At 71.6% G+C, this 91731-nt stretch carries 73 protein-coding genes and 3 pseudogenes (1 of these 76 only partly in view); 30 read left to right on the top strand and 46 right to left on the bottom strand.

Annotated elements, in window-relative coordinates:
* Nucleotides 1-266 (top strand): SUKH-4 family immunity protein (locus BMY61_RS25975; RefSeq protein WP_177240388.1); only part of this gene is annotated, 266 nt, incomplete at its 5' end.
* Nucleotides 267-272: 6 nt separating this feature from the next.
* On the opposite strand, the gene BMY61_RS48850 is transcribed toward BMY61_RS25975, so the two are convergent.
* Nucleotides 273-1336, bottom strand: a protein-coding gene (locus BMY61_RS48850) for an IS630 family transposase (protein WP_425314706.1) whose coding sequence is annotated in 2 segments (ribosomal slippage) — nucleotides 273-889 and nucleotides 889-1336 — 1065 coding nt in all. Because the reading frame shifts where the segments join, the coding sequence is not laid out codon by codon here.
* Nucleotides 1337-2288: 952 nt separating this feature from the next.
* On the opposite strand from BMY61_RS48850, the gene BMY61_RS25955 reads away from it, so the two are divergent.
* Genes BMY61_RS25955 through BMY61_RS25945 form a run of 3 tightly spaced genes read left to right on the top strand, consistent with a single transcriptional unit; the run spans nucleotide 2289 to nucleotide 5517 of the window.
* Entirely contained in the window at nucleotides 2289-2942 is a 654-nt protein-coding gene (locus BMY61_RS25955) for a response regulator transcription factor (protein ID WP_042454976.1), read from the top strand.
* A 20-nt stretch (nucleotides 2943-2962) separates the two neighbouring features.
* Entirely contained in the window at nucleotides 2963-4201 is a 1239-nt protein-coding gene (locus BMY61_RS25950; RefSeq protein WP_244904223.1) for a sensor histidine kinase, read from the top strand.
* A 38-nt stretch (nucleotides 4202-4239) separates the two neighbouring features.
* Entirely contained in the window at nucleotides 4240-5517 is a 1278-nt protein-coding gene (locus tag BMY61_RS25945) for a COG4705 family protein (RefSeq protein ID WP_042454968.1), read from the top strand.
* 541 nt (nucleotides 5518-6058) lie between these two features.
* Here the strand turns inward: BMY61_RS25945 and BMY61_RS48845 are convergent.
* Nucleotides 6059-6133: a 50S ribosomal protein bL37 gene (locus tag BMY61_RS48845; RefSeq protein ID WP_370103260.1), complete on the bottom strand. Its 75-nt coding sequence runs from the start codon at nucleotides 6131-6133 to the stop codon at nucleotides 6059-6061.
* A 56-nt stretch (nucleotides 6134-6189) separates the two neighbouring features.
* Complete coding sequence (locus tag BMY61_RS25940) at nucleotides 6190-7056, bottom strand: SDR family NAD(P)-dependent oxidoreductase (RefSeq protein WP_042454966.1); 867 nt, start codon at nucleotides 7054-7056, stop codon at nucleotides 6190-6192.
* 572 nt (nucleotides 7057-7628) lie between these two features.
* Here BMY61_RS25940 and BMY61_RS48655 point away from each other — a divergent pair.
* Nucleotides 7629-7766 carry a hypothetical protein gene (locus BMY61_RS48655; RefSeq protein WP_161791324.1) on the top strand — a complete coding sequence of 46 codons (138 nt, stop codon included), beginning with the start codon at nucleotides 7629-7631 and terminating at the stop codon, nucleotides 7764-7766.
* Between the two features lie 70 nt (nucleotides 7767-7836).
* On the opposite strand, the gene BMY61_RS25930 is transcribed toward BMY61_RS48655, so the two are convergent.
* From BMY61_RS25930 to BMY61_RS25920, 3 genes are all read right to left on the bottom strand, one after another.
* Nucleotides 7837-8154 (bottom strand): winged helix-turn-helix domain-containing protein, encoded by a 318-nt coding sequence (locus BMY61_RS25930; RefSeq protein ID WP_425314707.1) that lies wholly within the window; start codon nucleotides 8152-8154, stop codon nucleotides 7837-7839.
* Nucleotides 8155-8284: 130 nt separating this feature from the next.
* Nucleotides 8285-8824 carry a universal stress protein gene (locus BMY61_RS25925; protein ID WP_042454965.1) on the bottom strand — a complete coding sequence of 180 codons (540 nt, stop codon included), beginning with the start codon at nucleotides 8822-8824 and terminating at the stop codon, nucleotides 8285-8287.
* Nucleotides 8825-9454: 630 nt separating this feature from the next.
* Entirely contained in the window at nucleotides 9455-9793 is a 339-nt protein-coding gene (locus BMY61_RS25920) for a hypothetical protein (RefSeq protein ID WP_143094526.1), read from the bottom strand.
* A gap of 167 nt (nucleotides 9794-9960) precedes the next feature.
* Here BMY61_RS25920 and BMY61_RS25915 point away from each other — a divergent pair, with 167 nt between their 5' ends.
* A complete protein-coding gene (locus tag BMY61_RS25915) occupies nucleotides 9961-10632 on the top strand; it encodes a hypothetical protein (protein ID WP_042454956.1) in 672 nt (223 codons plus the stop codon).
* 516 nt (nucleotides 10633-11148) lie between these two features.
* Here the strand turns inward: BMY61_RS25915 and BMY61_RS48470 are convergent.
* The 4 genes from BMY61_RS48470 to BMY61_RS48840 form a co-directional block, all read right to left on the bottom strand.
* A complete protein-coding gene (locus BMY61_RS48470; RefSeq protein ID WP_269083981.1) occupies nucleotides 11149-11271 on the bottom strand; it encodes a hypothetical protein in 123 nt (40 codons plus the stop codon).
* A 560-nt stretch (nucleotides 11272-11831) separates the two neighbouring features.
* Entirely contained in the window at nucleotides 11832-13196 is a 1365-nt protein-coding gene (locus BMY61_RS25910) for a DUF2254 domain-containing protein (protein ID WP_042454953.1), read from the bottom strand.
* A 310-nt stretch (nucleotides 13197-13506) separates the two neighbouring features.
* Complete coding sequence (locus BMY61_RS25905) at nucleotides 13507-13689, bottom strand: hypothetical protein (RefSeq protein WP_042454951.1); 183 nt, start codon at nucleotides 13687-13689, stop codon at nucleotides 13507-13509.
* Nucleotides 13690-13982: 293 nt separating this feature from the next.
* Nucleotides 13983-15161: a hypothetical protein gene (locus BMY61_RS48840; RefSeq protein WP_161791323.1), complete on the bottom strand. Its 1179-nt coding sequence runs from the start codon at nucleotides 15159-15161 to the stop codon at nucleotides 13983-13985.
* 19 nt (nucleotides 15162-15180) lie between these two features.
* Here BMY61_RS48840 and BMY61_RS25895 point away from each other — a divergent pair, with 19 nt between their 5' ends.
* Nucleotides 15181-15501: a DUF1214 domain-containing protein gene (locus BMY61_RS25895; protein WP_082015422.1), complete on the top strand. Its 321-nt coding sequence runs from the start codon at nucleotides 15181-15183 to the stop codon at nucleotides 15499-15501.
* A 147-nt stretch (nucleotides 15502-15648) separates the two neighbouring features.
* Nucleotides 15649-16974: a DUF1254 domain-containing protein gene (locus BMY61_RS25890; protein WP_042454948.1), complete on the top strand. Its 1326-nt coding sequence runs from the start codon at nucleotides 15649-15651 to the stop codon at nucleotides 16972-16974.
* Nucleotides 16975-17056: 82 nt separating this feature from the next.
* Here the strand turns inward: BMY61_RS25890 and BMY61_RS25885 are convergent, their stop codons facing one another.
* On the bottom strand, nucleotides 17057-17290 hold the full coding sequence (locus BMY61_RS25885) for a hypothetical protein (protein WP_052439191.1): 234 nt from the start codon (nucleotides 17288-17290) through the stop codon (nucleotides 17057-17059).
* A gap of 130 nt (nucleotides 17291-17420) precedes the next feature.
* Here BMY61_RS25885 and BMY61_RS25880 point away from each other — a divergent pair, with 130 nt between their 5' ends.
* Nucleotides 17421-17978 carry a DUF6368 family protein gene (locus tag BMY61_RS25880; RefSeq protein WP_042454946.1) on the top strand — a complete coding sequence of 186 codons (558 nt, stop codon included), beginning with the start codon at nucleotides 17421-17423 and terminating at the stop codon, nucleotides 17976-17978.
* 707 nt (nucleotides 17979-18685) lie between these two features.
* On the opposite strand, the gene BMY61_RS25875 is transcribed toward BMY61_RS25880, so the two are convergent.
* From BMY61_RS25875 to BMY61_RS25860, 4 genes and pseudogenes are all read right to left on the bottom strand, one after another.
* Entirely contained in the window at nucleotides 18686-19189 is a 504-nt protein-coding gene (locus BMY61_RS25875) for a nucleoside deaminase (RefSeq protein ID WP_236656522.1), read from the bottom strand.
* A gap of 72 nt (nucleotides 19190-19261) precedes the next feature.
* A pseudogene (locus BMY61_RS25870) lies at nucleotides 19262-19519 on the bottom strand (amidohydrolase family protein); the annotation flags it as partial.
* Between the two features lie 139 nt (nucleotides 19520-19658).
* Nucleotides 19659-20918 carry a S53 family peptidase gene (locus tag BMY61_RS25865; protein ID WP_042454943.1) on the bottom strand — a complete coding sequence of 420 codons (1260 nt, stop codon included), beginning with the start codon at nucleotides 20916-20918 and terminating at the stop codon, nucleotides 19659-19661.
* 12 nt (nucleotides 20919-20930) lie between these two features.
* Nucleotides 20931-22730, bottom strand: a complete 1800-nt coding sequence (locus BMY61_RS25860) for a hypothetical protein (protein WP_143094525.1) — start codon at nucleotides 22728-22730, stop codon at nucleotides 20931-20933.
* 492 nt (nucleotides 22731-23222) lie between these two features.
* Between BMY61_RS25860 and BMY61_RS25855 the strand changes: the two genes are divergently transcribed.
* Nucleotides 23223-25859, top strand: a complete 2637-nt coding sequence (locus BMY61_RS25855; protein ID WP_052439190.1) for an ATP-binding protein — start codon at nucleotides 23223-23225, stop codon at nucleotides 25857-25859.
* A 33-nt stretch (nucleotides 25860-25892) separates the two neighbouring features.
* On the opposite strand, the gene BMY61_RS25850 is transcribed toward BMY61_RS25855, so the two are convergent.
* The 3 genes from BMY61_RS25850 to BMY61_RS25840 form a co-directional block, all read right to left on the bottom strand.
* On the bottom strand, nucleotides 25893-26441 hold the full coding sequence (locus BMY61_RS25850; protein ID WP_042454938.1) for a TetR/AcrR family transcriptional regulator: 549 nt from the start codon (nucleotides 26439-26441) through the stop codon (nucleotides 25893-25895).
* The gene (locus BMY61_RS25845; protein ID WP_063773348.1) at nucleotides 26438-27943 is read right to left on the bottom strand and encodes an MFS transporter; all 1506 of its coding nucleotides are present in this window, start codon (nucleotides 27941-27943) and stop codon (nucleotides 26438-26440) included. The genes BMY61_RS25850 and BMY61_RS25845 overlap by 4 nt, the downstream gene beginning before the upstream one ends.
* A gap of 148 nt (nucleotides 27944-28091) precedes the next feature.
* Nucleotides 28092-29132 (bottom strand): Lrp/AsnC family transcriptional regulator, encoded by a 1041-nt coding sequence (locus BMY61_RS25840; protein ID WP_236656520.1) that lies wholly within the window; start codon nucleotides 29130-29132, stop codon nucleotides 28092-28094.
* Between the two features lie 177 nt (nucleotides 29133-29309).
* On the opposite strand from BMY61_RS25840, the gene BMY61_RS25835 reads away from it, so the two are divergent.
* The 4 genes from BMY61_RS25835 (at nucleotide 29310) to speB (ending at nucleotide 34590) form a co-directional block, all read left to right on the top strand.
* Nucleotides 29310-30740 carry an MFS transporter gene (locus BMY61_RS25835; RefSeq protein WP_042454936.1) on the top strand — a complete coding sequence of 477 codons (1431 nt, stop codon included), beginning with the start codon at nucleotides 29310-29312 and terminating at the stop codon, nucleotides 30738-30740.
* On the top strand, nucleotides 30737-31939 hold the full coding sequence (locus BMY61_RS25830; protein WP_042454934.1) for an amidohydrolase: 1203 nt from the start codon (nucleotides 30737-30739) through the stop codon (nucleotides 31937-31939). Before BMY61_RS25835 ends, BMY61_RS25830 begins: the two co-directional genes overlap by 4 nt.
* A gap of 93 nt (nucleotides 31940-32032) precedes the next feature.
* The gene (locus BMY61_RS25825; protein WP_042454931.1) at nucleotides 32033-33391 is read left to right on the top strand and encodes a pyridoxal phosphate-dependent decarboxylase family protein; all 1359 of its coding nucleotides are present in this window, start codon (nucleotides 32033-32035) and stop codon (nucleotides 33389-33391) included.
* 215 nt (nucleotides 33392-33606) lie between these two features.
* A complete protein-coding gene (gene speB, locus BMY61_RS25820) occupies nucleotides 33607-34590 on the top strand; it encodes an agmatinase (RefSeq protein ID WP_042454929.1) in 984 nt (327 codons plus the stop codon).
* Between the two features lie 53 nt (nucleotides 34591-34643).
* Here the strand turns inward: speB and BMY61_RS25815 are convergent, their stop codons facing one another.
* On the bottom strand, nucleotides 34644-35582 hold the full coding sequence (locus BMY61_RS25815; protein WP_042454927.1) for a LysR family transcriptional regulator: 939 nt from the start codon (nucleotides 35580-35582) through the stop codon (nucleotides 34644-34646).
* Nucleotides 35583-35698: 116 nt separating this feature from the next.
* Nucleotides 35699-38335, bottom strand: a complete 2637-nt coding sequence (locus BMY61_RS25810; protein WP_042454926.1) for an SCO7613 C-terminal domain-containing membrane protein — start codon at nucleotides 38333-38335, stop codon at nucleotides 35699-35701.
* 240 nt (nucleotides 38336-38575) lie between these two features.
* On the opposite strand from BMY61_RS25810, the gene BMY61_RS46450 reads away from it, so the two are divergent.
* Both BMY61_RS46450 and BMY61_RS25800 read left to right on the top strand, forming a co-directional pair.
* Nucleotides 38576-39283: an LppX_LprAFG lipoprotein gene (locus BMY61_RS46450; RefSeq protein ID WP_082015421.1), complete on the top strand. Its 708-nt coding sequence runs from the start codon at nucleotides 38576-38578 to the stop codon at nucleotides 39281-39283.
* The gene (locus tag BMY61_RS25800) at nucleotides 39280-40809 is read left to right on the top strand and encodes an MFS transporter (RefSeq protein ID WP_042454925.1); all 1530 of its coding nucleotides are present in this window, start codon (nucleotides 39280-39282) and stop codon (nucleotides 40807-40809) included. Before BMY61_RS46450 ends, BMY61_RS25800 begins: the two co-directional genes overlap by 4 nt.
* A gap of 81 nt (nucleotides 40810-40890) precedes the next feature.
* On the opposite strand, the gene BMY61_RS46445 is transcribed toward BMY61_RS25800, so the two are convergent.
* From BMY61_RS46445 to BMY61_RS25735, 14 genes are all read right to left on the bottom strand, one after another.
* A complete protein-coding gene (locus BMY61_RS46445; RefSeq protein WP_161791322.1) occupies nucleotides 40891-41037 on the bottom strand; it encodes a hypothetical protein in 147 nt (48 codons plus the stop codon).
* 36 nt (nucleotides 41038-41073) lie between these two features.
* Complete coding sequence (locus tag BMY61_RS25795; protein WP_236656509.1) at nucleotides 41074-43422, bottom strand: beta-xylosidase/alpha-l-arabinosidase; 2349 nt, start codon at nucleotides 43420-43422, stop codon at nucleotides 41074-41076.
* Nucleotides 43423-43500: 78 nt separating this feature from the next.
* Entirely contained in the window at nucleotides 43501-44319 is an 819-nt protein-coding gene (locus BMY61_RS25790; protein WP_042454923.1) for a carbohydrate ABC transporter permease, read from the bottom strand.
* Entirely contained in the window at nucleotides 44316-45245 is a 930-nt protein-coding gene (locus BMY61_RS25785; protein ID WP_425314705.1) for a carbohydrate ABC transporter permease, read from the bottom strand. Before BMY61_RS25785 ends, BMY61_RS25790 begins: the two co-directional genes overlap by 4 nt.
* Nucleotides 45246-45256: 11 nt before the next feature.
* Nucleotides 45257-46540, bottom strand: coding sequence for an ABC transporter substrate-binding protein (locus BMY61_RS25780; protein ID WP_042454921.1), 1284 nt, complete (start codon nucleotides 46538-46540; stop codon nucleotides 45257-45259).
* Between the two features lie 258 nt (nucleotides 46541-46798).
* Complete coding sequence (locus BMY61_RS25775) at nucleotides 46799-47839, bottom strand: LacI family DNA-binding transcriptional regulator (RefSeq protein ID WP_042454918.1); 1041 nt, start codon at nucleotides 47837-47839, stop codon at nucleotides 46799-46801.
* Nucleotides 47840-48010: 171 nt separating this feature from the next.
* The gene (locus tag BMY61_RS25770; protein WP_236656507.1) at nucleotides 48011-49564 is read right to left on the bottom strand and encodes an RICIN domain-containing protein; all 1554 of its coding nucleotides are present in this window, start codon (nucleotides 49562-49564) and stop codon (nucleotides 48011-48013) included.
* A 463-nt stretch (nucleotides 49565-50027) separates the two neighbouring features.
* Nucleotides 50028-50984 carry an ABC transporter ATP-binding protein gene (locus tag BMY61_RS25765; protein WP_052439188.1) on the bottom strand — a complete coding sequence of 319 codons (957 nt, stop codon included), beginning with the start codon at nucleotides 50982-50984 and terminating at the stop codon, nucleotides 50028-50030.
* 4 nt (nucleotides 50985-50988) lie between these two features.
* Complete coding sequence (locus BMY61_RS25760) at nucleotides 50989-51774, bottom strand: ABC transporter ATP-binding protein (protein WP_042454916.1); 786 nt, start codon at nucleotides 51772-51774, stop codon at nucleotides 50989-50991.
* Entirely contained in the window at nucleotides 51771-52703 is a 933-nt protein-coding gene (locus BMY61_RS25755) for an ABC transporter permease (RefSeq protein WP_082015420.1), read from the bottom strand. Before BMY61_RS25755 ends, BMY61_RS25760 begins: the two co-directional genes overlap by 4 nt.
* Nucleotides 52703-53770 carry an ABC transporter permease gene (locus BMY61_RS25750; RefSeq protein WP_042454914.1) on the bottom strand — a complete coding sequence of 356 codons (1068 nt, stop codon included), beginning with the start codon at nucleotides 53768-53770 and terminating at the stop codon, nucleotides 52703-52705. The genes BMY61_RS25755 and BMY61_RS25750 overlap by 1 nt, the downstream gene beginning before the upstream one ends.
* Nucleotides 53767-55368 (bottom strand): ABC transporter substrate-binding protein, encoded by a 1602-nt coding sequence (locus BMY61_RS25745; RefSeq protein WP_042454912.1) that lies wholly within the window; start codon nucleotides 55366-55368, stop codon nucleotides 53767-53769. Before BMY61_RS25745 ends, BMY61_RS25750 begins: the two co-directional genes overlap by 4 nt.
* A 53-nt stretch (nucleotides 55369-55421) precedes the next feature.
* Entirely contained in the window at nucleotides 55422-57065 is a 1644-nt protein-coding gene (locus tag BMY61_RS25740) for a hydantoinase/oxoprolinase N-terminal domain-containing protein (protein WP_082015419.1), read from the bottom strand.
* Nucleotides 57062-58135, bottom strand: coding sequence for an S-methyl thiohydantoin desulfurase family protein (locus BMY61_RS25735; RefSeq protein ID WP_042454910.1), 1074 nt, complete (start codon nucleotides 58133-58135; stop codon nucleotides 57062-57064). The genes BMY61_RS25740 and BMY61_RS25735 overlap by 4 nt, the downstream gene beginning before the upstream one ends.
* A 90-nt stretch (nucleotides 58136-58225) precedes the next feature.
* Here BMY61_RS25735 and BMY61_RS25730 point away from each other — a divergent pair, with 90 nt between their 5' ends.
* The gene (locus BMY61_RS25730) at nucleotides 58226-59713 is read left to right on the top strand and encodes a PucR family transcriptional regulator (protein WP_052439187.1); all 1488 of its coding nucleotides are present in this window, start codon (nucleotides 58226-58228) and stop codon (nucleotides 59711-59713) included.
* Between the two features lie 11 nt (nucleotides 59714-59724).
* Here BMY61_RS25730 and BMY61_RS25725 read toward each other — a convergent pair whose 3' ends face one another.
* Nucleotides 59725-60396 (bottom strand): formylglycine-generating enzyme family protein, encoded by a 672-nt coding sequence (locus BMY61_RS25725; protein ID WP_042454909.1) that lies wholly within the window; start codon nucleotides 60394-60396, stop codon nucleotides 59725-59727.
* A gap of 177 nt (nucleotides 60397-60573) precedes the next feature.
* On the opposite strand from BMY61_RS25725, the gene BMY61_RS25720 reads away from it, so the two are divergent.
* The 4 genes and pseudogenes from BMY61_RS25720 to BMY61_RS25705 all read left to right on the top strand — a co-directional run.
* Nucleotides 60574-63459 (top strand): RICIN domain-containing protein, encoded by a 2886-nt coding sequence (locus tag BMY61_RS25720; RefSeq protein WP_161791321.1) that lies wholly within the window; start codon nucleotides 60574-60576, stop codon nucleotides 63457-63459.
* Between the two features lie 141 nt (nucleotides 63460-63600).
* Nucleotides 63601-66000, top strand: a complete 2400-nt coding sequence (locus BMY61_RS25715; protein ID WP_042454907.1) for a ricin-type beta-trefoil lectin domain protein — start codon at nucleotides 63601-63603, stop codon at nucleotides 65998-66000.
* A 56-nt stretch (nucleotides 66001-66056) separates the two neighbouring features.
* Nucleotides 66057-68861, top strand: coding sequence for an RICIN domain-containing protein (locus BMY61_RS25710; RefSeq protein WP_143094522.1), 2805 nt, complete (start codon nucleotides 66057-66059; stop codon nucleotides 68859-68861).
* 167 nt (nucleotides 68862-69028) lie between these two features.
* Nucleotides 69029-69544 (top strand): annotated as a pseudogene (locus tag BMY61_RS25705) (SMI1/KNR4 family protein); the annotation flags it as partial.
* An 88-nt stretch (nucleotides 69545-69632) separates the two neighbouring features.
* Here BMY61_RS25705 and BMY61_RS25700 read toward each other — a convergent pair.
* A complete protein-coding gene (locus BMY61_RS25700) occupies nucleotides 69633-69836 on the bottom strand; it encodes a cold-shock protein (RefSeq protein ID WP_042388274.1) in 204 nt (67 codons plus the stop codon).
* Nucleotides 69837-70225: 389 nt separating this feature from the next.
* On the opposite strand from BMY61_RS25700, the gene BMY61_RS47885 reads away from it, so the two are divergent.
* Nucleotides 70226-70351, top strand: coding sequence for a HypC/HybG/HupF family hydrogenase formation chaperone (locus tag BMY61_RS47885; RefSeq protein ID WP_236656497.1), 126 nt, complete (start codon nucleotides 70226-70228; stop codon nucleotides 70349-70351).
* A gap of 35 nt (nucleotides 70352-70386) precedes the next feature.
* On the opposite strand, the gene BMY61_RS25690 is transcribed toward BMY61_RS47885, so the two are convergent.
* Nucleotides 70387-71730, bottom strand: a complete 1344-nt coding sequence (locus BMY61_RS25690) for an aminotransferase-like domain-containing protein (RefSeq protein ID WP_042454905.1) — start codon at nucleotides 71728-71730, stop codon at nucleotides 70387-70389.
* A 93-nt stretch (nucleotides 71731-71823) separates the two neighbouring features.
* On the opposite strand from BMY61_RS25690, the gene BMY61_RS25685 reads away from it, so the two are divergent.
* On the top strand, nucleotides 71824-72459 hold the full coding sequence (locus BMY61_RS25685) for a DJ-1/PfpI family protein (RefSeq protein WP_042454903.1): 636 nt from the start codon (nucleotides 71824-71826) through the stop codon (nucleotides 72457-72459).
* A gap of 20 nt (nucleotides 72460-72479) precedes the next feature.
* Here the strand turns inward: BMY61_RS25685 and BMY61_RS25680 are convergent, their stop codons facing one another.
* A complete protein-coding gene (locus BMY61_RS25680; protein ID WP_042454901.1) occupies nucleotides 72480-73643 on the bottom strand; it encodes an agmatine deiminase family protein in 1164 nt (387 codons plus the stop codon).
* Nucleotides 73644-73729: 86 nt separating this feature from the next.
* Nucleotides 73730-75127: a purine-cytosine permease family protein gene (locus tag BMY61_RS25675; protein ID WP_042455015.1), complete on the bottom strand. Its 1398-nt coding sequence runs from the start codon at nucleotides 75125-75127 to the stop codon at nucleotides 73730-73732.
* 222 nt (nucleotides 75128-75349) lie between these two features.
* Here BMY61_RS25675 and BMY61_RS25670 point away from each other — a divergent pair, with 222 nt between their 5' ends.
* From BMY61_RS25670 to BMY61_RS48640, 4 genes and pseudogenes are all read left to right on the top strand, one after another.
* Nucleotides 75350-76300 (top strand): hypothetical protein, encoded by a 951-nt coding sequence (locus BMY61_RS25670; RefSeq protein WP_042454898.1) that lies wholly within the window; start codon nucleotides 75350-75352, stop codon nucleotides 76298-76300.
* A 147-nt stretch (nucleotides 76301-76447) separates the two neighbouring features.
* Nucleotides 76448-77428, top strand: coding sequence for an alpha/beta fold hydrolase (locus BMY61_RS25665; RefSeq protein ID WP_042454894.1), 981 nt, complete (start codon nucleotides 76448-76450; stop codon nucleotides 77426-77428).
* 118 nt (nucleotides 77429-77546) lie between these two features.
* A complete protein-coding gene (locus BMY61_RS25660; protein ID WP_042454892.1) occupies nucleotides 77547-78941 on the top strand; it encodes an NADP-dependent succinic semialdehyde dehydrogenase in 1395 nt (464 codons plus the stop codon).
* 188 nt (nucleotides 78942-79129) lie between these two features.
* Nucleotides 79130-79249: pseudogene (locus tag BMY61_RS48640) on the top strand (IS630 family transposase); the annotation flags it as partial.
* Between the two features lie 227 nt (nucleotides 79250-79476).
* Here the strand turns inward: BMY61_RS48640 and BMY61_RS25650 are convergent.
* Both BMY61_RS25650 and BMY61_RS25645 read right to left on the bottom strand, forming a co-directional pair.
* Nucleotides 79477-80136, bottom strand: a complete 660-nt coding sequence (locus BMY61_RS25650) for a DinB family protein (RefSeq protein WP_042454890.1) — start codon at nucleotides 80134-80136, stop codon at nucleotides 79477-79479.
* 262 nt (nucleotides 80137-80398) lie between these two features.
* Nucleotides 80399-81301: a tetratricopeptide repeat protein gene (locus tag BMY61_RS25645; protein ID WP_052439184.1), complete on the bottom strand. Its 903-nt coding sequence runs from the start codon at nucleotides 81299-81301 to the stop codon at nucleotides 80399-80401.
* 397 nt (nucleotides 81302-81698) lie between these two features.
* Between BMY61_RS25645 and BMY61_RS25640 the strand changes: the two genes are divergently transcribed.
* On the top strand, nucleotides 81699-81920 hold the full coding sequence (locus BMY61_RS25640) for a hypothetical protein (protein ID WP_143094520.1): 222 nt from the start codon (nucleotides 81699-81701) through the stop codon (nucleotides 81918-81920).
* Between the two features lie 29 nt (nucleotides 81921-81949).
* On the opposite strand, the gene BMY61_RS25635 is transcribed toward BMY61_RS25640, so the two are convergent.
* Nucleotides 81950-82789: a hypothetical protein gene (locus tag BMY61_RS25635; RefSeq protein WP_143094519.1), complete on the bottom strand. Its 840-nt coding sequence runs from the start codon at nucleotides 82787-82789 to the stop codon at nucleotides 81950-81952.
* Between the two features lie 275 nt (nucleotides 82790-83064).
* Here BMY61_RS25635 and BMY61_RS25630 point away from each other — a divergent pair, with 275 nt between their 5' ends.
* Entirely contained in the window at nucleotides 83065-86316 is a 3252-nt protein-coding gene (locus BMY61_RS25630; RefSeq protein ID WP_082015418.1) for a penicillin acylase family protein, read from the top strand.
* Nucleotides 86317-86332: 16 nt separating this feature from the next.
* On the opposite strand, the gene BMY61_RS25625 is transcribed toward BMY61_RS25630, so the two are convergent.
* Nucleotides 86333-86986 (bottom strand): TetR/AcrR family transcriptional regulator, encoded by a 654-nt coding sequence (locus BMY61_RS25625; protein ID WP_161791320.1) that lies wholly within the window; start codon nucleotides 86984-86986, stop codon nucleotides 86333-86335.
* Between the two features lie 507 nt (nucleotides 86987-87493).
* Here BMY61_RS25625 and BMY61_RS25620 point away from each other — a divergent pair.
* Nucleotides 87494-89401 (top strand): alkaline phosphatase family protein, encoded by a 1908-nt coding sequence (locus tag BMY61_RS25620; protein WP_052439182.1) that lies wholly within the window; start codon nucleotides 87494-87496, stop codon nucleotides 89399-89401.
* Between the two features lie 60 nt (nucleotides 89402-89461).
* Here BMY61_RS25620 and BMY61_RS25615 read toward each other — a convergent pair whose 3' ends face one another.
* The 3 genes in view from BMY61_RS25615 to BMY61_RS25605 are tightly spaced (at most 38 nt apart) and all read right to left on the bottom strand, a layout consistent with a single transcriptional unit that may run on beyond the window.
* A complete protein-coding gene (locus BMY61_RS25615) occupies nucleotides 89462-90724 on the bottom strand; it encodes a sensor histidine kinase (RefSeq protein ID WP_042454884.1) in 1263 nt (420 codons plus the stop codon).
* Nucleotides 90721-91404 (bottom strand): response regulator transcription factor, encoded by a 684-nt coding sequence (locus BMY61_RS25610; protein WP_042454881.1) that lies wholly within the window; start codon nucleotides 91402-91404, stop codon nucleotides 90721-90723. The genes BMY61_RS25615 and BMY61_RS25610 overlap by 4 nt, the downstream gene beginning before the upstream one ends.
* Nucleotides 91405-91442: 38 nt before the next feature.
* Nucleotides 91443-91731 carry the 3' portion of a hypothetical protein gene (locus tag BMY61_RS25605; protein ID WP_236656495.1) on the bottom strand. 224 nt of this gene lie beyond the right edge of the window, so only the last 289 of its 513 coding nucleotides appear in the window; its start codon lies beyond the right edge, outside the window; it ends in the stop codon at nucleotides 91443-91445.

The following is a 91731-nucleotide window of genomic DNA, read 5'->3' as shown; positions in this document are numbered from 1 at the left end:
GCCGCATCGTGCACATCCCCACAACCGAGTCTTCGACCGCCAATCACGTGAACAAGGACCTCGAAGCCTTCCACCGGTGCGTCGCGGCCACCATCGCCCGCTTCCCGTTCTACGAGGAAGGCGAGGAGGGCAGGTTCGACGAGGCAGCGGACGACCTTCGCGAGCTCCTCGCCACCCTCGATGACACCGCGCTCGCACACAACGGGCTATGGGAGACTCTGTGCGACGACGTCGCGATGGGCGACTACGCGAACTGGGAAGACTGAAGCACGTCAGCCCTCCGGTATCAGACCCGTGGCCGTCAGGCAGCCGTCGACCAGATCCGGTCGGTACTGGATCCTCTTGAGGCGACGCTTCACGGCTCGGGTGATCTGGCTCAGGTCCGCGGCGGCGAGGTTGCCGATGTCGCGTTTGACCAGCGACCACACGCCCTCCTGCGGGTTCAGGTCCGGGGCGTAGGTCGGTAGCTGGAAGACGGTGAGCCAGGCGATGTTGGCCACGAAGAACTCCCGCAGCGGCGAGACCAGGTGCATGCGCAGGTTGTCCCACACCAGGACGACCGGGCCACCGAGCTGGGTGTGGGCCCGGACGATCAGGTCGCGATAGTCCTTCCAATCGAAGCCCTTCGGTTCGTCCTTGCGGCCCCGATACTCGCGGATCGCGTAGATCAGACGAGACCGCTCGCCGGGCTTGTAGCAGGTCATCCCCGCCATGGATACCCGGCCCGAACCGCGCCCGCGCACGCGGACGACCGGGGTGATGCCCTGGCGGCCCCAGGTCCTGGCACGCGGCGGCGTCATCGACTGGCCGGCCGCGTCCTCGAAGACCACCCAGGCGTTGTTCACCGCCGCGGTGCTCTTACCCGCGGCCAGACCTCCCGCCTCCACAGCTCCACCGCATCGTCATCGCGCTCGATCGCGCGCCGGGCGGGCCGCTGCCAGGACCAGCCGTGCCGCCGCAGCAGCCGCCACGTCCCCTCCACGGTGTAAGAGACGTGGAACAGGCGGCCGATCATCGTCTTCACCCGGGCCAGCGTCCACCGCTGTTCGGCCCACCCGTGGGCCAACGGCCCGCGCTCCAACTCCCGCTCCAGCCCAGCTATCTGCCTGTCCGACAGTCGAGGCCGGCCAGGAGACCCCTTCGACGCCAGTCCGGCCAGGCCCTCCTCGCGCCACTGGCGCCGCCAGCGTTCCACCGACCGCTCCGAGACACGCAACGAGGCAGCGATCTCCCGGTTCTTCTCGCTGGCCTCGAAGCCAGTCACGGCCTGGAGCCGAACCCGCTCTCGCCCGGCCCTCTCGGCGTCGGTCAAGCCGCCGCCCTGCGGATATCTCACCCCACCAGGACTACCGAAGCGACCCGCACCGCTGTCCGGCAAACAGCCCGACATCACCCGATCAAGTTCAGTAGTTGTTGAGTTGGCGCCTGACCTCTCGGACGAGGCCAGACTTGCCCTGATCGAGCTTGATCCGCGCGACAAGGCCCTTTGGGGCCATCGGCTGCGCTGGGACCCGTCGGTTTCTGCTTGGATTCCGGTCCCTGTAGCTGACCAGCAGTCTCGCCGGTGAAGATCAAATGGCGGGTTGCAGGGTGCAGCGTCGGGGCAGGCGCGCCATCGCGAAGTTCCGCGCCGCCTACGCCGACCTGCTCAACGTACCCGCCGGCGGCATCGTCCACGGACGCAGCGCCACCCAGCTCACGTACGACTTCTCCCGGCACCTGGCCAAGGGCTGGAAGGCGGGCGACGAGATCATCCTCAGCCGCCTGGGCCACGACTGCAACGTCCAGACACTTCTTGCCTGCCCTGGATGTGGTGGGGCTTTGGCTCCTTGGGGGCACGCTCGTCCGCGGGAAAGGCAATGTGGGGTGGTCTGGCATCGGCTGGTGTGTCCGTCCGGGCGCGGTGCCGCGAATGCCGCACCTCGCACGTCATGCTCTCGGTCCAGCCCCCGCCACCGGCTCTTGTGACCTGGTGACGCGTCCGCCGAGTGCCGGCGATCTCCGCTCGCGCGTTTCGGCCAAGTCAACCGCTGGTGTGCCGGCCGGCTCAGGTCGCCAGGCGGCAGTGAGGGGGCTGCGCCGTCGATGACGGAGCTGGTCTGGGCGCCGGAGTCCTCGCTGCCGGGGAAATTCGGCGTGATGGTCTGCCGGGCGTGGCTGGACCGGCTGAAGAAGAGCAGGGCGCGGACAGAGGCGTCGAGTACGCCGCCACGGTGCCCAGAAGGCGCCGATGTCCCGATTGACCTGCGGAGATGGAGATCGCTCGGCGGAGTGTCTAGGGTGCGCATGTGGCTTTTGTTGTGGTGTGTGAGGATGACGCGGCGGTGCGCGGCGTCCTCAGGCGTGCCCTGGAGCACGACGGCCACACGGTCGAAGGCGCTCCCACCGCGGACGGCCTGTTGCGGCGCCTCGATCCGGTTCCTGATCTTGTCGTGCTGGATGTGGGGCTTCCGGACGCCGACGGACGGGATGTCTGTGTGGCCCTGCGGGCCCGTGGCGTCGATGCGCCGGTGCTGATGCTCACTGCATTGGACGGCATGCACCACAAGGTGGGCGGTTTCGAGGCCGGCGCGGACGACTACATGACCAAGCCGTTCGACATCCCGGAGTTGCTGGTACGCGTGAGGGCGCTGCTGCGCCGGGCCACCACGACGCCCGCGCCCACCGGCGTCGTCCTCGATCCCGCGAAACACGTCGTCACCTACGGCTTGCTGAGCGAGGGCCTGACCCCGACGGAGTTCCGGCTGCTGGGCAAACTCATCGCCTCGCAGGGCGACGCGGTGCGCCGCCACGCCCTGGTCGCCGCCGGCTGGCCGCATGGTGCCCAGGTCAGCGACAACACCCTGGACTCCTACGTGCGTCGCCTGCGGACCAAGCTCGACGTGCTGGGCGTGGCCGAGCGGCTGGCCACGGTCCGCGGGGTGGGCTACCGGTGGCAGTGACGGGCTTTCCCGCCAGGGTCGTGGCCCTCACGGTCTTGATCGCCACGGCGGTGGTCGCGGTCCTGGTCGTGGTCTCGCACGTGCTGCTGAGCCGGGTGACCGAGGCCGACTCGACGAACCTCGCCCGCACCCGCGCCGAGGCGGTGGCCGGCAGCGTCACTGTGGATCACGGCCGCGTCGTCCTGGCTGAGAACGACAGCGAGTCGCTGGACAACGTCTCCTGGGTGTACTCCGACGGGCAACTGATCGACGGGAACGTGCCCGGCAGCGTCCTGGACCGCGTCGAAGCGCTCGCCGACTCCGGACAGGCCCGGACCACGACCATCGACAACACCCTGCTCTACGCCCAGCCCGTTCCACTCGACGGCCACCGTGTGGTGGTGGTCGTCAGGGTCGATCTGACGCCGTACGAGACCTCGGAGCGGCGCAACGCGGTTCTCTCTCTCATACTGGGCGGCCTGACCATCCTGTTGGCCGGCCTTGTGGCGTACTTCGTGGTCCGTCGCGCGCTGCGGGTGGTGCACGAGATGGCCGCCCTGGCCGACGACTGGGGCGAGCACGAACCCGGGCGCCGGTTCGACCTCGGCACCCCGCGCGACGAGTTCGGCGAGCTCGGCCGAACCCTCGATGGCCTGCTCGACCGTGTCGAGACCGCGCTCGCGGACGAGCGCCGGCTCACCGACGAGATCGCTCACGAGCTGCGGACACCCCTGACGGTCCTGCGGGGGGAGGCCCAGCTGGCTCAGCTGTCCGGCCGGCAGCTGGCACCGCAGGTGGTCCTGCACGAGGTCGACCGCCTGAACACCGCGGTCACCACGATTCTGCGCGCCGCCCGGACCCGCATAGACGCCGGAACCCGCTGCGACCTGCGGGCGGCCACCCGGCAGGCGATCGCCGGCCGGCGCGTCGACCTCGCCGTCCCGGCGGACCTCGATGTCGCTGTGGCGGCCGAACTCGTCGTCGCGGTGCTCTCGCCCCTGTTGGACAACGGCCTGCGGCATGCCAGCTCGCGCGTCTGGGTCACCGCGCGCACCGAGCCCGAGGGCGTCGTCATCAACGTCCTGGACGACGGCCCCGGTTTTGACCCCGCAGAGGTCGACCGCGTCTTCGACGCCGGCGTCACCGCCGGCTCCGGGCACGGGCTGGGACTGGCCGTGGTGCGGCGCCTCGCCGCATCCGCCGGTGTCGGCGTCCGCGCGATCGCGGGCGGTCACGGCAGTGTCGAGGTGACCTTCCCCGCACCGGTGGCGACTCCGTAGTCAGGTTATGTGCAGGTTCGTCCGGCCAGTCTGCCTCCATGACTACGACCAGCCCGGAACGGACGCGGCGTCGCGGACGGCTCCAACTCAACAAGGTTCCCGAGGTCACCGTCTGGTTCTGGGTGATCAAGATCCTCTGCACCACCGTCGGCGAGAGTTTCGCCGACTGGATCAACATGACGCTCGGCGTCGGCCTGGTGAACACGGCCTGGATCTTCACCGCGGTCTTCGTGGTCGTGCTCGGCGTCCAGCTGCGGCTCAAGCGGTACGTTCCGTTCCCGTACTGGCTCACCGTGGTCGTCGTCAGCGTCACCGGCACGCTGTACACCGACATCCTGACCGACCAGCTCAACGTGCCGCTGTGGATCAGCTCCGCGGTGTTCTCGGTGCTGCTCGCGGTGGTCTTCGGGGTGTGGTGGCTGCGCGAGCGCACGCTGTCGATCCACTCGGTCACCACGCTGTCGCGTGAGTCGTTCTACTGGCTCACCGTCCTGGTCACGTTCGCGCTCGGCACCGCCACCGGCGACTGGACCCTGGAGCTCACCGGCTGGAGCCCGGGCGTGTCGGTCCTGCTGCCGCTCGGCCTCATCGCGGCGATCACGCTGCTGTGGAAGTTCGGCGCGAACCCGGTGCTGTCCTTCTGGCTCGCCTACATCCTGACCCGCCCGCTGGGCGCCAACATCGGCGACTGGCTCGCCTCCCCGAAGGTCGCGCAGAACCCCGGCGACCCGACCGGTCTCGCCCTGGGCACCTTCACCACCAGCCTGATCTTCCTCGGACTGATCCTGGCGACCGTCGTCTACCTGACCGTGACGCGCTCGGACGTGACGGAGACGTTCGAGGCCACGCACGTTCCGCAGGTCACCACCAACCGCGCGCGGGAGCGCGTCGCGCTGGCGGGCTTCGGCCTGCTCGCCGTCGCCACCGCGGGCCTGCTGGTCTGGGCTCACGGCCGGCCGCACACCGGCCCCGCGCCGGAGGCCGACACCACCTCGGCCGTCCAGCTCGCTCCTGGCCAGGCTGTGAAGAACTTCCCCGCCGCCAAGGTCGACGGACTGCGGGCACTGGCATCGACCTCGCTCAAGGACGCCCAGTCCGGGAACGCGACCGGGGCCCACGCGGCCGCCCAGTCCCTGCGTGACCTCTGGGACGCCGACCAGCCCTCGCTCCAGCCGCTCGACGACACCGGCTGGACCTCCGTCGACGCCCAGATGGACAAGGTCCTGAAGACCTTCGGCATCGACCACCCCAACCCGCCGATGGCAGCGACCCAGCAGGAGGCCGAACTCACCACCCTCCTCGCCGACCTGCGCTGACCCCCCGACCTCACCAATCAAGAGAGCCATCCGCATGGTGGCCTCCGCCCTCACTCCGGGCGGAGGCCACCATGCTTGACGGTCCGGCTCCCCGAATTCGCGGCGGCAGTGCACGGGGCCCTGGAGTGCAGCCTTTCCTCGTATGTAGCTTTGCGAGATGCGCTCGGCTGAACAGGGCACTGCTTGGGACTGTGCAGCGACCGACCGATCGCGGGGCAGGCGCTGATCGGGCTCAGGCCTCCCAGGCGGGAAGGTCGAGGACCATCGTCAGGCCGCCGCCGGGGGTGTCTTCCGGGGTGAGGGTGGCTCCCATACAGTCGGCGAAGCCGCGGGCGAGGGCGAGGTGCAGCGTCGTGCCCGCGCGGGAGCGGCCCTCGAAGGAGGGAACGGAGGGCCACAGCCCCGCACTTCGACTCTGTCCGGGGTACCGGCGCCCGGATCAGACGGGATCCGTCACCGGCCGCACGGGACCGCAAACGGCGACGGTCCGGGATTCGCCCTTCAGGGCGCATCCCGGACCGTCACGGCGGCGCAGGCTCCGTCAGGAACCGGCGCGCTTGCCGTGGTTGCCGGCCTTCTTGCGCCGGTCGTGCTTCTTACGGGCGCGCTTGGACATCTCTTCGGGGTTCCTCGTGCTCGTCGGTGGTTGCTGGAAGGCGGAGTGCCGCACCTTCAGACGGCGGAGACGGCGGAGACGGCGGAGACGGCGGGCTCGGGAGCGGCCGTCAGCTTCTCGCTGAGCTTGAGCAGGCGGTCCACCGAGCGCTTCTCGCTCACCTGCTGGCCGGCCGGGGCGATCTCCAGGCCCTCGTAGTAGCCGCCGTTGACGACCGGGAAGGCCGGGTCGCAGAGCTGGACGACGATGTCGGCCACCTCGCCGACCGGGCGGCCGACAGTGCCGTAGAGCGGGCGGGTCGCGGTCTCGGCGACGCCCGGGTGTACGGTCACGGCGGTGTGCCCGGCCGGCAGCCAGTGCGCGAGGGCGGTGACGAAGGTGGCGAGCGCCAGCTTCGACTGGCCGTAGGCGGCGATCCGTGAGTACCGCTTGGCACGCGTCAGGTCGGTCCAGTCGATGTTGGCGGTGCGGTGCAGGGACGAGCCGAGGGCGACGATGCGGGTGTCGGTGCCGCGCGCGAGCGGGCGCTCCAGAAGCCGGGTCAGCAGGTAGGGCGCCAGGTAGTTGACCTGGAAACTCAGCTCGTTGCCCGCCTCGGTGAGGGTGCGTCGCTCCGGTGCGGCGATGCCGGCATTGAGCACCAGCAGGTCGAGCCGCTCGTGGTGCTCCGTCAGCTGCTCGGCCAGTGCGCGGACCTGGTCCAGGTGCCGGAAGTCGGCGACGGCCTGTTCCAGGCGCCCTGTCGGTGCGCCCAGCTCGGTGAGGGCGGCGACGGCGGTGCTGGTGTTCTGCGCGGTCTGCCCGTGGACGATCACACGGGCGCCACCGAGGGCAAGTCGCAGGGCGGTCTGCAGGCCGAGTCCGTTGGTGGCGCCGGTGACGAGCGCGGTGCGGCCGGCGAAGGCGAAGGTGTCAGTGGACACGTCGATCCATTCGGAAAGGATGGGGTTGAATCCACGCAGGCGTCAGCCGGCGCGGATCTGGGGCGCGCGAGGGCGCTGCCGTGCAGCGTCAGCGCACGCGATGAGGCGGACGGTCCTCGAGCCGGGCCAAGGCCACGGCGGAGCAGCCCGGCGCGGTGACCGCGCGGACGAGGCTGCAGAGGAGGTCCATGCGGACCATTCCAGCGGGGCGGATGCCCGGCGACAAGCGGCCGCGCGGAGCCCTGATGCCGGGGATATGTCCGGGATGCGTTTCTTGATCTCGGCTTAGCACCTCAGGGCTGGTAGCGGTAGCCCATGCCGGGCTCGGTGACGAGGTGGCGTGGGCGTGCGGGGTCGGTGCCGGCTGCGTTCAGCGGCCACGACCGGGACGAGCTCCTCGGCAATGCGGAGGTCTCCCTGGTCATACTCAACCGGCTTGTCGACAACCTGCTCGACATGAGCCCCCTCCAGGCAGGCGCCCTCACCCCGACGGAGTGGCGCATCCTCGCTGTCCTGCTCGCCCACCAGGGGCGCTTTGGTGACCGGCCGTCAAATACTGCAACAGCTCTGAGGTGCCAGGCCACGAGCAGAAGACCGACTACCTCCGGGTCTACTTCGCCGGCCCGCGCCGCAAGCTGGAGCGCGACCCGGCCCACCCCCCCCGGCACCTCCTCACGGAGCCCGGGATGAGCTATCGCTACGAGCTCTGAACGGCGATGGCGGCACACAGAAGGGGCGCGTCCCCGGGAATCCGGGATGCGCGCCCCTCCGGCGCTCCTGCTACGCCATGGACGGGTCGTACTTGTAGCCGACCCCGCGAACCGTGGCGATCATCTGCCGGAACCCGGGCCCCAGTTTCCGCCGCAGCCGGGTGACATGGACGTCCACGGTGCGGAGATCTCCGACAGCGGCCATTCCCCAGACTCCTTCGAGGAGCTGGACGCGCGTGAACACCCGCAGCGGCTCGGCCACCAGCTGCGCGAGCAGGTCGAACTCGAGTCTGGTCAAGGTCAGCGGACGACCTCCGGCACTAGCCGTGTGGCGCAGTTGGTCCACGTGGACCGGACCGGCCAGCGGTGCCGGCGCCTCGGGGAGCATCGCGGACGGAGGCAGATCCCGGAGCATGTACCGCCGGCAGTGCCCTGCCGCACGCGGGTAGCTGACCGTCACCTGAGGAGTCCCTTCATAGGAGTCAAAGCAAGCCTGGAGGCCGGACCGGCCTGGGGTGTCAGAGGGAGCGCGCGGGTTCGTCGCGCTCCGCCTCGTCGAAGAGGTACGGGACGCGGTGGCGCGCCGCGCGGGGGAGAGCGTCGAGAAGCGGGGGCGGCGGCACGGCGAGGATGGCGCAGCGCGCACGGCCCAGGCAGAAGCGGGCCGTCGCACCGTGCACGAGCCGGCCCGGCCAGCTCCGTTCTCCGGCGCCGACCACCAGCAGGTCCTCGCAGTCGTCCGCGACTTCCAGCAGCACCGGCCCCGGGCGTCCGCGCACGACGAACGGCAGCGGCACCGGGTCGGTCGGCGGGCCACCCATCGCCTCGTCGAAGCAGCGGGCCAGCCGGGCCTTCGCCTCGCGTTCGCACAGTTTGATCAGCGAGGGCGCGCTCGCGCGCCGCTGGGCGAACTCGCCGCCGGGAGAAGACCAGGCCAGGACCACGACGAGCGGCCGCTGCGACGTGCGGGCCTCCCGGGTGGCGACGCGCAACGCCTCCAGGCTGCCGCGGCTGCCGCTGACTCCGACGACGACGCTCCCGCGGGACTGCGACGCCATGACCTCGCACCTCTTCTCCCGACCAATGGCTGCTGCCATGCGTGTGGGCGGACCCGGGGCCGCCCACACGGTCTGCCCGACGACGTGTCTGCCGGCGGGAGTCAACGGCGGGCCGACCGTGATCAGTCAACACCGAGGGGCGTCCCAGGGGGAGCAACGCGAGGCGGTTCTGACGCCGCTCATACGGGACCAGGTCTGCGCTTGACGCAGCTTTGCCGCGGGGCCCGCGGGATCGATCCGGTGGCCGACCCAGCATGCGGTCTCGGTGCGCAGCGGCCGCCGCACGCTCCTGGCTAAGGACGCGTTCGGAAGGCGACCGGCGCCGTCACCAGCACGTCAGAGTGCGAACCGGCCCGCGGTTTTCTCGGCGCCGCGCTTCTCTCGGACGGCCTGGCAGGAGTTGGGGACCGAGTCCTGCTCGCCTCCCTTCTCGCCCTGGCTTCCGCCAGCGGCGGCCTAGTGTTGGTCGCCGTGGGGACTGCATGGGCCCGGCACAGGCTCGACCAGCGCGACTGGAGGGCATGGGAGCAGGACTGGGCCCGGGTGGAATCGGAGTGGTCCGGCCGACGCCGGAACCACGGCGTCGGCGGATGGTGACGCCGTGCCCCGGGCAGGTGAAGTGACCGGACGTCAGCCGAGCGGCACGCCGACGAGCAGCCGACCGTCCCGTCCGTGGACCTCGATCCGCGACGGCAGCGTGCGCTCGCGCACGTTCGTTCCGCCTCCTCCGACAGCATGCTGACGCAGCAGCACGCCGCGCACCGCGTCCGCGAGCGGCCCTGAGAGAAACGCCTCCGTGAGCAGGGAGGCGTCGTCTCTGAGCGAGTGCAGTTGCAGCACCCAGCCCCGGCGCGGCTGAGCGCTGCGCGGCTGGGTCGGCTCGACGCTCATGCCGAGCTCGCCGAACGCCTCGATCAGCTCCTCCACGTCCACACCGTCGAGGTGCTGGAAGTTCTCTTCGAGCAGCACACGCGCCACTTGATCCCCCGTCAGTCAAGGCGAGCCCTCGTCGGGGCCGCCGTTCGGCGCCATTCCATCGCAGACAGGGATGCCCCGAGACGGCTTTGACGCCGCCCGTATACCCCAGCGGCCGATCTTGACAGTCCCTTGTCGGGGCGTTGATGTGGACGTCACAGGTGGGCCTGGGCGCCCGGCAGCGGTTTACCGGTTCCCCGTTGTCGGTGGGGCCTGGCACGCTGGAAGCGACGGAGGGGGAGCTCATGTCACTTGTCGCCGTCGGCCCGTCGGCCGACCCGTCGCTGTTCCTCAGTACGCTCGCCGGCACGCTGGCCGTGTGTTTCACGATCGGCTTCGCCGGGTTGGGGATCGTGTTGGGCGGGGACCTGCCGACGGGCGCTCGGACCAAACTGATCGTCTTCGTGCTCAGTGCGGTCGACCTGAGCGCGGTGGCGGCGCCACTGCTCCTGTTGTGGGCGCTCGGCACGGCTCATCCGTTCTTCACGCCCACAGCGGGCTGGGTGGATGCCTGCAGCCTGGGAGTCGCCGCGGTGGCCGCCGCGAACGTGGTCCTGCTGGCTGTGTTCGCTGTCCTCCCCTCCACGCGCGAACGCGTGGTCAAGGCGTGGAGCTTCCTGCGAGCACCCTCGGAGCGGGAGCTGCCCGACCGGATCGCCGGCAGCCTCAGGGTCCTCGCCGAGCACCGAGCGGCGACCGCCGTCCCGCCCCAGGCTAACGGCGGCGTCGCGCTGACCGACCGGGAGCTGCTCGTCGAACTCCTGAAGGCGGTGACGGTTCTGGTCGAACACCTCCCCGCTGAGCCGACGACAGACCGAGCGGCTCACGAGTAGCCTCCCCGCGGGAGGGCATCGTGATCGGGCTCCGCGCCGCTGGCGCTGCGCGCCAACGTCGAGCACAACCACGTCCGGCACCAGAAGATCGTGATCCTCTCCGTGGAGACCGAGACCGTGCCCCCTTCATCGCGACCTCCGACATCACCGCCGACGCCGCGGAGTACTTCGGCCTCCCGCGCGACCGCACGGTCATCATGGGCTCGCACATCGAGGTGTGACGAACGTCCGGCCGGGATCCGGGGAAGCGGCGCAGTGCTCCCGTGGTCCCGGCCGGCCGGGTTTCCGCTGCGGGCCCGAGGAAGGCCGTCGGGTCAGGTTCGGGCCCGCAGGGGCTTGGGGGCGGGGCAAGCCGCGCTGTGAGCACGAAGCGCGCGGCGGGCCCCGCCGTCAGGTATTCCACACCGGACGGCGCCCGGCGGCCACGGCCCCTGACGGGTCCCTGACGCCGGGGGCTGAGGTCTTGATGTGATCTTGGCGAGAGCCCAGGTCAGCGATGGTGTCCCCGGCCGACGGTCAGACCCGCGTGCGAATGAAGTGCGCGGCGACCCGGCCCGCAGCCTCGGCGGCCGTGGCCTCGGCGTCGTAGAAGTCGATCTGGGTGCCGCTCGTCCGGACCAGCTCCTTCTCCGCCCTCATCGCCGCGCGGAATCGCTCCGCCCCGTCGGCGATGGCTGTGCACGAGGAGGCCGGGTGCCGTGATGCGCGGCGCCGACGCGCTGCGGGGCGACCTTCCTCAGCCCTGGCAGGAAGGTCACCGCGTGGTGGATGTCGCGGATCTTCCGCTCGGGTGACGAGACCTGGCGCGGCTCGCCGCCGGACTGCCCGGATCAGGGTCGACGGGGCGCACAGTGGTTCTGCCCTGAGCTCCGGCCTCGCGGCCTACCTGGCGCTGGAGCCGCAGCTGATCGAGCTCACAGCAGCAGATGACTGCGGACAGAGCCTGGCGCATCGACGCCGTTGGCAATCACGCCCGGAGCGTTCGGTGCGAGTCAAGACGTCTGCGTCACGCCGCAGGCATGGCCGACCTGTTGGAAGGCTTGCGGTCGTGACACGACTGCTCGCGGGAGCGCTTCTGGTCGTCCTGCTCATCGCCGTGCTCGCGGGGGACCGGGTCCTGGTCCGCCGCGAGCGGCGCAGAGGGCTGTACCGGCAGGAGCCGGCCCCGACCGACGAGCCCGGCCCCGAGCGGCTGGGGCTCAACCGAGCTGTTCGTAGGTGGTGCGGACAGCCTGGTGGCTGCGTTCGACGTCGGCGCGGTCGGAGGGTTCGGGAACGGTGGCCTCGCAGGTGTGCAGGACCAGGTCCGCCTGTTCCATCAGGAGCTTGCGTCGTTCAGGGGCCTGGGTCTGGCGCATGACCTTGTCGAGTGCGTCGAGCTGGCGGATCATCACGGCGGGCATGCCGACGGACGCCTGCCGGATCTTCTCGAAGGAGCGCCGCACGAGGCGGTCGTAATCCGGTTGGTGGGCGATGACGCGGACGTACCCGTGATGGTCGCGGTGCACGTGCTGGGGCTGCCAGGTGGTGGTGATCCGGCACAGGCAGTCGCCGAGCCAGTCGATGCAGGTGATCGCGGTGAAGGTGTCGTTGACGGCCGCGGACAGGGCGCGCAGACCTATCTCCACGAGCTGGTCGAAGCCGAAGGACACGTCCTGGGTGAGGGTGCGGTAGGGGCCGGTGACGTGGCCGCGGCGCAGGGTCGCGGTGACCTGGGCCGCGGCCTGCGGAGGCCACACGTAGGCCAGCGGGTGGCCCTGGACCAGGAAGTGGCCGGGCCGGTAGGGAACGTGGATCACGGCGTCGGCGTCGCGGGCGATGCGGACCAGGCGGTCATGGCGCAGGTACTGGAGGTAGCCACTGGCGGAGGTGGTGATGACGGCGCCCTCGGTCCGCATCCGGTCGAGCAGCTCGGTCGGCGAGAGCCCGCGCTCGGGGCGCTCCGGCGCGTCGGTGCCTGTCGCACCCAGGGCGCTCTGGTCCTCGATGGCGTCCGCGAGGTCGTGTGCGATGGAGGCGACGACCTGTGGCAGCTGGATGGAACGGGCGATGTGGTTGATGAAGTAGATCAGCGTCGCCAGGTCGACCAGGGTCAGCGCGAGGGTGGTGGTGATGGACAGGTGCGGCACGAAGTCGCCGTGCGGGCCGGGACTGATCGCGACCAGGACGAGCACGGCGTAGAGGAACGTGGCGACGAAGGTCCCGAGGGTGAGCTGGGTGCCGCGGTCGCGGATGAAGTTGCGCAGCATCCGTGGCCCGAACTGGGTGGAGGCCAGGGTGAGTGCGACGATGGTGATCGAGAAGACCAAGCCGACGACGGTGATGACGGCGGCGGCGATCGTGGTCAGGACCTGCCGTGCCCCGTCGGCGCTACCACTGAGTACCCAGCTGGGCAGCTGGACGGTGCCGTTGTAGGCGGCACGGTCCACACCCAGCGTGATCGCGAACAGACCCGCGGCGGCGAGCGCCTCGAGCACGGGCACGAGCCAGAGGTTGGTGCGGCGCGCTTCACGCCGCCAGTCGGCCGCGCGGGCCCTGCTGCGGGAACGGGAGGTGCGCGGCATCGGGATCTCCGGCGGGAACGGCAGCGCCCAGGGACGCCCGCGCGTCGGCGCCGATCGGTCTGCACGGCACGCCCTCAGCTCAGGCTAACCCCGCACGTCCCGCCTGGCGCGGCGACGGGTCACCAGCCACGGTCGGGGCTCTGAGCGGTGACCGACGTCCGGTTCGGTGATCAGCCGATGTCCTCGTCGTCTCCGGTCATGGTTCGGGGCGCCCGGACTCCTCGGCCGGCGGGATTCGTCCTGGTCGGTCGGTCGGGGTCTGCTGTTCCGCGTCGATGCCTTGCGCGTCCCTGACGCGCTGCGCCCACGACTACATCAGGAACCGTGCGGCGATGCGACAGTCGGCGTGGAAGTTGGGCTCGGCGCCGTCATCGGTGTCGTCGGCCGCGCGCGGTTGCGGCTGCGGCTGCGGCAGGGGCAGGAGGGGCAGGGGCCACAGGGGCTCCCACTGCCCTGCCGGCTCGAGTGGGGCAGTGATGACTGACTGGCTCATGGCCGTTCGCCTCCGGGGTTCGCGGCGCACACTCTCGTCGCCGCTCTTCAAGATCCAGGGGATCACTCGGCGGGCTGCTGTGCGGTCTGCCTTGACGAGATCACTGCGCCCGAGCGTCCGACTCTGACGCCGCCTTGACGCCCGCGCGGCGTGGGGCGTCCGGGACAACGAATCGGACGCCCGGACCGGGCCTCGCAGGGGTGCAGAGCGCCGTGCGGTGTGACTGCAGCCACCCCGCCGCCACTGGGACGACAACATTCACAGGAGCCGCGTCAGGAACGCGTCAGGACGGCTCACAGCGCCGGGAGCAGCGGGAATAGCGTCTGGTCTGCGGCCAGAGTTGCCCATGGCAGACGGGATGCTGACGACTTCTCATGCTCATCGGAGGGGCGAGAACGATGGCTCGACACCTGAACGGCGACGACCCGGAACCTGAGGAACTCGTCCCGGCCGGACTGCTGGCAGTCCCGGTCCGGTCGGGTCTCGCAGGCGACGTGCTCCGACTGTTCCGCACCGCGCTGGGCGTGCGGACAGTGGTCGGCTTCACCAGCCGGCGGCAGCTGTCCGCCGTGCTCGGCGCGCAGCAGCGCTCGATCGTGATCTCCGAGGCGGCGGTCCGGCAGATGACTGCGGAACTGGGCGTCGCCCAGCTGGTCGTCGACCCCCAGCTGGTGGCCGCACCCGCCGTGCCGCTGCACTCCGACTCCCGTCACGGCTGGGCCTCCCTGACCCAGGACAACGCCGCTGTGCGTGCGGCCTGAGGAGGACGGACCATGGCTCTCACACTGCCCAGGCCGGAGACCGCCGTCGCTCCCGAGACGCCCTGGCTTCCGGTCTGGCCCGCGTCGACGCGGGCGTTGGAAGGCGTCCTCGGGCAGGTCGAAAGCGGTCGCAAGGCGGGTGATCTCAATCGCGCTGTTCGCGGCGGCGGCAGGGATGTCGGCGGGCCGCGCGGCCCAGACGGCACCCACGCGCAGGGGCGCGGTCACGGTACGGGCGATCCGGCGGTGGATTCGTGTCAGCAGCGCCCGTTCGGCCGGGCCGGGTGCGAGGACGAGCAGGTGGCCTGGGCGGGCGGCGCTGAGGAGGGGGCCAGGCAGCTCCGCGGCCAGTGCGGCGCGGACCCGGCGCGCCTTGCGAGCGGCAGCGGTGCCGCGGTAGCCGGGAGAGGCTGCGGCTTCCTCGGGGTCCTGGCCGATCTGGAGTGCCAGCACGGTGAAGTCCTGCGGCAGGCGGATGCCGAGTGCTGCGGCTCGCGTGGCTGCTGGGCGTCCGGCGAGCAGGTCTTCGGCGAGCTCGACCGCGAGGTCGGCCCCGGCCAGGAGCGAGGCCTGCGTCTCGTCCTGGAAGGCCTGCAGGGACACCGTCATGGCCAGACCCGTGCCCTGCTGCACACGTTCCGCGAAGGCGCCGAGTTCCGCGGCGCCGCCGTGGAAGCGTTCCTGGAACGCACGGAGCAGGATGGCGGCCATGGCTTAGTGGGCTGCCAGCATCTGGTCGAAGCGGACCCCCTCGCCTGCACGCTCGCCACCCGCCTGCCGCTACTGGGGCGTCCACCTCAGCAACATCTGGTGGCAGTCCCTCGAGGACCGCAGCCCCCACAGCTCGATCAACCACGGCAACGCGACCCTGGAACCGGACGGCTCCGTCCGCCTCGTCGTGGCCCACCGCGACCCGGGCACACCCAACTGGCTCAACACCGGCGGACGCCGGGAGGGCTCGGTCCTGGTGCGCTGGCTGTTGCCCGAACAGCAGGGCATTGCCGTCCGACCCCGGACCGAGGTCATCACGATCCCGCACGCCGGCAGCTGACGGGACAGCCCCTCCACCGCGCGGGGGCCGGCCATCACCGCGACACGCGCGGACCGAGCACGCGGCGAGCCGACGCCCAAGTGGCGTAGTGCCCAGCCGCGGGTCAGGATGCAAGATCAGACAGCCCGATGCGAACCGAGGTGCGCGATGAGCAAGGATCTGGAACAGCTGGCCACCGAGGCCTACGTGTACGGCTTCCCCCTCGTGTTCAACCTGGACCAGGTCGAGCGCTTCACCACCCAGGGCATGGGCAGCATGGCCGCGGCCCCGTTCAACAGGTTCAGCCACGCAGGCAAGCTCGCCGGACCGGACGACACCTTCGTCAGCATCAACAACGACACGATCTACTCCATGGCCCAGATGGACGTCAGCGATGGACCGGCCCTGCTGCGGGTCCCGGATGCCGACGGTCGCTACTACGTGCTGCAGTTCGTCGACGCCTGGACCAACAACTTCGCCTACGTCGGCCGCCGGGCCACCGGCACCAAGGCCGGCACCTTTCTGCTCACCCCGCCCGGCTGGCACGGCGACGTCCCCGCCGGGGCAACCGTGATCAGCGCCCCCACCACGGTGTTCACCATCGTCGGCCGCTGGGCCTGCGACGGCCCCGACGACCTGCCCACCGTCGCAGCACTCCAGGCAGGCCTCACCATCGAGGCCTCGTCCGCAGGCCGCGGCCTGCCCGCGATCCCACCCGGCACCGAACGGGCACTCACCTTCTACCGGCGCCTGCGCAGCTACCTCAAGGCGTTCCCGCCCTCAGCCGCCGAACAGGACCAGCAGCGCCGCTTCGCCCCGCTGGGCCTGCTCGACACCGAAGACCCCTTCACCGCGCCCTCCACCGAACTGCACCAGGCCCTGATCGCCGGCTTCAAGGCAGGCCAGGAAAAGGTGGAGACCTTCACCTCGAACGGCGGCAGCCCGACCCAGAACGGCTGGAAGCTCACCTACCACGCCTTCGACTACAACCTCGACAACCTCGGCCCCGGCACCCTCAACGACCCCCGCTGGATCATCCAGGACCGCGCCGCCGCCCACCTCGTGCGCGCCGCGGCGGCCCGCGCCGGCCTGTGGGGCAACCACGGCTACGAGGCCGCCTACACCATGACCTGGAACGACGGCAGCGGACAAGCCCTGGACGGCCATCAGGCCTACACGCTCCGCTTCGACACCCCGCCCCCGGTCGACGCGTTCTGGTCCGTCACCATGTACGACCTGCCGGACTACTACCTGGTCGCCAACCCCATCGACCGGTATTCCATCGGTGATCGCACCCCCGGCCTCCGCTACGCCGACGACGGCTCGCTCAGCCTCCACCTGCGCCCCGACGCCCCCACCGACCCAGCTGCCCGCGCCAACTGGCTCCCCACGCCGGCAGGGCCGTTCCGACCCATTCTGCGCATGTACGAACCCAAGCCGGCAGTCTTCGACGGCAGTTACACCCTTCCGCCAATCACCCGCACGACCCCCTGAGCGGCTCCGCAACGGGCGAGGACTTCGCGGTTGAAGTGGTATTCGAGCAGGCAGCGGCGCTGACACCCGGGCGCGGTCCTGGTCATCCTGCGTCCCGTTCGCGGGCGTCGAGGGCGCCGGCCAGGGCGCCGAGGAGCCGCCCGTTCCACCAGGCTCGGCCGCGCGGGTCGCGTTCGCCGGGGGCGGTGCAGCCGCGGCCGGTCTGGCAGATCACGAACGGGGACCCGTCCAGTACCTGATGGAACATCAGGATGCCGCCGCACCATGGGCAGGGCCGGTCGTGGATCTGCACGTGGCGCTCGCCGATGCCGAGCACGCGCGCGGTCTGCCGCTGGTGCTCTGACCGGGATCGTTCGCCGGGATGGCGGCTCGATGCTCGGCCGACTGGATGCGAGGTCGTGAGAATTTCAGCGGTGTCGAGCCAGGCAGCGGGCTAGGCTCCCGGCATGGCTGGTCCAACCCTGGTGATCGAATTGGCGGAGCCCGTCACCTCGGCTGCGCTGGCTGAGTTCAGTGCGCTGATGCGAGGGCTCTCCACCCACTTCGAGCAGCGGCGCCTCGGATACTTCGACGTCAACGTGCCCGTGGAACGGCTGGGCATGGATGCGGCGACGGCGCTCGATGCGCGGGAGGTGGACGGTCGTCGGCCCTTTCTGGTCTACCTGATGGGGCCGGGGGTCGGTGACGAGAGCATCTTCGAGGCCGAGCACGCGGACGAGCCCGAGGTGGAAGCTGTCCTCGGCTTCAAACCGACCCATGCCGTAAATGTGAGCGCCGGCTGCAACCGTGGGATCGACCACACGGCCACTGCCCTGCTCACCGCGGCAGTCGTCGACGTCCTGGGAGGTGTGGTCAAGGCCGAACTTCTGAAAGGCCAGGGGGCGGTGGTCGCCGGACTTCCAGGGGTGCTGGGCCTCGCCGACGAGGAGTGTCCGATGGTGCTCGGCACTGCGGATTTCCTGCGGGCCTGGGTCGACCAGCCCGGCTTCAGGCTGGTCAAGTAGCCCAGCGGCGGAGCCAGAGCCCGTGTCACGCGGCAACACGGGTCGGCCGCGCAGACGGGATGGAAGCTGAATCCGCCGAAGTACGGCAGCTACCGACGCCTCGTATTGCCGCCGTTCTCGCTGGGCTGCTGGGCGAGCTCATGGCGTCCCACGGCGGCGAGTACCTGTTCACCTCGCACAAGCGCGATTGTCGACGGCGCGGATGCCGAGCCACGACGCAAGGGCACGCCGGGCCGTCCAGAGCTGCTCGCGGTGCCAGACGTGACGGGCATGGTGCCCCAGGGCTGCGCCACAGACACAAGGTCTGGTGCGATGAGGATGGCCACCCTGTAGTGGCCGTCGAGGCGCGGATGGGGCACAAGGTCCAGGGGGCAGGGGGTACGTATAGCCACGTGTCCGCCGAGATGGAGCGGCGGATCCAGGAGTCGCTTCAGCGCCGCTGGGAGATGTCGATGGAGCAGAGTGGTAGCGGACTGGTAGATCCACTTTGGAATCGTGCTGCATCGCCCCAGCACTCTCGTGCATCGAAAGCGCAGTCAAAAGCACTCTGACGAGATCGCCACTCCGCGACACGGGAGCAAACTCCGAGCCGGCTTGGCCCAGGCGGGCGTGACGGTGAGCTCCGCCCGGCGCCCATGTGCGGCGGAGCCTTCCGGGGACTGTTGCGGCTCGTGACCGCCGAGGCGCGGCGCGATCTTCTGGAGTGCCTAGGCCCAGAACCCCTCGTGCACGGCGGCGGACTCCTCGAAGAGATGTGGTCCCGATACGGCGACGGTGTTGCCGCCCGCCGCGAACACCTGGCGGCAGGGCAGGTCGAGCAGCGGTTCGTCGGGGTCCGCGGCGGCGATGACGTTCAGCTCGGTCGCGGCCAGTGCGTAGACCACCCGGGGGATGCCGCTCCAGTAGATCGCGCCCGAGCACATGGGACACGGCTCGGTGCTGGTGTACAGGGTGGCGGTGGCCAGCTGATCGGGTGTCAGCGTGCGGGTGGCCAGCCGTACGAGGTTCGTCTCCGCGTGGCACGTGACGTCGTGCTCGGTCAGGACGGTGTTCTCGGCCGTCAGCAGGACGTTGCCGGCCGGATCGGTGAGGAGCGCGCCGAACGGATGGTTGCCGTGCTCGCGTGCGCCGGCAGCGAGGTCGATGGCTGCGAGCAGGTGAGTCCGCTCACCGTCGGTCAGGGGGGTGAACGCTGACTGCATGGATTGCATGACGTACTCCTGGTAGTGGGTGGGGGCCCGACTCAAGGTTCGCGCACGGTCGGACCGGTGGGCGGGATTGTTTCAGAGCGCCCTCAGCAGCCGAGCGAGCGGCTCACCCATGCGGGAGGCCGCGTCACGGCTGGCTTGGAGGACTTCCTGATGGTCCAGGGTGCTCCGGTCATTCCGGCTGCCAGGTTCGTCACCGGGCCAGTCGGAGCCGAGGAGGCGCCGTTGCGGCCCCAACGCGGTGAACGCGATGTCGGCGGCACGGCGCAGGTCGTCCGTGGTCCATGCGTGCCAGTCGGCCTTGGTGACCAGGCCGGAGAGCCTGGCCACGGTGTTCGGCCGCTCAGAGCGGGCGCCTTTCCACTTCCGGAAGGGCGCCCGCGATCTGCCTGCCTACGGATTCAAGAGCGCACAGCGGTCGGCAGGCAGCAGCAGCGTGCCGACCGCAGGCGATGTCGGGGCGTAGGCGTCCTCAGAAGGCCGACAGGCCGTTCGGCGTCCCGAGCCCCGTCGGACCGTCGTACCCCGGGACGGCGGTGCAGAGGTAGTCCCCGGCACAGGAGCCGTCAGCTCCTCCTGCCACGTCGTTCAGGCCGGCGGTGGCCGACGGCGCGTAGAGCGCCGAGGCGTTCGGGAACTTCGCCGGGTTGCCGGCCTGCGCGACCACGCCTGCCAGGAACGGGGAGGCGGCACTGGTGCCGCCGACGACGCCCCAGCCGGGGGTGCCGTCGTGGGGGTCGGTGTCGTAGACCGCGGGACCGGTGTTCGGGTCGGCGTCCGCCGAGACGTCGGCGGTCATGCGTCCGGGACAGTCCGGGTCCTTCTGCCAGGTCGGCTTGTCGATCCAGGCCGAGCAGCCGCTGCCGGCCCCACCCCACGCCGTCTCGCTCCAGCCGCGCGCGCTGGAGTCCTTGGTCAGCGAGGTGCCGCCGACGGCGATCACCGAGCTGTAGGCGGCCGGCACGATCGGGATGCCGTAGCCGCTGTCGCCGGAGGAGGCGAAGATCGCCACCCCGGGGTGGGCGTAGTCGTGGGCGTAGGCCTGGACGCCGTTGCCCTCGGTGGCGCCGTAGCTGTTGGACACCTCGGTCGCCCCGAGCCGCACGGCGGTGTCGACGGAGGCGGCCAGGTTCTGCGAGTAGGCGTCGTCGGACTCCACCAGCAGGATGTGGCACTGCGGGCAGGCCGCCGACACCATGTCCACGTCCAGGGCGATCTCGATGCCCCAGCCCTGGTCCTTCGGCAGCGGCGCCGAGGCGCCGGTCTGGTTCACCTTCCGGAAGCAGCCGTTGGCCGTGGTGCAGGCCGGCAGGCCGTAGGTGGAGCGGTAGACGGCGAGGTCCGCCTCGGCGGTCGCGTCGTCGCCGGCGTCGACGATCGCCACGGTCTGGTTCGTGCCGCCGGTGCTCGGCAGCTTGTAGGCCGCCTGCAGGTCGGCCGGGCCGAAGCCGGATGGCAGCGCCGTCGCACGGCCGGTGACGGCCGCGGCCGCCCTGCCGCGCACGCCCAGGCCCTCGTGCACGTCCGTGCGGACCTCGGCCAGGCAGCGGTCGTACCCGGCCTTCGCCGCCCCGCACACCTGACGCACGGGGGACGAGACGGTGTGCGCGACGGCGGTCGGTCCCGCGTAGGCCGTCGTGGACAGGGCCGCCATCGAGGCGGTCGCCGTCAGGGCCGCCACGCCCACCGCGGCTGCCCCGAGACGGAAGCGGGATCTGGATATCAGCCTCATGGTCACTTCCCGTCAGCCGATCGTGTAGGCGTTGGTGATGGTCTGGGTGATGGAGCCGCCGATCGAGTCGGTCGCGGTCACCCGCAGCGAGGGCATGCTGCCCTTGGCTCCGGAGTCGGGCCAGATGGCCAGGTAGTGGTTCCGACCGGTCGGGACGGTCGCCGCCGGCGTCCAGGTGGCGCCGCCGTCGAAGGAGACCTCGACCTTCGCCGAGGTGGCCGGCGCCTGCGAACCCTGTCCGTCGTAGCTCTCGTGACCCACGGTCAGACTCAGCACCGAAACGGCGTGGCCGGTGTTGCTGCCGTCGGTGCTCAGTTGGTAGTTCAGGTTCAGCATGGGGAGGATCCGGCACGAGGTGGGATCGCTGAACCCCTCGTAGCAGGAGTCGGCCGGCGGCAGCGTCAAGTGCGGGTCGGCGGCCGGGTTGTAGACGAACGTCAGGTCCGTGTGCGTCTTCGTGGCCTGGGACACCGAGCTGATCCCGCTCGCGTCCACGTCGAACACCGCGCGGTAGGTGTCGACCTGCTGCGGGATGTCGGACAACCACGCGCCCACGCTGGGCTCCTGGGCGATCTGCCGGCCGTCCCGGTAGACCGTGACGTTCTCGACGGTCGGGTTGGGGTACCCGAAGGGCACCTCGTAGTAGCCGGACGTCTCGGGTGCGCTGTCGGTGAAGTCACCGTTGAAGCCGATGCCCATCGATGTGCCGGCCACGCAGGCGAAGCAGAGGTTGGGGCCGTGGAACTGGCCGACCTGCGGGGCCAACGGTCCGTGCCCCCAGGTGCGCCAGACCTGCTGCCCGCCGGTGAAGCTCGGCAGGTCGCCCGGCTGCAGGCCCGCGAACCCCTCGTCCGGCGCCCTGCCCAGCTCCGCGAAGTAGCTCTGGAGCCATGCGAATCCGGCGGGCAGGGGCGCGGTGACGTAGTCGGTCAGGCTCTCGGGCACCGTCACCGGATAGGTGCCGACCAAGCCGCCGAGCTGCTGGCTGCGGACGCCGATCTGGTACAGGCCCGTGTGGGCGGTGTTGGCCGCATCGGTGTCGAACGTGTAGTGGAGCGAGGCCAGTCCGCTCGCCGACACCGGGTACGTCTCGTTCGCGGGAACCCCGTCGGACTGCGGGAGCAGGACGTCGTAGCGGTACGGCGCGCGGGTGCCCGCCGGGCTCACCCCGTCCCACATCGCCTGGGAGCTCAGCCTCCCGATCGTCGGTGCGCCCTGCGGGGAGACGAAGACGTTCCCTGCCGCGACGGCCTGGACCGGGATCGCGTTGCCGACGGCGTCGGTCCGGGTCACGTCCAGCGTGACGTTGTCCGACGTCGCGGGCCGCGGCGTGGCCGCGGTGACCTGGGCGGTGGCGGCGCGCTCGTCGGCGGTGACCATGGAGACGCCGGTGGTGTTCGGGACCACCAGGTTGTCCTGCAGCACCAGGCGCAACCCGGTGGCATTGCCGCTCGCGTCGTACTCGGCGAAGCCGGTGTAGATCGCGTAGTTCCCCACCGGCAGGGCCACGCGGGCCACCCCGCCGATGTCCGGGATCACCGCGGCGAACTTGCCGGCGGAGTCGACGTTCATCACGAAGCTCAGAGCATTCTGGGCCGGAGCCGAGGCCAGGTCCTTGGCGTTGATCTGGACGATGTGCAGCGGATAGCCCGACGGGGCCTGCCGCGCCCGCGTCACGGCGACCGGGGCTGTGGAACGGGACAGTTGCGGCACGTCGTACTGTGCGGTGTCGAGCGATGCGACGTGGGAGAGCGCGGAGGCCGGAATGACGTAGGTGTGTCCGTTGCCCGGATCGAACTTCAGGAACGGCACGGTTCTGCCGTCGTGCCCGACCACGTTGTAGGTCCGGCTCCCACGTGCCCCCTGATAAACGACTCGGTCACCGCCCGGCAGGGTGATGCCCGAAGCCGGAGCCGCGCCCGGGAGTGGTACTCCGGGCGGCGGCGAGGCGCTCGCCGACGGCGTCGCATAGGCCGACGCGCTGCCGGCCGGCGGAGCCAGCGCGAATCCGGTCGCGCAGGCCAGCGCGAGGCCGGCCTTGACGCGGCCGCGCTTTCGCAGTTGTCGGACCGACGTTGATGGTAGTGCTCTCACCAGCAGGACCTCCAGAGAACGTGTGAACCGCGCAGGGAATGCCGCAGCGTTGCTGTTCGTCGGCAGAACACCTGTGATTCGCCCGCTGTCACCCTATGAACGCGCTCTTGCCGCCGACCATGACGAGTCGGATGATGCTTTCCGGCGGAATACCAGGCAGTTTCGTGGTCGGACTGATCGCCCGGGCACGCCACGAGAGGAGGGACGACGATGACGCCGGAGCTTCTGGGCGGTGACCTCCGCGCCCTCCGCAGGGGCAGGGGCCTGTCCATCGAGGAGTTGGCGACGCGCGCCGGGGTGAGTGTGCGCGCGATCAGCGAGATCGAGCGCGGCCGGACCCGACGACCGCACCCGAGCACGATGCGTCGTATCTCCGGGGTGCTGGGCGTCGTCCAGGAGATGACACACAGTCAGGTGTCGGCTGTTGTCGATGCGGCGTCCGGTCTCCTCAGCGACGGCGGCTCAGTGGGCCCGTACTCCCCTGAGGCGCGATGTCAGCTGCCCGCCGCGACACGGTTGTTCGCCGGCCGCTCGCGCGAGACGGCCGTGCTCACCGCGGCTGCTACCGCGTCGGAATCCGTCGGCTGGCTGGTGATCGCCGCGGTGGACGGGATGGCCGGGATCGGCAAGAGCGCGCTGGCGATTCACGCCGCTCATCAACTGAAGGACCGTTACGGCGACGGCCAGCTCTTCGTGGATCTGCACGCCCACTCCGCCGGGCGGGAGCCGATGTCCGCGGCTGACGCCCTGGAGACGCTGCTGCGGTCCCTGGAGGTGCCGGCGCAGGCGATCCCGCCTGGTGTGGAGGCGCGCGCCGCCCTGTACCGGTCCCGGCTGGCCGGTACCCGCACGCTGGTCCTGCTCGACAACGCCCTCGATGCCGCCCAGGTTCGACCACTGCTGCCGGGCGAGGCCGGATGCCTGGTCCTGATCACCTCCCGGAGTCGCCTGACCGGGTTGGACGACGCGCACACGCTGACGCTGGACGTGCTCGACGTCGATCAGGCCGCGACGTTGCTGCGTCAGGTCGCCGGGCCGCAGCGGATTGCCGACGACGAGACGGAGGCCCTCGCCGAACTGGCCGAGCTGTGCGGCCGGCTCCCGTTGGCGCTGCGGATCGCCGGAGCGCGACTGCGCCACCGTCCGGCCCTGCGCGTCGCGGACCTCGTCGCCCAACTGCGGGGCGCGACCGACCGCCTGGTCCACCTGCGCGACACCGAGCGCGACGTGACCGCGGTCTTCGCCACCTCCTACGCCCGGCTGCCCGAGGCGGAGCAGCGCCTCTTCCGCCTGCTCGGTCTGCTCCCCGGCGACGACATCGACGCCTGCGCCGCCGCGAACCTGGCCGGTCTGGGCGACGTGCGTACGGCCGAGGAACTGCTGGAATCCCTGCTCGACCACAACCTGCTGCTGCAGCACCAGTCCGGCCGCTACCGTCTGCACGACCTCGTCCGCGCCTACGCCCGTGCGCTGGCCGTGCAGGAGGCACCCGGCGAGTCGGGCCCCGCCGCAGCCCGACTGCTGGACTACTACCAGCACACCGCCTGGTGCGCGCAGGCTCTGGTCACCTCGACTCCACGGCTCCCGGTCGAGGGGCCCGCGCCGAGGGTCGCGCCCACGCTGGCCGACCGAACCGCGGCCTGGGCGTGGCTGCGCACCGAGCGGGCCAACCTGCTGTCCGCGTTCCGCCAGGCCGCCACCGACGACCCGCTCCGGGCCGTGCGGCTCGCGGGGGCGACAGCCTCCCTGCTGGCGACCGACGGCTCCTGGGACGAGGCCATCACCGTGCACGCCACGGCCGTCGGCCTGGCCGAGCGGCTCGGGCAGCCCGCCGTCCTGGGTGCGGCGCTGACCGACCTGGCCTATGTGCGGGCTCTGACGGGAGACTTCACCGGCGCGGCCGCCGACCTGCATGGCGCAGTGGACCACTGCGAACGGGCCGGCGCGCACCTCGGGCACGCCAACGCGTTGACCCTGCTGGCCCAGATCAGCGCGTTCACCGGCTCGCGCGCACCGGCAGAGCGGCACCTCCACCACGCGATCGTGCGGTACGCGCGACTCGACGAACGTCTCGGACTGGCCAACGCCCACACCCAGAGAGGAACCGTCCACCGGCTCAACGGTGACTACCCGGCCGCCGCACGCGACCTCCACGCCGCCCTTGCCGGGTATGACGCGCTCGGGGACCGGGAGGGGCAGGCCACCGCCCTGTCCCATCTCGGCGTGGTCCACGAGACCACCGGCGACTACTCCACCGCCACCCGCTACCAGCAGCAGGCTCTGCAACTGCACCGCCAGGCCGGCAACCGGATCGGCCAGGCCAGGGCCTTCCTGGGACTGGGCCAGGCCTACGCCCGCGCCGGAGACCACCTCGCCGCCATCGACGCGGGGCGACGGGCGCTCGAACTCTTCCGCGAGCTGGCCGACCCCAACGGCCAAGGCAACGCGCTGGGCAACCTCGGCTACTTCAAGCGCCTGGCCGGTGACCCCGAGGACGGGCTCCCGGATCTCCAGGACGCCCTCGACATCTTCCGCCGCATCGGTGCCCGGGGGAACGAGGCCTGGGCCCTGGACCTCTATGCCGGTACCGTCGCCGCCACCGGCGACCACGCCCGCGCCCTGCGGCTCTACCGCGACGTCCTGGACCTGGCCCGCGGGACCCACATGACCGCGGTCGAAGCCGCCGCCCATGCCGGTATCGGCGAGTGCTACCAGCACCTCGGACGCATCGCGGACAGCGGAACGCACCTCGACCAGGCCTTCGACATGTTCCAACACCTCGGCCTGAAGAGCGAAGCCGCACGTGTCCGAGCGAACGTGGACACGAGGCGAACGCCTGGCCGCTGAGCTGGTTGCCAGCGGGGGCCGGGGGAGGACCTGTCAGCGCGGTGCCAGCAGCTCCAGCACCAGCGCGACGATCTCCTCGGTTCCGGCCTCCGCCAGCGCCTGGAAGGTGCCGCTGCTCCGTGACAGGCTCACCCCGACGAAGGCGGCCGCGGTCAGCTCCGCCCGCAGCTGCGGGCGGTCCAGGCCCTCGCGGGTGAAGCGCTCGCACAGCGGGTCGACCAGCCGTCGGCGCAGCTGCTCGGCGGCGGCCGCCTGCACCTCGGGATCCTCGTGAGGGGCGACCGCGGCTCGGAGGATCGGCCCGGGGCCGCGTCGGGCCGCGTGGTCGAGCAGGGCCCTGGCCCGCTCGGGCTCCAGCAGGTCGGCCGGATTGGCGCCGGACTGGTCGAGCTGGAGCGTGGCCAGGTAGAGCTGTGCCTTGCCGCCGAAGTAGCGGGCGATCAGGGCCGGGTCCACGCCGGCCCGCTCGCCGATCTCCCGGATGGTGCTGCGGTCGAAGCCGCGCTCCGCGAAGAGCTCGGTCGCGGCCGTCAGCAGGAGCTCACGACTTCGGGCCGAGTCCCGTCGCTTGGGCGCGGTCACCGGGGAGCCCGGCCGGCCGACGCGGTGGCGCTGTCCTCCGCCGTCTCGGCGTCGGCGATGCTCTCGTCCATCAGCAGCTCCTCGTCCATGGCGACCGTGCTCCGTGCCGGGGCTCCGCGTCGCGGCAGGACGATGCTAACCACAGCGGTGACCACCCACACCGCGCAGCCCAGCCAGGCGGCTGCCTGGTACCCGCTGTTCTCGGGCAGCAGGCGGCCGGCGGGGGTGTGCGCCTCCAGGATGACCGCGCTCAGCACGCTTCCGGTGGAGTAGCCCACGGTCCGCAGCACCTGGTTGAAGCTGATGGCGCTACCGGTCTCGTGCGCGGGTACGGAGCTGACGATCAGTCCGGGCATCACCGCGAAGGTGCAGCCGACGCCCAGCCCGGCGATGCCCATGATGACGAACAGCTCCCACAGGCTGTTCCGGCAGAACAGGAACATCACCATCGACAGCAGCGAGACGACGCAGCCGACCGGCAGCACCAGGGCGGTGGAGGTGCGCCGGGCCAGCAGCGGCACGAGCTTGCTGGAGGCGACGCTGGCCGCGGAGAACGGCAGCAGCACCAGGCCGGTGACCAGGACCGAGGTCCCGAAGCCGTAGCCGGCGGCGGCGGGCGTCTGGACGAAGCGGGTGACCATCGACATCAACATGTACATCGCCACGCCCGCGATCAGACCGGACATGTCGGCGGTGAGCACCACCCGGTTCCGAAGCGACCGCAGATCGACGAGCGGGTGCGTGGTGCGCAGCTCGTGGAAGGTCCACCAGGCCAGCAGGACCAGGGCCGCGGTGGTCAGGCCGAGCAGCCGGGGCGAGCCCCAGCCCCAGATCCCGCCCTCGCTCAGCGCGAGCAGCAGCCCGGCCAGCCCGACGCCCAGCAGCACGGCGCCGAGCGCATCCAGCGGACGCTTCTCCCGGCCGTGCGCCGTCGGTACCACCAGCACGGCGGCGATCAACGCCAGGGCACTGATGATCGCACCGAACCAGAAGCCGGCGTGCACGCCCCAGGACTCGGTGATCAGCCCGGTGAGCGGGTAGCCCAGGCCGACGCCGGCCACCGTGGTGATGGAGAGCAGCGCGACGGCCGGGCGCGACCGCTCGGCCGGCAACGCGTCGCGGGCCGTGGCGATGGCCAGCGGGGTCAGGCCCAGGCCGAGGCCCTGCAGCCCCCGTCCGACGATCAGGCACGCGAACCCGAGCGGCAGCGCCGCCAGCACGCTGCCCAGCAGCACCACCGTGAGGGCGCTGATGATCACTCGCCGCCGGTGCGGCCCGTCGCCGAGCCGTCCCATCGTGGGTGTGGCGACCGCGCCGACCAGCAAGGTGATGGTCAGCGACCACTGCGCGTCGGACAGGGAGACATGGTCGACCGAGGCGATGGTGGGCACCAGCGGAGACCCCAGGCTGCTGATGACCGCGACCACCATGCCGAGGAACACCAGGACCGGCACCAGGGCGCGCTCTCGAAGGCGGCCGGGCGCGGCGTGCAGGGCGGTCATCGAGGTTCTCCCAAGATTGTCATCACATGATGTCTTCGAATGATGACATGAGAGCCCGGGGAAGCCCAAGGCGGTCGCCGTCAGGGTGAGCGCCGTCACTCCTGCGAGGCCCTGTCGCCCGATTTTTCGTGTGCGGCTGACGTGCCGGTCAGCGGGGGCCCGCTGTGGGGATCCAGGCACGCTTGTAGTGGCGCAGCAGCAGGGCGGTCTCCAGGTCGACGATGCCGTCGACGTCCGCGAGGCCCCGCCGGACGAAGGTCTCGAAGTCGGCCGGAGAGCGGTGGCTCGAGTAGCCGAGCAGGTTGCTCGAGCCGGTGGTGATGACCAGATGGCGTACGGCCGGTTCGCCGGCGAGACGGCGGAGCACCGCGTCCAGGTGCCGCGGCGCGACCGTGAGGCGGAGGCGCGCCTCCACCGGGTAGCCCAGGAACGACGGTTCGGCGTGCAGCCGCAGGTGCAGGACGTGCGCGGAGAGCAGGCGGCCCAGTCTGCGGCGGGCGGTGGTCTCGCCGACGTTGAGTTCACGGGCGAGCCGGGTGGTGGAGATCCGCGCGTCGTCCTGGAGGAGCCGGACCAGTTCTCGGTCGAGGTCGTCGATGGTGATCGGTGCGGGCAGGGGCGCGCCCTCCGCGACGAGGCGTCGGATCGGGGTCGGCTCGTCGTCGTACGGAGCCCAGTCGTTCGCGGTCAGCAGGAGCTGCAGGACGATCGCGGAATGGACGCCCACCACGCCGTCCATCCGGCCGATCGAGCCGTCGATCGCGGCGAGCAGGTGCTCCGGGGTGGGGGCGGTGACTTCGGCGAACGCGTCGAGGGAACCCGTCGCGACCTCGACCGAGCGGGTGTCCGGGCGGCGGGCGAGCGCGAGTGCCGTCTCGTGGAGCCGTCCCGGTGCGCAGCGCACCGCGAGTTCGGCGATGACACCCTCGCCGAGCCGCTCGGGGACGAGTGAGGCGGTGAAGCGGACCTCGCCGGTGGCCGTCATGCGCTCCAGGCGCCGGGCGACGGTGCGCTCGTGCACGCCGGTCGCGGCGGCGATGTCGGAGAAGACGGCGCGAGGTTCGCGGTGCAGCGCGCGCAGGATCGCGTGATCCAGGGCGTCGAGAGGGAGGGGATCTCCCGCGAGGCCCCTGTCGGGACCGGCCGGTCTGCCTGAATCCGCCGTCTGCATGGTCGCCTGTGCCTCCATCGTCCGACTTCTGCCCCAAGTCTTGCCCTGATCGAGGCCACAGCCGGACATTGTGTGTACCTTACGCCGCCGGCCCACCCCTTCCGGGCCACGACGGCGAGGGCATCCCGTCCCGGCCCGGAGCCTTCCGGGGCCGGGACGCGGCCACCCCCACCCTTTTCGAGAACAGGTGCTGCCATGCCCGAGATCGGCACCCTCCGCCCGGCCCGGCCCAGACCCGCGGTCCGGGCCACCCCGGCGGCGGCCATCGTCGCCTCCGTGGTCCTGGTGGAGTTGTCCAGCGGTATCACGCAGGGATTCCTGTCCCCGCTGCTGGCCAGCCTCACGTCCGTGCTGCACGTGACCGCCGCCGACCTGAACTGGGTCAGCATCGCGAGCCTGCTCGCCAGTGTGGCGTTCACCCCGGTGCTCTCCCGGATGGGAGACCTGTACGGGCACCGCAAGGTGCTGCGCTGGAACCTCGCCATCGTGCTGCTCGGCTCGGTGCTGGTCGGCCTGAGCCGCTCGTTCGGCCTGCTGCTGGCCGGGTCGTTGTTGCAGGGCGCCTTCGCCGGGTTCTTCCCGCTGCTCGTCGGGATCCTGCGCAACCGCAGCGACAGGGCCGAGAGCCGACGCGGGATCAGCTTCATGGTCGCCGCGCTGACCTCCGGCGTCGCCGTCGGCCTGGTGGCCAGCGGACTGCTCGCCAAGTACTCCGCCAGTCCCACCGCCGCACTCTGGGTGCCCACGGCCGCCGTCGCTCTGGCCCTCGCCGTCACCTGGCCCCTGCTGCCCGAGACCGAGTACCGCCCCGGTGGCCGGGTCGACTGGGCGGGCGGCCTGCTGCTGTGCGTGGGCCTGGTCGCGATCATGCTGGGCCTGGGTCAGGGCGGCGCGCCGGGCTGGGAGTGGACCTCCGCGCGCACCCTCGGGTGCCTGCTGGGCGGCGCCGCGGTGACCGCCGTGTGGGCGGTGGTGGAGCTGCGCACCGCGGAGCCGATGATCGACGTCCGCCTGTTCCGGCACCGCAACGTGGTGGTGGTCTCGTTGGTGGCGCTCACCTTCACCTTCGGCATGCTCGGCCTGCTCGTCGCCAACCCCGTCTTCCTCGGGACGTCCAAGGCGCAGGCCGGCTACGGCCTGGGACTGGATCCCCTCGGTATCTCCCTGGCGATGCTGCCGAACATGCTGGCGCTGACCCTGGGCGCGCTGATCGCGCCCGCCGTCGCGTCCCGGATCACCGACCGCCTGGTCCTGGTGACGGGCTCGCTGCTGATGGCCGTCGGTTTCGTCGCCGAGTTCGCGGGCCACTCCTCCCTTGTCGCCTTCCTGGCCGCGACCGCCGTGGCCGGTCTGGGCAGCGGCCTGCTCCAGCACGCCACCCGCACCCTCGCGGTCGAGGCGGTCCCGCCCGAGCAGACGTCGGTCGGCTCCGGCATCAACGAGTTGCTGATCAACGTGGGCGGATCGATCGGCGCCGCCGTGGTTCTCGCCGTCTTCGCCGCCCAGACGCCGGCCGGCCAGGTCCTGCCGCGCCTCGGCGCCTACACCACCTCCTGGCTCCTGTGCGCCGCCGTGGCCGCCGCCGGAGCCGTCCTGTCCCTGCTGCACCGAGGAACCAAGCGATGACCACTCTCGCCTCCCTGCGCGAGCTCACCCGCGCCGCGCTGACGAAGCGCCAGGACGACGTGATCGGGCTCAGTCACAGCCTCCACGCCGAACCCGAACTCGCCTACGAGGAGCACCGCTCCGCCCGTAAGGTGGCCGACCTCCTCGAGGGCAGCGGCTTCGCGGTCGAGCGTGGTGTCTGCGACCTGCCCACCGCGTTCACCGCGACCGCCGGCACCGGCGACCTCGTGATCGGTGTCTGTGTGGAGTACGACGCCCTGCCGGGGATCGGGCACGCCTGCGGGCACAACGTCAACGCCGCGGCCGCGGTCTCCGCGGGCCTCGCGTTGGCGCCGGTCGCCGACGAGCTCGGCATCACCGTCAAGCTGATCGGCACCCCGGCCGAGGAGTCCGGCGGGGGCAAGGTGGACCTGCTGCGCGGCGGGGCCTTCGACGACGTGGCCGCCGCGATGATGGTGCACGCCGCGCCCAGCGACTCGATCGGCATGAGCTCGTTGGCGATCAGCAGCCTCCGCGTCGCCTACACGGGCCGACCGGCGCACGCGGCCGCCATGCCCCACCGGGGGATCAACGCGGCCGACGCCCTGATGATCGCGCAGGTCGCGATCGCCGCCTACCGCCAGCAGATGGCGCCCGGCGCGGTCGTCTCCGGCATCGTCACCTCCGCGGGGGAGGCCGCCAACGTGATCCCCGCCCACGCCGGCGCGGAGTACGACTGCCGCGCCCGCACCGCGGAGGAGCTCGTCGAACTCCAGGCCCGGGTCCGGGCCTGCTTCGAGGCCGGCGCGTTGGCCACGGGCGCCGAACTGGCCCTGGAGGGTCTCGGCCACGACTACGCCGACCTGCGCCAGGACCTCGCCATGAGCCGCCGTTACCAGGCCGCGGCCGAAGCTCTCGGGCGCACCGTCCTCCAGCAGGACCCGACGATCCTCGGCGGCTCGACCGACATGGGCAACGTCTCCCACGTGATGCCCGCCATCCACCCGATGATCGGCTACGACTGCGGGGACACGATCATGCACAACCCCGAGTTCACCCGCTTCGGCACCAGCGCGCAGGCCGACCGGGCCCTCCTCGACGGCGGCCTCGCCATGGCCTGGACCGCAGCCGACCTCGCCCTCGACCCGGAACACCGCACCGCACTGCTCTCCCGCCTGTCCGCCCGCAGCAAGGCCGAGATGACGCCTGCGGCCCGCTGAACGGGGGTCGGGGCGGCGGCTCTCCTTTCCCGGGGCGGCCGCCCCCGCAGTGCCGTCCTGCCCACGTCCCGTCTGCCGATTCCGGAGTTCGCCTTGCACACCTACGACGCAGCCCTCGCCCAGGTCGTCATCGGCCACGTCCAGCACCGGCTGGCGCTGGACCCGGTTCCGCTGGGCGGGCCCGGCGACCCCGTCGAACTGGACGCTGCCCTCAAGGAGGCCATAGGGGCCCGTCCTTCCGCTGCCGACCAGGTGATCCGCCTGTATGCCGACCACATCGAACCGACCGTGATCTCCTGCGACAGCCCCCGCTTCCTCTCGTTCATCCCCGGAGCACCCACCAAGGCCGCGGCGCTGTTCGACATGGTGCTGGCCGCCTCCTCGCTGCACGGCGTGTCCTGGCTGGAGGCGTCCGGTGCCGTCGCCGCGGAGAACCAGGTGCTGCGGCTGCTCGCCGACCTGGCGGGCATGCCCGGACAGGCCGGCGGCTGCTTCGTCAGCGGCGGCTCGGCGGGAAACCTCTCCGGCCTCGTCGTCGCCCGCGACACCGCCCGCACCGCGTCCGGCGACCGGATCGCCAACCCGCGGATCGCGGTCAGCTCCCAGGCCCATTCGTCCATCAGCAGCACCCTGCGGATCATCGGCGTCGAGGCGCTTGTCGTGCCGGTGGAGGACCACCGCCTCACCGCGGACGCCCTCCGCGCGGCACTCGCCGCAGACCCGCATCCGGAGACGGTCGTCGCCGTCGTCGCCACCGCGGGCACCACCAACGCCGGCATCATCGACGACCTCTCCGGCATCGCCGAGGTGGCGCGCGAGCAGGGCCTGTGGTTCCACGTCGACGCGGCGTACGGCGGAGGCGCGCTCTTCTCCGCGGAGCTGCGCTCCAAGTTCGCAGGCATCGAGCAGGCCGACTCGGTGGTGATGGACCCTCACAAGTGGATGTACACGCCCTTCGACTGCGGCGCGCTGCTCTACCGCAACCCGGCCCTGGCCGCCGCCGTCCACACGCAGGACGCCGGCTACCTGGACTGCCTCCACACCGAGGCGCCTCAGGAGTGGAACCCCAGCGACTACGCCTACCACCTCACCCGCCGCCCCCGCGGCCTGCCACTGTGGTTCTCCCTCGCGGTCAACGGCACCGACGCCTACCGCGACGCCGTCGACGCCACCCGCCGTACCGCCCTGCAGGCGGCCGAGCTGGTCCGCGCCGCCGAGCATCTTGAGCTGCTGCGCGAACCGGATCTCTCCGTCGTCCTGCTGCGTCGCACCGGCTGGAGCCACGACGACTACTACGCCTGGTCGAAGGAGCTGCTCGAACGGCAGATCGCCTTCGTCACACCGACCGTCTGGGAAGGTGAGACGGTGGCCCGCCTGGCCTTCCTGCACCCGGACATCACTCTCGGTGCGGTGCACGAGATCCTGGCCACGATGGCCGAGCCCCGCGGCTGAGCGGTACGCCGCGGCGGAGTACGACTGCCGCGCCCGCCCGGCCGCCGCAGCGACCGGTCCGCGGCCGGGCCGGCGCCTGAGCATAAGAAGAACTTCAGCTCAGCAGTAGAAGCACAGTCTTTTCTGCTGGTTGCTGCTGAGTCAGGCTGTTCGGGCAGGCGGCGTCGGCCTGCCACCAGAGCAACCTCGGACGGCAACGAACGGAGCATCACCCCATGGGAACCCCCACACCGATCGGACAGCGCGACGACTCCGAGATGCCTCGCTACGGAGGCATCGCGACCTACGCGCTGTTGCCACGCCTCGAGGACGTGACCCGCGCCGACGTGGCCGTCCTGGGCGTTCCCTTCGACAGCGGGACGAGCTTCCGCCCCGGGGCCCGGTTCGGGCCCGCGCACATCCGTGAGAACTCGCGGCAGCTGCATCCGTACCACCAGTTCCTGGACGTCTACCCGTTCGGCCGCCAGCAGGTCGCCGACGCGGGCGATGTCGCGGTCGGCCCGTATGACATGGAGCGCGCGGTCGCGGCGATCGAGAGGGCCGCGCGGAGCCTGGTCGAGCAGGGGACCCGTGTCGTCGCGCTCGGAGGCGATCACACGGTCGCCCTGCCCCTCATGCGGGCCGCGGCGGCGGCCCACGGCCCGCTCGCCGTCCTGCACTTCGACGCTCACCTGGACACGTGGGACACGTGCCACGGCGCGAGCGTATGGCACGGATCGCCCTTCAGGCGCGCAGCCGAGGAAGGGATCATCGATCTGAACCACTGCCAGCACGTCGGAACCCGCGGTGGTGTCTACGACGCGACCGAACTCGTGGACGACCGGAAGGCCGGATTCGAGAGGATCGATGCCCAGGACTTCCAGGACCGGTCGATCGGCGACGTCGTCGCCCAGATCCGTCGGCGGCTGGGAGCCGGGCCCGTCTACGTGTCCGTGGACATCGACGTCCTGGATCCGGCCCACGCACCGGCCACCGGGACCCCTGAGGTCGGTGGCCTGACGACCCGCGAACTGCTGGCCACGCTGCGGGGACTGGCGGGGCTCGACATCGTCGGATGCGACATCGTCGAGGTTGCGCCGGCCTACGACCACGCCGACGTCACCGGGCTCGCTGCGGCACACACCGCGTGGGAGCTGATCTCCCTGATCGCTCTCGGCGAGGACGGGTCGGCCATCAAGGCCAAGGCCGCAGAACGGTAGACGCCCATGCTCCGGGCACGGCCTCGGACCGGTACGAGCGCGCCGATCGCGTGTCAGCCTCGGCTGCCGCCGGGGCGGTCACCCGGTCGACGGGTGCCGCCGACCCCGCGCTGAACGAGCAGCGCGGTGAGGGCCTCGACCGCCGGTGAGGTGTCGGCTTCGCGGGTCGTCACGTGGATGTCGTGGGTGAGGCCGGTGGGCCGGGACACGTGAAGGTAGGTCACACCGCGGCGAGGTTCGGCGGCCAGAGCGGGAACGAGGGCGACACCGAAGTCCGCTGCCACCATCAGCAGCAGAAGGTCGTACTGGTCCGAGCGGAACGCGATGTCCGGCTCGAAGCCCTCCGCGCGACAGAGCAGTTCCGTCGCGGCTTGGAAACCGGAGCTGGGCAATGCGGACAACCAGGTCGCCTCCGCGTAGTCCCGCAGGCTCGCGCTGGTCTGTCCGGCGCGCTGGAGGTGCGGGGGAACGGCCAGCAGCAGTTCATCGCGGTGCAGGAGCACCTGCCGCAGGCCCCGCAGATCGGGCTGCGGCAGGCGCCCGTACTCGTGGGTGACCGCCAGGTCCAGATCACCGTTGGCGACGGCCGGCATCGACAGCTCGGGCTCCGCCTCCGTGAACGTCATGCGTACGTCCCTGTGGCGCTGCCGGAAGGCCATCAGGGCAGGAACGACCAGGCCGGTGGCCACGCTGTTGAACGCCGCGACGCGGATCCTCCCGCCGCGTAGCCCCGACACGGCCCGTGCCGCGGCCTCGGCGGCATCGAGCTCGGTGAAGACACGATGCGCATGCTCGACCAGCACCCGGCCCGCTTCCGTGAGGCGAACGCTCCGGCTGGACCGCTCCAGCAGCGCGACCCCCAACTCCTGCTCCAGGGCAGCGAGTTGCTGCGAGGCGGCCGAGGGTGTACAGCCTGCCAGCTGAGCGGCTCCGGCGATCGTCCCGGTCTGGGCGAGATCCTTGAGCAGGCCGAGCCGACGAGTACTGAGCATGGGGGGATCCTACGATTCACGAGTCGGGCCGAGCGCGTCGACGCCGATCGTTCGCCCGGGCCCTGGCACGCCCGCTTCGGTTCCACGCCCAGGCCGCGCGTGGCAGGCCGCTGTCGTCACTGGAACCGGCGAAGGCCGGCCCGCAGTCGGCGGGCGTCGCGCAGGCGTTGCTCGTAGCGGGCGCCGAGCAGGAGCAGGAGCAGGCCGGCGGCCGCCAGCGGGACCCAGCGTGGGAGCAGGCCCAGGACCTGGAGCACGGTCGGCGCCAACTCGTGGGCGCCGGTCAGGAGGAGCACGGCTCCGCCGAGCAGCAGTGGCGCGCGCAGTCGGAACCGCACGCCCAGTACGACGGCGAGCAGCGCGGCGAGCCCGAGCAGCAGCGGACGCACCCAGTGTCCGTCCGTCCACAGCGTCAGCAGGCTCGGCAGCAGCGCGAGCGAGAGGCCGGGGCCGTAGGTCACCGTCGACGGAGTGGATGCGTCGCGGCGGTGGTGGAGATGACCGATCGTCAGCGCGACGGCGGCGACGCTCACGGTGTAGGCCTCCGGGGTGTGCACGCCCCAGAGCGTCAGCCGGATCCACGAGGCCACGATGAACAGGCAGGACGACGTGATCGCTGCCGTCCGACGGCGATCGGTCCGCAGCGCGACGCCGAGGGCGGCCACCCCGGAGACCGCCAGCGCGAAGGCCAGACTGCCCGGGTGACGCATGTCCAACATCAGGGCGAGGGCGACCAGGCCGTACCCGGTGCCCTCGACTGCGCCGGCGGTGAGCGCGAGACCGGTCGTCGCCTCGGGCCCGCCCGATGCGGTCCGGGCCGCCCGGGCGATGCCGGCTGCGGCCGGCGCCGACGCGATGCCGACGCCGAGCACGGCGAGCGCCGTCCCCGGGAGCGTGAGACCGACCGTGGTGGCGACAGCCGCGGCCTCCGCGCCGAGCGCGAGCACCGTGCAGGCGGCCGCGACGGGCGCGACGGCGCTCCGGCGCCAGGCGAGGGCGGCGCCGAGGAGGGCGCAGACCGCCAGGACGGCGATGCTCGCGGCACGGTCGGCCGAGGCCCACAGCAGGGCGATCCCGGTGGCGAGGAGCGACGCCGTCAGCTGGGCCGGACGGGAAGGGATCGGCAGCCGGGACGCGCGCGACGGGTTCAGCAGGGCTGCCCCTGCGGCGACGACGGCGATCACCAACGCCATCGCGACGGCCACCGCGTACGGGAGCCCGACGCCTACCGGCAGCAGCGCGAGCACGGGGACCCCCACCGCCACGGCCGACACCTCCAGGACGGTGCGCGACACTCCGGGGACGCCGATCACCGCACCGATGCCGAGGACGAGGGCGAGCAGTCCGAGACCGGTCAGAGCGGAGGCGGCGACGTGCCAGTCCCAGGCGGTCGCCGAGCCGTCCGCCCAGGTTGCCGGGAGCTGCCCCATCGGCTCGAGAGCCGCGCGCAGGATCTCCGGAACCACGACCAGCGAACCGAGCAGCAGCACCGCGCCGCCCGAGCAGCCCGCCCCCACGGCGAGCGGGTCCGGACCGGCGGCCTGACGCGAGCGCAGAACGGCGGCCGCCGCCACAGCAAGAGCGGCCGCCGGCACGGCGTAGGCCACCGGAGTCCACGCGGGCGCGGGGAGGACCACGTGCAGGAAGCCGCCCGCCGCCGACAGCAGTGCTGCGGCCGCTCCTCCCGCGGCCACCTGACGACCGAACAGCGGCACGCCCGGATACCGCCGCGCCACGAGCACGCCGAGGAGTCCGAGCACCCCGAGCGGCACGGCAGCCCAGGTCGCGTCGGCAAGATGCTCCGCCTTGAGCGACGCGCCCGCGGAGACGGCCCCGCCGATCACCGCCCAGGCCACGGCGAACGCGGCCGCCGCCTGGTACACCGCCGGTCCGCCGAACCGCTCCCGCGTCTCCTTGCCGGGCGACGTCGCGCCGTGCGCGTGCGCCCTCCACAGCAGCGCGCTGTCGCATACTGTCGCGCTGACGAGCGCGGCGGCGTACGCGGCGATGCGCTCCGAACCGCTCGCCGCGACGAACAACAGCGCAGGCAGCCGGGTCAGCAGGAAGCCCGCCGCGAGCGGGAACCTCAGCCGCAGCACCCAGCCGTGCGCCATGGCCAGCACGCTGACCAGGGCGACGGCCGCGGCCCAGTAGCCGAAGGCGTTCACCGTGCGCAGACCGCCCAGCCCGGCTGCCCGGGCGCCGAGAAAGTCCAGCAGAACCAGCCCCCACCCGACGGCGGCGGACGCCTCGGCGGTGGCCGACATCTGCCTCCGTCGTAGCACCACCGGGAGGCTCAGTGCGCAGGCGGTCAGTCCGAGCAGAATCGCGGTCCGCGCGGCGAGGCTCATGGCACCCCAGCTCACGACCGTGAACACCAGCGCAGCGAGGCTGACCAACAGCCCGCCCAGCACCAGGAGCACGGCCTGTGCGGACCGCCCGGACACCTCCCGCACCGGCGCGGCCCATGTGGGGCCGGGCTGGAAGCCCGGCCCCGGCACGGCCGGTCCCGGCGCGTCGGCCGACGGGGTGTCCGGGGCATCCCGCCGGGCCCGCAACTGCCCCAGCAGCCATTCCCGCTGCCCCACCAACGTCGACCGTTGGTGGTCGAGCGCCTGGAGCGCCACCGTGACCTGCCAGAGCGCTGCCGCGTCCGGGCCGACCAGGGGCAGTCCGCACTGCGCGCAGCGGGTCCGTCCACCCCGCACCAGGGGCGCGCCGCAGTCGGGACAGGGAGGTGAGAAGCCGGTCATGCCGCAGAGTGTGACGGGTTCGGGCCTGCCGGACATGAGTACACGTACTCAGACCGGCTTGCGCGTGCGCGCGGCGGTCAGGTCGGATCCGACACACCGCGTGCGCCCTGCGACGTCGCCGTGCCGCTCCCGCGTCGGCCGGGCAACCGTTCGGCATGGCAGGTGATGCATCGTCGGTCGGTGGCCCGTTGTGCCGTGGAACCACTGCCGCTGACCTCGGGTCACCTCTAGCATCCGACTATGCGAACCCCCAGGATCCTCGCGGCCGTCGTGGTCGTCCTCGCGCTCCCGCTCGCCGCCTGCTCCAGCGGGGGCGGCGGTGGCGGCGCCACGGAGACCACCAACCTTCCGGCGGCCGCGCAGCTGCTGAGCAGCGGTGCGACGGCGATGACCGCGGTGCGGTCGTTGCGGTTCTCGATCGACGCCGGCGGCCAGATCGCGGGTCTGGCCCTGCGCAGCGCCACCGGGCAGCTGACCCGGGCCGGGAACGCGCAGGGGCAGGCGTCCGTTTCGGAGAGCGGCACGCTGGTGGAGATCGACTTCGTCATCATCGGCTCCACCGCCTACATCAAGGGCGCGACCGGCGGCTACAGCAAGGTCCCGCTCGCGGTCGCCGCCTCGCTCTACAACCCCGAGGCGATCCTGGACCCGGACAAGGGTGTCGTGAAGCTGCTCCAGACGGCGACCGCCGCCCGGACGGTGGACCGGGAGACGCTGGACGGGCAGGCGGTCTACCACGTGAAGGCACAGCTGGCGCAGCCCGTGCTGGCCACGCTGGTGCCCGGCGACTCGCAGAGCGAGCAGGGCGACCTGTGGCTGACGGTCTCCTCGTCGCAGCTCGTGAAGGTCTCCTTCCCGGTGCGGACGGCGTCGGGGGGCAGCGGCTCGGTCACGGCCTCGTTCTCCGACTTCGACGCGCCGGCCGCGATCACCGCCCCGTCGTCGTGACGGACGTCGACGCCGTCGACACCGGGACGGCGCCCGCCCGGCGGTACGTCGTCCTCGGCGTCACCGCCGTGGTCACGCTGCTCGGGTCGCTGGACGCGTACGTCATCGTCACCCTGCTGAACCCGATCACCGACGAGTTGGGCATCCCGCTCAACCACCTGGAGCGGGCCACGGCGATCGTCACCGCGTACCTGCTGGGCTACGTCGCCGCCATGCCGTTGCTCGGGCAGACCGCGGACCGGTTCGGGCCGCGGCGAGTGCTGCAGTGGTGCCTCGTCGTCTTCGCGCTCGGCTCGGCGCTGACCGCGAGCGCGCAGAGTCTGCCCCTGCTGGTCGCGGGGCGGCTGGTGCAGGGCGCCGCCGCGGGTGGGCTGCTGCCGGTCACGCTCGCGCTGGCCGGGCGTCTGTTCCGCGGCCGGGCCAAGCCGGTGGCGCTCGGCTCCGTGGGCGCCGCACAGGAGCTCGGGAGCGTGCTGGGCCCGCTGTACGGGGCCGGGGTCGCGGCGCTGATCGGCTGGCGCGGGGTGTTCTGGGTCAACATCCCGCTCGTGCTGGTGGCCGCGGTGGTGGCCCGGTTCACGGTGCCTGCGGAGGCCTCGCCCGAGTCGGGCGAACCGGCCGGGGGCCGACGCACGGACCTCGTCGGCGGCCTGCTGCTGGCGGTGGCACTCGCGCTACTGGTGGCGGCCCTGGACAACCAGGACCCGCAGCGGTCGGTGCTGCCGAGCTGGGGCCCACCCATGCTCCTGGGCTGCGCGGTCGTGCTGGCGCTCTTCGTGCTGTGGGAGCGCCGCAGCCAGGTCCGCCTGATCGACACCCGGCGGATCCGGCGGCGCCCCTTCGCGGCCGCGATGGCGATCAGTTTCTGCGCCGGCGTGGCGCTGCTGGTCACGCTGGTGGACGGGGAGTTGGTGGCGCAGTCGCTGCTGGGGGAGAGCTCGGTGGGCGGCGCGCTGCTGCTGATGTGGTTCCTGACGGCTCTGCCGGTGGGCGCCGTCCTCGGCGGGTTGGCCGGGCGCCGGCTGGGGCACCCGGTCGTGGCCGGGGTCGGCATGGCGGTGGCGGCCGGCGGCTACGTCCTGATCGCGGCCTGGCCACCGGCGGCGCTGACCGCTCACGTCGGCCCACTGCCGCTGGTGCAGACCGACCTCGCGATCGCGGGCCTGGGCCTGGGCCTGGTGATCGCGCCGACGGCGGGAGCGGTGCTGGACTCGACGGACCCGGGACAGCACACCACGGCCTCGGCCGCGGCGGTCATCGCCCGGACCGTCGGCATGCTGGTCGGCGTGGCCGCCTTGTCCGCCTGGGGGCTGCACCGCTTCCAGACGCTGACGGCCCACCTCGACATGCCGATCCCGGGCACGGCCGGCTTCGGGCCGGCGTGGTCGGCCTACCAGCACGCGCTGCACCTGGCGTTGCACACCGAGTACAGCGACATCTTCCGGGCGACGGCCGTGGTCTGCGCGCTCGGCGCGGTGTGCGCGCTGGGCCTCGCCGGCTCGGCCTCCCGCGACCCGGCGCGGTGACCCGGCTGCACCAACCCATTGACGGGGTCTCGTTCCGGATCCGCACCGGAGTCCCCTGGCGGGACCTGCCGGAGAGGAGTGTCAGTTCAGGCGTCCGCCGATGCCGCCGTCAGGAGCGACCTCGGCGATGCGGGCGAGGTCGCCGGCGGTGAGGGGAAGGTCGGCCGCGGCGGTGTTCTGCGCGACGCGGCCGGGGTTGCCGGGGATGGGGACGAGGTGGTCGGCCATCGTCGTGGCGGCCCGGCTGTTCCCCGCCTCCGGAGCCTAGCCACCAAGACCGCCGGACAGGCCCTGGTCGAGCAGTCGCGCCTCGGCGGACATGACGCGCAGGTGATCGAGGTAGCGCGTCTCTCCGCTGAGGCGGATGGTGGCCACGGTGCCCCGGTCGGCGGCGGACTGGGCGACGGTCAGCAGCAGCCGTCCGGGTTCGACGCGTCGGCGCAGGTCGCGGCCGGTGAACGCGGCGAGGTCGGCGGAGACGGTGAACTGGACGGTCGCGGTCTCGCCCGCCGCGAGGTCCACCCGGGCGAAGCCGATGAGTTGCCGGACCGGTCGCGTCACCGAGGCCACCGGATCGGTGAGGTACAGCTGCGGCACGGCGGTGCCGGTCCGGTCCCCGTCGTTGGTGACGCTCACCCGCAGCACCACGGTGCCGTCCGTGGGGATCTCGTCGGCGTCGGCCCGCACGTCGTCGATCCGGAAGACGCCGTAGGAGAGGCCGTGGCCGAAAGGGAAGGCCGGGGTGGGGTCGATGTTGCTGACGCCGTCGCTCCTCAGTGCCAGGGGCGGGGCGAGATAGGTGCCGGGTTGGCCGGAGTTCTCGCCGGGGATCTGCACCGGGAGGCGGCCGGAGGGGTTGACCCGGCCGGAGAGGACACCCGCGACAGCGCCGCCGCCCTCCTGGCCGGGGAAGAACGCCTGCACGGTCGCCTCGGCCGCGTCCGCGTGGCGGCCGATCGCGTAGGGGCGTCCGGAGATCAGGAGCAGGACGGCGCGCTGCGCGGCGGCCAGCACCGCATCGGCCAGCTCCTCCTGGACGCCCGGCAGTTGGAGGGTGTCGACGTCGCAGCCCTCGCCGGAGGTGCCGTTCCCGAACATGCCGGAACGGTCGCCGACGACGAGGACGGTCACCTCGGCGCCTGCGGCGGCCACCACGGCGGCCTCGATGCCCGAGCGGTCCGGCCCGCTGATGGCGCAGCCCGGCGTGTAGTGCACCTCGGCGTCGGGGAACTCCGCTCGGATCGCGTCCAGGATCGTCGGCGCGTCGATGCCCAGGGGGAGTTCGGGGTGGTGGGGGAGGACATGGTTGGGGAACGAGTAGCAGCCGAACAGACAGCCCGGGTCGTCGGCGGCCGGGCCGATGACCGCGATGGAGCGGGGGGCCCGCAGCGGGAGCAGTCCGGTGTGGTTGTCCAGAAGGACCACCGACTGCTCTGCCATGCGCCGGGCGACCGAGCGGTTGCGGTCGGAGTTCAGGTCGACCGCCCGGTACCGGCCGGGGGTCCAGTCCGGGTCCAGCAGGCCCAGGTCGGCCTTCTGCGTGAGGACCCGGAGCACGGCGCGGTCGAGGAGCTCGGCGGGGATGCGTCCGTCCTCCGCCATCTGCGCCAGGGCGGTCCCGTAGCCGGCGGTGTGCGGGAGTTCGACGTCGATGCCCGCGCGCAGCGCCTGTCGGGCCGCGTCGGGGAGGTCTGCGGCCACCTGGTGCATGGAGGCGAGGAAGGCGACGGACCAGTAGTCGGACACGACGGTGCCGGTGAAGCCCCAGGTGTCGCGGAGCAGGTCGGTGAGGAGGCGGGTGTCGGCGGCGCAAGGGGTGCCGTCGACGTCGTTGTAGGCGTTCATGACGGAGCGGACGGGGCCGTGCACCACGGCCCGCTCGAACGGGGGGAGGATGACGTCGGCGAGCTCGCGGGGGCCGAGCGCGGCCGGCGCGTGGTTGCGTGCGCCACGGGAGGCGGAGTAGCCGGCGAAGTGCTTGAGCGTGGCGACGACGCCGGCGGACTGGAGCCCTTGCACATAGGCGAGGCCCAACTCCGAGACGAGATAAGGGTCTTCACCCATCGTCTCCTCGACGCGGCCCCAACGGTAGTCGCGGACGACGTCGAGGACGGGCGCGAGCCCTTGGTGGATCCCGACCGCGGCCATGTCCGCGCCGATGGCCGCGGCCATCTCCCGGACCAGGGCCGGGTTCCACGTAGCCGCCCAGGCGAGCGCGGTGGGGTGGACGGTGGCCTGCCAGGTGGTGAAACCGGTCAGGCACTCCTCGTGGGCGATGGCGGGGATCGCGAACCTGTTGGCCGCGACGACGCGCGCCTGAAGCGCGGCCAGGCGTTCGACGCCCTCCTCGGCGGTGAGCGGGCTGGTGCCGAAGACCCTGGTCAACTGGCCCAGGCCGCCGCTGATGGCCTCGTCGAACGGTTCGGCCCCACGGAAGGTCTCCTGCATCGGGGCGACGTCCCCGCTGCCCTCGTGGCCAGGCCAGGTGCTGCCGAGCTGGCCGACCTTCTCGGCCGGTGTCATGGCCGCGAGCAGGGCCCGGGCGCGGACGGGCGCGGGAAGGGCGGGGTCGTTCCACTCTCCCGTCTTCGGGCGTTCGTCGCTGATGGTCACAGTCTGGTCCGTTTCTCTACGTTCACGGCGCTGCGCCCGGGGGCGCGGGTGTGGAGGAGGGGAGGGGGAGCCGGGCGGCTACTTGCCGCCGGCGCCCACAAGGCCGGCCACGAGCGCGCGGCGGGCGAAGAGGTAGACGACGAGGATCGGCACGGCCGACAGCAGGACGGCGGCCAGCAGCGCCGGCACGTTGTCGCTGTACTGGGAGACGAAGTTGTACAGACCCAGCGTGACGGTCTTGCTCCCCTCCGACTGCGTCATGATCAGCGGGAAGAGGAAGCCGTTCCAGGCCTGGAGCGCGGCGAAGACCGAGGCGGTGGCGATCCCGGAGCGGGAGAGCGGGATCACCAGGTCCCGCAGCACCCGGGCCGGCGGGGCGCCGTCGAGCGCCATGGCCTCGTAGAGGGAGGCGTCGATCTCCCGCATGCCGCCGCTGATCACCAACACGGTGACCGGCAGCGCGAACGCTGCGGTGGGCAGGGCGATGCCCCAGAGACTGTCGTACAGGCCCAGCCGGTTGACGATCAGGAACAGTGGGATCACCACCGCCTGGGAGGGAATGGCCAGGCCCACCAGGAAGATCCGGAACACCCCGCCGGACCACCAGCCCCGGCCGCGCACCACGGCGTAGCTGATCGGCACGCCGAACAGCAGCACCAGCGCCACCGTCAGCGCCGCCACCACGAGCGTGTTCCACAGGTACCCGGGAAATCCGCTGTGCAGCACGGTGTCGAAGTTGGCCCAGGTCGGCTTGGACGGCAGGGCCAGCGGGCCGTCGTTGGTGTACTGGTCCTGCGGTTGCAGCGCGGCGGAGAGCAGCGAGTACACCGGGACGCCGACGATCAGCAGCCAGACGCAGGCGGCGGCTCCCGCCAGGTAGTTGGGACGCGTCTTCACAGCCCCTCCAGAGTTCCGGTCATCCGGTCGTAGCCGCTGAGCCGGGTCAGCAGGACGGACGCACCGGTGGCGAGCAGCAGCAGGAAGCCGGCGATCGCGCTGGCGTAGCCGAAGTCGTAGGTGCGGAACGCCGTCTGGTACATCAGGAACGGCAGGATCGTGGTGTCCGTGCCGGGCCCGCCGTTGGTGAGCAGCAGCACGATGTCGAAGGCGGTGAGTCCGCCCACGACCATGAAGGTGGTCGAGGTGATCATGGTGTTGCGCAGTTGCGGCAGCGTGATGTGGAAGAACTGCCGCACCCGGCCCGCCCCGTCGATGGCCGCCGCCTGGTAGAGCGTCTCCGGGATGGCCCGGGTGGCGCCCTGGTAGAGCAGGCTGTGGAAGGGGACGAACTGCCAGCTGGTGACCAGCACCAGGCAGGCGACCGCGCCGGACTGGCTGCCCAGCGGGTTGGCGTTGCCGAACAGCCAGGTCAGGTGGGCCGGCAGGCCGAAGTTCGGGTCGAGCAGCTGTTGCCACATGACCGCGGTGGCCGCGGTGGACAGCAGCAGCGGCAGGAAGAACACCGCCGACAGCACGGCCCGGTTGCGCTGGCGTCCGGCCGACCAGACGCCCAACAGGATGCTGACGGGCGCCTGGACGAGGATGTTGCCGACCAGCAGGGCGCCGGTGACCGCGGTGGCCTGGAGCACCTGGCCGTCGGTCAGGAAGCGGCTCCAGTTGGCCAGTCCGGTGAATTGCGGCGCACTGAGACCGTCCCAGCTGGTCAGCGAGAGGTAGAGGACGCCGACCATGGGGGCCAGGGCGAAGACGGCGAAGAACAGCAGACCGGGCACGGCCCAGCCCGCCCCCGGCCGCTCCAGGGTGGGTGCGACTGGACGGGCCTGCTGCCTGCGGGCCGTCCGCCCGGCGATCAAGGATGCCACGCGCGTGCCTTTCAGTGCTTGATGGCGAGCACGCCGCTGACGAACTGCTGCGGGCTGGACTGCCCGTTGAAGAGCTTCTGGATCTCCGTGAGCAGCGGGGTGCCCAGGGACAGGCCGAGTGCCTGGTCCCAGGACTGGGTGAAGGAGGGCGCCGACTGCACCAGGTTGTACTGGAACTCGGCGTAGGCCGGGTCCGGCGCCTTGGCCAGCGCCGCCTGGGCGTTGTCGGTGACGGGCACCTCGCCCTTGGCGACGAGTCCCTGGACGTAGCTGTCGCTCCAGGTGGTCTTCAGGAAGTCGACGGCGGTGGTCTTCGCCGCGGCGGTGGTGACCGAGAGGTAGTTGGTCGGGTTGCCGACGACGTCGGCGGGGTTGCCCAGGCCGCCGTCGACGGAGGGGAAGGCGACGTAGCCGAGGTCGTTCTTGGCGAAGTTCGGGTCGGCGCCCTGCTGCATGGCGTACTCCCAGGAGCCCATCAACTGCATCGCGGCCCTGCCCTTGGCCAGCAGGGTGGAGGAGCCGCCGGCACCGTAGTTCACGGAGGCGAAGTTCTTGCCGAAGGCGCCGCTGTCGACGAGCTGCTTGACCATCTGCGCGGTCTTGAGGATCGCCGGGTCGTTCCACTGGGACCAGTCCCCGGCGGCGATCTTCTTGAAGAGCTCCGGCCCGGCGAGCCGGTCCACCAGGTACTCGATCCACATCAGTTCGGTCCACGAGGACGTCGCGCTGCCGGCCAGTGCGAAGGGCGTGATCCCCTTGGCGGTGAAGACCTGGACCAGACGGGTCAGGTCGGCCCAGGTCTTGGGCGGCTGTACCCCGGCGTCGGCGAAGACCTTCTTGTCGTAGAAGAGGAAGACCGGCTGGGTTCCGCGGGCGGGGATGCCCACCAGCTTCCCGTCGACGGTCCCGGCCTCCAGGGCGGCGGGCAGGAAGTGGGACCTGAAGACGGCCGGGTCCAGCGAGACCAGCTTGCCCGCCTTGACGTAGTCGTCGAGGCTGCCGCCGCCCCAGTTGAAGAAGATGCCGGGCATCTGCGAGGAGCCCATGCCGGTGCGGACCTTGTCCTTGAAACCGTCGACGGCGATCACCGACATGGAGACCTTGCCCGTGCCGGCCGAGTTGAAGGCGTCGACCTGGGCCTGCTGCACCGTGTTGGTGGGGTCCTGGATGGTCCAGAACTGGACGTTCCCCGTGGGGGAGCTCGCCGAGCTGCCACCCGAGGAGCCGCAACCGGCCGCCAGGAGGGCGGAGCAGACCACGAAGGCGGTGAGAGCGGTTCTGGACGCGGAGTTCATTATGGAGGCCTTTCGATTCGGCACGGTGACCGCGGGATTCGCGCGGGGATGCGGGGAGGGCCGGGTGCGGCGTTTCAGCTGCGCCGGGCGGACCGGCCCGCGACGTGCCGTCACGCTAAACGTGCGTGAAACAGGGCGGCAATACTCCGAGTCCTGTGGACTACGAAAGACTTTCGCAAGCGGAGGCCTCGCTCATCTGCGCGCACGCGAACGAGCGCCGCGGCGCCGGCTGTCGGGCGAAAACCTTTCGTGCCCGCGTCAGCCGGTGTGGGCGCCGCGCGGCGGGGCGGTCGAGGTGCGCTGGATCAGGCGCGTGGCCAACTCGATGCGATCGGACACCGGCCGTTCGCCCCGGGAGAGTTGCAGCAGAATCCGGGTCGCCTCACGGCCGAGTTCCTCGAAGGGCTGCCGGATCGTACTGAGGGGCGGGCAGGCCATCGCGGCCACGAGGGTGTCGTCGAAGGACATGACCGACAGGTCCCCGGGTACGTCCAGGCCCGCCTGCCGCGCGGCCTCCAGCACGCCCAGGGCCTGGGCGTCGCTCGCGGCGAAGACGGCCGTCGGCGGCGCGTCACCGAGCAGCATCCGCCGGCTGACGACGAGCGCTTCGGCGAAGTCGAAATCCGTCGAGCGTACGAGCGCGGGGTCGTAGTCGATCCCCGCCTCCTCCAGCGCGGCGCGGTAGCCGTGGAGTCGGGCGGCTCCGGTGAGGGAGTGCGACCGACCGGCGATCATCCCGATCCTGCGGTGCCCCAGCTGGATCAGGTGGGAGACGGCGTCCTTGGCGCCGGCCCAGTTGGTCACCCCGATGCTCGGGATGTTCTGCGACGGGGCACTGAGCGGGTCGATCAGCACGACGGGCAGGTGGTGGTCGACGATGCTCTGCTGGTCCTCATCCGTGAGCATCGAGATCACGATGATCAGCCCGGCGACCCGCTCGGAGCGGCACTTCTCCAGCCACTGGGAGATGGGACGGACGCTCGTCGTCCCGGTCAGCACGTCGACGCCGAGGGCCTCCGCCGCGTCGACGACACCCCGGACCACCTCGAGCGTGTAGGGGCCGGAGAGGTCGCGGAACACGGCGACGATCTGCGGGGTGCCCGCCGGTGTGTTCTCGCCGGGGCGGACGTAGCCGTACCGGGCGAGGAGGCCCTCGACTCGTTCGCGGGTGGCCGCGCCGACGTCGCGCCGGCGGTGCACCACCTTGGACACGGTGCTCAGCGAAAGGCCGGCTTCGGCCGCGATCGTGGTCAGCAGCCCGTACTGGGTGTCCAGCTGCGCCCCGTTCTGATCTGTCACCTGGCACCCGTTCGCTCGCATTTCGCGGCAACGTAGTCGGCCTGGGGGCCGCAGGCAACCGGCGGGCCCTGGATCACCGCACGCGGAACGACCGCGGCTCCCGCCCGGTCGGGGGACTGGGCGGGAGCCGCGGTTGCCTCGGACGGCTCCGGACGAGGGGCCGTCAGCCGGTCAGGAGGACACCGGAACCAGGGACCAGAGCTGGGAGGTCGCGCCGGTGTACGCCTGCTGGACGATCTGCGCGCCGTCTCCCGTCGACGCTCCGGAGACGCCGAGGGCGAGGCCGGAATTCCGGTTCACCAGCTCGTAGTCGGAGCCGACGGCCACCAGACGCCACTGCTGGTCGTTGCTGCCGTTCTGGACCCACTGCACGGCGTTCGCGCCGCTTGCCGTACCGGCCTGCCAGACGCCCAGGGCCCGACCGCTGTTCTTGTCGAGGAGAGTGTCGTATCCGTTGCCGAGATCCGTGACGTGCCACAGCTGGTCGGCCGACGCGTTGCCGGTCCACTGCACGACGCTCTGCCCGTCGAGCAGGTCCGCTCCCAACACGCCGAGGCTCTTGCCGCTGTTGACGTTGACGAGCCTGTCGTACGCACCGACCGAGCTGCCGAAGTCGGTGTCGGCGTAGGAGATCGTGGTCGTGCCGCCGACGATCTCGACCCGGCCCGTACCGGGGACGTAGGTCAGACTGCGGCTGTAGGCCGACGGCATCGTGGTGTGCTGCTCGGTCCACGCGCCACTGCTGCTCCCACCGGCGTTCGTCCAGACATCCCCGCTGCCTGCGGCGTTGAAGAGGATCCGCCCGTTCGGCAGCCGCAGGAGCACCGGGCTGCCCCCGCGCGCCAGGGAACCGGACCCCGACGTCACCGGAAGCGAGGTGATACCGGTGCCCGCGACACCGCCCACCGAGTAGAAGTGCAGCGGATCGCTTGCGATCTTGTAGCGGACGTTGTCGCCGCCGCCCCAGTACTCGAAGGTCATCATCCACTGTCCGTCACTGGTCCGGACGACGTTGGTCATGCCCGGCCGACCACCGCCGATCTCGCTGTAGCCGGAGGAGTTGGTGATCGTCGTTCCGGAGACGTCGACGACCGGGCTGCTCCACGACGAAGCGACGCCGTCCCAGGTCCGGTGGGCCAGGATCTGTGTACCCGCGTCCGGGGTCGTGGCGTTGTGAGGGTCGAGCGTCGGAGCACCCGTTGTCGGGTCATATCCGGTGTAGTCGTTCTCGTCTGAGTAGTAGGCGACGAGTTGGTTGTCGTAGACCAGCAGATACGGTTCCCACACGGGGTCGCTCTGGTGGTAGGTATTGGCCGTCGCCGGGTAGTTGAGCCCGTTCGACCAGCCGCCGGTGGTGATGACGTTCACGACGTTCCACGTCGAACCCGAGTCCGTGCTCGAGTAGAGCGCAATGGCCGTGTTGTTGCGGTCGCCGTCGTGTGTCGGCGTGTAATTGGGGTTGCCGGTCTTCTGGTCCAGGTAGTTGTGGTCGTCGCCGGACACGACGGTGGCCATCAACAAGGTGCCGGAAGCGAGATTGCCGACCGCCTGCGGGAGCACGTAGAGATACGGGTTGGTCCAGTTGCTGACGTACTGCGCATAGGCGGAGTTCGACGAGGCGTAGGCCGGCGCCTCGACATCCGTCAGATGCTGCCACGTCGTGCCGTTGTCGTCACTCTTGTAGATCGGGATCGTCTGGCCGTCGGCGGAGCCCGAGCTCGTCACCGTCGACTTCTCGAATGCCGCCACGAGGCGCCCGCTCGGCAGCGCGGCCGCCTTCGGGTAGAGAACGCAGTTGGTGACTGACTTCGTGCACGATGCGGTTCCCGGGAGTTGGTAGAGAGTGGCGGGAATCGGCGTGGACGCTTGTGCCGGCATTGCGAGCGACCACAGCACCGCGGCGACGGCCAGAATCGCACCCACAGCACTCCGTAGACCTGTTCGCTTGCCTTTCACTGCGCCTCCCGAAGAGATGACTTCACAGAGGTCCGGAATTCGTGAGCCATGGTGGGTGGCCGGACCTCGGCTGCGGACGGGCCTCAGTATTTGGCGATTCCACTTCGCTGTCACGTCCGGGCGGCGAAAGTCTTTCGTTCATGGGGCCTGCCGGTGGCGCGCGCCGACGACCCGCAGGCTGTTGGCCGTGTCCCCACGGAACCCGGTGGGAACGGGAATCGACCTTGCCGCGTCATGCCGGTCCGTGCGGATGGTGGCAGGCGACCTCGCGGTGGTCGGTCAGTGGGCGCAGGGTCGGGGCTTCGGTGGTGCAGCGGTCGAGGGCTGCCGGGCAGCGGAGCCGGAAGGCGCAGCCGGTGGCCGCGGTCTGCGCGTCGGAGCGCTCGAGTCGGGCGGGCGGGGCGCTGCTACGGGTGTCCGCGGCGTCCGGTGTGCCGAGGCGGGGGATGGCGTCGCGCAGGGCGGCCGTGTAGGGGTGGGCGGGGGAGGTGAGGACCTCGGTGGCCGGGCCTGACTCGACGACGCGGCCGGCGAAGAGCACGTGCACGGTGTCGCACAGGCGCGGGACGACCGCGAGGTTGTGGGTGATCAGCAGGTAGCGCAGGCCTGCGGTGGTGCGCAGCTCTTCGAGCAGGTCCAGCACCCGCGCCTGGACGGTGACGTCAAGGGCGCTGGTGGGCTCGTCCAGGATGAGCAGCTCGGGGTCGACGGCCAGGGCGCGGGCGATCACGACGCGCTGGCGCTGGCCGCCGGAGAGCTGGTGCGGGTGGCGCGCGGCGAGCTGCGGGTCCAGGCCGACGGCCTCCAGCAGCGCGTCGACGGTCGGGCCCGCGTCCGAGCGCAGTCGCAGGGCCTCGCGCAGCGACGTGCCCACGGTCATCCGGGGGTTGAGTGCCTCCGAGCCGTCCTGGAAGACGGGTTGGACGCGGGAGCGGTAGTCGGTCCGGGCGGTGCGGCGGAGCCGGTGGATGTCCTGGTCCGCGAACCGCACCGTGCCGGAGCTGGGCTTGACCAGGCCGAGGAGGGCCCGGGCGATGGTGGTCTTGCCGGACCCGCTCTCGCCGATCAGGGCGACGCCACCTTGCGCCCCGGCGGCCGGCGCGCCCGTCGCCGCATCGAGGGACAGGGAGACGCCGTGGACCACGGTCTTGCGCCCGTAGGCGACGGTGAGGTTGTCGGCCGTCAGCATGCGCTCACTCTCCAAGGGTCGGAACGGCGGCGAGCAGTTCCCTGGTGTAGTCGGCCGCCGGTGCGCCGAGCACGTCGGCGGCAGGTCCTGACTCGACGACGTGTCCGTGCCGCATGACGACGATGTGGTCGGCGATCCGGGAGACGACCGCCAGGTCGTGCGAGACCAGGACGAGCGCGATGCCGTGCTCGGCCCGCAGCCGGTCCAGCAGCTGGAGCACCGCCGCCTGGACGGTGACGTCGAGCGCGCTGGTCGGTTCGTCGGCGAGGACGACGTCCGCCCGCAGCGCGACGGCCAGGGCGATGGCGAACCGCTGGGCCTGGCCGCCGGAGATCTGGTGCGGGTAGCGGCGCAGCAGCTCCGGATCGAGCATCACGTCGCGCAGCGCGTCGTCGGCACGCTGCCGGGCCACGGCGCCGCGGATGCCGTGGCGGGCGAGGACCCGCCGCATCAGGGTCCCCAGCCGCATCGTGGGGTTGAGGGAGGACTGCGGGCTCTGGCTGACGAGCGCGACGCGGGAGCCGCGCAGCGTGGTGAGGGCCTTCTCCGGGGCGGTCACCACGTCGGTGTCGCCGACCATGATCCGGCCGGAGACGGCCAGACCGTCGGTGAGGCCGAGCATGGCGTGCAGGGTGGTGCTCTTGCCGGAGCCGGACTCGCCGACGATGGCCACGCAGGTCCCGGCGGCCACGTCGAGGTGGGGCAGGGAGGCGAGCAGCCGGGCGTCCTCGCCCTCGCCGGCGCGGACCTTCAGGTCGGTGACGGTCAGGGACGACCGAGGGGGTGTCATCGGGTCAGCTCCCGGTGCGGGTCCAGGGCGGAGCGCAGGCCCTCGCCGAGCACGTTGAAACAGAAGGCGGTGAGCAGGATGGCCAGGCCCGGGAAGGCGACGACCCACCAGTCGGTGATGAACAGGTCCTGGCCCTGCTGGACCATCAGGCCCCACTCGGCGGTCGGCTCCTGCGGGCCCAGGCCCAGGTAGGACAGGGCGGCGGAGGTGAGGATGACGCCCCCGGCATCGAGCGAGAGTTGGACCAGGACGGGCGTGAGGGCGTTCGGCAGGACGTGTCGCGCCATGATCCGGATGCGGGAGACGCCGAGACAGCGCGCGGCGTCGACGAAGCCGCGGCTCCGGATACCCGTCGCCGTGACGCAGGCCATCCGCGCGTACCAGGGCCACCAGCCCACCGAGATGGCGATGATCGCGCTGCCGGTGCCGGGGTGCAGCACGGTGGCGAGCGCCACGGACAGCAGCAGCGCGGGGAAGGCCAGGAAGACGTCCGTGATCCGCATGATCACGTCCTTGACCACGCCGCCCGTGTATCCGGCGATCACCCCCAGCGGCACGCCGACCAGCGCGGAGACGGTCAGCACGGCCGCCGCGACGGTCAGCGAGGTGCGGGCGCCGTACATCACCCGGGTGAGCAGGTCCCGGCCGACGGCGTCGGTGCCGAACCAGTGCCGGCCGCCGGGGCCGGCCAGGGTGTCGAGGGGGTGGGTGGCATGGGACCCGTCGCCGGGGTAGGGGGCGAGCCACGGGGCGAGGACGGCCGCGAGCACGATCGCGAGCAGGACGACCGCGCCGACGGTGGCGGGGAGGTCCCGTCGCGCCAGGGCGAGCAGTCGTCGGGCCTGCCCGCCGCGCGCCGCAGGAGTAGGCGGGGCGCTGCGGTCGGGGGCGGGCGCCGGCGGCGCCAGGGTGGGGGAGACGTCGGTCATCACAGCCTCACTCTCGGGTCGATGACCGCCTGGGTCAGGTCCACCAGCAGGTTGGTCACCACGTAGGTCAGGGCGACCACGACCGTCACACCGGCGATGGCGGGGGCGTCGGAGGAGGTGATGGCGGCGGAGGCGTAGCGCCCGAGCCCGGGCCAGTCGAAGACCTCCTCGACCAGGAACGCGTTCACCAGCGAGAAGGCGAAGACCAGGGCGAGCAGCGCCAGCAGCGGACCCGAGGCCGGGCGCAGCGAGAAGCGGGTCAGCACCTGCAGGCGGGAGAAGCCGTAGGCACGCTCCAGTCGGGCGTGCGGGGCGGCGGACTCCTCCAACAGCGCGGCCCGGCTCATCTGCGCGACCACGCCGACGGGGTAGGCGGCCATCACGAGCGCGGGCAGCACCAGATGCGCGAGGGCGCTGTCGAGGACCGGCCAGTTCCCGGTGAGCAGCGCGTCCACGACGGTGAGGTGGGTGAGGTGCTCCAGCGGGCTGGTCTGGTTCAGCTTCGACGTGTACTCCCCGGCCACGGGGAACCAGCCCAGCTGCGCGGCGAACAGGTTCTGCACCGCCAGGGCCAGCAGGAACACCGGGACCGACACCGCCAGCATGGAGGTGGCCCGGACCGATCCGTCACCTGCGGCACGCCCCCAGCGGCCCCAGCGCCCCCACCGCCCGAGGCCGCGGCTCCGGCCGCCGCCGAGGCGCAGGTGCGCGCCGAGCAGGCCCAGCGGCACCCCCACCACGACGGCCAGCACCATGGCGCAGCCGACCAGTTCGAGCGAGGCGGGCAGGGCGGTGGAGATGTCCGTCAGGACGCCGCGCCGGGTGTGCAGGCTGGTTCCCCAGTCGCCGCGGAGCAGGCCGGTGACGTAGCGCCACAGCTGGTCGGGCAGCGACGCGCCGAGCCCCAGCTGCCTGCGGACGGCCGTGAGCTGGGCGGGCGTGGCGCGGGGGCCCGCGTAGGTGACGGCCGGATCGCCGGGGACGAGCCGGGTGATGACGAAGGTCAGCGCCACCACACCGGCGATGACAAGGGCCGACTGGGCCAGCCGCTGGGTCAGGAATCTCATGGCGACGGCTCCAGGTCGTGGACGAAGACGACGTCGGGGTAGGCGGGGTTGTCCCGGTAGCCGGTGATGCCGCTGGCGTAGACCCGCTGGTAGGTGTTGACGAAGAGCGGGGCCGCCGCCGCGTCCTGCTCCAGCAGTTGCCGCTGGAGCAGCGCGTAGTTGGCGCGTTCCGCGGCCGGGTCGGTCGCGGTGAGCTGCGGGATCGCGTCGATCTCCTTGTCGACGACCGGGTCGTCGAGGTAGCTGAGGTTGAAGGAGACCGGCTGCGCGGAGTGGAACAGGTTGACGAACCAGCTGTAGGCGCTGGCGTAGTCCGCGTACCAGTACATGAGCAGGATGTCCTGGCGGTGGGCCGGGTCGGTGGCCTTGGCCTGCGCCCACTGCGCGTTCCACTGCATGGGCCTGGCGTCGACGGTGATGTTGAGCGCCTGGAGGTCGGAGGAGAGCAGGGTGACGAACAGTTGCTGGGCGTCGTCCCCCTGCGCGTAGGTGAGGCTGAGATTCAGGTGCCTGCCGCCCGGTCCGTAGCCGGCCTCGGCCAGCAGCTTCCTGGCCAGGGGCAGGTTCTGGTGCCGGGTCAGTGCGGGGTCGTTGCCGGGCAGGCCGCTGGGGATGAGCCCCTGGGCCGGGCCGACGGAGCCGTGCAGGGCGGCGAGCAGGCCGTCGTAGTCGACGGCGTTCTGCACGGCCTGGCGCAGGCGCACGTCCGTCAGCGGGCCGGCCGCGGTGTTGAAGAACGCGATCAGGTTCTGCAGCGAGGCGGTCGCCTGGGTGCCCAGCGCGCGGAAGTGCGTCGCCTCCTTGAACAGCTCGGGGTTGAGCTGGGAGCGGAAGTCGACGTCGCCGGTCTCCAGGGTCTGCCATGCGGTGGTGACGTCGGGGGTGTGGTCGAACACGACCTGGCGGTAGTGCCGTCCGCTCCACCCGCCCCAGTAGCCGGGGAAGGCGTCGAGGGTGACCTCGGCCTCCTGGCCCTGGTTCCAGTCGGCGACGGTGTAGGGGCCGGTGCCGGTGTCGTGCGCGGCCTCCAGCCAGCTCTTCAGCGCGCCGGGCTTCACCCCGGGCGGAGCGGTGTCGTAGACGTAGGCGCCGTAGTCGGAGGAGGCGATGACGTCCATCGGCGCCGCGTAGGAGAGGTGGAACACCAGCGTGTGGGGGTCGGGGGTGTCGATCGAGCTGACGGCGCCCCAGATGTAGGCGGCGCCTCCCTGCGCGGCGATCGTCCGCGCGATCGCCGCCTTGGCGGCCTGCGCGGTCACCGGGTTGCCGTCGTGGAACCGCACGCCCTCACGCAGGTGGAAGGTCCAGGTGAGGCCGCCCGCCGTGGAGCTCCAGGAGGTGGCGAGCTGCGGCTTGACGGTCCCGGTGCCCGGGTCGTAGCGGGTCAGGGACTCGTAGACGTTCTGGAGGGCGACGAGCTCGTTGGAGTACGAGGTCGCCGGGTCCCAGTCGGTGATGACGTCCAGCGGGTAGGAGTAGGTGAAGGTGGGGGTGAGGGCGGTGGTGGCCGGGGGCGTGCCGCTTGCGCAGCCCGCGACGGACGCGACGCATGCGGCGAGGGCCGCTGCGAGCGCCGGCAGGCGAAGTCGCCGTGCCATGGGGGCCTCCTGCTGGGGTGGGGGAGAGGACCGGGGGTGACGGGCGGGGGTGGCTACAGGTCGCCGAGCGGGCCCGCGGCCTTGACGCGCAGCCGCAGGGCGGGTTCGTTCAGGTAGCTGAGCGGGACCTCGTTGATCTCGACGACCTCGACCCCCGAGGGCGCGCCCCCGGCCTGGATCGCGCGGTGGCAGGCGGCCTCCTCGGCGGCGGCGATCGTCTCGGCCCGCCCGTGGCCCGCCGGGATGATCGTCTCGACGGTGCCGCTGACCATGGCGATCGCGGCGCCGACGGCGTTGGCCACGTCGCCGTGGTCCGGGCGGACCACCTCGCTGACGCCGGGCAGGTCGTCGGGGATCAGGAAGGCCCCGCCGCCGACGACGACCAGCGGCCGGTCGGCCTTGCCGAGGGTGATCCGGTCCACGGCGTCCGCGAGCATGGCCTCGGCGTCGGCCAGGGCCTGGCGCAGCCGGGCGTGGGCGCGGCCCGGGATCCGCTCGGCGGACAGGCCCGTGCCGCGTCCGGCCAGGACGCCGGCGTCGGTGAGGGTGGCGGTGGCGCCGCCGAAGACGAAGGCCTCGCGGCTGATCCGGTAGCCGACGGACTGCGGTCCGACCTGGCCGTCGGGGCCGACGACGGTCCCGCCGCCCACGGCGAGGGCGAGGATGTCGGGCATCCGGAAGTTGGTGCGCACCCCGCCGATCTCCACCCCGGCCGCGGACTCGCGTGGGAACCCGGACACCAGCACCCCGAAGTCGGTGGAGGTGCCGCCCACGTCGGCCACGATCGCGTCGTCCAGCCCGGACAGGCAGGCCGCGCCGCGGATGGAGTTCGAGGGACCGGAGCCGATGGTCAGCACGGGGTAGTCCGCGGCGTAGTCCATCGTCATCAAGGTGCCGTCGTTCTGGGCGAAGTACGTCGCCGCGTCCAGGTCGCGTGCGGCCAGGGTCTGCTGCAGCCCGTCGCGGACCGTGGCGATCACCTGGTAGAGCGCGGCGTTGAGGACGGTGGCGTTCTCCCGCTCCAGCAGGCCGAGCGAGCCCACCTCGTGGCTCATCGAGACCTGGACCGCGTCACCGAGGTGCTTGCGGACCAGCTCGGCCGCCGCCAGCTCGTGGTCGGTGAACGCCGGACTGAACACACCCGTCAGCGCCACCGCGTCGACCTGCCCGGCGACGGTGTCGAGGAAGGCCCGCAGCCGGTCCTCGTCCAGTGCGCTGATCGGGCGGCCGTCGACGTAGTGGCCGCCGGGCAGCACGACCGAACCCGCCGAGAGCGCGGCCGCGAGGTCGCCCGGCCAGGACTGCAGCGGCGGGACGGAGGTGGTGGCCGGGCCGCCGAGGCGGATCGCGGCGACCCGGCCGAGGCCGCGCCGTTCCAGGATCGCGTTGGTGGCGTGCGTGGTGCCGAGCATCACCCGGCCGACGCGGCCCGCGTGCTCGCCGAGCGAGTCCAGCACCGCGGTGAGCGCGCTGCGCAGACCGGTCGTGACGTCCGCGCTGGTGGGCTGCTTGGTGCGCGCCACGACCCGGCCGTCGGCGGTCAGCACGACGGCGTCGGTGTTGGTGCCGCCGACGTCGATGCCCACGCGCAGGTCGCGGGCGCCCGGGGCGGTGCGGGCCGGGACGTCGGCGCGCAGGATGGTCGCGGACGGCGTGGTCGTGGTGGGCGTGGTCGTGGTGGGCGTGGTCGGGGTCATCGCAGGTGCTCCACCGGGGTGTAGTCGAGGTCGTAGCCGAAGGCCCGGGGCCCGGCGATCTCCAGGCCGCGCGGGGTGCGCCATAGCGGGTCGCAGGGCCAGGACAGGACGGTGACGCGCTGGCCGTAGCGCAGGGACTCGGTCGAGACGGCGTCGGCGGTCTCCACGTCGACCACGGTGATCAGGTCCGGGACGCAGGCGCGGACGCGGCCGTCCTCGAACGCGACGAGGTTCTCGTTCTGGATCTCCACGCGCAGCATCCGGCCGCGGTCCGCGCCGGTGCCGTCGAGGATGAGGCTGCCGCGCACGAACCCGCCGCCGGTGCGGCGCTCCACGTCCACGACCTTGCCGGTGAGCAGCGTCGTCGCTTGCAGCAGCTCGACGAGGGCCTTGACCGGCTCGCCGCTCTCGGCGACGGTCCGGCCGATCCGCAGCGCCGAGCTGACCGAGCCCTCGACGACCGCGCCGCGCAGCTCGGCGCCGGTCAGCACGTAGTCCGCCATCAGGGCCGAGCCGCCGCAGGCGACGGTCACCGCGCGGGCGATGGCCTCCGACCACGGGCCGTCGACCGGACGGAGCGTGGTGAGGTTGCCCTGCACATCGGCCAGCACGATCAGGTTGACCGGGAGACCGGCGACGTTCTGCGAGACCATCTGGACCTCGGGGAAGGCGCGGCCCATGCCGTCCGCGTCCACCAGCGGCAGGCCCAACCGGGCCGCCCACGCCACCGCGCCGACGCCGTTGCTGCCGCCGATCTCGCTCGCCATCACCGCGGAGACGGGGCGGCCGAAGATCCGCTCCACCTCGGCCGCGATCAGCACGGGCTCCTCGCCGCTCATCGGCATCTCGTGCGAGACGGTGGGCGCGCCGATCCCGGACAGGGGTAGCACCAGGCCGTCGGCCGCGATCCGGTCGAGCGGGACGACCGGGACGTCGCCGTACTCGGCCAGCGCGTGGGCCGCTGCCAGCAGACCGCTGTCGACGCTCCCGCCGCCACCGGTCCCCAGGACGCCGCAGCCACGCGCGAACGCGGGGAGGTCGTCGGGTGTGATCCGATCAATGGATTGCATGCCGAGAAGAGTGGCCCGGCGGTGAACCGGCGGGATAGTGGCGGTAGCACAAGTCTTTCCAAGCCGTTGTGCTGCTGGCACACTCCTGGCATGCCGCACGTCGCCGACCTGCTCGGATCCGGGTCCCTCATCCCCTTCGCGCTCCTCGCGGGCCCGGCGGCGCGGACCGAGCTGACCTCCGTCGCCGCCGTGGAGTCGCTGCGTGCGCTGGAGCACGTCCCATCGGGGGCGCTGGCCGTCGTCACCGGGCGGGCGACCCCGCGCGCGGCCGGGTACCAGGTCGACGTCGCGATCCGCACCGCCGCCGAGCGCGGCCTCCCGGCCCTGCTGCTGATCGGCGTCACCACCCTGCCGCTCACCGCGGTGCATCTCGCCACCCGCGCGGGTGTCGCGGTGCTGTCCGTCCCCGAGGACGTGGACGTCGCCAAGGTGGTGCTCCACCTCGGCCAGGTCATCCGCGGCGACGCCGCCGACGCCCTCGCCCGCGCCGACGCCGCGCTCGCCGTGCTCCGTGCGCCGGGCGACTCGCCCACCGAACTGCTCGCGCGCGTGGGCGAGGCCCTGGGCCGTCCGCTCACGCTGACCGACGAGCCGGACTCGGGAGAGCCCATCTGGGTCGCGGGCCGCTGCCGGGGTGGCGTGGTCGGGCCGAAGGACGACGCGGTCCGTCTGGTGCTTCCCGCCGTGGCCGCCGCCGTGTCGCTGCAACGCACCCGCGCACTCGAACGCGAGACGGCACCGGGAGCGGCCCGCGCCGAGGTCGTCGCGGAGCTGATCGTCTCCGAGCGCAGCCAGGCCGGCCAACTCGCCGAACGGGCCCGGATGCTGGGCTTTCCCGTCGACGAGGTCCACACCGTGGTCCGAGTCCGGACCGGCGCCGGGGCGAGTACGGCGGTGGGCCCCGGGGCGGGCATGGCGGTGGGCGTCGGCGCGGCCCAGGCCGACCTGGCCGAGGACCGGCGGCTCGCCGAGACCCTCGCCCTCCACGTCCACCAGGCCCGGCACCCCACCCACGAGCGCTGGACCGCCGCCCGCCTGGCCGCCGACCTCCTGCTGGTCGCCAGCAGCCGCACCGAGCTGCCCGAGCAACGCATCCGCGAGGCGGTCGCCCACGTGCGGGCCGAGCTCCTGGCCGAACACCCGGCCGCAGAACTGCACTTCGGGATCGGGACGGCGCACAGGGGAATCGACGGCCTGCGGCAGTCCACGCTCGAAGCGCAGGCCGCGCTGGACGTGGCCGTGCGCAAGCGCGTCGGCGTTCACGCCTTCGACGCGACCGGGCTCAGCCGCATCCTTGCCGCGGTGTCGGGCTCACCTCTCTCGCGCCGCGCCGTCGAGGAACTGCTCGCCCCCCTGGACACCCTCGGCCCGGCCGAAGCCGCAGAGGCCATCACCACGCTCGGCGCCTACCTCGACGCCCGCGGCTCCCTCAAGGCCGCCGCCACCCGGCTCCGCCTGCATCCCAACACGGTCGGCTACCGCATCCGTCGCATCACCACCCGGCTCGGCGCCGACCTCGACGACCCCGACACCTCCTTCGCTCTCCAACTGGCCTGCCGGGTCCGCCTCCAGGACTGACGCGAACGGCGTCACACAACGGACCGCGCGATGCGGAATCCGACGTCGTCGACCCGGAAGGTCGGGTGGCTCCGGCGTCGTGCGGACGCCCGGCAGCTCCAGTGCTCGTCGAACCAACCGCCGCCACGCAGCACCCGGTAGGTGCCGTAGACCTCGGCGTCGTAGACGTCCCAGCACCAGTCCCAGACATTGCCGAGCATGTCGTGAACGCCCCACGCGTTGGGGCGCTTGCCACCCACGTCGTGGAGGCGCTCGTGCGAGTTTCCGCGATGCCACGCGATCTCGTCGAGGGCCCCGTATCGCGGTCCCGCCGTACCGGCACGGCAGGCGTACTCCCACTCGGCCTCGGTCGGCAGGCGGTACCCGTCGGCGGACACGTCCCACTCGACGCCTTCGTCGTCGGCGTCGAAGGTGTACGCGGGCACGAGCCCGTCGGCCAGGGACAGGGCGTTGCAGAACCGCGCCGCGTCCCACCAGGAGACGCACTCGACGGGTAGCCGGTCCCCGTGCGCGGTACTCGGGCGCTCGCCGGTGATCCGGGCGTACAACGCCTGCGTGACCGGGAACGCCCCGAGTTGGTAGGCCGCGAGTTCGACCGGCCAACGGCGCTGCGTCCTCCGGTCGGACAGCGTCACCGTTCCCGGCGGGATGGCGACCAGCTCTTTCCCCGTGAACACGTCCATGATCAGCAGATCCTAGCGAGGCCCACGGGTGGGCCGAGGCGTTTCCTGGAGGGTGGCCGGGCTGCGCAAATTTGATGGAATGTGTTGACGCATGCTCAGAAGCCAACCATATTGAGCAGAACTGAACGCAGGTGCCACCCTCGGCGCACATCCCGCTCGCCTCAGTGGAAGGATCCGATGAACAGATCCCCTCGTCCACGCCTCCTGGCCCTGGCTGCCCTGGCAGCCTTGACGGTCACCGGCCTGCCCGCCCTCCCCGCCGCCGCGGAGCCGTCCGCCACCGCGGCCGCGGGTCCGGTGGTCGTCGGGGGCAAGTGCTTGGACGCCACCGCCGCCGGTTCCGCCTCCGGACAGCAGGTCCGACTCGCGGCCTGCAACGGATCCGCCGAGCAGAAGTTCACGTGGAACGCCGACGGTGGGGTCCGCGTCGACGGCAAGTGCCTGGCGGTCGAGGGGGGTTCCGTGGCCAACGGCGCGCTCGTCCACCTTGCCGGATGCGACCACGCGGCTCCGGACCAGCGCTTCGCGTACCAGCCCGACACGACCGTCCTCAGCGCCGAGTCGGGCAAGTGCCTTCAGGTGCAAGGAGGTTCGGCCGCCGAGGGTGCCGCCGTCGGGCTGGAGCCGTGCAACCCCGCGCAGGCGCTGGAGCAGTGGCAGGCGGCGAGCGCGCCGGCGTTCCGGTACACGGTCTCGGTCGGCACGCCCGCCGCGGGAGGCGACGGGGACGACACCCCGTCCTTCCCCTACCTCGACCGGAACGGCCAGTTCTACTACGAGTCGGCGCACTCCCTCTACGGCGCGACCGACAGCCGGAGTTGGGACTTCTACGCCGGCACGGACTTCGACACCGCCACCACCGCGTCGATCAGCAACACCGGCACCAACAAGGACACCACGGCCTTCTGCGACACCAGCCCGACGGGCGTCGAGGCCACCGACGCGCCCTCCGGTTCCGGATACGCGCACCGCAACTACTGTGATCTGGCGGGTGTCTGGGTCGACCCCGACACCGGCACCTGGTACGGGCTCGTCCACAACGAGTTCACCCCGCAGCCCTTCGGCGACGGTCTCCACTACGACGCCATCGACTACGCCTCCTCGACCGACCACGGCGCGACCTGGACCATCCAGGGCCACGCGATCACCTCGCCGTTCAGCACCACCCGCGGCGACACCAAGGCGTTCCCGAACGCGACGTACTACTACGGTGACGGCGACCCGCGGCTCTTCGTCGACCACCGCTCCGGGTACTTCTACGTCTTCTACATGTCCCGGCTGGTCGACAAGAAGGGCGGCTGGGCGGGCTTCCAGGAGCACGTGGCCCGTGCGCCGATCGCGCGGAAGATGAGCTCCGCGTCGTGGAGCAAGTGGTACGACGGATCGTGGTCGCAGCCCGGACGGGGCGGCAAGGAGAGCGACGTGATCCCGGCCGACGGCGTCGGCTCCGGATGGGTGCCTCCCGCCCAGAGCTACTCGCCGAAGACCCCCGGGAGCGCGGCCAGCCAGATCGCCGCGGGCACCACGCCGGTGACCTCGCAGCTCTCGGTGCTGAACATCGCCTGGGACGCCTACCTCGGCGAGTACATCGGCACCCCGGAGAACGAGGCGGGCTCCGACCAGCCGCAGCACTTCTACGTGACCGACGACCTCGCCACCGAGAAGTGGACCGACATCGGCTCGGCCGGCCTCCCGCAGAGCTCCTGGTACCGCTGGTTCCTGGACCCGGCCAACCTGACCGGCAGCGCCGTCGTCGGCCGCACCTTCCGCTCCTACTGCGAGTACTCCTGCCCGCCGGACGACGTGGAGTACTCGCAGTTCACCGTGGCACCGAGTGCCTCGGGCGCGCTGCCGAGGCCGCCGGTCAGCAGCGGCGTCAGCTACCGGATCGGCGCCGGTGACGGCGCGTACCTGACGCAGCAGGGCAAGGCCCTGACCACGACGGCGTCGGCGAACGGCGGCGCGTCCGCGCAGTGGACCTTCACCCCGACCGGCGACGGCTTCTGGACCATTGCGAACGCAGCGAGCGGCAAGGTCCTCGGGGTCGACTCCACCACGAACGCCGGACGTGCCTGGGACGCCTCCGTCTCCCTCGGCACACCCGGCCTGCGGCCGACCGTCGGCCAGCAGTGGTCCATCCAGAGCGAGACGCGCAGCCCCGCCGCTCACGGGGCCTCCCGGCCGACGGGCAGCCTCCGGCTGGTCAACCGGTACAGCGACCTCGCCCTCAGTCTGACCGGCGGCGCCCACGCCGTCGCGACGGCCCCGCAGCGCGACTGGAACAACCTGGCGGCCCGCGCGGGCGACAACGTGGCCAAGGCGGGCGACACCCGCTCCGTCGCCGCGCAGACCCTGCGCCTCACCGCCGCGGGAGGCGCCGCGCGGAACACCGTCGCCATCGCACCGCCCGGCGACCAGACGGCGCTGGCCGGAACGCCGATCACACCTCTCCCGCTCAGCGCGACGGACTCGGCCCCGCGACCGACCCTGACCTGGTCCGCAACCGGCCTGCCCGCCGGACTCTCCCTCGACCGGGCGACCGGTACCGTCTCCGGGACCCCGACCACCGCCACCACGGCCACCGTGATCGTCACCGTGCAGGACTCCAGCGGCTCGGCCGCCCGCACCGCCTTCACCTGGAGCGTCGCGGCCGACCTGAACGGCACCCACACGCTCACGATCGGCAGCGAGGCCCTGGACGACCCCAACTGGTCGACCACACAGGGAACCCAACTGGACACCTGGTCCGCCAACGGTGGCCAGAACCAGAGTTGGACCCTCGCCCACCAGCCGGACGGCTCCTACACCATCGCCAACGCCAACTCCAAGCTCTGCCTGGACGACGACGGCGGCAACACCGCCGCCGGGACCGCGGTCATCCAGTGGGCCTGCGGCGGCGGCAGCAACCAGGAGTGGCGGGTGACGCGACTGGCCTCCGGCGCCTACACCGTCACCAACGTCCACACCGGACTCCTGCTGACCACGGCCTCCACGGCCGACGGTGCGCCGGTCACCCAGCAGGCGGACAGCGGTGCCGCGTTGCAGCAGTGGACGCTCGGCTGACGCGACGCCGACGCACCGTGGAGCCGGCCGACCCGCCGGTCGGCCGGCTCCACGAGCACGACCCGTAAGACGACGTGTGCACCAGGCACCACCGCGCCCGTGCGCGGGCCCCGACCGTCCTCCTCACCCGGGAGACCAACCATGGGTCACCGAAGCCTGCCCTTCTTCTGTCGTGTCGCGCTCAGCGCGGCCCTCGCCGTCGCCGGTGCCCTGGGCGCCGCGCCCGGCGTGCAAGCCGCAGCCCCGACCTCCACCACCATCACCGTCGACGGCACCGATCCGGGGCTGACCTTCGACGGGGTCGGTGCGATCTCCGGGGGTGGCGGGAACTCCCGCCTGCTGGCCGACTATCCGCCTCGACAGCGCAACCAGCTGCTGGACTACCTGTTCAAGCCCGGCTACGGCGCCTCGTTGCAGACGCTGAAACTGGAGATCGGTGGCGACACCAACTCCACCGACGGCGCCGAGCCCAGCATCGAGCACACCAAGGGCGTCGTCGACTGCGACAACGGCTACGAGTGGTGGCTCGCGGAACAGGCCAAGGCCCGCAACCCGCACATCAGGTTCTACGGCCTCGCCTGGGGCGCGCCCGGCTGGATCGACAACGGCTCCGGCAACTTCTGGACCCAGGACACCATCGACTACCTGATGTCCTGGATGGGCTGCGCCGCCAAGCACCACCTCACCGTCGACTACCTCGGCGGCTGGAACGAGCGCGGCTACGACAAGACCTGGTACGAGCACCTCAAGGCCGCCCTGGTCTCCCACGGCCACGGCGCCACCAAGATCGTCGCCGCGGACAGTGACTGGTCCGTCGCCGACGACATGGCCACCGACCCCGCGTTCAAGAAGGCCGTCGACATCGTCGGCGTTCACTACCCCTGCGGCTACCTCGGCTCCTTCACGTCCTGCCCCAGCACCGCGACCGCGCAGGCGCTCGGCAAGCCGCTCTGGGCGAGCGAGAACGGTTCCGAGGACGCGAACGCCGGCGCCCCGGCCGTGGCCCGCGCGATCAACCGCGACTACATCGACGGCAGGATGACCTCCTACATCAACTGGCCCGTCATCGCCGCGCTCTACCCCAACCTCTCCTTCTCCTCCGACGGCATGTCGATCGCGAACCAGCCCTGGTCCGGCCGGTACAGCATCGGCACCACCACCTGGGTCACCGCGCAGACCACCCAGTTCGCCCAGCCGGGCTGGCACTACATCGACGCCGCCTCCGGCTACCTCGGCGGCAACCGTGCCGAGGGCAGCTTCGTGACGCTCAAGTCCCCGGACAAGCGGGACTACAGCACCGTCATCGAGACCATGGACGCCACCGCCCCGCAGACCGCGCGCTTCGCCGTCAGCGGCGGCCTGTCCACCGGCAAGGTCCACGTCTGGGCCACGGACCTGGGCTCGACCCGCTCCGCGGACTGGTTCGTCCACACGCAGGACATCACCCCGAGTCACGGCCACTACGCGCTCACGCTCAAGCCCGGTTACGTCTACACCGTCACCACGACGACCGGCCAGGGCAAGGGAACCGCCACCTCCCCGGCGTCCGCACCGCTCGGGCTGCCCTACGCGGACACCTTCCAAAGGCCTGCCACCACGACCTCCCCGAAGTACTTCACCGACATGAACGGCGCCTTCCAGACCGTCCGTTGCGGCGGAGGCCGGGCCGGGACCTGCCTGCGGCAGATGGCGGCGAGCACGCCGATCCGCTGGACCGACGAGCCCTACGACGCGCCGTACACGATCATGGGGGACGGTGACTGGACCAACTACACCGTCTCCGCCGACACCCTCTTCGAGCAGTCGAGCACGATCGAACTCCTGGGCCGGGTCAACCAGCAGGGCCGCAACAACAACGGCCTGAACGCCTACCACCTGCGCGTCAGCGACACCGGCGCCTGGTCGCTCGACAAGAGCGACACCAACTGGAACGTCACCACGCTCGCAAGCGGCACCGCCACCGCGCTCGGTACCGGTCGCTGGCACACCGTCTCGCTCACGATGCAGGACACCACCCTCACAGCCGAGATCGACGGCCGTGTCGTGGGCAGCGCCACCGACGGCAGCTTCACCAACGGCCAGGCCGGGCTCGGGGTGACCGGATACCAGACCGACGAGTTCGACAACTTCAAGCTGACCCCCGGCACTCCGGCCCCGCCGCACGTCGGCCCGATCACCTCCGCCCTGCCCGGCACGTGCGTCGACGACGCGGGCGACTCCGCCGTCGACGGCACGGCGGTGCAGCTCTGGGACTGTGACGGCGCCGCCTCGCAGGTGTGGACCTGGTCCAACGGCACCCTCACGCACGACGGCAAGTGCCTCGACGTCACCGGCCAGGGCACCACCGACGGCACCCTGGTCGAGCTGTGGGACTGCAACGGCGGCCCGAACCAGCAGTGGACGCCCCAGCCGGACGGCACCCTGAAGGGGACCCAGTCGGGGCTCTGCCTCGACGACCCCGCCGCCGGCGTCACCAACGGGACCCGGCTTGAGATCTGGGACTGCAACGACGGCGCCAACCAGCAGTGGAAACTGCCCTGACGGCTCCCCGGAGACATGGCCACTGCCACCGCCCCGACCCAGGAAAGGATCCACTCGTGCGAAGAAGAACGGTCACGGGGGTGCTCGCCGCCCTCGCGCTGTGCGTGTCGACGGGAGTCTGGTCGCCCGGGGCGTCCGCTGCGGCGTCGACCTCCACCGCCTGGACCAACGGAGCGTTCTCGGTCGACGCCGCGAACCTGGTCCGCGAAGCCGACATCGTGCTCGCCGGACCGAACACGGCCGCGCAGCAGTCGATGCCGCTCGGGAACGGCACCCTCGGGGCGGCCGTGTGGGCGGCGAACGGCTTCACCGCTCAGCTCAACCGGGCCGACACCCTCCCCAGCCGCAAGTCGCCCGGCTGGCTGCAGATCCCCGGACTGTCGCAGATCACCGACGCCTCGGACTTCTCCGGCGTGGTGGACCCCTACGACGGCGTGTTGCGCGAGTCCGGCGGCGGCATGACGGCCACCGTCTACGTCCGCGCCGACAAGGACGAACTCGTCGTGGACGTCACCGGGGCCGACCCGAACGCTGCCCAGACCGCGACCGTCAACCTCTGGTCGGGGCGCACACCGACCGCCGCCGCCTCCGGCAGCGTCGGCACGCTCGCCGAGACCTGGGCGGACAACGACGCCACCACCGGGTCCGGGAGGACCTTCGGCTCCCTCGCGGCGCTCACCGCAGGCGGACGCAACGTCAGCGCGTCCGTCGTCGACTCCCAGACCGTGAAGGTGAGCTTCACCCCCGACTCCGACGGCAGCTTCCGCGTGATCGTCGGCAGCCCGCAGTGGACCGGGGGAGACGCGGCCGCCACGGCGTCCACCCTGCTCGGCAGCGACGCCTCGGCCACCTCGGCCTCGCTGGAGGCGGGCCATCTGGCCTGGTGGCACAGCTACTGGGCCAACCTCGGCCTGGTGAAGCTCTCCTCGGCCGACGGCACCGCCAACTACCTGGAGAAGCTCCGCACCCTGTACTACTTCACCACCGCGGAGGAGTCCCGCGGACCCCTGCCGGGTTCGCAGGCGGGTGTCGGCGACCTGTTCAACTTCTCGAAGGACACCCAGAACTGGTACCCGGCCGCCTACTGGTTCTGGAACCTGCGCGGCCAGGTGGCAGCGAACATCGGCGCCGGCGCGTCCGCGCTCAACACCGGTCTGTTCAACCTCTACACCTCGAACCTGGCCGACATCCAGGCCTGGACGAGGACCTACATGGGCAGCAGCCTCCCCGGCATCTGCGTGCCGGAGACGATGCGCTTCAACGGCAACGGCTTCCAGGACGACAGCAGTCCCTTCAGTGACGCCTCCTGCGACCAGGCCCTGAGCACCTGGAACGGCCGGACCGTCTCCTCCGGCGCCGAGATCGGCCTGTGGGCCTGGCAGCAGTACCTCACCACCGGCGACCGGAACTTCCTGGCCGCGAACTACCCGCTGATGCAGCAGGCCAGCGAGTTCCTGCTCGCCTACACCGCTGTCGGAACCGACGGCAGGCGTCACGCGGTCGCCAACGCCCATGAGAACCAGTGGAACGTCCAGGACCCGGTCAACATGATCGACGCGATGAAGGCGCTGTTCCCCGCCACCGTCGCCGCCGCCCGGACCCTGAACACCGACGCGTCGCTCGTCTCCCAACTCCAGTCGGCGATCGGGCAGATCCCCGACTACCCGCGCACCGACGCGGCCACCCGGCGGCAGAACCTGACCGTCTCCGCCGACGCCTCCGGCACCGACGTGCTCGGCCAGTCCTCCCAGCCCACCGCCGCCGTCAACAACACCGAGAACGACGACCTCGAAGCCGTCTGGCCCTACGGCCTGATCGGCGACAGCTCCCCCCTGTTCTCGCTGGCCCAGCGCACCTACACCCACCGGGTCAACGTCCAGCAGAACGACTGGAGCTTCGACGCGGTCCAGGCCGCCCGCCTCCAGTTGCCCTCGGAGGTCGCGACGGACATGACCAAGCTGACCCAGCAGTACCAGGCCTACCCCGACGGCATGGGTGACCTTTGGGGGAGGACCAACGAGACGGAGCCCTACATCGAGCAGGCCGCGAACGTCGCCCTGGCCGTCAACGAATCGCTGGTCCAGGACTACGACGGCGTGCTGCGCATCGACCCCGCCGTACCCGCCGGCTGGGACGCGGACGGGACCGAGTACATCCAGGGCGCCGACACCGTCTCGGTGCAGGTCCACGGCGGCGTCATCGGCACCGTCGGCATCCACGCGGGCTCCACCGGAAGCGTCACGATGCGTAACCCCTGGCCGGGACAGAGCGTCGAGGTCGTCGACGGAACCGACGAGTCGACCGTCGTCCTCGCCCCGACGACGGCGGCCCAGTTCTCGATCCCGACGGTGGCAGGCACGTCGTACCTGGTTCAGCCGGTGGCCGCGCCGGTGTCCGGTATGACCTTCACCCAGCTCACCGGAACCCCGGCGACGATCGTCAGCCACCTCGGCACGGTCCAGATCGGCGTCGACAGGACCGGGCCCACCGGCCCGATCACCGGCTTCAACGGCCTGTGCGTCGACGACTCCGGCGCGAGCACCACCAACGGGAACCCGGTCCTGGTCTGGGACTGCTCCGGCGCCGCGAACCAGCAGTGGACCGTCGGCCCCGACGGGACCCTGCGCACCCTGGGCAAGTGCATGGACATCACCGGCGGCGCGACGGCCGACGGCACCAAGATCGAGCTGTGGGACTGCGACGGCGGCGGCAACCAGGTCTGGCAGGCCCGGACCGACGGGACGCTGAAGAACCCGCAGTCCGGCAAGTGCCTCGACGACTCCGGTTCGGGCCCGGCCGGCACTCAGCTCATCATCTGGGACTGCACGGCTTCCGCCAACCAGCTGTGGCACCTGCCCTGACCCTCGGAGCGGACCGTCGTGACCGGTGCCCCCGGCGGGCGCACCGGTCACGCCGGCCCCGAGGTCGACAGAGCTCTCGGTCACGCGCCCGGGGAAGGCGTCCGAGCCCCCGCGATCAGGCCAGGCAGGAGCCGACCTCTGTCACTGGTCGTCCCTAGGCTGTCGGCGTGACCTCCACCGATGGCCGAGAGTTTCCCGCAGCGCTGGCTGCCGCCCTTGTCGTCCCCTTTGACTACGACGATGGCGACGGGGTCGACTTCGAACCCTTCCGCGCCTTCCTTGCCGCGGAGGACACCACCGACTGGTTCCGGGCCTGGACCGGGAACCCGCAACTGACTGGTGACGCCTTCCGCGTGTTCGGCCAGAACGGCGCCGGCGGCTACGCGGCCTTCTGGCTGGTCCGACCCGGCCGACCCCTCGCCGACCAGCCCGTCGTGGTCCTCGGCTCCGAGGGTGAGACCGGCGTCGTGGCCCGTAGCCTCGGGGACCTCCTGTGGCTGCTCGCCGGTGGCTTCGGTCCCTGGGAAGCCGCCACCGACTCCGAGCCTGACTGGACACCGCGGCCCAACGAGGCCTTCGCCGCTGTCGCGAGGAAGTTCGCCCCGGGCCAGGAGCTGTCGGCTTCCGAGGTGATCGCGCAGGCAGCCCGCGAGTTCCCGGACGTCGACGACACGATCATGGGGACATCCAGCGGTAATGCCGAAGGGCCCGCACCGGGCACGAAGCACGGTGCGGGCCCCTCGCTGCTAGGCGGGTGCCAAGGCAGAAGAACTACAGCGGGCGAATGTTCTCGGCCTGCGGGCCCTTCTGGCCCTGCGTGACGTCGAACTCGACCTTCTGGCCCTCGAGCAGCTCACGGAAGCCCTGGGCGTTGATGTTCGAGTAGTGGGCGAAGACGTCCGGGCCGCCACCCTCCTGCTCGATGAAGCCGAAGCCCTTTTCCGCGTTGAACCACTTCACGGTGCCATTAGCCATAAAAACAATCTCCTTCAAGGGCTGTCCGGAGCATGCACGCTGCACGCCCCGAGTCGCCGCGATGAGCACCCACCCGGGCATCAAGCCGGGAAACAAAAATACGCCCGCTAGAGCAGGCGCACACAAAGTTCATGGGAACCACTACTGCAACTGAAGACAGCGTAACAGGCCGTAGCACCTCGTGCGTGGAGACCCCTCCGGCGTGGCGCCGCGCACGCCGCGTCCGGGCTGCCTGCGAGGAGCCGACCAGGACGGGGGTGATTCATCGGCTCCGTGGCCGCATACTTGCGGTAATGACAAGATCTGAGGGACCCCGACGCAGTCTGCCCGCCAGTCCGTTCATCCGCCGGACCACGCCGGCCCCCGAACAGTACGTTGTCGGTGACCGGGTGACACACGACAAGCACGGTCTTGGCCGCGTGGTCGCGGTGGAGGACGACACCTCGGTGATCGTGGACTTCGGCACGACCCACCGGCGCATCTCCACGCCGTTCACAGCCATGACAAAGCTCTGACACCCCCGACGCGGTGCACGCCCACGGTACGGGAGTCACGTGCGCGCGTCCTCGACGACGGCCTCCCGCACCGTGCGCAGCGTCCGGCTGAGGGTGTCCAGGTCGGTCGAGCCGAGCGCGAGGCGGATCGCCTGCGGGGTGTGCGTCGTGGTGCTGAACGGCTCGGCGCCGGTGACCGAGATGTTCCGGCGGGCCAGCGTGGCGGTCAGGCGGTCGGCGCGGGCGTCGTCCGGCAGCCGCAGCCAGGTGAAGTAGGACGCCGGGTGGCCGACGATCGGCAGGTCGGCCAGCTCCCGGCGGGCGATCGCCTGGCGGGCCCGGGCGTCCGCGCGCTTCTGCGCCTCCAGGCGCTCCGCCGTGCCGTCCGCGAGCCAGCGGCAGACGATCGCGGTGGTGAGGGCCGGGGTGTTCCAGGTGGTCGCCCGGATCGCGCGTTCGAGTGAGGGCACCCGGGAGGGCGGGGCGACGACGAAGCCCACCCGCAGGCCGGTCGCGATGCTCTTCGACAGCCCCGACACATGGACGGTGATGTCCGGTGCGAGGGTGACCAGGGGCGGTGGCGGATCCTCGACCAGGTAGGCGTACGAGGCGTCCTCGACGAGCAGGGCGCCGTGCTGCCGGGCGATGCCGATCATCCGGCCGCGGGCGGCCTGCGGCATGACCCAGCCCAGTGGGTTGTGCAGGGTGGGCATGGAGTAGATCGCGCGCACCGGACGGGCCGTGCAGAGCCGCTCCAGTGCGTCGAGGTCCGGCCCCTCGGCCGTCGTGGGGACGGGCGCCAGCTCGAGGTGGAACGCGTGGGCGAGGACCTTGAAGCCCGGGTAGGTGAGCGCGTCGACGGCGACGACGTCCCCGGCGTTCAGCGTGGCCATGACGGTGACGGCCAGGCCGTGCTGTGCGCCGTTGACGACGAGGACCCGGTCGGGATCGGACGTGATCCCGCGGCGGCTCAGATGCGCCGCGATCGCCGCCCGGTCCTGGGTGCGGCCCGGATGTGGCTGGTACCGCAGCAGGGAGTCGAGTTCGCCGGAGGTGGCGGTGGTCAGCTCCCGCAGGGCCTGCCGCAGGAGATCGGCCTGGCCGGGCAACGAGGGGTAGTTGAAGTTCAGGTCGACCGCGCCGGTGGCCACGACCTGCTGGTCGATGCCGTGCCCGGGCGGCACCGCGATGTCGCGCACGAAGGTGCCGCGACCCTGCTCGCGGCTCACCAGACCCATCGCCTCCAACTCGGCGTACACGCGTGTCGCGGTCACCAGCGCGATGCCCTCGCGGGCGGCGAGGGCGCGGTGGGTCGGCAGTCGGGTGCCCGCGGGGAGGCGGCCGGTTCGGATGTCGGACGCGAACGCGTCGACCAGGGTCTTGTACCGCGGGGCTGCCATGCGCCGCAGTGAATCCATGACAATTCTTTGACTGTCCTGCTCTCCGGTCCCTAGCGTCGGGATCCACGTCCACGCGTCCGGAGGGCAGCCGCCGTGCACATCGCCATCCTCACCTTCGAGGGCTACAACGAATTGGACTCCCTGATCGCCCTCGGTGTGCTCAACCGCGTCAAGGCCGAGGGGTGGCGTGTCACCATCGCCACGCCCGGTCCGCGGGTCACCTCGATGAACGGCATCACCATCGAACAGATGTCCACGCTGGAGGAGGCGTGCGCTGCCGACGCTGTGATCGTCGGCAGCGGCATCGCCACCCGCGAGGTCGTCGAGGACGCAGCCGTCATGGACGTGCTGCGCGGCCTGGATCCGACGCGCCAGTTGATCGCCGCCCAGTGCTCGGGCGCTCTCGTGCTGGCCAGGCTCGGCCTGCTCGACCGGATCCCCGCCTGCACCGACCTGATCACCAGGCCCTGGGTCGTCGCCGCCGGCGTCGAGGTGCTGAACCAGCCCTTTTACGCACGCGACAACATCGCGACCGCCGGCGGCTGCCTGGCCTCGCACTACCTGGCCGCCTGGGTCATCACCCGGCTCCGGGGCCGCGACGAGGCCGAGGCCGCACTGCGCTACGTCGCCCCGGTCGGGGAGAAGGCGGAGTACGTCGAGCGCGCCTGGCGCAACATCACCCCCTACCTGCCGGTGCCCACGCCCACGCCGACGTCGGTGCTCGTCTGACGTCGTCTCATGACGTCGTCTCAGGCCGCCGGCGGCACGGCCGGCTGCGACTGGGTGGAGCAGTGGATCCCGCCGCCGCCGCTCGCGATGACGTCGATGTTCAGCTGGACGACGGTCCGGGTCGGGTACTCGGCCGCCAGGATGGCGCGGGCCTGCTCGTCGGCGGCGGCGTCGCCGAACTGCGGCACGAACACCGCGCCGTTGGCCGTGTAGTAGTTGGTGTAGCTGGAGAGGAAGGCGTTGCCGGTGCCGCGGATCTTGGTGCGGTCGGGTCCCGGCAGCTCCACGATCGTCAGTGAGCGGCCCTGGGCGTCGGTCGCGGACTGCAGCACCTGCTTGGCCTGGTGGTAGACGTCGATCCAGATCTGCGCGGTGCCCGGACCCGGCTGGTCGAGGATGACGCGCCCGGGCGCGCTGAACCGGGCCAGGCAGTCGACGTGGTCGTCGGTGATGTCCTGGCCGGCCAGGCCGGCCAGCCAGATGACCTTGTCCAGGCCGAGCGTGGACTTGAGCCGCTGTTCGACGTCGCCCTGGCTCAGCCCGGGGTTGCGGTTGGGGTTCACCAGCGAGCTGACGGTGGCCAGCAGGGTGCCCTGGCCGTCGGTTTCCAGGGCACCGCCCTCGCCGACGAAGGGGGCCTGGATGCGGTTGACGTTGTACTGGGCCAGCAGGGACGCGGCGACCTTGGCGTCGTTGGAGTAGGCCTGGTAGTAGGGCGTGCCGGTCTTCCCCCATCCGTTGAAGTTGGTGTCCACGCCGGCGATCGCGCCGGGCCCGGCGAGGAAGGTCGGGCCGAAGTCGCGGATCCACAGGTCGTCGTTGGTGATCTGGAGGAAGGTGATGCCGTAGGAGAAGCCCATGGTGCTGGTGTCGCAGAGGTACTCCGCGAAGGGGACGGCGTCCGGGCTTGCGACCATCACGACCGGCTCGTAGCGGGAGATCTCCTTCGCCAGGTTGGCGATGTCGCGCCGCACGGGGGAGAGGTCCGTGCCCCAGGCCGCGGTCGACTCGGGCCAGGCCATGAACGTCAGGGTGTGCGGGTCGCTCTCGGCCGGCATGCGCAGGGCGGGCGTGGTGCCGGCGGCGCGGGCCACGCCGGGGAAGGCCAGGCCGAGCGCCACGACGGGCACGGCGGCCGCGCCGAACTGGAGCAGGCGGCGGCGGGAGATCTCTGGGGTGTTCATCGGGGAGCTCCTTGCTGTGGTCGTGCGGTGGGACGGTCGTGCCGAGGGGACGGTCGTGCCGAGGGGCGGCGAAGCGGGGGTGGGCGTCAGTGGATCTCGGCGAGGAGACCCTCCGCGTCGACGACGCGCCGCTCGGCATCGAGGTCGAGGCCGCGGCAGAGGAACAGGTAGAGGAGGCCCGAGACGGGCAGTCCTACGAACATCGAGTAGTCGGCGTCGCCGAGCAGGTGTGCGAACGTCCCGACGAAGGGGCCGGAGACCATGAACGGCACCATCGCCACCACGCCGACCAGGTAGGCGGTGTTTCCGCGCCAGCCCCAGCGTCCGTAGATACCGTGGGGGTTGAAGATCTCCTTGATGGAGTAGCGGCCGCGACGGACGAAGAAGTAGTCCACCAGGTTGATGGCCGTCCACGGGGTGAACACGTAGGCGAGGAAGATCAGCACATTGCCGTAGAAGGCGTTGAACCGGTCCACGCCGACGAACTGGGCCACGGCCCAGACCAGCGCGAACATCACGGTGATGCAGATCGCGCGGATCCGGCGGCTGGGAACGACCGGCGAGAACGAGTCCTTGATCGAGATCATGGACATCATGCCGCCGTACTGGTTGATCGCCATCACCGACAGCAGGCCGACCAGCAGGGCGAGCACCACCACCCAGCCGAGCCCGTGCACCAGCGAGTCGGCGGCCTCGCGGAAAGCCTGCACCGGCGTCGCGTTCGGGTGCGCGGCGGCGGCCAGCGCGCCGATCACGAAGACCCAGATCACCGAGATCCCGCTGGACAGGTAGGTCCACCAGAAGGTGGTGCGCACGTTGACCGTGGGCGGCAGGTAGCGCGAGTAGTCGGAGACGTAGGGGGCCCAGCCGAGCTGGAAGCCGGCCGCGATGACGAAGACCGTCATGAAGGCGGCGACGTGGAAGGGGCCGAATGCGAACGCGCCGTCCGGCAGGCCGGAGTCGCGCAGCGCGGCGACCGTGAGCACGGCCATGACGGCCACCAGCGGCCAGGTCAGCCAGCGGCTCACCCGGTGGATCCAGTGGTAGCCGAAGAGCGCGATCAGCGCGGCGACGGCGGCGGCGATGAAGTAGCCCACCGAGTTCCCGAGGCCGAAGAGGGTGTGCATGGCGTCGCCGGAGAGGATCGCGTCGGAGGTGTTGTAGGCCACGTAGTTGACCAGCGCGAAGACCCAGATCGTCAGTGCGGCGCCGAGGTAGCCGAACTGCGGGCGCGACTGCACGAGTTGGGGAAGCCCGAGCTGGGGCCCCTGGGCCGAGTGGAAGGCCATGAAGAAGGTGCCGAAGAGCGAGCCGGTGACGACGGCGACGACGGTCCACATCAGCCCGGCGCCGATGCTCAGCGCGGTGATGCCGGTGGCCATGCCGGTGAGGTTGATGTTGCCGACGAACCAGACGGCCCCGAGGTGGGCGGGTCGACCGTGGCGTTCGGCGACCGGGATCCAGTCGACGGAGTGGACTTCCACGCCGCCCTCCGGAGGCGCGGACGGGCGCCCTTCGGTCTCGACGAGGTTCGCACGGGCGGGGGCAGGCATGAGGGACGCCTCCAGGCTGTGATGGGCCGTCACCCGGGGCAGAGCGCTCCGGTGAGCCGACATACTGGCGTCAACTGAAATTTCAGTCAAGGTCCCGCGATGCGACGAATCGGCACTCGACAGTGTCCGTTCCGCCCCCTATGCTCGCTCGCCATGTCTCTCTTCGGCCGCCGTCCGCGCCTGACTCCCGAGCTGAATGACCATCAGCTGAGCAAACTGACAAAAAAGCTGACGGCCCATGGATTCTCCGGTCAACTGGAGCTCACGGCAGCGGCAAGCGCCTACGCGCCACTGGTCGACCGGCTGCTCAGGGATGTCGGGACCGACTGGGACCGCCGCTGCCACCGCCTCTCCGTCCTGGCCGGGACCGTGCCCAGGACTGTGGCCCAGGCCTGGCTTCGACAGCGCCCGAAGGATGCCAGCCTGATCCTTCTTTCAGCCTGGATGGACCTGCTGCAGGGGCGACGTGAGGGTGCGCTGCACGACCCCGGGGCGCTGATCGCCCGCTGTCACCAGGCGATCGAGGCCCGACCGGACGATCCGACGCCGTGGACCGTCCTGCTCGGGACGCTGCGTACGCTGTGGCGCCCGCAGGCCGAGGTCTTCCCGGTCTGGCGGGAGATCGTCGCGCGCGACCGCTGGCATCGGGCCGCGCACCTGGAGATGCTGGGCTACCTGTCACCGGAGGAGTGCGGCTCGCACCCGGAGCTGCTCGAGTTCGTGGACGCCGCCCGGAGCCGGGCGCCGCGTCAGAGCCCGGTCGCCGCACTGGAGCTGACCATGCTGGTCGACCGCTACGAGGCGACCGTCGCCGCGGGCGGGGTCGCCTCGATCGGGGCGGAGCGCCGCTGGAGCCGCCCCCTGGACGCCGCCGTCCTCGACGATGCCGTGACCTACTGGCCGCGCCCCGGTCACCTCGTCCACGCGGCGGCGCTCGCCGACCTCAACCTGCTCGCCTACGCGCTCGTCCGGGCCGAGCGGCTCCGTGACGCCGCCGGGGTCTTCCAGGCGATCGGTGGCGCCGTCACCTCCTGGCCCTGGGAGTTGTCGGGGGATCCGCTCAAGGAGTTCACCTACTGGAGCGACCGGTCCCGCGACCGCTGAGTCGGCAGGGCCGCAGTTTGCCGAAACGGCAAGGGATCCGTCCTTCCTGGCGGTTCCGTGCGCATGATCGGGTGGTAGCGCGCGCCGGGGCGGCCCGCCCCGCTCCCATCGTCGCGGCATGCGGCGGTCCACCCCCGGAGGAGACACGTGTTCCAGCAGCTTGCAGGCCTCACCCACCGATCGGTTCCCTCGTCCGGGAACCGGATCCACCTCGTGGAACTGGGAGCCGGGCCCCTGGTGCTCCTGGTCCACGGGTTCCCCGAGTCCTGGTACTCCTGGCGGCACCAGCTGCCGGCGCTCGCCGCCGCGGGGTACCGCGCCGTGGCGATCGACGTCCGCGGCTACGGCCGCTCGTCCGAGCCGACCGCCACCGACGCCTACCGGATGCTCGAGCTGGTCGAGGACGGCGTCGCCGTCGTGCGTGCCCTGGGCGAGGAGTCCGCCGTGGTCGTCGGCCACGACTGGGGCGCGACCATTGCCGCGCACTCGGCCCTGATCCGCCCGGAGGTGTTTCGCGCGGTCGGGCTGCTGAGCGTGCCCTACACCCCGCCCGGCGGGCCGCGTCCCAGCGAGGTCTTCGCCGCGATGGGCGGGGACGAGGAGTTCTACGTCTCGTACTTCCAGGAGCCCGGCCGCGCCGAGGCGGAGATCGAACCCGATGTACGCGGCTGGCTCGCGGGCTTCTACGCGGCTCTGTCCGCCGACACGATGCCTGCGTCCGACGCCCCCGATCCGCACTTCGTCAGCCGCGGCGCGACGCTGCGCGACCGGTTCCCCACGGGCCGGCTGCCGGCCTGGTTGGGCGAGCCGGAACTCGACTTCTACGCGGGTGAGTTCGAGCGCACCGGCCTGACCGGCGCGCTCAATCGGTACCGGAACATGGACCGCGACTGGGAGGAGCTCGCCGACTTCGCCGGCGCTCCGATCACGCAGCCGGCGCTGTTCATCGGCGGCAGCCTGGACGCCTCCACCACTTGGCTGGCCGACGCGATCGCGGCGTACCCGGTCACCCTGCCGGGGCTGGTCTCCTCCCACGTCCTCGACGGCTGCGGCCACTGGGTCCAGCAGGAGCGGCCGGCGGAGGTCAACCGACTTCTCGTCTCCTGGCTCGAAGGTCTGACCGTGTGACGCGCCGCCGCTCGGATAGCCCGTTCGAGGGGTGGTGCTGCGGGAAGGGCGGTGGACGCGGCATCATCCCGAGGGAAGGTGTGACGCGTACGAGGCAGCATGAGGAAGGACCCAGCCCATGCCCATTGCAACGGTCGACCCCGCAACCGGCGAGACACTCAAGACCTTCGACCCGATGGGACCGGAGGAGGTCGAACGGCGTCTGGCCGCCGCCCACGCCGCCTTCCGCCGCCACCGCGTCACGGACTTCGCCGAACGGGCCCGGCTGCTCCACCGCGCCGCGGACCTGCTGGACGAGGACCGCGACGACATCGCCCGCACCATGACCACCGAGATGGGCAAGCCGCTCGCCGCCGCTCGCGCGGAGGCCGCCAAGTGCGCCAAGGCCATGCACTGGTACGCGGACCGTGCCGAGGCCCTGCTGGCCGACGAGCGGCCCGCCCAGTCGGACGTGCAGGATTCCGGAGGCCGGCAGGTACGTGTCGTCTACCGGCCGCTGGGGGTCGTCCTGGCCGTCATGCCGTGGAACTTCCCGCTGTGGCAGGTGGTCCGGTTCGCGGCACCCGCCCTGATGGCCGGCAACACGGGCCTGCTCAAGCACGCCTCCAACGTGCCGCAGACCGCCCTCTACCTGGAGGACCTCTTCCGCCGGGCCGGCTACCCCGAGGGATGCTTCCAGACCCTGCTCATCGGTTCCGGCGCCGTCGAGGCCGTCCTGCGCGACCGCAGGGTCGCCGCCGCGACGCTGACGGGCAGCGAGCCCGCCGGCCGCTCGGTCGCCGCGATCGCCGGCGACGAGATCAAGAAGACGGTACTCGAGCTCGGCGGCAGCGACCCGTTCGTGGTGATGCCGTCGGCCGACCTGGAGCGCGCCGCGCGCACGGCGGTGACGGCCCGCGTGCAGAACAACGGCCAGTCCTGCATCGCGGCCAAGCGCTTCATCGTGCACACGGACGTCTACGACGCCTTCGCGGCACGCTTCGCGGAGCTGATGGCCGCGCTCACGGTGGGCAACCCCATGGACGCGTCCACCGACGTCGGCCCCCTCGCCACCGAGCAGGGCCGCGCCGACCTGGAGGAGCTCGTCGACGACGCGCTCGAGCACGGGGCGGTTGCCCTGTGCGGAGGCAAGCGCCCCGTAGCCCTGGCCCACGGCTGGTACTACGAGCCCACGGTGCTGGCCGGGGTGACGCCGCGGATGCGTATCCACCACGAGGAGGCGTTCGGTCCGGTGGCCACCCTGTACCGGGTGCGCGACGTGGACGAGGCCCTGGACGTGGCCAACGACTCGCCCTTCGGGCTGAGCTCGAACGTGTGGACCCGCGACGAGGAGGAACAGCACCGCTTCGTCCGGGACATGGAGGCCGGCGGAGTCTTCTTCAACGGCATGACGGCCTCCCACCCGGCTTTCCCCTTCGGCGGGGTGAAGCGCTCGGGGTACGGGAGGGAACTGTCGGAGCACGGAATCCGGGAGTTCTGCAACATCACGACGGTCTGGTACGGGGCCGTCTAGTGCTGCGACCAGGAAGGTTCGCCGGGTTGGTTGTCGGGCGGTTGGATGTGCGGTGACGTCCGCGAGTCCGACCGTTGGGGGTGCGGTGGCTGAGCCTGTCCGTGTGCGCAGGTTGACCGACCAGGAGGGGCAGAGGCTGCAGCAGATCGTGCGCCGGGGCAGCACCAGTTCGGTGCGGTTCCGGCGGGCGATCCCTGCACGCCTACTTACGCTGGCGCAACAAAAACGCCCGCCACCCCGACGTCCTCGCCGCCCAGCGGAAGGAGCGGGCTCGCGTCCGCAGCGAGAAGGGCCTTCGCTGGGGCGGACATCCTCAGAGGAGGGCCGCTCGGAGCAGGTGCCTTCCGGCTGGCAGCTTGCCCACGCAACCAACGCGACTCCAGATCAGACTGAGCAGCTCGCCCAGCACCAACCGAGAACTCACAACGTAGACCTGGACCCGCTCAACCCCGAATAGCCCGCGAAGCTCGGCTCCGGCCCGACGCCCTGTTCCCAACCGCGCTCGGTCAGTCGCAGCGCATGGCCGGGACCCGTCTCAGCGGGGTGCGCTGTGCCAGCGCCAGTCCGCCGTCAACCGCTCACGTCCGGGCAGGTCACCGCGGCCCGTGGCCCAGAGCAAGGTCTCCCAGGGGTCGGTGTCCGCCGGAGCGTCGGGGAAGAGGCGGTGCAGCGCCCGGGCGGCGAGGCCGGCCGGGGCAGTCCAGTCCAGGCCGAGCCCGCAGGACAGGTCGTAACCGTGGACGAAGAGCTCGACCAGGCCCATGGCCGCCGAACCCTCGGGGTCCGTCGTCCCCATGGAGTGGAAGGCACGGGCCTCCGGCGCCGACGTCCGCACCATTGCGATGTGGAGCGCCCCGCAGGCCTCCACCACCTGCACCAGGCCCTCGACCCCGGACTCGCGCTCACTGGAGATCACGCTCCACGGCTTGCCCGGTGCGGACTGATGATTGACGAACGACAGGAAGTCCTCGACGGGCGGTGACTGCTGGGCAAGCTGCGTGCCGTAAAAGAAGAAGCAGTCAGCGAGGTGTTCGGCGGTCTCCCAGCAGTCCATGTCCAGCGTCCCGGCCGGACGGCTCCAGTCCGCGGAGAGGGCGGTCGGCTGGCGCAGCAGCGCGACCACCAGCCGGAGACCTTCGGCAAGGTCGTCCGTCGTGACCGGCCCGATGGGCGGGAGCAGATCAGTCGAGGTCATGCGGGGGCGCCACCTTCGTTACGTCGTCGAGCGCAGAACATCCGCACCCTAGTGATCCACTCAGACGCCCGCAACGGAATTGATCTCCACGCACAAGCCGCCGGCCCCAAGGGCGCCACACCCTCGGGACCGCCACGCCAAGCAGATCTACCAGCACCCCGGCGAACCTTCCCGGTCACAGCACTGGGCGCGCCCACGGACTGTGCCCCCGTCCGCGCGGGCACGGACCTGGGGACGGAGACCGGTTCGGGGCCGGCGTCGTTCAGTCGCGGCCAGGCCGAGGACCCTGGGCGGGCCAGACGTCGGGCTGGTTGTCCCAGTGGATCTCGGCCGGGTCCAGGGGGTCGACATCCGGGCGCTCGTGGGAAACGCGTCGGACGAACTCGGCGTGGGTGGCGCACGGGTAGGGCTGGCCGACCGAGCCGTTCTCGCGCATCACGCGGACGTAGCGGTGACGGAGGCCCGGGATCAGGGCGGACACCTGGACCGGGCAGTCGGGGTTGGGCCAGGTGGTGTGCTCGGTGTGGGTCCTGGCGCGGACGCGCTGCGTCGGCGGCGGGGGGAGGGGCAGGTCGCCGAAGCCGGCCGGCAGGGGGGCGGGCTGCTGTTCGGCGGGCGCATCGGGCCAGGCCACATCGAGGACGGTGGCGCTGCCGACGGCTCGATCCCCGTCGCGCAGGGTGATCACATCGCCCGGCATCAGGTTGTGCCAGTGCGCGTCGTCCAGCGGGAGCAACCGTCCGAAGGCCCGGCCGCCGCTGCGGAGCGGCTCCTCGCCCTCCAGCCAGAGCGCCGCCACGCGCACCGCGCGGTAACTGCTGACGGCGTGCTCGCCCAGGTCCCACTGGGGTTGCAGGCCTCGACCCGGTGGGATCGGCGCGATACCCGTGTCCGTGGTGAGGGTGAGGTCGATGCGCAGGTACCCGCGAAGTGCCTCGGTGGTGCGCCAGCGGTACCACGCGGCCTCGGGTTCGCCGGGGAGCTGTTCGGCGGCGTCGGTGAGGAACTCCCAGAAGCGCGGCGGTGCGGGGTGCTGGTCCGCGGCCTCGGCGAGGGCCTTCAGCGCGGCGGCGTGGTCGCCCTTGGCGACGAGCGCACGGGCGAGCTCGGCCCCGCTGCTCGGCAGCAGTTCGGCGGCGGATTCGAGGACGTCTTCGATGTGCACGTCCGGCCTCTGTTCGGTTCGGCTGCGGTCAGGATCGGTCGTGGCCGGTGCCGGAACTCCGTCGGAGGGTTGCTCCGGCGGCGGGGGCGGCTTGGCGGTCACGCCTCAACCGTAGCGACTCGGCGAGCTGACGTGCTCCCGAGGGGGGACGGCGCAGGCGGAAGCCACCGCGACCCCGGCACTGCCTCCGCCTTCGTCGCGGCGCCGGCTCCGGTCATCGGGCTGGTGGGCCTGCTCCGGGCAGGGCCTCCGTCGCGGGAACCGCCCCGTGCCCCGTGCCCCGCCGACCAGTGGGTGACCGGCCCGCCGGTCAGCGGTGCTGAGGGGCCGACTCCGCTGCTTGGATCACCCCTGTTCGGCCGCCGGTCAGGGTGCGGCCACGACCGAGGGGGACACCATGCCCGGAGGTATGACCGGAGGCGCCGTCAAGGCCCTCGCTTGCGCGGCCATCGCCGCAGCGGCCCTGGTCGGGCCGGCCGCGCACACGGCGGACGTCTTCGCCCGCGCCGACGCCGCTGCCTCGCAGGACACGAACCAGGTCAACGCCGACGTCGCGCAGCCGTCCGGCGGCTGGGTGTACGCGCCCGACGGCGTCTCCCTCGACCCCAACGCGGCCTGAGCGTCACCGGCTGAACCGGTTCGGGTGCGTCAGAGGGTCGGATCCAGCAGCCGCAACACCTGGTCCCCGAAGTCGCTCGGCGTGGCGTTCAGGCCGGTTCCGGCGGGGTCCTGGGGCGTGGTGACGGTCGCGTCGCGGCAGCCGGAGAGGCCGACGGTGACGGTCGCGGCCGGCGTGGGGGAGTTTGGCGTGTAGAAGTCGAGGGTGAGCCTGCCGCCGTTGTCCATCGGGCAGTTGCGGATACCCGGGGGGAGGGGCGGCAGGCCGTTGGTCAGCGCCGCGATCCGCCGCACCGTCGCGACGTCCGTCACCGACGTCGTGCGCGTCACCGGCGACCCTCCCGGGCCGGGGCGCGACGTCCGGGCCTTCAGGCGGGTGACCCCGGACGGCACCTCGTTCCGCGCGCTGCGGACCCCGACCCGCACCTCCATCGCATCGACCCGCAGCAGCGCGCCGCCGTGCCAGGCGGTCGCGCTCGTCGCCAACGAGCGTTCCTGGTAGGCGCCTTGGTCGGGGAGGGCGAAGGTCTCCCCGAACGCCGTGCCCGATCCGCCCCCGACCATCGAGGCGTTGGGTGTCGAACCGGCCGGTGGATGGGCCAGCAGCCAGCTCTCGACCTGCTGCGGCGTCATGCCGACGGTCCACCAGGACGTCGTGAGGAGCAGGTGGTCCACGGCGGGCTCCGACATGGGCCCCTTCATCGCCTCCGGTACGCCGGACGGCTCCCCGCCCAGTCGGACCGCGCCCTGGGGCGCGCGGAACAACAACAGCAGCTCTCCGGGCGGCGTCGCCTGCTCGCCCGTCCCGGAGGGTGCGACGACGGACGCTCCCTTGGCGCAGCCCGCCAGCAGCAGGGCGGCGACTCCCACGATCGATCCGAGCGCGCGTACCGGGATCCTCATACCGCTTCGACGCGGTTCACCCCGGACGCGTTCCCCGGGGGGGTCGCAGAAAACCGCGCAGAAAACATGAACCGTCGTTCGGTTCTTATTGACAGACCGTCAGCACAGTCCCACTATGGGACGCAATTCGCACCCTCCCCTGCCGCCGCAGGCCCGCCCCACCGGGACTGAGGCTTCGTCAACCTGCCCGCGTGCGGCGCCTGTTCGGTATGTCCCCACCCTCACCCCGAAAGGAGCGCCTCATGCGCCGACGGCAACGTCAACGCGCCCTGGCGGCCTGTGTGCTCGCGGCGGCCCTTCCCCTGGCCGCCCTCGTCACCGGACCGTCCGCAGGCGCGGCGACGACATCGACCAGCAGTTACGCAGCCGACGGCGACTACTGCCTCGGCCAGTGCAACGACATCCTGCCGCCCGGCGAGAACGGCTCGGCGACCCAGACCCAGATCATCGGCTTCAAACTCTTCGGCACCAAACCCGCCCACACGGACGACCAGTTGGGCAAGTACGCGAGCCTCGTCGACGGCTACACCGGGCTGACGAACCAGAACCTCGGCTCGTTCTTCAACGACTCCTCCTTCGGCGTTCCGGCCGCCGACGTCGAGAGCGTCATCAACCCCGGCGGGCGCAGCGACGTCACCATCACCCGTGACACCACCGGCATCCCGCACATCAACGGGACCACCCGCTCGGGCACGGAGTACGGTGCCGGGTACGCGGCCGGGCAGGACCGGCTGTGGCTGATGGACGTGTTCCGGCACCTCGGACGCGGCGAGCTGAGCGGGTTCGCCGGAGGCGCGGCCGGAAACCGGCAGTTGGAGCAGGAGTTCTACCTCAACGGCGCCTACACCGACCAGGACGCGCAGGACCAGCTGACCCGGCTGCAGAACTCGGGGCCGCGTGGCGCGCAGGTGCTGCAGGACATGGGCGACTACCTGTCCGGCCTCAATCAGTACATCGCCGACGCCAGGTCCCACCTGAACTGGCCCGGTGAGTACAACCTGACCGGCAACGCCAACATCGTCACCGGCGCGGGCATCCAGCCGTTCCAGCCGTCGGACCTGCTGGCCATCGGCACGGTCATCAGCGCACTGTTCGGCTCCGGAGGCGGCAACCAGGTCGCCTCGGCGCTGGTCAAGGAGGCGGCCGAGGCCAAGTACGGTGCCACCCGGGGCGACCAGGTGTGGCAGGCCTTCCGTGAGGAGAACGACCCCGAGGCCGACCTCACCCTGCACGACGGGTCGACCTTCCCCTACGCGCAGAGCCCCGACAACCCGGCCGGCGTCGCCATGCCGGACCCGGGCTCGGTGACGCCGCAGCAGGTCGTCTACAACCCCACCGGCTCGGCCACCTCGGGCCCCGGCGTCGCCGCGGCGCCGCGTGCCGGTGCGGCGGCGAGAGCGGGGACCGCCACGGCCGGGGCGTCGGCCCCGGCCCCGGCCAAGGGCGTGCTGCCCGCGAACCTCTTCCGCACCCAGCACGGCATGTCCAACGCCCTCGTGGTGTCCGGCCAGTACACCGACTCCGGCAACCCGGTCGCCGTCTTCGGACCTCAGACCGGCTACTTCGCGCCGCAGCTGCTGATGCTGGAGGAGATCCAGGGCCCCGGCATCCATGCGCGCGGCGCCGCCTTCGCAGGCCTGAACCAGTACGTCGAGCTCGGCCGCGGCCAGGACTACGCGTGGAGCGCGACGAGCGCCGGGCAGGACATCACCGACACCTACGCGGTGACGCTGTGCAACACGGACGGGTCGGCGGCCACCAAGGACTCCAGCGCCTACCTCTTCCACGGTGTCTGCACGCCGATGGACAAGCTCGTGCGCACGGACTCCTGGTCGCCGACGGTCGCCGACTCGACCCCGGCCGGGTCCTACCAACTGGTCGCGTTCCGGACCCACTACGGCATCGTCCAGTACCGGGCCACCATCGGCGGCAAGCCCGTCGCCTACACCACGCTGCGCTCCACCTACGGGCACGAGGGCGACTCCATGGTGGGCTTCCAGATGCTGAACGACCCCGACGTCGTCACCGGTCCGGCCGGCTTCCAGCAGGCCGCGTCCAACATCGGCTACACCTTCAACTGGTTCTACGTGGACGCGCACCACACGGCCTACTACAACTCGGGCCTGAACCCGACCCGTGCGGCGGACGTCGATCCCAACCTGCCTGTCGCCGCCGCAGCGGACGGCTCCACCGACTGGCAGAACTGGGACCCCGCCACCTACACGGTCGCGAACACCCCGTCCGACCAGCACCCCAACTCCACCGACCAGGACTACTACGAGTCCTGGAACAACAAGATCGCAGCCGGCTACAGCGTCGCCAACTTCGGTGACGGCTCGGTCTACCGCAGTAACCTGCTCAACACCCGCATCCAGAAGCTGATCAACAGCGGCACCAAGATCACCCGCGCCGCGCTCGCCCAGCAGATGGAGGACGCCGCCGTCACCGACCTGCGCGGTGAGGCGGTCCTGCCGGAGCTGCTCCAGGTCATCGGCACCCCCACCGACCCGACCCAGGCCGCCGCCGTCGCCGAGCTGAAGACCTGGCTCGCGCACGGCGCCAAGCGCGTCGAGTCCTCGGCCGGCAGCAAGCAGTACACCGACGCCGATGCGATCCGGATCATGGACGCCTGGTGGCCGCTGCTGGTGAAGGCGGAGTTCGCCCCGGGCCTCGGCACCGACCTCTACACCGCGCTGACCAACGCGCTGCAGGTCGACCAGCCGCCGTCCGGCGGCCAGGAAGGCGTCTCGCACGCGGGCTCCAGCTTCCAGTTCGGCTGGTGGTCCTACGTCGACAAGGACCTGCGCGCCGTCCTCGGCGAGCCGGTCAAGGGCGGTCTGACGCAGACCTTCTGCGGCGGCGGTGACCTCGTCCAGTGCCGCGGTGACCTCCTCTCCGCGCTCTCGACGGCCGCCGCCACCCCGGCTGCGACCGTCTACCCGGCGGACGGCACCTGCTCGGCCGGAGACCAGTGGTGCGCGGACTCCATCCAGCAGCACCCGCTCGGCGGCATCACCGACGCCGAGACCAACTGGCAGAACCGGCCCACCTTCCAGCAGGTCGTCCAGTTCCCCGCGCACCGCGGCGACACCATCGCGGACCTCGCGCTCGGGCACACGGCCACCGCGTCCAGCTACCAGTCCGGGATCCTGCAGCCCACCTACTCGCCCGGCCTGGCCGTCGACGGCAACCAGGGCAGCCGCTGGGCGAGCAACTGGGACGACGGCGAGTGGATCCAGGTCGACCTCGGCACCCAGCGGCGCGTCGGCCGCGTGGTCCTCGACTGGGAGAAGGCCTACGGCAAGGCCTACCGGATCGAGGTCTCGGACGACGGGCAGCACTGGACCACCGTCTGGTCCACGGCCAACGGCCGGGGCGGCACCGACGACGACGCGTTCACACCGGTGAGCGCCCGCTACGTCCGGATGGCGGGGGTGGGCCGGGGGACCGGCTGGGGCTACTCGCTCTACGAAATGGGCGTCTACGCACAGTAACTGACGGGCGGCCAGATCAGCCCTGCGGGCCGGACCCCAACTCGGCCTGCAGGTCCGCCCAGTACAGGCGCATCATGCGCTTGAGTTCCGTCAGCAGTTCCGGGTCGGCCTCGCCGTCGGCCCGGAACACGTCGTGCAGGACCGTGTCCGCGACCCGGACCATGATCCGGGTCGCCCGCTCCATCAGCTCGCCTCCGGGCCGGCCCGTCAACGACTCCATGATGCGGCGCAGGCCGTCGGCGATGGCGGCGTTGTTGGCCTCGTCGGCGCGCGCGAGCTCGGGGCTGAGGTGGCGGCCGGACCACAGGGTCACGAAGCCCGGCTGCGCGCGGAACAGGTCGGCGTAGACGTCCACCACCGTGCCCACCATGTCGGTGAGCTCACCCCGGTCGGCCTGCGCGACGAGCGCGCCGATGGCGGCCTCGAAGCTGCCGATGTAGCGCTCCCCGAGCGCGGACACCACTGAGCCCTTGTCCGGGTAGAACTGGTAGATGCTGCCGACCGGAACCCCCGCGTCGTCGGCGATCCGGCGCATGGTCAGTGCCTCGTAACCGTCCGTGGTGAGGATCCGGTCGGCGGCCGTCAGCACCGCCTCGACCCGCGCGCGGCTGCGCGCCTGCTGCGGCTGCCGCCGCAAGCGCGGCCCTGATGTCTCCGTCACTTCGGTCACCACGTGCTCCCCGTCGCCTGGTACACGGACCGTAGCAGCACCGGCCCGTTGCGGGCGGGCGAGGCCGGGGCAGGAAGAGGCCCCGGGGCGTCGGGGGGTCGCACCGGGGCCGTACTGGCCGCTCAAAACCAGTCCCGACAGCCTATCGCCGCAGGTCAGCGCCGGGGAAGGGTTCGTCTTACACCCCTCGCCGTGGTTCCGCCCCGATCACCCGGGCGTCGCGCCGTTCCGGCGCGCCGGAACGGCGCCCCGTGGAGCGCCGAGCAGCCGGCCCCCTACGGCGCCATGCCCGACTCCTTCTCGAACCTTGTCCGGACAAGTCCAGGAGGATGCCGCGTCAAGGTCCATGGTGGAAAGAGATTCGCGCGCTCTCTGCCGCATTGAACAGCGCGCTACTCGAGGGTCACGTCAGGTCCGGACCGGCGGCCCAAGTGTTCCGCGCGGCGACGGGTGTCCGTTACCCGGACGCCGCCGTTCACCCCCGTGAGGGCGGCCAGGATCGCCCACATGTCTGAACAAGTTTCGGGTCTTCGCAAGCATCGCGCCCTCGTCGCCGCCGCCGCGCTCTCCCTCGCGCTCGTCGCGGCGGGCGGCTACCAGGCCGTCGCGCTCCCCGCGCCCGCCACCGCCTCCGTGTCGGCGCCCACCCTCACCGAGACCACCACCGGTCCGGTCTACAAGGGCGACACCGTCGGCTTCGCCTACGCGGTGCCGGCCTCGGACCTCAGCTCCACCAACTGGGTCGGCCTCTACGCGCCCGGCGCGAAGCCCGGCGTGCAGAGCTCCACCAGCTGGCAGTACACCCCCGACGCGAGCGGCAACGTCACCTTCGACACCAGCGCGCTGACCCCCGGTACCTACCAGGTCTACCTGTTCGCCAACAACGGCTACACCGTGCTGTCCGGGCCGATCGCCCTGGCCGTCAACGCGGCCCCCACCCCGAAGCCGACGCCCGAGCCGCCGGCTCCGAAGGTCGGCCCCGGGCCGAACCTGATCGTGAACGGTGACGCCGAGACGGGCGCCGGTACGCAGGTGGGCGTCGACACCAACACCGTGCCGGGCTGGCAGGTCACCGGCCTGCTCAACTCCGTCGCCTACGGCGCCAAGGGCGGCGAGGGCATCACCGACTTCCCGACCGCCACCACGCCCGGCCCGAAGAACCGCGGCCACAACGTCTTCTCGGGCGGTGGCGGCGGCGTCAGCACCGGCACCCAGACCGCCGACGTCTCGGCCGCCGCCAAGCGCATCGACCGCGGCCAGGTCACCTACGACCTGACCGGCTACCTCGGCGGTTCCGGCGCGATCACTGACGAGTCCTCCGTCACCAGCTACTTCCTCGACGCCCACGGCAAGGTCCTGGGCCACGCCACGCTCGGCCCGGTCACCCGCCAGATGCGCGGCTTCGCCACCGAGCTGCTGCCCGAGCAGGCGATCGGCAAGCTGCCGCGCGGCACCCGCAAGGTCCGCACGGTCATGACGATCACCGGCCCGCAGCCGCACGACCGCCTCGGCCACGCCCAGGGCTACGTCGACAACCTGGCCCTGCACATCTCCGCGCCCGTCCCGGCCCCGAAGCCCGTCAAGCCGCCCGTCGCGCACGTGCCCGGCTACGACCACGTCTTCGTCGTCATGATGGAGAACCAGGACTACAACGGCATCATCGGCAACAAGTCCGCGCCGTTCGTCAACAGCCTGGTCCCCAAGGGCGCGAACCTCACGAACGCGATCGCCGAGACCCACCCCAGCGACCCCAACTACGTGGCCCTCGCCGGCGGCAGCCTCTTCGGCGTCAACGACAACACCCCGTTCGCGAGCACCGTCGACGCGCCGCACATCGGCGACCTGGTCACCAAGGCGGGCGGCAGCTGGCGCGGCTACATGGAGAACGCGGCCGGCCCCTGCGACACCACCGCCCATGGCGCCTACACCATCGACGACCTGCCATTCTACTTCTTCAAGGACGTCAAGGACAACCCGGCCAACTGCAAGGCCCACCTGCTGCCGCAGACCCAGCTGACGACTGACCTGCAGAAGACCTCCACCACGCCGACGTTCTCCTGGCTCAGCGCCGACGACTGCGACGACATGGAGGGCTGCGGCGTCGCCGCCGGCGACACCTGGCTGAAGAACACCCTCACGCCGATCTTCAACTCCCCGGCCTGGAAGAGCCAGCGCTCGCTGCTCATCCTCACCTGGGACGAGGACGCGGCCGACGGCCAGCAGCAGCTGCAGCGCATCCCCACGCTGGTCCTCGGCTCCCAGGGCGTCCGCGCCGGCTCCACCAGCGACCTGCGCTACACGCACTACAGCATGCTGCGCACCATCGAGGCGGCACTGCACCTGCCCAGCCTGACCAAGAACGACCTCTACGCCCAGCCCGTCACGGGCATCTGGCAGCCCGTCCGCCGCGGCTGACGCACCGACAGAGCGGTCCCGGCCCCTGCTCAGGGGCCGGGACCTTCGCGTACGGGGGCCTCAACGCCGGGTGGCGACCCGCAGGGTGAAGCGGGCGCCGCCCAGGGGTGAGGGGCCGGCGGTCAGTTTGCCGCCGTGGGCACGGGCGACCCAGGAGGCGATGGAGAGGCCGAGGCCCGTGGAGCCGGAGCCGCTGCGGAACCGCTCGAAGAGGGATTCCGCCACGCCCGGCGGGATGCCGGGGCCGGCGTCGTCGACGGTGACGGTGCCGTCGGCGTCGACGGTCAGTGCCACGTGGGCGGGCTCGCCGGGCCGGTGGCCGTGGGTGAGGGCGTTGCCGAGGAGGTTGCCGACCGCGCGGCGCAGCAGCGCCGGGTCGCCGGTGACGATCACCGGCTGGGCCGTCAGCGTGATCGTGTCGGCGGAGGAGGCCGATGCCCGCGCGTCCTCGGCCGCCGCCTCGACGAGCAGGTCCAGCCGGACCGGCTCGGCGGCGACGTCCGCCGTGCCGCTGCTGAGACGGGCGCGCGTCAGCAGGTCGTCGACCAGCTCGCCCATCCGGCCGGCCAGGCGGACGGTGCGCTGGAGGGCCGCGTCGCGGGCGGAGTCGTCGCGCAGCGCCGTCTCGGCCAGGCCGCGCAGCGCGGCGGCGGGGGAGCGCAGGTCGTGGGCGGTGTCGGCGAGGAACTCCTCCTGCTGCCGGATCGCGGCCAGCGCGGGCCGGGTGGCCCGGCCGGAGAGCAGGTGGCCGATCACGGCGGAGATCAGCACCAGGACCGCGCAGCCGGAGTACAGCAGCAGCTCCAGGTGCTGGTGGGCGGCCTCGTCGGAGGAGGTGTCGGCGACGGCGATGACCGCGCCGACGGTGGTGTTGTTGTCGTCGTCGAACGCGTCGGCGTAGAGCCGGAGCGGGTGACCGTCGGTGCCGCGGACGCTCCGGTAGGTGGCGGCGTCGTTCGTGCGGACCAACTGCTCGGTGGCGGCCCTCAGGTCGGCGTCGGCGACGTGCGCGCACGGGTACGGGGGCGCGTAGCCGCGGGTGACCTTGTGGTTCAGGTCCAGGTAGACGAAGAGCGAGGGGCAGTCGGGCGAGAGGTAGCCGAGCATGGTGCTCGCGTCCACCTTGCCGTCGGCGGTGTAGCTGATCCCCGACATCGCCTGCGAGGTGGCGATGTTGAGTGAACTGTCGAGCTCCTTGTGCCGGGAGACGGCGTCGCTGTGCACGGCGAACGTCGCCAGCCCGACCAGGCCGACGGCGCTGGTGAGCGCGTACAGGGCGGTGAGCCGGCGTCGCAGACGTCGGACCCGGGTGGGCGCGTTCACCCGGCGGGCGCGGCGTGCGGATCGGCGGCGAGGCGGTAGCCGACGCCGCGCACGGTGTGGATCAGCGGCGGGTCGCCGAGCTTGCGGCGCAGCTGGGAGACCAGCACCTCGACCACGTTGGAGTTGGGCTCGGCCATCTCGTCCCAGCACTTCTCGATCAGCTCGCCCCGCGGCACCGCCTCGTCCGGTCGGGCCGCGAGCAGCTCCAGCAGCGCGAACTCCTTGGCGGTCAGCGGCAGCAGCACCCCCGCGCGACGGACCTGCCGCCGTGCGGCGTCCACCTCCAGATCGCCCACCCGGGTGGTCGTCGGTCGCACGCCGCCGGAACGGCGGCACAGGTTGCGCACGCGCGCGATCAGTTCCGGCGCGGCGAAGGGCTTCACGAGGTAGTCGTCGCCACCGGCCGCGAAGCCGTCGACGCGGTCGGCGACCTCGTCCCGCGCGGTGAGGAAGAGCACCGGGACGTTGCGGCCGGAGCGCCGGAGCTCGCGCACGTAGTCCAGGGCGTCGCCGGAGGGCAGCCCGCGGTCGAAGACGGCGCAGTCGTAGGCGGTCACGAACAGCGCCTCGTCGGCGGCCGGCAGGTCCGCCGCCTCGTCCACGGCCAGGCCGTCGGAGCGGAGCGCGGCCACGACCGAGAAACGCAGGTCCTCGTCGTCGTCGACCACCAGTACGCGCATAGGATCAGAATATCCGCCCAGGTCGGGCGCGCTTTTCCTCACCGGTCGGCGCTCCTTCCCGACGCCGACCGCCACAGCGTCAGCCCGGCGCGCAGCAGCTCGCGCACCGCCGCGCGTTCGTCCGGCGACCAGGCGTGCGCGCCCGCGGCCGGATCCAGGGCGCTGCCGTGGAAGAACTTCTCGTAGGCGGCATCGTGCACCGCGCCCTGCGCCGGCAGCCCGGGGCCGAGGCCCGGCGGCAGGCTGCGGGCCAGGTCGTCGAAGAAGTTCCACGCGGCCAGCAGCGCACCGGCCAGGGCCGGGTCCGGCACGGGCGCGTGCACCCAC

Source organism: Streptacidiphilus jiangxiensis (genome assembly GCF_900109465.1).
GTDB classification, from domain to species: Bacteria; Actinomycetota; Actinomycetes; order Streptomycetales; family Streptomycetaceae; genus Streptacidiphilus; species Streptacidiphilus jiangxiensis.
The sequence above is the reverse complement of the archived record's forward strand: the minus strand, read 5'-3'. Positions and strand labels throughout refer to the sequence as shown.

Bases quoted from the DNA above. Each gene is read 5' to 3' on its own strand.
- BMY61_RS25945 (WP_042454968.1), top strand. From the start codon at position 4,240: ATGACTACGACCAGCCCGGAACGGACGCGGCGTCGCGGACGGCTCCAA.
- BMY61_RS25930 (WP_425314707.1), bottom strand. From the start codon at position 8,154: ATGCTCCCCGAGGCGCCGGCACCGCTGGCCGGTCCGGTCCACGTGGAC.
- BMY61_RS25925 (WP_042454965.1), bottom strand. From the start codon at position 8,824: ATGGCGTCGCAGTCCCGCGGGAGCGTCGTCGTCGGAGTCAGCGGCAGC.
- BMY61_RS48470 (WP_269083981.1), bottom strand. From the start codon at position 11,271: ATGAGGGCGGAGAAGGAGCTGGTCCGGACGAGCGGCACCCAGATCGAC.
- BMY61_RS25910 (WP_042454953.1), bottom strand. From the start codon at position 13,196: ATGCCGCGCACCTCCCGTTCCCGCAGCAGGGCCCGCGCGGCCGACTGG.
- BMY61_RS25905 (WP_042454951.1), bottom strand. From the start codon at position 13,689: ATGAGCCAGTCAGTCATCACTGCCCCACTCGAGCCGGCAGGGCAGTGG.
- BMY61_RS48840 (WP_161791323.1), bottom strand. From the start codon at position 15,161: ATGGCCGCCATCCTGCTCCGTGCGTTCCAGGAACGCTTCCACGGCGGC.
- BMY61_RS25890 (WP_042454948.1), top strand. From the start codon at position 15,649: ATGAGCAAGGATCTGGAACAGCTGGCCACCGAGGCCTACGTGTACGGC.
- BMY61_RS25880 (WP_042454946.1), top strand. From the start codon at position 17,421: ATGGCTGGTCCAACCCTGGTGATCGAATTGGCGGAGCCCGTCACCTCG.
- BMY61_RS25875 (WP_236656522.1), bottom strand. From the start codon at position 19,189: ATGCAATCCATGCAGTCAGCGTTCACCCCCCTGACCGACGGTGAGCGG.
- BMY61_RS25865 (WP_042454943.1), bottom strand. From the start codon at position 20,918: ATGAGGCTGATATCCAGATCCCGCTTCCGTCTCGGGGCAGCCGCGGTG.
- BMY61_RS25855 (WP_052439190.1), top strand. From the start codon at position 23,223: ATGACGCCGGAGCTTCTGGGCGGTGACCTCCGCGCCCTCCGCAGGGGC.
- BMY61_RS25845 (WP_063773348.1), bottom strand. From the start codon at position 27,943: ATGACCGCCCTGCACGCCGCGCCCGGCCGCCTTCGAGAGCGCGCCCTG.
- BMY61_RS25840 (WP_236656520.1), bottom strand. From the start codon at position 29,132: ATGGAGGCACAGGCGACCATGCAGACGGCGGATTCAGGCAGACCGGCC.
- BMY61_RS25835 (WP_042454936.1), top strand. From the start codon at position 29,310: ATGCCCGAGATCGGCACCCTCCGCCCGGCCCGGCCCAGACCCGCGGTC.
- BMY61_RS25830 (WP_042454934.1), top strand. From the start codon at position 30,737: ATGACCACTCTCGCCTCCCTGCGCGAGCTCACCCGCGCCGCGCTGACG.
- speB (WP_042454929.1), top strand. From the start codon at position 33,607: ATGGGAACCCCCACACCGATCGGACAGCGCGACGACTCCGAGATGCCT.
- BMY61_RS25815 (WP_042454927.1), bottom strand. From the start codon at position 35,582: ATGCTCAGTACTCGTCGGCTCGGCCTGCTCAAGGATCTCGCCCAGACC.
- BMY61_RS25810 (WP_042454926.1), bottom strand. From the start codon at position 38,335: ATGACCGGCTTCTCACCTCCCTGTCCCGACTGCGGCGCGCCCCTGGTG.
- BMY61_RS46450 (WP_082015421.1), top strand. From the start codon at position 38,576: ATGCGAACCCCCAGGATCCTCGCGGCCGTCGTGGTCGTCCTCGCGCTC.
- BMY61_RS46445 (WP_161791322.1), bottom strand. From the start codon at position 41,037: ATGGCCGACCACCTCGTCCCCATCCCCGGCAACCCCGGCCGCGTCGCG.
- BMY61_RS25780 (WP_042454921.1), bottom strand. From the start codon at position 46,540: ATGAACTCCGCGTCCAGAACCGCTCTCACCGCCTTCGTGGTCTGCTCC.
- BMY61_RS25765 (WP_052439188.1), bottom strand. From the start codon at position 50,984: ATGCTGACGGCCGACAACCTCACCGTCGCCTACGGGCGCAAGACCGTG.
- BMY61_RS25760 (WP_042454916.1), bottom strand. From the start codon at position 51,774: ATGACACCCCCTCGGTCGTCCCTGACCGTCACCGACCTGAAGGTCCGC.
- BMY61_RS25755 (WP_082015420.1), bottom strand. From the start codon at position 52,703: ATGACCGACGTCTCCCCCACCCTGGCGCCGCCGGCGCCCGCCCCCGAC.
- BMY61_RS25750 (WP_042454914.1), bottom strand. From the start codon at position 53,770: ATGAGATTCCTGACCCAGCGGCTGGCCCAGTCGGCCCTTGTCATCGCC.
- BMY61_RS25745 (WP_042454912.1), bottom strand. From the start codon at position 55,368: ATGGCACGGCGACTTCGCCTGCCGGCGCTCGCAGCGGCCCTCGCCGCA.
- BMY61_RS25740 (WP_082015419.1), bottom strand. From the start codon at position 57,065: ATGACCCCGACCACGCCCACCACGACCACGCCCACCACGACCACGCCG.
- BMY61_RS25735 (WP_042454910.1), bottom strand. From the start codon at position 58,135: ATGCAATCCATTGATCGGATCACACCCGACGACCTCCCCGCGTTCGCG.
- BMY61_RS25730 (WP_052439187.1), top strand. From the start codon at position 58,226: ATGCCGCACGTCGCCGACCTGCTCGGATCCGGGTCCCTCATCCCCTTC.
- BMY61_RS25725 (WP_042454909.1), bottom strand. From the start codon at position 60,396: ATGGACGTGTTCACGGGGAAAGAGCTGGTCGCCATCCCGCCGGGAACG.
- BMY61_RS25720 (WP_161791321.1), top strand. From the start codon at position 60,574: ATGAACAGATCCCCTCGTCCACGCCTCCTGGCCCTGGCTGCCCTGGCA.
- BMY61_RS25715 (WP_042454907.1), top strand. From the start codon at position 63,601: ATGGGTCACCGAAGCCTGCCCTTCTTCTGTCGTGTCGCGCTCAGCGCG.
- BMY61_RS25700 (WP_042388274.1), bottom strand. From the start codon at position 69,836: ATGGCTAATGGCACCGTGAAGTGGTTCAACGCGGAAAAGGGCTTCGGC.
- BMY61_RS25690 (WP_042454905.1), bottom strand. From the start codon at position 71,730: ATGGCAGCCCCGCGGTACAAGACCCTGGTCGACGCGTTCGCGTCCGAC.
- BMY61_RS25680 (WP_042454901.1), bottom strand. From the start codon at position 73,643: ATGAACACCCCAGAGATCTCCCGCCGCCGCCTGCTCCAGTTCGGCGCG.
- BMY61_RS25670 (WP_042454898.1), top strand. From the start codon at position 75,350: ATGTCTCTCTTCGGCCGCCGTCCGCGCCTGACTCCCGAGCTGAATGAC.
- BMY61_RS25660 (WP_042454892.1), top strand. From the start codon at position 77,547: ATGCCCATTGCAACGGTCGACCCCGCAACCGGCGAGACACTCAAGACC.
- BMY61_RS25650 (WP_042454890.1), bottom strand. From the start codon at position 80,136: ATGACCTCGACTGATCTGCTCCCGCCCATCGGGCCGGTCACGACGGAC.
- BMY61_RS25640 (WP_143094520.1), top strand. From the start codon at position 81,699: ATGCCCGGAGGTATGACCGGAGGCGCCGTCAAGGCCCTCGCTTGCGCG.
- BMY61_RS25630 (WP_082015418.1), top strand. From the start codon at position 83,065: ATGCGCCGACGGCAACGTCAACGCGCCCTGGCGGCCTGTGTGCTCGCG.
- BMY61_RS25620 (WP_052439182.1), top strand. From the start codon at position 87,494: ATGTCTGAACAAGTTTCGGGTCTTCGCAAGCATCGCGCCCTCGTCGCC.
- BMY61_RS25610 (WP_042454881.1), bottom strand. From the start codon at position 91,404: ATGCGCGTACTGGTGGTCGACGACGACGAGGACCTGCGTTTCTCGGTC.